Annotated in this window: 69 protein-coding genes; 46 read left to right on the forward strand and 23 right to left on the reverse strand. The window is 42.3% G+C overall.

The annotated features are described in order from the left end of the window. Nucleotides 1-73: 73 nt before the first annotated feature. The 3 genes from DXB58_RS18305 to DXB58_RS18315 are packed head-to-tail and all read right to left on the reverse strand — an operon-like array spanning nt 74 to nt 5,734. Entirely contained in the window at nt 74-2,920 is a 2,847-nt protein-coding gene (locus tag DXB58_RS18305) for a TonB-dependent receptor (protein WP_122137784.1), read from the reverse strand. 39 nt (nt 2,921-2,959) lie between these two features. Then, nucleotides 2,960-4,336: a DUF4925 domain-containing protein gene (locus tag DXB58_RS18310; RefSeq protein ID WP_233527319.1), complete on the reverse strand. Its 1,377-nt coding sequence runs from the start codon at nt 4,334-4,336 to the stop codon at nt 2,960-2,962. 33 nt (nt 4,337-4,369) lie between these two features. Continuing rightward, nucleotides 4,370-5,734 (reverse strand): DUF4925 domain-containing protein, encoded by a 1,365-nt coding sequence (locus DXB58_RS18315; protein WP_122137786.1) that lies wholly within the window; start codon nt 5,732-5,734, stop codon nt 4,370-4,372. A 237-nt stretch (nt 5,735-5,971) separates the two neighbouring features. On the opposite strand from DXB58_RS18315, the gene DXB58_RS18320 reads away from it, so the two are divergent. From DXB58_RS18320 to DXB58_RS18335, 3 genes are all read left to right on the forward strand, one after another. Beyond that, nucleotides 5,972-6,823 (forward strand): AraC family transcriptional regulator, encoded by an 852-nt coding sequence (locus DXB58_RS18320; protein WP_122137787.1) that lies wholly within the window; start codon nt 5,972-5,974, stop codon nt 6,821-6,823. A gap of 695 nt (nt 6,824-7,518) precedes the next feature. Further along, nucleotides 7,519-8,733 (forward strand): sensor histidine kinase, encoded by a 1,215-nt coding sequence (locus tag DXB58_RS18330; RefSeq protein WP_122137789.1) that lies wholly within the window; start codon nt 7,519-7,521, stop codon nt 8,731-8,733. Further along, nucleotides 8,730-9,458, forward strand: a complete 729-nt coding sequence (locus DXB58_RS18335) for a LytTR family DNA-binding domain-containing protein (RefSeq protein WP_122137790.1) — start codon at nt 8,730-8,732, stop codon at nt 9,456-9,458. The genes DXB58_RS18330 and DXB58_RS18335 overlap by 4 nt, the downstream gene beginning before the upstream one ends. Before the next feature lie 4 nt (nt 9,459-9,462). Here the strand turns inward: DXB58_RS18335 and DXB58_RS18340 are convergent, their stop codons facing one another. The 3 genes from DXB58_RS18340 to DXB58_RS18350 form a co-directional block, all read right to left on the reverse strand. Then, on the reverse strand, nt 9,463-10,647 hold the full coding sequence (locus DXB58_RS18340) for an aminopeptidase C (RefSeq protein ID WP_004301007.1): 1,185 nt from the start codon (nt 10,645-10,647) through the stop codon (nt 9,463-9,465). 271 nt (nt 10,648-10,918) lie between these two features. Continuing rightward, nucleotides 10,919-12,124: a hypothetical protein gene (locus DXB58_RS18345; RefSeq protein WP_122137791.1), complete on the reverse strand. Its 1,206-nt coding sequence runs from the start codon at nt 12,122-12,124 to the stop codon at nt 10,919-10,921. Continuing rightward, entirely contained in the window at nt 12,121-13,446 is a 1,326-nt protein-coding gene (locus DXB58_RS18350) for a DUF4270 family protein (protein ID WP_122137792.1), read from the reverse strand. Before DXB58_RS18350 ends, DXB58_RS18345 begins: the two co-directional genes overlap by 4 nt. 192 nt (nt 13,447-13,638) lie before the next feature. Here DXB58_RS18350 and DXB58_RS18355 point away from each other — a divergent pair, with 192 nt between their 5' ends. Together DXB58_RS18355 and DXB58_RS18360 are read left to right on the forward strand one after the other, a co-directional pair. Next, a complete protein-coding gene (locus DXB58_RS18355) occupies nt 13,639-14,697 on the forward strand; it encodes a kelch repeat-containing protein (RefSeq protein WP_233527320.1) in 1,059 nt (352 codons plus the stop codon). After that, complete coding sequence (locus tag DXB58_RS18360) at nt 14,678-15,007, forward strand: DUF4907 domain-containing protein (RefSeq protein WP_122137793.1); 330 nt, start codon at nt 14,678-14,680, stop codon at nt 15,005-15,007. The genes DXB58_RS18355 and DXB58_RS18360 overlap by 20 nt, the downstream gene beginning before the upstream one ends. 105 nt (nt 15,008-15,112) lie before the next feature. On the opposite strand, the gene DXB58_RS18370 is transcribed toward DXB58_RS18360, so the two are convergent. Further along, a complete protein-coding gene (locus DXB58_RS18370) occupies nt 15,113-15,640 on the reverse strand; it encodes a hypothetical protein (RefSeq protein ID WP_122137795.1) in 528 nt (175 codons plus the stop codon). Between the two features lie 184 nt (nt 15,641-15,824). Here DXB58_RS18370 and DXB58_RS18375 point away from each other — a divergent pair, with 184 nt between their 5' ends. Both DXB58_RS18375 and DXB58_RS18380 read left to right on the forward strand, forming a co-directional pair. Beyond that, entirely contained in the window at nt 15,825-18,047 is a 2,223-nt protein-coding gene (locus DXB58_RS18375) for a cation:proton antiporter (protein WP_122137796.1), read from the forward strand. Then, complete coding sequence (locus tag DXB58_RS18380) at nt 18,028-18,873, forward strand: patatin family protein (RefSeq protein ID WP_122137797.1); 846 nt, start codon at nt 18,028-18,030, stop codon at nt 18,871-18,873. Before DXB58_RS18375 ends, DXB58_RS18380 begins: the two co-directional genes overlap by 20 nt. On the opposite strand, the gene DXB58_RS18385 is transcribed toward DXB58_RS18380, so the two are convergent. Further along, complete coding sequence (locus DXB58_RS18385) at nt 18,865-19,887, reverse strand: YafY family protein (RefSeq protein WP_117935904.1); 1,023 nt, start codon at nt 19,885-19,887, stop codon at nt 18,865-18,867. The two genes, DXB58_RS18380 and DXB58_RS18385, sit on opposite strands and share 9 nt — an antisense overlap. 232 nt (nt 19,888-20,119) lie before the next feature. Here DXB58_RS18385 and DXB58_RS18390 point away from each other — a divergent pair, with 232 nt between their 5' ends. Further along, entirely contained in the window at nt 20,120-22,000 is a 1,881-nt protein-coding gene (locus DXB58_RS18390) for a DUF4980 domain-containing protein (protein WP_122137798.1), read from the forward strand. A 72-nt stretch (nt 22,001-22,072) separates the two neighbouring features. Here the strand turns inward: DXB58_RS18390 and DXB58_RS18395 are convergent, their stop codons facing one another. Beyond that, nucleotides 22,073-22,945, reverse strand: a complete 873-nt coding sequence (locus tag DXB58_RS18395; protein ID WP_122137834.1) for an aldose 1-epimerase family protein — start codon at nt 22,943-22,945, stop codon at nt 22,073-22,075. A 7-nt stretch (nt 22,946-22,952) separates the two neighbouring features. Beyond that, nucleotides 22,953-23,804, reverse strand: coding sequence for a Bro-N domain-containing protein (locus DXB58_RS18400; protein WP_122137799.1), 852 nt, complete (start codon nt 23,802-23,804; stop codon nt 22,953-22,955). Between the two features lie 277 nt (nt 23,805-24,081). On the opposite strand from DXB58_RS18400, the gene DXB58_RS18405 reads away from it, so the two are divergent. The 10 genes from DXB58_RS18405 (at nt 24,082) to DXB58_RS18450 (ending at nt 46,280) form a co-directional block, all read left to right on the forward strand. Further along, nucleotides 24,082-27,165, forward strand: a complete 3,084-nt coding sequence (locus DXB58_RS18405; protein WP_122137800.1) for a TonB-dependent receptor — start codon at nt 24,082-24,084, stop codon at nt 27,163-27,165. Nucleotides 27,166-27,189: 24 nt separating this feature from the next. Beyond that, the gene (locus DXB58_RS18410) at nt 27,190-28,947 is read left to right on the forward strand and encodes a RagB/SusD family nutrient uptake outer membrane protein (protein ID WP_122137801.1); all 1,758 of its coding nucleotides are present in this window, start codon (nt 27,190-27,192) and stop codon (nt 28,945-28,947) included. A 22-nt stretch (nt 28,948-28,969) separates the two neighbouring features. Beyond that, complete coding sequence (locus DXB58_RS18415) at nt 28,970-30,100, forward strand: glycosyl hydrolase family 28-related protein (protein ID WP_122137835.1); 1,131 nt, start codon at nt 28,970-28,972, stop codon at nt 30,098-30,100. 37 nt (nt 30,101-30,137) lie between these two features. Next, complete coding sequence (locus DXB58_RS18420) at nt 30,138-32,087, forward strand: DUF4960 domain-containing protein (protein WP_122137802.1); 1,950 nt, start codon at nt 30,138-30,140, stop codon at nt 32,085-32,087. Between the two features lie 125 nt (nt 32,088-32,212). Then, nucleotides 32,213-34,039, forward strand: coding sequence for a GH32 C-terminal domain-containing protein (locus tag DXB58_RS18425; RefSeq protein ID WP_122137803.1), 1,827 nt, complete (start codon nt 32,213-32,215; stop codon nt 34,037-34,039). A 101-nt stretch (nt 34,040-34,140) separates the two neighbouring features. Then, nucleotides 34,141-35,310 (forward strand): MFS transporter, encoded by a 1,170-nt coding sequence (locus DXB58_RS18430; protein ID WP_074637871.1) that lies wholly within the window; start codon nt 34,141-34,143, stop codon nt 35,308-35,310. Between the two features lie 35 nt (nt 35,311-35,345). Then, nucleotides 35,346-36,233, forward strand: a complete 888-nt coding sequence (locus DXB58_RS18435) for a carbohydrate kinase (protein WP_004311736.1) — start codon at nt 35,346-35,348, stop codon at nt 36,231-36,233. A 149-nt stretch (nt 36,234-36,382) separates the two neighbouring features. Continuing rightward, on the forward strand, nt 36,383-37,501 hold the full coding sequence (locus tag DXB58_RS18440; protein WP_008999771.1) for a toxin-antitoxin system YwqK family antitoxin: 1,119 nt from the start codon (nt 36,383-36,385) through the stop codon (nt 37,499-37,501). A gap of 324 nt (nt 37,502-37,825) precedes the next feature. Beyond that, a complete protein-coding gene (locus DXB58_RS18445) occupies nt 37,826-43,405 on the forward strand; it encodes a carboxypeptidase-like regulatory domain-containing protein (RefSeq protein WP_122137804.1) in 5,580 nt (1,859 codons plus the stop codon). A 4-nt stretch (nt 43,406-43,409) separates the two neighbouring features. After that, nucleotides 43,410-46,280 (forward strand): substrate-binding domain-containing protein, encoded by a 2,871-nt coding sequence (locus tag DXB58_RS18450; protein ID WP_317126788.1) that lies wholly within the window; start codon nt 43,410-43,412, stop codon nt 46,278-46,280. A 135-nt stretch (nt 46,281-46,415) separates the two neighbouring features. On the opposite strand, the gene DXB58_RS18455 is transcribed toward DXB58_RS18450, so the two are convergent. Continuing rightward, nucleotides 46,416-47,615, reverse strand: coding sequence for an LruC domain-containing protein (locus DXB58_RS18455; protein WP_233527322.1), 1,200 nt, complete (start codon nt 47,613-47,615; stop codon nt 46,416-46,418). Nucleotides 47,616-47,785: 170 nt separating this feature from the next. Here DXB58_RS18455 and DXB58_RS18460 point away from each other — a divergent pair, with 170 nt between their 5' ends. The 4 genes from DXB58_RS18460 to DXB58_RS18475 all read left to right on the forward strand — a co-directional run bounded on the left by DXB58_RS18460 (nt 47,786) and on the right by DXB58_RS18475 (nt 51,373). Next, a complete protein-coding gene (locus DXB58_RS18460; RefSeq protein ID WP_122137806.1) occupies nt 47,786-48,124 on the forward strand; it encodes an MGMT family protein in 339 nt (112 codons plus the stop codon). A gap of 299 nt (nt 48,125-48,423) precedes the next feature. Beyond that, nucleotides 48,424-49,650 (forward strand): glycine betaine/L-proline ABC transporter ATP-binding protein, encoded by a 1,227-nt coding sequence (locus DXB58_RS18465; RefSeq protein WP_008651874.1) that lies wholly within the window; start codon nt 48,424-48,426, stop codon nt 49,648-49,650. After that, entirely contained in the window at nt 49,647-50,474 is an 828-nt protein-coding gene (locus DXB58_RS18470) for a proline/glycine betaine ABC transporter permease (protein ID WP_122137807.1), read from the forward strand. Before DXB58_RS18465 ends, DXB58_RS18470 begins: the two co-directional genes overlap by 4 nt. Nucleotides 50,475-50,506: 32 nt before the next feature. Then, nucleotides 50,507-51,373, forward strand: coding sequence for a glycine betaine ABC transporter substrate-binding protein (locus DXB58_RS18475; protein WP_122137808.1), 867 nt, complete (start codon nt 50,507-50,509; stop codon nt 51,371-51,373). A 119-nt stretch (nt 51,374-51,492) separates the two neighbouring features. On the opposite strand, the gene nifJ is transcribed toward DXB58_RS18475, so the two are convergent. Then, complete coding sequence (gene nifJ, locus DXB58_RS18480; RefSeq protein ID WP_122137809.1) at nt 51,493-55,041, reverse strand: pyruvate:ferredoxin (flavodoxin) oxidoreductase; 3,549 nt, start codon at nt 55,039-55,041, stop codon at nt 51,493-51,495. Nucleotides 55,042-55,073: 32 nt separating this feature from the next. Continuing rightward, the gene (locus tag DXB58_RS18485) at nt 55,074-56,252 is read right to left on the reverse strand and encodes an ATP-binding protein (RefSeq protein WP_117935880.1); all 1,179 of its coding nucleotides are present in this window, start codon (nt 56,250-56,252) and stop codon (nt 55,074-55,076) included. 162 nt (nt 56,253-56,414) lie between these two features. Between DXB58_RS18485 and DXB58_RS18490 the strand changes: the two genes are divergently transcribed. Next, a complete protein-coding gene (locus tag DXB58_RS18490) occupies nt 56,415-57,614 on the forward strand; it encodes a hypothetical protein (RefSeq protein WP_122137810.1) in 1,200 nt (399 codons plus the stop codon). Nucleotides 57,615-57,664: 50 nt separating this feature from the next. Here the strand turns inward: DXB58_RS18490 and DXB58_RS18495 are convergent, their stop codons facing one another. Next, nucleotides 57,665-59,221, reverse strand: coding sequence for an ATP-binding protein (locus DXB58_RS18495; protein WP_122137811.1), 1,557 nt, complete (start codon nt 59,219-59,221; stop codon nt 57,665-57,667). Between the two features lie 357 nt (nt 59,222-59,578). Here DXB58_RS18495 and DXB58_RS18500 point away from each other — a divergent pair, with 357 nt between their 5' ends. The 9 genes from DXB58_RS18500 (at nt 59,579) to DXB58_RS18540 (ending at nt 81,087) form a co-directional block, all read left to right on the forward strand. Next, nucleotides 59,579-60,781, forward strand: coding sequence for a glycoside hydrolase family 88 protein (locus tag DXB58_RS18500; protein ID WP_122137812.1), 1,203 nt, complete (start codon nt 59,579-59,581; stop codon nt 60,779-60,781). Between the two features lie 123 nt (nt 60,782-60,904). Next, on the forward strand, nt 60,905-64,990 hold the full coding sequence (locus DXB58_RS18505) for a hybrid sensor histidine kinase/response regulator transcription factor (protein WP_122137813.1): 4,086 nt from the start codon (nt 60,905-60,907) through the stop codon (nt 64,988-64,990). Nucleotides 64,991-65,149: 159 nt separating this feature from the next. Next, nucleotides 65,150-66,571, forward strand: a complete 1,422-nt coding sequence (locus DXB58_RS18510; RefSeq protein WP_122137814.1) for an alpha-L-fucosidase — start codon at nt 65,150-65,152, stop codon at nt 66,569-66,571. Nucleotides 66,572-66,605: 34 nt separating this feature from the next. Continuing rightward, a complete protein-coding gene (locus DXB58_RS18515) occupies nt 66,606-69,860 on the forward strand; it encodes a TonB-dependent receptor (protein WP_122137815.1) in 3,255 nt (1,084 codons plus the stop codon). A gap of 10 nt (nt 69,861-69,870) precedes the next feature. After that, nucleotides 69,871-71,643 (forward strand): RagB/SusD family nutrient uptake outer membrane protein, encoded by a 1,773-nt coding sequence (locus DXB58_RS18520; protein ID WP_122137837.1) that lies wholly within the window; start codon nt 69,871-69,873, stop codon nt 71,641-71,643. Nucleotides 71,644-71,667: 24 nt separating this feature from the next. After that, nucleotides 71,668-74,649, forward strand: a complete 2,982-nt coding sequence (locus DXB58_RS18525; protein ID WP_122137816.1) for a SusC/RagA family TonB-linked outer membrane protein — start codon at nt 71,668-71,670, stop codon at nt 74,647-74,649. 12 nt (nt 74,650-74,661) lie between these two features. After that, entirely contained in the window at nt 74,662-76,350 is a 1,689-nt protein-coding gene (locus tag DXB58_RS18530; RefSeq protein WP_122137817.1) for a RagB/SusD family nutrient uptake outer membrane protein, read from the forward strand. Nucleotides 76,351-76,366: 16 nt separating this feature from the next. Then, a complete protein-coding gene (hepC, locus tag DXB58_RS18535; RefSeq protein WP_122137838.1) occupies nt 76,367-78,490 on the forward strand; it encodes a heparin-sulfate lyase HepC in 2,124 nt (707 codons plus the stop codon). Nucleotides 78,491-78,723: 233 nt separating this feature from the next. Then, on the forward strand, nt 78,724-81,087 hold the full coding sequence (locus DXB58_RS18540; RefSeq protein ID WP_122137818.1) for a PDZ domain-containing protein: 2,364 nt from the start codon (nt 78,724-78,726) through the stop codon (nt 81,085-81,087). Between the two features lie 1,060 nt (nt 81,088-82,147). Here the strand turns inward: DXB58_RS18540 and DXB58_RS18545 are convergent. Further along, nucleotides 82,148-83,614 (reverse strand): glycoside hydrolase family 10 protein, encoded by a 1,467-nt coding sequence (locus tag DXB58_RS18545; RefSeq protein ID WP_122137819.1) that lies wholly within the window; start codon nt 83,612-83,614, stop codon nt 82,148-82,150. 108 nt (nt 83,615-83,722) lie between these two features. Here DXB58_RS18545 and DXB58_RS18550 point away from each other — a divergent pair, with 108 nt between their 5' ends. From DXB58_RS18550 to DXB58_RS18560, 3 genes are read left to right on the forward strand one after another with little or no spacing between them, the layout of a single operon-like run. Continuing rightward, on the forward strand, nt 83,723-85,153 hold the full coding sequence (locus tag DXB58_RS18550) for a carbon starvation protein A (protein WP_117937363.1): 1,431 nt from the start codon (nt 83,723-83,725) through the stop codon (nt 85,151-85,153). Beyond that, complete coding sequence (locus DXB58_RS18555) at nt 85,150-85,380, forward strand: hypothetical protein (protein WP_117937365.1); 231 nt, start codon at nt 85,150-85,152, stop codon at nt 85,378-85,380. Before DXB58_RS18550 ends, DXB58_RS18555 begins: the two co-directional genes overlap by 4 nt. 4 nt (nt 85,381-85,384) lie before the next feature. Further along, nucleotides 85,385-85,870, forward strand: a complete 486-nt coding sequence (locus DXB58_RS18560; RefSeq protein WP_122137820.1) for an outer membrane beta-barrel protein — start codon at nt 85,385-85,387, stop codon at nt 85,868-85,870. 120 nt (nt 85,871-85,990) lie between these two features. On the opposite strand, the gene uvrA is transcribed toward DXB58_RS18560, so the two are convergent. Then, nucleotides 85,991-88,759 carry an excinuclease ABC subunit UvrA gene (gene uvrA / locus DXB58_RS18565; protein WP_122137821.1) on the reverse strand — a complete coding sequence of 923 codons (2,769 nt, stop codon included), beginning with the start codon at nt 88,757-88,759 and terminating at the stop codon, nt 85,991-85,993. Between the two features lie 16 nt (nt 88,760-88,775). On the opposite strand from uvrA, the gene DXB58_RS18570 reads away from it, so the two are divergent. Continuing rightward, nucleotides 88,776-90,362 carry a glycoside hydrolase family 10 protein gene (locus tag DXB58_RS18570; protein WP_199487985.1) on the forward strand — a complete coding sequence of 529 codons (1,587 nt, stop codon included), beginning with the start codon at nt 88,776-88,778 and terminating at the stop codon, nt 90,360-90,362. Nucleotides 90,363-90,454: 92 nt separating this feature from the next. On the opposite strand, the gene DXB58_RS18575 is transcribed toward DXB58_RS18570, so the two are convergent. From DXB58_RS18575 to purL, 4 genes are all read right to left on the reverse strand, one after another. After that, on the reverse strand, nt 90,455-91,003 hold the full coding sequence (locus tag DXB58_RS18575; protein ID WP_122137823.1) for a chromate transporter: 549 nt from the start codon (nt 91,001-91,003) through the stop codon (nt 90,455-90,457). Between the two features lie 125 nt (nt 91,004-91,128). Beyond that, on the reverse strand, nt 91,129-91,671 hold the full coding sequence (locus tag DXB58_RS18580; RefSeq protein ID WP_122137824.1) for a chromate transporter: 543 nt from the start codon (nt 91,669-91,671) through the stop codon (nt 91,129-91,131). Continuing rightward, nucleotides 91,668-95,672 carry a response regulator gene (locus DXB58_RS18585; protein ID WP_122137825.1) on the reverse strand — a complete coding sequence of 1,335 codons (4,005 nt, stop codon included), beginning with the start codon at nt 95,670-95,672 and terminating at the stop codon, nt 91,668-91,670. Before DXB58_RS18585 ends, DXB58_RS18580 begins: the two co-directional genes overlap by 4 nt. A gap of 268 nt (nt 95,673-95,940) precedes the next feature. Further along, a complete protein-coding gene (gene purL, locus DXB58_RS18590; protein ID WP_122137826.1) occupies nt 95,941-99,645 on the reverse strand; it encodes a phosphoribosylformylglycinamidine synthase in 3,705 nt (1,234 codons plus the stop codon). Between the two features lie 258 nt (nt 99,646-99,903). Here purL and DXB58_RS18595 point away from each other — a divergent pair, with 258 nt between their 5' ends. From DXB58_RS18595 to DXB58_RS18640, 10 genes are all read left to right on the forward strand, one after another. Continuing rightward, nucleotides 99,904-100,557 carry a LysE family translocator gene (locus DXB58_RS18595; RefSeq protein WP_008774798.1) on the forward strand — a complete coding sequence of 218 codons (654 nt, stop codon included), beginning with the start codon at nt 99,904-99,906 and terminating at the stop codon, nt 100,555-100,557. A gap of 10 nt (nt 100,558-100,567) precedes the next feature. Next, the gene (locus DXB58_RS18600; protein ID WP_117937378.1) at nt 100,568-101,113 is read left to right on the forward strand and encodes a DUF4924 family protein; all 546 of its coding nucleotides are present in this window, start codon (nt 100,568-100,570) and stop codon (nt 101,111-101,113) included. Further along, nucleotides 101,114-101,974 (forward strand): dTDP-4-dehydrorhamnose reductase, encoded by an 861-nt coding sequence (gene rfbD / locus DXB58_RS18605; protein ID WP_122137827.1) that lies wholly within the window; start codon nt 101,114-101,116, stop codon nt 101,972-101,974. It abuts the gene before it with no gap. Nucleotides 101,975-101,986: 12 nt separating this feature from the next. Next, nucleotides 101,987-102,349, forward strand: coding sequence for a four helix bundle protein (locus DXB58_RS18610; RefSeq protein WP_122137828.1), 363 nt, complete (start codon nt 101,987-101,989; stop codon nt 102,347-102,349). A 33-nt stretch (nt 102,350-102,382) separates the two neighbouring features. Continuing rightward, entirely contained in the window at nt 102,383-103,951 is a 1,569-nt protein-coding gene (locus DXB58_RS18615) for a peptide chain release factor 3 (RefSeq protein ID WP_122137829.1), read from the forward strand. A gap of 77 nt (nt 103,952-104,028) precedes the next feature. After that, on the forward strand, nt 104,029-104,619 hold the full coding sequence (locus tag DXB58_RS18620; protein WP_008999793.1) for an RNA polymerase sigma factor: 591 nt from the start codon (nt 104,029-104,031) through the stop codon (nt 104,617-104,619). Between the two features lie 10 nt (nt 104,620-104,629). Beyond that, a complete protein-coding gene (locus DXB58_RS18625) occupies nt 104,630-105,469 on the forward strand; it encodes a FecR family protein (protein WP_122137830.1) in 840 nt (279 codons plus the stop codon). Nucleotides 105,470-106,269: 800 nt separating this feature from the next. Further along, on the forward strand, nt 106,270-106,530 hold the full coding sequence (locus DXB58_RS18630; protein WP_008999795.1) for an OadG family protein: 261 nt from the start codon (nt 106,270-106,272) through the stop codon (nt 106,528-106,530). Nucleotides 106,531-106,556: 26 nt separating this feature from the next. Beyond that, on the forward strand, nt 106,557-108,392 hold the full coding sequence (locus DXB58_RS18635; protein WP_122137831.1) for a biotin/lipoyl-containing protein: 1,836 nt from the start codon (nt 106,557-106,559) through the stop codon (nt 108,390-108,392). Further along, nucleotides 108,392-109,627, forward strand: coding sequence for a sodium ion-translocating decarboxylase subunit beta (locus tag DXB58_RS18640; RefSeq protein ID WP_008999797.1), 1,236 nt, complete (start codon nt 108,392-108,394; stop codon nt 109,625-109,627). The genes DXB58_RS18635 and DXB58_RS18640 overlap by 1 nt, the downstream gene beginning before the upstream one ends. A 105-nt stretch (nt 109,628-109,732) precedes the next feature. Here the strand turns inward: DXB58_RS18640 and DXB58_RS18645 are convergent, their stop codons facing one another. The 3 genes from DXB58_RS18645 to DXB58_RS18655 are packed head-to-tail and all read right to left on the reverse strand — an operon-like array spanning nt 109,733 to nt 115,198. Beyond that, on the reverse strand, nt 109,733-111,004 hold the full coding sequence (locus tag DXB58_RS18645) for a TolC family protein (RefSeq protein ID WP_032853676.1): 1,272 nt from the start codon (nt 111,002-111,004) through the stop codon (nt 109,733-109,735). Between the two features lie 48 nt (nt 111,005-111,052). Beyond that, on the reverse strand, nt 111,053-114,085 hold the full coding sequence (locus DXB58_RS18650; protein ID WP_122137832.1) for an efflux RND transporter permease subunit: 3,033 nt from the start codon (nt 114,083-114,085) through the stop codon (nt 111,053-111,055). Nucleotides 114,086-114,145: 60 nt separating this feature from the next. Next, nucleotides 114,146-115,198: an efflux RND transporter periplasmic adaptor subunit gene (locus tag DXB58_RS18655; RefSeq protein ID WP_074556851.1), complete on the reverse strand. Its 1,053-nt coding sequence runs from the start codon at nt 115,196-115,198 to the stop codon at nt 114,146-114,148. Between the last annotated feature and the right edge of the window lie 145 nt (nt 115,199-115,343).

A 115,343-nucleotide genomic window follows, 5' to 3' on the forward strand; every position in this document is an offset into this window, starting at 1 on the left:
AAAGTAGGAAGAAAACTACTTCGTTTTCCTCCTACTCGATTTTTCTTCTCTATTTCCGACTCTTGCGGAAAGTTTAGAATGTAATATCCATCTTTACAACAAAAGTACGTGGAGCGGCAACTGCCATCGGGCGATAGCTATATTCCTTATTCAGCAAGTTGTTTACCATAAACTGGAAAGCAACCTCTTTCGTGGCTTTTACTCCAAGACGCATGTCAACGGTGGCATAGTCCGTATTGTGCTTTTTCCAGTAGCTCGCCAGACTTTCTCCTTTGGAATAGCCGAAAGCAACGCCACGAACATAATCCATCAGGTCAAGTTGTGTTTTCGGACGTTCATCCATCATCAGGTAGTCCACAGCGAGGATTTTGCTCTTCCAGGCAACGTTAGCACCCAGATTGATACGTTTCCACTGGAAATCTACCGTAGCTTTGAAACTATGCTTCGGACGATATTTGAGATACTTACCTGTGTTCGATTTCTCTTTCATCTGAAGAGGATCGGTATAAAGTCCTTCTACCGCATTGCGCTCCTGATAATCAGCATCGCGTGGTTCAGTATATACATATCCTAAATTATAGAACAGCTTCGTGTTCTTATTAAAGTTATAAACACCGTTTGTCGAGATTTCCACTCCGTAGATCTGGGCTTTCGATACGTTATGGAACTGTGCTCCAATACCGAAACCTTGACCGTCAGTTAACATTCGGACAGCATCGCCGATACTGTTAATCATCGTATAATCGGCATTATTGAAGAGCCCGAACTGGAATTCAACCATGTCTTTATACTGTGTATAGAATCCGGCAACATCTACAAATCCCTGGAAATTGCCGATTTTGTATCCTTGCTTAATCCCCAATTCCGCATTAAATCCTTTTTCCGGCTTAATGTCCAGATTCGGATAAACACCGACTCCACCGATATCCTTGCGCAGGTATTTTTCATTGATGGACGGATTACGGTAACCTTGACCGAAGCTGGCACGGATAAAGCTGTAATCGGCCAATTGATAATTTAATCCTGCACGGAATACCGGACGGAACGGAACCTTGGTTCCGAAGATCTTTGTTTCCGCTTCGCGATGATGATTGTTCACCCGATAATATTCGGCACGCACACCGGCAGATACACTCAAGCGATCCCAGAAACGCTGGTCATACTGGAAGAAAGCGGCTATGTTATCGCTTTTATAGACCTCGTCCATGATGGCGGAATCATAACGTACATGCTCATAAGTGGCTCCCGTAGTGATTTGCGCACCACTGTCCCATTTCTTGTTGAATTGATAGTCGAGATAGTAGTTCGTACTTTTGTCAGTCTGCGTTTTCGGAGTGTTTCGTGTTGGGTTGAGCACACCGGATACCCAGGGGATCAGATCACTCGGTAACTGTCCGTTCGCAAGTTCGCCCAAATCACCGGGTACCCCGTTGTCCATCACCCAGGAGATCAGATCGCAATAATCGGCAGTTGTTGCATTCGGGAAAATATTGCCCAATGAGGTAAATACTCCATTCATGGCATCTTCCAGATTTCCGTTGATAAGTCCCGAACCGATACCTACCAAGGCCGGATAGAGCGAACTGTAATCACCGCCTGCAATATTCTGAATAGTCTGGGCGTCTGTTCCCATATTCCCCAGAATATCACCGATGGATGCTCCCTGGCTGGGGCGCATGATATTGTCGGCACTATAATAGAAACGGCCTTTAATCTTATGTGACGTACCATTCTCCGGATTTACGTAGTTGATAAACGGATCGATATGTAAGTTGTTGTCCTCCCGTCCCATATTGGTAAAAGGAGAGGGCTTGTACACTTCTGTCGGCGAACGCCAGATAAAGAAGTCTCCATATTGATTGGAAAGGAAATCGATATTGAAACCATAGTTCAACAGTTTCATTCCCATGTCCGGTTGATGATAGGTAAGGTTACCTCCCATACGGAAACGCTTGTTGTATCCCTGCTGACGGTATCCTTCATCGGTGAAAAGATTCATGCTCCCGCTGACATCAAAATTACCTATACGACGGGAGTGGGAGAGATCGAATCCTTCGTAAATTGGGTTTCGGACACCACTAAGAAGACTTCCGCGTAAAATAGGTTTGACCGAATATTTATCCTCTTTCCAGAAACTCTTGTCACTCCATTGGTATTCGTCATTTTCCGCATCACCATAGATACCTACGTATGCGCTGAAACGTGTTTTCGGAGTCAATCCCGGACGTGCGGTACGGATATTGATAATACCGTTCAGAGCCGACGAACCGTACAGTACGGAGGAAGCTCCTTTGATAACTTCAATCTGCTCGATATTCTCCAAAGGCACGGTGTTCCAGTTGATTTCTCCTGTTTTGGGATTTAGCGTACTCATTCCATCCACCAGAATCTGGCTGCGTGCACCCACTCCGTAAGTCCATCCGCTGCCGCCACGTATAGACGGTTGTTTGTCTACGATGTCTACGCCGGGCAATGTACGGAGTGTGGAAGAAATGTCCGTTGGTGCCTGACGGGCAATATCACCAGCTTTCACTACATCCATAGAAACGGTAACGTTACTTAGTTTCTGTTCAAAACGTCCGGCACTGACCACTACTTCTTCCAGTAGTTTGGTGCTTTCTCTCATGTAAACGTCTTTGGTCACTATTTCACGTCTGTCGATCACAATAGGCATCAGCACATCTTCGTAGCCCACATAACTGAAGACCAGATCGACTCCGCCCTCGGGCAGTTTGATTTCATAAGCCCCGTTGATGTCCGACACGACTCCCTGATTACCCTGTAATTTGTACGTAACGGCTGCTCCCACCAATGGCTCATTGGTTTTAGCGTCATATATATGTCCTTTCAGCGTTTGAGCAAAACTGTTCCCAAGGCTGATGAAGCATAGTAGCAAAGTTAGAATATATATTTTCTTCATTGTTCTTGTATTTTCTTGTTTATAGAAGGAGACTTCTTGTTAGTTGTTGACTGTAAGGTCTATACCTATATGCAGTTTGGTGATGGTAGACCAACCCTTATAAAGCGGCATGATATAACTGTCGAACAGCATCGGACCAAAATTGGGAATACCTGCCATCAAAGGCTCCAGACTGGGGAGGAAAGGAATGAACGGAGTCAATGCATCTTTGGTTACGTACAGATAAGTGTGTCCGTCTTTCTTCTCCATTTGCATGGGGATTCCCTCTTTTATCCAGCCGAACAGCATTTGGAAAGTGGCGTTATCCAGACCTGCCAGCATGGATAATATGGAGTTATCCAGTTGACCGCTGATGGTACTTAATATATTCTTGAGTTGAACCGGATCTGAATTCAGGATAGCGTCTGTCAATAAAGCCATCAGATTCTGATCGATACTTTTCCCCTGCGATTTCATGATTTGAGTGATAATTGCCGGAAGATCCAGTTTCAGATAGAAATGATCGTTCTTCATATACCAGTAGGCCAGTCCTTTGGGAGATGGAGCATAAATCCGGTTTACCCCCTCCGTGGCATTGATAATATCCTGTTGCTGGAAACCTCCCATCGGATAAGGCAAGAATAACTTATACATAACGAATGTAGCGACTTTATTCATAGATTCGGGATCTTCCATGTTTATTTCACTGAACTTCTGCTCTCCCAGCATCATTTCATCCGTTGTATAATTGGCTGTGATGTATCCGTTAGGTTGTAAGGTGACGTCATCAAGAAGCTGTGCCAGAAGATAACCACCCATTCCTTTCACCAGTCCTGTCATGACCGCATAAAGGAAACTGCCATCACTGCTTAGTTCAATATCCATGTCTACATAAAGAGGTGCGGCAATCATTTTACCATCGGATTCCCCCCATTCGTACAGTCCGGTATCCGAATTGCGGATCATATCCTTTCCTCTGCCGTATATGATGTCGCTAAGTGCATAAGTGTTGGCCATTTGTGCGCTGTTCACCATCTTTATATTGGTCAGATTCACTGTCAACTGGCCGTTTTCTGCACGTCCGCTATAATTAAAGGTACTGCCGGTTAAGTTTCCTGTGCCGTTGCCGGAAAAAGAGTAACCGTTAGCATCTCCGGAAATAGGTATATCAGTCAGTTTGAGTGTTTCTTCTCCGGGAAATACATTATAAAAAGTAACATTAGCCGTTTCTCCTTTCACTGTACTGAAGTCGACTGCTTTGCCGGTCATTTCATCCCCATCATAAGTTAATGTCAGGTTGGATTTGCTCAAGTATTTATTCGAGTAATTCGCTGTTACGTCCACCGGGTCCGGTCCTGGATAGTCTTCACTACATGAAGTCATCAAACCTGCCGTTCCGATGAGGCTGCTTATAAATAGTATAGATAATTTCTTCATATTCTTTATTTCTTTCATATTCATGGTTGATGTTTATTTCAGAGGCAAAAGGCCTAGTCCCAAATCAATCGTATTGGCAGAATTCCATAGGTAAGGCAATCCATTCTCGTCATTTGCCATGAGGTATCCGAGTAGATTCTTGAAGGTCGCATTGCTCGCCATGCTTTCCGGAAGTAATCCTTCCACTATCGGCTGCAATCCGGGTAATAACTGAATGAAAGCCGTGGTCGATTCTTTGGCCAGATAAAGATTGGTATGCCCGTTCTCTTCTTCCATTATGTTAAAGACAATGCCCTCGGTGAGCAAGTAGAATACTTGCCGGAAACTAGCATCGTCCATATTAGCAATGATGCCGAGGAACTGATTGTCGAGTATGGCATTTAAAGTTCCAAGCAACTTTTTCAATTGAATAGGGTTCGACTTGGCAAGAGCTTCCGTAATGCCTGAAATCAGTCCCGGATCTATGGGAGTCTCACCGTCCTGGGTAGCCAGACCGATGATGGCCGGCAGATTGAGGTTCATCTTAATCTGTCCGTTGTTTGCTGCCCAAGTAATCAGATTGATGGGGGAAGCCGCCCATGTGCGATCTGCCAGCACACTGGTAATGTCGCTCTCTTTTAATGTACCAAGCATGAACTTGATGACAAATAGGGCAATCGTCCCCGTATCTTTATCGGGATCTATGTTACTGATAGGGATACTGCCAATGTATATCGGACTGGTAGTGTAATTGGCAATCACGTTACCGTCGGGTTGCAAGGTGACTGATTGAAGAAGTTGCGGGATGAAATAGCAAAGCGCATTCTGAACCAGTTTCATTCTCATGAACAGCGTGCTGCCCGATTTGGTTAATTCTACATCGTCCAGATGGACATAGAATGCTCCGGTCAATATTTCACTCGATGATTCTTTCCATACGTATTGTCCTCCACTGGTTCCGACAATCATTTTCTTGCCTTTCGTAAAGCCGGATAAACCGTAACTTTTTCCCCATTTACTTTGTGGCATTGCTACATTCAAATCCAGTTTCATCGTTTTCGGAGTGAGGGTTCCGCTGTAGGTCACCGTTGCCCCTTTCATTGTGATATTCTTTCCGCTGAATGTATAGGAATCTCCCTGTTCGCATAAATTGATTTGGATAGGAGTTGTTTTTTCTCCCGGAATAATGTCGTTCAGTGTGATGGTTCCTTTTTCACTGTCGTCTGTTTTGAAATCGACAGTTTTTCCAACAAGTTTTTCTCCGCTGTAGGTCAGGTTTAAAGTGGCTGGTTTGATGTATGAGCCATACTCCTGGTTGAGCTCTCCCGGCCAAAATAGCTTGTCATTATAGGTTTCCTCGCAAGATGTAAGGAGGAAAGCTGCACAAGCTACACAAAAAAGTTTTTTCAAAGTTCTCATTCTCTTTTAGGTTTTATTTTAATGTATTATTTAAAACTGTGCAAAGTACGGTTAATAGGTGACTGCTGTCAAGCTCCATTCTTGGGATTCAATGTTCTATCTTTGCTATTTTCTTAATAACATTCCTAATAAAGAAGAAAACAATGTTCTGTTTGTAATATATAATATACCATTTTTGAACTTGTTGTTTGGAATTCGGATGGAATGGATATTTTTGATAAACTAAAAAACTAAACGATGATAATAAACGACTCCTTTCCCAAATTTGACCTTCCGATTGATTTTATAGCAGATGATAGTATCACTGGGGCTATTTTAAACTATTACAGTAATTTCCCATGCAAAATAAAAGCCGGTGTCTTTGTGCTCTGTACCGAAGGGATGGTGAAAGCTACCATTAATTTGCTGGAGGTTGTCATTCGTAAGAATGATTTTGTAATTGTCCTTCCTAATTCGTTTATTCAGATACACGAAGTTTCGTCTGATACCCGCATTTCTTTTGCCGGCTTCTCATCCGATTTCATGCTTTCCGGCAACTATGTGGAAATCCTGCTGGACTCTATGCCTATGATCTTAAATAGCCCCGTCATTTCTCTGCAAGACGATATTGCCGGCTTGTATCGAAATGTATATCTTTTGCTGATTCGTGCTTATACACTTCCACATTCATTGGAAAATAAAGACATAATACGCTCCATACTGGCTATTTTTTTACAGGGAACGAAAGAACTGTATAAACGCTATGGCAGGAAGCTTGACGAACCTTTGAGAAGAGAGCAGGAGTTGTACAGGCAGTTTATACAGCTGCTGATGGCACATTATACCAGTGAGCATGAAGTGGCATTTTATGCAGAAAAGTGTGGAGTTACTGCAGCGCATTTCTCTAGTGCAATCCGAAGAGCAAGCGGATACAGTCCGTTGGCAATCATCACGGAGATTATTATCATGAACGCGAAAGCACAACTGAAAACCACCCGGTTGCCGGTAAAAGAAATAGCATTCTCTTTGGGCTTTAACAATCATTCCTTTTTCAATAAATACTTCCGTAAACAGGTGAAGATGACTCCGCTGGAATATCGCGAGAAATAAATCTTTGTTTGCTTAAAATTGTGCTATGCATAAAAACAGGATGTTTTATACATTTTCCTTGCTTTAATTAGAACCGATGTGAGGGCAGCAATTCAAAAGGAGCTTAAATGTTTGTTTGAAGAATGTGAAAAGGCAGCACTTTGCTGATAAATCATTCTTTTTGCACTAATCTTACGTCAGAATCGGAATAAATGAATCTCTCTTTTTCTGATGTATAGCTATTTGCCAGATCAGCAATCAACGAAGTTAGAAGTGAAATAGCTTGGAAACGACTCTTATTTCAATCTACAAATCCTTGCTCACCGATGAACGGTAGCTTGGTCGGTGAGCAAGGAGGCGTTCCTCACCGACCAAGGATACCTTTCATTAAAAGAACGGACGTTTTCATACAATGAAAAATGGTCTGTTTATCCTTTATTTATGCATAATAAGGGGTGTGATGTGCATATTCTTGCACTAAATTATGCATTTTATTTTCTATTTAATTCGATTTATTGCCATTGCTGAATAATAGAATCTTAAAAATAGAACAGAATATCCTATTGTCGGCCCAGTGGTGGAGGCGGCGGACATGGACCTGGTGGATGGGGATGGTAAACAGCAGTTTACCGTCGAAATCCGTTCTTTGGTCGATTCTATTTGTGATAAAGCAGGTTCGTTTTTATCTTTGTTTCGATAATCAGAAGCAATGAGGCATGAAAAGACTGCGTAAACAACACGTGCTGGAGCAGAGTATTTACGGAGCTATCTGGATCGTAATATTTCTTCTTCCGCTGATAGGCGGATACTTTGCCATGAGTGGAGGACTTGAACGGGAGGAAACCCGTATGGTGATCCGCGAATCATGGTTGAGTATCTTTCCTTTTTTCGTGCTTTTCCTGTTAAACAATTATGGGCTGGTTCCCTATTTCCTTTTTAAGAAAAGGTACTGGCAATATACTGTTTCGTTGATTTTTGTAATAGGAATGATTTGTTGGCTTTCTCCGTTTCCTTCTGCCAATCATTTCCCCAAAGATTTCAAGCGAGGAGAGTTGCCTCTTCGTATGAAGGAGAACCGGAGAGATCAGATTATTAAGATGAGAGAGAAAGCGAGGGAGGAAGGGGATGTACATTGGAATGAGTCCAATCCCGAACAACGTCCTAGGGGAATGGGAGATCCAAATGGCCCCGGAGGATTTCCAAAACCGACTCCTTTTCCTTATCCTCCTTTTGTACTCCGTTATCTCATTCATTTCATTATTGCCTTTTTGATGGTGGGATTCAATATCGCCATCAAACTTTTCTTTAAATCTTTCCGTGATGAAGAAATGCTGAAGGAACTGGAACATCAACGTTTGCAGTCGGAACTGCAATATTTGAAATATCAGATTAATCCTCATTTCTTCATGAATACGCTCAATAATATTCATGCGTTGGTGGATATTGATACGGGGAAAGCGAAAAGTACGATTGTGGAACTCTCTAAACTGATGCGTTATGTGCTTTATGAAGCGAGTAATAAAACGATTTTGCTTTCACGTGAGGTTCAGTTTCTTAAAAATTATATTGCCCTGATGAGTTTGCGCTATACCAACAAAGTATCTATTAAGATGGATTTTCCGGCCGAAGTGCCTGAAGTGCAGATTCCTCCTTTGCTTTTTGTTTCTTTTGTGGAAAACGCTTTTAAGCATGGAGTCAGTTATCGGAGCGAGTCTTTTATTCATGTTTTGATGCAGTTGGATGAGGGCAATCGGCTTTCATTCCGTTGTTCCAACAGCAATAATGGTTCGGCTGACGAACAGCATCATGGCATCGGACTCGAGAATATCCGTAAGCGGTTGAGGCTTTTATTTGGCAATGATTATACGCTTTCTATTACCGAAGAGGAACATAAATTTGATGTCTTACTTATTATACCTTTATTAGAATGAAATGTATAGCAATAGATGATGAGCCGTTAGCATTGACGCAGTTGTCGGATTATATATCCCAGGTACCTTTTTTGTCTTTGTTAAAGTCATGCCAGGATGCGTTCGAGGCAATGAAGATATTGTCCGAAGAGGAGGTTGATCTGATCTTTGTGGATATTAATATGCCCGATTTGAACGGATTGGATTTCATACGTTCTTTGGTGAACCGTCCGTTGGTGATTTTCACTACTGCTTATTCTGAATATGCGGTAGAGGGTTTCAAACTGGATGCCGTAGATTATCTGCTGAAACCGTTTGAGTTCCAGGATTTATTGAAAGCGGCGGATAAAGCCCGCAGGCAATTTGAATATCGTTTGTTGGAACAACAGGGGGAAATAGGAAATGCTTCGCAGATAAAAGGAGATTCATTATTCGTGAAGAGCGATTACAGAGTGGTTCGCATCGATGTGAAGAATATCCGCTATATTGAGGGGATGAGTGAGTATGTGCGTATCTTTGTGGAAGGAGAGGACAAGCCTGTAATAACGCTTGCCAGCCTCCAGAAAATGGAAGAACGGCTTCCCACGCATTTCATGCGGGTCCACCGTTCTTATATTGTCAATCTTCGCAAGATTACCGAAGTTTCCCGTCTTCGTATTATCTTTGATAAGAATACTTATATTCCTGTCGGTGATAATTATAAGGAGAAATTTACGGAATACATTGGGAAATTAAGCCTTTCTTAAATAATTATTTAATTCCCAGTTTTTTGGCAATTTCTTTAGGAAGTGCATCTTTATGCACCAGGATATTCATTGTCTTGTAGGCAACGAATGCTTTGGAAGCATACCAGATACCATCATATTTGCCTGATTTACCCCAAGAGTTTTTCACCATGAAGTATTCTTTTCCGTTCTGGTCTTTAGCGATACCGTAGATTACCATTCCGTGGTCGTCTGTTGTTTCCCAGTTGTCAAAAGCAACTTGACGCATTTCCTGGGTAATATCCTTTTCAGGGAAAGGTTTGGTGAATAGTTCTCTGCGTTTGTCGGCGGCAGTCAATCCTGTCCAACGGGCCATGTCTGAACCGGACAGTTCAGATTCTTTGGCTGCATCTGGCATTACGGCGATACCGTCACGTGAGAATCCTTGTTCGCTGACATCGCTACCCCATGCAAAGGTATAGCCTTTCTTTACAGCATTGTCCATAACAGCCATCAGTTCTTCGATAGGCAGGTTGTAAGACAGACCATTACGCCAGTTATCCTGAATTTCGATGGCGAATTGAGAATAGAACGGATGGTGTGTATAAGAAGTCAGTGATACATAGTCGTTATAGTTCAATCCAAGTGATTCGGCAAAAGTCTTCGGAGTATATTCTTTGCCTTTGTAGGTGAACTTCTCCGGACATGCTCCCAGGTAAGTGTCATAAATGGCACTTAGTCCGTTTTTCCATACCGGAGTCAGTTTGCTTAATTTACCTTTTGCAATCGCATTGATATAACCGGAAGCAACAGCATCCAGCTCATTATGTACCGGCAGCGTATCACCATACATAATACCCGGCATCACTTCTTGCGGAACGATACCATAATTCTTGATGCAATACATTACATCATAAAAACTTCCACCCGGAGAGAAAGAACTGTCACCGTGATAACGTACATAGTTTACTCCGCGATCCTGCATCGTTTTGTGTACAACAAACATTTCAGACAGGTCGTATTCACCTTTACCTAAACGAAGTAGTTCTGATTCAACAAATCCGAGAGTTGAGAAACTCCAGCAAGTACTCGAACGATTTTGGTTCTTGATAGAAGTTATCGGATTTTCTTTCACTGTCGTGAAAACAAAACCTTCTTCAGGTTTTGCATCTTGTGCCATAACACTTAGGCTGAACAGGCCTAAAGCAGCAATAAGGATTGTCTTTTTCATTCCTATGAAATTAATATTAAATTGTTTTGGCTACAAATATAGGAAAGTTTCACCACAGAGTACGCAGAGGACACAGAGTTTTTTATTATACATTGTTCGTTCTGTCATTCTGCGCCTGTCGAAGGTGCTCTTCTCTACGTATATATCAGGAGAGTAGATTCTTCGACTACGTTCAGACTATACCTTAATAAGAATATCTAAAGATGTTTTGAGCGAAGATAATGGCAGATCGAAAAAACTCTGTGTCCTCTGCGTCCTCTGTGGTGAGTCTTTATTGTATCTTGGCGCGGTAAGTTCGCTCGGAGAAAGTAATATTCAGGAACAGGGAAAAACAGTTTTCTTTCTGCATACCGTTAGGAATTTTCATCTGACCTTTATATTTCAATCCGAGAGAAAGGACATTATTATTGCGTAATCCGAAGTTAAGTCCGGTACTAACATAATATTCGGTTGCCTTTTTCTTTTGAATGACGATATAGGAATTATTAATACCTGTTCCCAGTAGGATGCTGACCGGATTACGATAGACATTGCCCAATGTATATCTTCCACCGACTGATAACCGGTGTTGATTCTCAAAACTGACATTGGATTGGGAAGATTGCATCCGGCTCCAGTCCACATATTTGTAGTCGATGGTTGCCATCCAACGTAGAGTGTTGTAGGAAGTTCCGAGCCCAAAGAATTGAGGAAGACATTGGCGATAGCGTTTCAGGCTTTTTTCAATATCATCTCCTCCCGAACTGCTACTAACGTATAAGTTATTATCCTGCTTAAAATCCTGCGAGTAACCATATACGGCACCGGCAACGAAAGAACGTTCGCGGTCTATAGCCCATTTATACTGTACGCCGAAATCCGCATAAAAAGTATGTTTGTAGGAGCTGGTTTCTTCTGTGGCAGTACCTTGCGTCTCCGTTTGTGTGATGGTCCCCGTCACATAAGAGAGATTGGTGCCGACAGAAAATCCTTTTCCGAAAAGGTAAGCCGTACTGATACCCATCTTGGAGAGTCCTCCTTCACCCTGAAAGAGAGAAGAGATGGTACCCCCATTGGTGCCTGCCACCTCTTCATCCAGCGTGATGGCATATCCTACACTGCTGACGGGAGCCATGAAAATAGCTCCATACCAGCGTGGAATAATCCGGCAGCCGATACTTAGGTTATTCAGATTCCCGGTGACAGAACGGTTACTTGCTCCTCGTTGCGAATAAATCTGGTATGCTCCCATGATACCGGCATCGATCTGGAAGCGTTGTTCGGTCAACTCTGTGAGTGAAGCCGGATTGGCACTGTTCAGGAAATTATTTCCTCGCAATGCAATGCCTGTACCGCCCAGTCCGGCATATTGCCCGCCTTCCCCGGTAGAAAGCTCTCCCAGTCCGAACATGGAAGTAGGGGAGTTCGTTGTATTTTGCGCAATAACTATAGAGACAGGAGTATAGAATGCCAGAAGGCAAAACAAAATCTTTTTCATTGTTGATAAGTTTTGTAAAGTATGATAAGTTTGGTATTCTTTTTATTGGCGGTATGTTCTCCGTCGCCGAAGATAACGCCTTGAAGTGTGGTATAGAACAAGTTGTCCGGAAGAAATAATTGTAGTTTCTGACGATCATATCCGGTAGTTCCCAGGTTTGTTTGCAGGAAAGAGGTGATGTCAAAAGAGTAATAAGTCTCCTCATAAGACATCTCGTCGACTATCAGGTTCCCGCTTTGTACGGAACTCCCGGTGAGGTCGGTGATTACGCTTTGCGTCACATTTTCATTGTTGGCGGTGTAGAGAGCCAGGCTTTTGGGTAACGGGTACATGCCGTCATAAGTTCCTTTCACCGGATATAGCTGTAACGTTGCGCTTTCGATAGTCACAAGCTCTCCTTTTTCGCAGAGATTATTTAAATGTGGGAAGTCGATGGTGACATACATACCGGTCATTCCCTGCAGGTAAACCTGATGCTCGCTTTTTCCGGAAGAGTATTCATTACCGTCTCCACTTTGCAGGTTGGCTATCGGGGTGTTTGAGCGGTCCTGTTCTATTTTGTTGTAAGTCAGCGTGCTGCTTGTATTGAAAACCAGTGTTTTTTCGTTCAGTGTTTCCGTAATCTGGTGATAGTAGACCGTGATGCACATACTGGAGTCGTTGACTTGAAATCCGCTGATACAAGCGTCATTTGCATCGGGTATAAAAGCAATTCCCTTGAAATAATCATGGAAGAAATCTTGGGATTGTACCCATCGTCCATCATTCAGCATCAAGTTGAACCATTCTTCTCCCCATGCATCCGGCAATCGTATTTCCAGTTCCTCGCTCGGTGAGCCCGGGGTAGGACGAAAGTCGAAAGATGCCAGTGGAGTTTCGTTGTAATAGGCAGTAGTAGTGTTGTATAGGTACCCTCTATCGTCCAGTTCTATATTCTTTGTCAGTTCATGCAGATGAATGCGTTGGGCTTTTAGTGTATCTCCCAGGTAATTGCCCGAAGAATACAGGCGTATGGTGATCGAGTCGAACTCATATTGGATGTTTTCATCAAAAGAATAGGAAGGTACTTCATACTCTGCGTAAAAAGAGGCGGTAATTTTCCCCCATAAGTTGTCGTCACGGTATCCTATCTGGCAAACCGTATCTCCCGAAGTGGCTATGGAGTCGCTTAATACTGTACTAAGTAATACCGTACAAGTGTCCATCTGTTCGTTGAGGAATGAACTTTGTACCCATTTCGCTCCTATGGACGATGAATCGTCTACACAAGCGAAAAAAGAAAGAGATATAAAGAATGAAAAAAGTAGTATGATTGACTTCATGTAGTAAAAATGAAATTGGTTTTGTAGCGGCAAAAGAAGAGGTTTTAAACAGTCCTCCAAAAAACTATCGACTAAATCTCTGTATTTGTCGACCTGAATTTTGTTGGTAGATAGAATGTCTTTATTTGTCGATAGTTTTTTTATGCGTGCCCGTTGCCGCCTACATTTGCGGTTGTAATCAACGACATATTTATGAATACGAAAATGAATAAATTACTTTGCATGATGGTGGTGCTGCTTTCATTGGCGGCATGTACGGATGATACTGAATATACGGCAGGTGTGTGGTATCGCCGTTCTGATTTTGATGGTGTGGCGCGTACGGACGCAGCTGGTTTTACGATTGGTAACATAGGGTACCTCTGCACCGGATACCGGGGGAGTACTAAAGACCGTTTGAAAGATTGTTGGGCGTATGACATTGAGGCTAATTCGTGGACACAGTGTACATCAATGCCCGATGCAGCTCCAGCCCGGAATGCAGCTACAGGTTTTGCAGTAGGTACCAAAGGATATATTGCTATCGGTTACGATGCGACAAAAAAGGATTATCTGAATGATTGCTGGCAGTATGATCCTGCCACGAATTCCTGGAAGGAGATGGCTTCTATTCCGGATGGAACTGATGGGACTAATATCTATGGTAAACGGTATTATGCGCTTTCTTTCGGCATTGGTCAGTATGGGTATCTGGGTACAGGTTACAATGATAATTATCAAAAGGATTTCTGGAAGTTCGACCCATCGGTGGGAGATAAAGGAGAATGGACAGCCATGAGTGGATTTGGCGGACAGAAGAGAATGGGCGGTATGGCTTTCGTCATAGATGATATAGCTTATATCTGCGGCGGTGAGAATAACGGTTCGGATGTGACGGATTTCTGGTGTTTTAATCCGGCGACGGGTACTTGGAAAGAATTGCGCGAACTTTACGATAAGAGTGATGATGATTATGACGACGATTACACTTCTATCGTCCGCTCTTATGCTTGTGCTTTCGTGATCGATGGTAAAGGATATATTGCTGTAGGGCAGACTGCTGGTGGTAGTTATCGTTCCAATTATTGGATTTACGACCCTCTGACAGACCTCTGGGATGGGGAAGATTTGACAGATTTCGAAGGAAGTACACGCTCGAAAGCCGTATGCTTTTCTACCGGAAAACGAGGAGTTATAGCTACGGGAGGAGCTTCTACTTATTATTATGATGATACTTGGGAGTTGAAGCCTTATGAATATGAAGAGAAATAAAAAAACAATAGGTATTAGTTGCTTTGTCTTGCTGCTTTTAGTGGGAATCATATATGGGTATATGCATTCGATAAACATATATCGGTTGGAAGTAACCCGGATTGAAGGTAGTGGATACGGTTATAAGATTTATGAGAGAGAGCGTTTGATAATTGTTCAGCCTTTTATCCCGGTTGTATCCGGGAAAAGGCCTTTTCAATCGGTGCAGGATGCCCAATGTATCGGAAACTTAGTGCTGGAACGGATGAAAGCCGGAAAAGAATTTGCCATATCAAAGACCGATCTGGATAGCTTGGGAATCGTGTATTAGTGCCACTTCGTTGGCACAGTTATGCCACCGTATTGGCACGACTGTGCCAACATGGTGGCATTGTTGTGCCAATACGATGGCACAAGGTAAAACGTTAAGTGTAGATTATTTCTTTACTGCTTCTTTGGATGCTACTACATAATCTTCTTTGATAAACTCATCATACACACGCTTTGGATGATCGAATGGTGCGGTCCCATTCTTCTGTTCATTGAAATTTTCCCGGCGGAATTGTTTCAGTTTCAGGTTATCTTCTGCATATTCTCTCAGTTTCTTATGCTCGTTTCCATAAAGTGAGCTTTCGGTCACATCAGAATTGAGCAGATTTTCTTTGGGAGTAATAGTTGGTAGGAGCACTTGTTCCAACAGACCACGATAGGCACCGTTATATTCGCACCATACGATATCGTTGGTTACAAATATACGATAGGAGTACTTAGACCAGGCAGTTTTGATTTCAATAGATGTAGCATAAATTTCAATGGTAGCTTCTGAACCATACGCTTGGTCACGGATCACAACGGTCGTCCGACCGCTAAGTTCTTCCTTCACGGAAGTTTGCCATTTATCGGAGTGTAGGATTTCTTCGATAATTTCCGGCAAATTTTCTTTAATCTCAAACTGTATTCTCATGGTGCTTGCCTGCGGGCAGGACTTTTTTGATTTTTTCCTCCTTAAACAATAAAGCTAGCCTAAAGTTACATAGATTGAAGCAAAAAAACAAGATTTTATTTGAGAATTTGCTGTTTTTGCCAAACTATCTGCCTTTTTCGTTTGTTTTTATAATAAATATGCACAAATCGTAAAAATAGAGTTTATGCGGAATAGGGCCCGGAAGAATTATGTCATTTATGTACTGATGTTGCTCCTGTTTGGAGGGTTGATTTATGTCGCTATTGAAGAGGGTGACCGGTTTTCGCACTATGCGATAAATGCGCATAACGTGGCACAGGGGGACCCTTTCAGCCTATTTCTTCAGTTTATACAGGACAATATTCATCATCCGCTCTCCACCTTGTTGATTCAGATTATAGCTGTATTGGTGATGGTGCGTCTTTTTGGCTATTTATTTAGCCTGATTGGGCAACCGGGAGTGATTGGAGAGATTGTTGCCGGTATCGTGTTAGGACCTTCCGTGCTCGGTTTTTTCTTTCCGGATGCTTTTCATTTTCTCTTTCCGGCCCACTCGCTTACCAATCTTGAATTATTGAGTCAGGTGGGACTGATACTTTTTATGTTTGTGATCGGTATGGAGCTGGATTTCAGTGTACTGAAAAATAAGATCAATGAAACGCTTGTGATTAGTCATGCCGGAATTTTGGTTCCTTTCTTCCTGGGTATTTTGTCTTCTTATTGGGTATACGAAGAATATGCCGCCGACCAGACTCCGTTTCTCCCGTTTGCTCTGTTTATAGGTATTTCGATGAGTATCACCGCCTTTCCGGTATTGGCGCGTATCATTCAGGAACGGAATATGACTAAGACTCCTTTGGGCACGCTGACTATTGCTTCTGCTGCCAATGACGATGTGACGGCTTGGTGTTTGTTGGCAGTGGTTATCGCTATTTCCAAAGCGGGAAGTTTTGCCAGTGCACTGTATTCAGTAGGGCTGGCAGTAGTTTATATTGCGGTCATGTTTCTGGTAGTTCGCCCGTTTTTGAAGAAGGTGGGAGAGGTGTATGCCAACCGGGAAGCAATTAATAAAACATTTGTGGCATTTATTCTGCTTATTCTTATTATTTCCTCTTGTCTGACGGAGATTATCGGTATTCACGCCCTGTTTGGAGCTTTTATGGCAGGGGTGGTGATGCCATCCAATTTGGGTTTCCGGAAGGTGATGATGGAAAAAGTGGAAGATATTTCTTTAGTCTTCTTTTTGCCTTTATTCTTTGCCTTCACCGGGCTACGTACGGAAATCGGTTTGATAAACAGTCCGGAGTTGTGGATGGTATGTTTGCTGTTGGTGACGGTTGCTGTTGCCGGTAAACTGGGTGGATGTGCCATCGCTGCCCGTCTGGTGGGTGAATCGTGGAAGGACAGTTTAACGATAGGAACATTGATGAATACGAGGGGATTGATGGAGCTTGTAGCGCTGAATATTGGTTATGAAATGGGAGTTCTTCCTCCGTCTATATTCGTAATTTTGGTCATTATGGCGCTAGTTACGACCTTTATGACTACTCCTTTGCTTCATTTGGTGGAACATATTTTCGTACGTCGGGAAGAAAAATTATCTTTGAAGCACAAATTGATATTTTGCTTCGGACGTCCGGAATCCGGGCGTGTATTACTTTCCATTTATAATTTGTTATTTGGAAAGCTGTTGAAGAAAAATCATTTGATTGCCGCACACTATACGGTAGGCACGGATTTGAATCCGTTGAATGCCGAGCATTATGCCAGCGAGAGTTTTGCTTTGCTCAATCAACAGGCTGCGAAATTGAATATCCAGGTGGATAACCATTATCGGGTGACGGACAAACTTGTACAGGAAATCATTCACTTTGTCCGTAAAGAACATCCTGATATGCTGCTTTTGGGAGCCGGAAGTCATTACCGTTCGGATATGCCGGGGACTCCGGGGGCTATTTTATGGTTAACGCTTTTCCGGGATAAGATTGATGATATTATGGAGCAGGTGAAGTGTCCGGTGGCTGTGTTTGTCAATCGTCGGTATCGGGAAGGTGCTACGGTCAGTTTCGTACTTGGTGGAATGATTGATGCTTTTCTTTTTTCGTATCTGGAGAAGATGTTGCAGAACGGGCATTCGATACGTCTTTTCCTCTTTGATACGGACGATGAAGAATTTCGCGGATGTATAGATGATTTGCAGGCACGTTATCCGGGACAAACGGTTATAGTGTGGTTTGAAGGAGTTGAAGATTTAGTGACTAAAGAGAAAGACGGACTATTGATAATGAGTCATCTTTCTTATACGAAATTATCCGAGGATGAGGCTGTGATACGAGAATTGTCGTCTCTGCTGGTGATCCGCCGGAATAAGAATACGGGAGATAAAAATGAAGGACTTGAAAATTGACGAATCTACGGGATTAGTGTTGGAAGGCGGGGGAATGCGTGGAGTATTCACCTGCGGTGTACTTGATTATTTTATGGATCATGATATCCGGTTTCCCTATGCGATAGGAGTGTCTGCCGGTGCGTGCAACGGATTGTCGTATGCATCACGGCAACGGGGACGTGCCAAGTACAGCAATATCGACTTGTTGGAGAAGTACAATTATATCGGTCTGAAACATTTGCTCAAAAAGCGTAATATTTTGGATTTCGATCTATTGTTCAATGAGTTCCCCGAACACATTCTTCCTTATGATTATGAAACGTATTTTGCTTCACCGGAACGTTTCGTGATGGTGACTACTAATTGCATCACGGGAGAAGCCAATTATTTCGAAGAGAAAAAAGACAGGCGCAGGGTGATCGATATTGTCCGTGCATCCAGCAGTCTCCCTTTTGTGTGTCCTATCACTTATGTGGATGAGGTTCCTATGCTTGATGGGGGAATCGTAGATTCCATACCTCTGCAAAGAGCTATTGCGGATGGCTGTACGAGAAATGTTGTGGTACTTACCCGTAACCGGGGATACCGGAAAGATTCGAAAGATATTCGTATCCCTTCGTTTGTATACCGGAAATATCCGAAGTTGCGTGAAGCGTTAAGTTGCCGGTGTGCTGTTTATAATGAACAGTTGGAAATGGTGGAACGCATGGAGGATGAGGGAAAGATTGTCGTTATCCGTCCTTTGAAACCTGTAGCTGTAGACCGTATAGAGAAAGATGTGCAAAAGCTGACAGAGTTTTATAAGGAAGGGTACGAATGTGCGAAAGGTTTATTTTCACTTTGACTTTGTATATTGCTTGGCAGCCTTTTCCAATTTCCGACTCATTAATTCGACCAATGTCTTGGGATAAAGAATTTCTATTCCGTCGACATATCCGAAGAATACCCGTTCTAACTCATGGTTGATTACGACTTCAATTTCCAGTATGACGCTTCCGTCGGGTAGTCTTTCCACCAGTTGTTGACTGCGATGTATAGGCTTGGTTATGATGTAAGGTGCTTCGGCTGCCGCTACTTTGAAACCAACTTTCTCTGCTACGCTTCCGGAGTTTTTGGTGACACCTACCAGGTCGTCAAAGAACGTATTCGGATCGAAGAATGTATTTTTGATATAGTGTTCTTGTGGCAGAACTTCCAATGATTGTATTCTGTCCAAAGCTAAATTTTGCAATATTCGTCCGTTTCCTCTGACTCCATAAACGAACCACCGGTTGCGATATTCTTTTAATAGATAAGGATAGAAAATAAAGCTATTTGCCGAACGTGCTTTGAACGAACGATATTTGAGTTGTATCGGGTGCTCGTTGACGATCGCATGATAGATGGTATCCAGATAATCCAGTCCTTTCAGTGATTCATTCTTTTCAAAGTCAATGACAGGAGTGGTTTTCATCCGGGCAGAAGCAACATGATCCTCCAAACGGTTGATTATCTCGCTCATTTCCGTGAAATAGGAGAAACCTTTAAATTGTCGCAGCACTTCCACTGCTTCCGACATCATTTTCAGGTCTTGTTCGTTCAGTGGGGTTTGCGTGATACTGTATTCGGGATCTTCATATTTATAGTATTTATTCTCGTACACCACAATAGGAGCATTATAGCCTAACTTTTCGCTACGCATCATCTGTATATCCATTTGTACTGTCCGTTTGCTTATCCCTTTATCAATACCTTCATATTCATAAAGAGCATCCGAGCAGGCGTCTACCAAGTCTTCCAACGTCCAGCGTCGATACGGATTACGCAGACAGTTATCAATCGTTTTATAGCGGATTAAGGCATTTCTATTTGCTGGCATAAAGTAGAAGAATAAAGATTTGCTTCAAAAGTAGAAAAATTAATTCAGGAAAACAAAGAGGTTATCTGTCTTTATTCGACTCTTCTTGCCTGATAGAAAGAATATTTTTGAGATTTGTATCAAATTTGATATCCTTTGAAACAAAGTTTATAGACGCTGGCGAAGATAGCCCTTATCTTTGCCAGTGTCTTTTTAATTAAATGCTTGTATAAACTAGGAATACTTTGTTACCATGAAAACAACCCCCTGGATAAAACTATGTAAAGGCGCAGTATTTGCGCTGGCAGTTTCTTATGGACTAACTTATTGCCACACAACAAAAAGTACATTCGCCCTTGAACAGAAAGGTGATAGCCTGACTGTGATTCATATAACAAATCCCACCCATTATCTGCTACTTCCGATAGAAGAAGAAAGCGAAGAAAGTCAGGTCTGCCTGAACACAGGAGATGCTGCCGATACTTATATGGATATTCGTCTGGCACAGGATAAAGTAGATTATTTTGTTCCGTTCGCTCTGCCTGCCGATGTCAAAACGGCTACCGTACATATCCGTAATAAATCAAAGGATGCACTTTGCTGGAAAGAAATTAAGTTATCCGATACGTTTGATACAACCAATACGGAAAAATTTCGTCCTGTTTATCACCATACTCCCCTCTATGGCTGGATGAATGATGCTAACGGATTGGTGTATAAAGATGGAGAATATCATTTATATTATCAATATAATCCTTATGGCTCCAAATGGGGAAATATGCATTGGGGACATTCTATCAGTAAAGACCTTATGCATTGGGAGCATCTGGCTCCTGCCATTGCCCGCGATACATTGGGACATATCTTTTCCGGAAGTTCTATTGTCGACCAAGAGAATACAGCCGGTTATGGAGAAGGTTCTATCCTGGCTTTTTACACTTCTGCCAGTGATAAGAATGGGCAGATTCAATGTCTGGCCTACAGTAATGACAACGGTCGCACCTTTACGAAATATGAAAATAATCCTGTCCTGCGTCCTTCGGATGGATTAAAAGATTTCCGTGACCCGAAAGTTTTCCGATATGAACCGGAGAATAAATGGGTGATGATTGTTTCTGCTGATAAAGAAATGCGTTTCTATGATTCTAAGAATTTGAAAGACTGGAATTATATGAGCAGTTTCGGTGAGGGCTATGGAATGCAACCTTGTCAGTTTGAATGTCCGGACATGGTGGAACTTCCGGTAAATGGAGATGCGAACCGCAAGAAATGGGCATTGATAGTGAATGTAAATCCGGGGTGCTATTTCGGTGGTAGTGCAACTCAATATTTTGTAGGAGACTTTGATGGAATGAAATTTATTTGTGACAATCAGCCAAATGTCACGAAATGGTTGGATTGGGGCAAAGATCATTATGCCACCGTTTGTTTCTCGAATACCGGTGATCGTGTGATTGCTGTACCTTGGATGAGTAATTGGCAATATTGCAATATCGTTCCGACAAAACAGTTCCGTAGTGCCAATGCGTTGCCGCGCGAGTTGGGGCTTTATACACAGGATGGCGAACTCTATCTTTCGGCAGCTCCGGTGGCGGAGACGAAAACTTTGCGGAAAGAAAACAAGGAGATTCCTTCTTTCACCATAACCAATGATTATCATATTGATTCTTTATTGGCTGATAATGACGGAGCTTATGAATTAGCATTGGAGATTACTACCGGTGAAGCGGAGATTATGGGATTCAGTCTCTTTAATGATAAAGGTGAAAAGGTGGACATTTATTTCAATCTTCCGGAAAAGAAACTGGTAATGGATCGGACGAAAAGCGGTATCGTAGATTTCGGAAAGAACAGCGTACCTCATGAAATAGAAGCACATGACCGCAGAAAGACGATTTCTATCAATTATATTGATGATTTCGCATTAGCTACCTGGGCACCGATAAAGAAAGAAAATAAATATGCTTTGGATGTTTTTGTTGATAAATGTTCTGTAGAAATATTCCTGAACGGAGGAAAGATAGCAATGACCAATCTCATTTTTCCGTCGGAACCATACAACCGTATGTGTTTTTATAGCAAGGGAGGTATGTTTAATGTCAATTCATTCAATGTGTATCGGTTAGGTTTATAAGTTAGGTTTTTGTAGATTAGAATTAGGTGTTGGTAGCTGTCAGATGTGAAATCTGGCAGCTACTTTTGTTGATTACTCATTAATTTCAATCGTGTATCCTCCTTGGAATATCTCACTTGGTTGCAAGTGTTGCATCCAGTCTTTATCTTTATATTCACCAGTATAATGTGCGCGGTCGCAACGTCCATACCAAGGCTCGATGCAGACAAAAGGAGCATTCTTTGCAGGTGGCGACCAAAGGCCGACTACCGGAGCATTAAAGTGTAAACTTAAATAAGCCCGTTTCTCCTTATTATAGATGGTAACTTTGCGAACCTGTTCATTTTCCAAGATCAAAGCATCTTTATCAAAAGTATGAGTATCCAATGGTAACAATCCGTCTGTCAACTCTAAGGAATACTCAACAGAAGGATCAACGCATCCCTTTTCAGAAATAAGAATATACTTCAAACCGTCTTTCCTGTCGAATCCGAAGAACCCTCTTTCTAAACTGTTCGCATCAAACTCCGGCCAGTAGAAAGCAGGATGTGCCCCAATCTGAAAATGCATTTCTTTGTCACCGGTATTCTTTACTTTCCATATCACCTCAATCTGCTTTCCTTGAATGCGATAACCTATTTCCAGACAGAATGGAAACGGATAGTTCTGCAAAGTCTCTTCACTACTGATAAGACGGTAATATACTTCATCTTCTTTTTCGGAAACAAGCGTAAATTCCATGTCGCGGGCAAATCCATGTTGGGTAAGTGTATAAGGAATCCCTTCATTGCGATATTCATTTTCCCATACGCTTCCGACAATAGGGAATAGGACAGGAGAGTGACGTTTCCAAAAAGCAGGATCCGCTTGCCACAGATATTCTTTTCCATTGGCGAAGATACTGCAAAGTTCAGCTCCGTGAGGAGATACTTGAATGGTAAGTTGTTCGTTGGAGATTGTTTTCATATCGTATTTACTTATTTGTTGGATTATCATTAGATTCGTCTTTTAAGAGAATGCCACTTTTTGCGTTTAAGGGAGAGATTACTTTCTTTCCCGTTTTAGTTTCAAGTTCCAGTCGTGCATTGCGGGCTATTTCTCCACCTTGATGGGCAACATCTATATGTTCTTTGAACGTTTCCGGATTATTGGCTTCGGAGATTTCTTTAGTCGAAAGTTCAGCAAGCATATTCAGTATTAACTCTTTGTTAGTCATATTGTCCCGCAGATTTTCCTTTTTCAATCCTTTGAACTGCTTATACTCCTTCGCTGTCATATCCGACCACGTCTGGTAAATAATATCCGTGAGTGTAGCGAATTGAGCGCCCTCCTGTAATCCGTGTTTTTTCCATTCATCAGTTAAATCCTTGCGGATTTCTATTGATTTCAGACGTTGATTAATCCAGTTGTCAGAATACCCCATCCGTTTGTAATCCATTAAAGCCTGATCGATGGATAATTCGGGGTCTTGTATTTGGTTGAGACGTTCGCTGGCAACTTTGGCCATCCATAGTTTGAAAGGTTCTGCCTTGGGAGAAGGTATAGATTGAATAAGGCGGAGAAGTTGTTCGGTATCGGCAACGTCGGTTTTATATCGTTTGCCGTCATTTGACTCCAATTTCAGTTGGTTACAGTTTGTAACCGACTCGTTTCCTTCTTTTTTAAGTCTGTGTTTTAGCACTTTCCAATAATTACGGGGATTGGGACTATCCGTTAGTATTGCTACTACATCTACTATTGAAAAATACCATTTCTCTTGTTCATCATCCCATACTGTACGTACCCTTTTTTCTTCGAAGAGTTTTAAAGCTTGTTGCTTAGTCATGAATTTTGTTTTTAGTTATCTTTTATCGAAAAAAAGTCCTTTTTGTAGGGCTTATATTACTACACAAAGGTAGCATTTTCTATACTTATAACAGAATATAAGTCCTATAATTGTCGCACTAAAAAGAAATCTGTATAAAACCCTATAAAATAGCGTTCTATGCAACAAATGTTACAGCCTTTGAAACATTTTTTTTAGTCGATTGACGTAAATCAACCGTAATTTGCATTATCGATAAAGATAAAATTCGTACTTTTAATTTAATAACATCAAACTAATGCTTAGTATTATGAAGAACAAAAAACTTCTTTGCAGCGTTTGTTTCCTGTTTACTTTCATGTCAGTCCTTTGGGGACAAAACATAACGGTGAAGGGAAACGTTACTTCAAAGACTGATGGGCAACCGATTATTGGTGCTTCCGTAGTGCAAAATGATTCTAAATCAACTGGAACTATTACCGATTTAGATGGAAACTTTACTCTTAGTGTACCGGCAAATGCATCATTGGCTATTTCTTATATAGGATATAAGGAAGTGATTATTGCCGCTAAACCTTCCTTGAAGATAGTGATGGAAGAAGATGCTAAGATGATTGATGAGGTGGTTGTGACAGGTTATATGGCTGAAAAGAAAGCCAGTCTGACAGGTTCGGTAGCCGTAGTGAAGATGAAAGAGGTAGCGGATATACCTACCGGTAATGTGATGTCAGGCTTGCAGGGGCGTGTAGCCGGTATGAACGTGACAACTGATGGTAAACCCGGCGGTGGAAACACGGATACTAAATTACGTGGTATTACTACCATTAACAATTCTTCCCCTCTTTATGTGATAGATGGTGTTCAGACACATGACAATGTAGCTTCTATCATCTCTTCCAATGATGTCGAATCCATTCAGGTGTTGAAAGATGCAGCGTCTGCTGCGATCTATGGTGCTCAGGCCGCTAACGGGGTCATTATCATCACCACAAAACGTGCCAAGGAAGGCGATGTAAAGGTAAGTTTTGATATGTCGCTCACTGCCCAGACTTTTGCCGGTGGTATTGATATGCTTGACGCTTATCAATGGGGTGATGTTTATTGGCAGGCCTATAAAAATACTTTTGGAACCTATCCAAACAGTGTTGTCTATGGAAATGGAGAAAAAGCCCAACTGCAAGAATATTATTTCGACCAGAATGGAGTGAAGATAAAGTCGGGCAATACTGATTGGGCAAAGGAGATATTTGGTACGGCTTTGATGCAGAATTATAACCTTTCCCTCTCTAAAGGATTTAAGGATGGTAATGTGGCTCTTACCTTAAACTATATGAATCAAGATGGTCTTTGCCGTAATACAGACTACGAACGCTTTAATTCGCGTTTAGCTTCTAATTTCCGCTTTGTGGATGGTAAAGTACGTGTGGGGGAAAGCATCTCAGTGAACCATTGGTTGGAACATCTTAATCCTGCCGGTATAGAAGAATTGGTTATTGCGCAGCATCCGGCCATTCCTGTGTACGATGAAAACGGAGGGTACGCCGGTGGTTATGTGGATATATTGGGAGATAAACCGAATCCCATTCGCTTGACGGACAACGAAGCCAATAATCGTCACAAAAGCTGGCGTATCTTTGGTAATGTTTATTTGGAAGTAGAGCCTATTAAAAATCTGGTATTGAAGAGTCAATTTGGCTTGAATTATACTACCGGTTTCAACTCAACCTTTGTCCCAAAATGGAGCGAAGCCGATCGGAAGGTAGATGTAAATGAACTGACCGTACGACAGGATAATAGTGTACAATGGGTATGGTCGAACACGGCTAATTATAGCATAGATTTCGGGAAGAATAATATCAGTGCTGTGATAGGAACCGAAGCTAAGAAAGAAAATGGTGAGCATTTGCAGGGGTATGGTCGCGGATTGGTGATAGAAGACCTTGACTATCGCTATCTGGACACCGTGACCGAAGGAAAAAGCGTGGGTAACAATGCTTCTACTTATGCTATGGTTTCTTACTTTGGTAAGGTGAACTATGCGTTCGATGATAAGTACCTCATATCAGGAACAGTGCGTCGTGATGCTTCTTCACGTTTTGGTAAAGGGAACAATTCAGCCATCTTCCCTTCTGTATCAGCTGGTTGGAGAATGTCACGCGAAAAATTTATGGAACGTACGCAAAACTGGCTTTCAGACCTTAAATTACGTGCATCATGGGGAATTAATGGTAATGACCAGATTGACAACAATGCTACTTACAACCTTTATTACACTAACATGTCCAATGGTTCATACAACTTCAATGGTGATGGTGCAACAGTCGTGCCCGGTGTACAGAAAGATCGTTCGGGTAACAACGACTTGAAGTGGGAAGAGACCAAGCAACTGAACTTTGGTATTGATGCCGCTTTCTTCGATAACCGTTTGGGCTTGACTTTGGACTATTTTCAGAAGAAGACCACTGGTATGTTAATTCAAAAACCTTATATAGGTGTGATTGGCGAAGGTGGATATAAATGGTATAATGCTGCCAGTATGGATAACAGCGGGGTGGAAGCAACCTTTACTTGGCGAGATGAAATAAAGGATTTCAAGTATGATATTTCGTTCAACATCTCTTATTATAAGAATGAAATTACCGAACTGCCGGATGTTATCAAATATACTTGGGGAGGTGGTAACGGTGTGGACAAAACCATTGTGGGACAACCTTATGGCTCATGGATGTCATATAAAGCCGATGGTGTATTCAAAACAAAGCAAGAGGTATATGAATATTTAAGCAAATATGATGTACAGATTGGAGCTCCCGGTGTGGGACGTATTCGCTACAAAGACCTTAATGGTGACAACGTCATCAATACTGCCGATATGGATTGGCAAGGTAGCGATCAACCTAAATTTATCGGTGGTTTAAATATCGGTGCATCTTACAAAGGATTTGATCTTTCTGCATTCTTCAATGGTATGATTCGCGATGCATGGAATAACTCTAAGTTTTATACCGACCTATTCCAAGGCTGGACAGGTAATCACTCTGTACGTCTGATGGATGCAATGCATGCTTGGAATGATTATGAGCAAACCGGAGTTTATAATTGTGATACCCCTGCACTGACTGTGGTGGATAATAATGTAGAAACACGCAGCTCTACTTTCTTTATCGAAGATGGTTCATACGTGAAACTGAAAACTTTAACGCTGGGCTACACTTTCCCGGATAAGTGGATTAAGAAAGCACGTCTTTCCAATTTGCGTGTGTATCTGCAAGCACAGAATGTTTTCACACTGACTAATTATACGGGTGCCGACCCTGAAGGACTGGGCTATCCATATCCTCAGCCTCGCACTTATACATTCGGTCTATCACTTGGTTTTTAATTTTTATCCTAAATACAGAACATTATGAAATTGAAATATATCTTTGCAGCAGGTGTTATGGCACTATTGGCAAGTTGCAATGAGAGCCGTTTTCTTGATATTAAACCGCAGGGTACACTCAATGACGATTTGTTGTCATCGGCCGACGGTGTAGAACTCTTGGTTACTTCGGCTTACGCCGGATTGAAAGGTCCCAATCGTGAGACGCATTGGGTACCAATGACGAATTGGACGTATGGCGAAGTACGTTCGGACAATGCTTACAAAGGCGGTGGCGGTGTAAATGATGGTGACTTTTGCACGCTGCTTGAAACCTTTAAAATAGATGCTACATGGAGTAATGCCGACGAAAAATGGTTTCAACTCTATTGCTGTTTACAACGCTGTAACAGCGCATTAAGAGTAATGAACACGCTTGATGAGAACTCTTTGTCGATACTTAAAAGTCGTAAAGCCGAAATGAAGGTGATTCGTGCACACTTCTTCTTCGAACTGGTTCGCCTTTTCAAGCAAGTGCCTTATTTTGATGAAAATGTGGAAAATGATGACTATAAGTACATCCCCAACAACCAGTATACCCGTGAAGAACTTTTGGGTAAAATAGCACAGGAATTTCTTGATGCTGCCGACGATTTGCCTGATACTCAATCTCAAGTAGGTCGTATCACAAAGAACATAGCCTATGCCTATGCCGCTAAAGCCATACTCTATCAGGCCTATCAACAAGATGACAATAACCAAGTGGTTGCTATTGACAAGCAGTTGCTGGCTGAAGTGGTGACTCTTTGCGACAAGGTGGGTGCACAAGGAAAGACGTATGATCTTTTGAATGATTTTCAGAAACTCGATCAATTGGAATATGAGAATGGGGTAGAGTCTGTGTTTGCCGTACAATATTCGATGGATGATGAAACCGATGGTGCCGGAAACATAAACTGGAGTAATCTGCTCAATGCCCCTAAAGGTCCTTATGGTGGTGACGGATTTTTCTTACCCAGCCAAAACTTAATCAATGCTTATAAGACAGATACCTATGGATTGCCTTTGTTTGATACCTTCAACACCGATGACTATGGAATATATGAAGGAAGTGAACTCACTAATGTTGACGCAACTGTAGATCCTCGTTTGGATTTCGTAACCGGTCGTCCGGGTATTACTTGGAAAACGTATACTGTCGAGCCTTGTAAAGCAAATTGGGTGCGTAACAGTGGCGAATATGGTTTCAACTGTACCAAACGCTTCTATATTTCTCCGGAGAGTGACGAGATGTTCCAAGGTTGGCCTTGGGGGGCTTCCCATCTCAATTGGCAGATTATCCGTTATGCCGACGTGTTGTTGTGGAAGGCTGAAGCGCTGATAGAAATAGGTGAAGCTGCCGGACTGGAGGAAGCCCGCAAAATCATTAACCGTATTCGTCTGCGTGCCAAGAATAGTCCTTATGTAAAAGACTTTAAGGATTCAGAACTGAATGCGGCTAATTACCTGATTGGTGAATACCCTTCTGAAGGCTGGAATCAAGAATTAGCCCGCAAAGCACTACGTTGGGAACGTCGCATGGAGTTTGCTATGGAAGGAGACCGTTTCTTCGACCTAGTACGTTGGGGTGTTGCTGCGGAAACTATGAACAGTTACATTGGTGTGGAGCAAAACAAACGCGTTTATTATCGGGGTGCTCGATTCGTCCGTGGCAGAGATGAATATTTGCCTATCCCCAATGCGCAATATAATTTCTCTGAAGGTAATTATGTGCAGAACCCTGGATATGGTAAGTTTAACTAATATGAATTCCTTAAATATAGATATGATGAAACTAAAGAGATATTTAATTAGCACTTTCTGTCTGTGCTTGTTCACAGCTTGCGACGGTGATGATAACCTGTTATGTTATGGCACTCATACTGAAATCGAAGGTGATGTTACCACATTCGGAGCTATTGGTGATGGAAAGACAGATTGTTCGAAAGCCATTAATAGTGCAATTGCCTCCTTACCTTCCGAAGGGGGAGTGGTGGTTATTCCCGAAGGTGATTTTGTACTTGATGCTCCCATTGTGATTAATAAGCACAATGTGACGATTAAGGGATTAAATCCCGGTATGCGCAGCAATATTGACGTGAATGGAATCAACGATCTGCTGGGACCTGGTGGTGGAAGCAAACTAGTGGCCCGTAATGCCGAAGCAGCTATAAAAGTAGAAACAGACGTGAAGGGGTTAAAGATTATGAATCTGATGGTGTCGGGTGGGACGGAAGCCAAGAACATCGGTATACATTTTACAGGCACGAGCGATAATGGAATACTTTCTAATATTATTGGCATAAATCTGCATACCGGCATCAAGATAGAACAGGCAAAAAATATGCAGATAGTCAACTGCTGGGTATGTGAACTTCCTAATAGTATCGACCTGATTGGTGGTGAGAATATGATTATAAAGAATTGTCAATTAGGTGCACAGCCCACTGGCATAACCTGTAAAGCGCAGGGAGTGAACAAACTGTCATTCCTTAATAATCAGGTCTACCCTGATGGACGTGAAAATTTAGTGCTTGATGATTGCAATAATAGTGTTATTGAAGGTAATAATTTCAAAAGCTACTATAATGGTATTCTTGTGTTGAGTGGCGATGACAATCGGGTAAATAAGAACATCTTTTGGCTTACAGGAGCAGTTCAGAATCAAATGCTCGACCATGGCGATGATTTTGGTATAATCAATGTAAAAGGTAACAACAATACGTTTGTGTCCAACAGTTTATCATGTGAATGGGCTTATGCTGATGCTGTAGCTGTAAATGCCACTCAAGGAACAGGCAACGTGTTCAAGAACTGCTTTATAGATAATTTGGAGAGCTATCGGGTATTCTTGGTGAACGCAGAAACTGAAGTCTCTAATTGTGTATCATCTGATAAGGTGAGCATAATAGAATAATTTCCTCATCCTATACCATTATTAATATAGTAACACCATGAAAATAAATAAATTCTTGATAAGCGGATTGTTCCTGATGTTGGGCACATCTTGCAGTAATGACGATACTTATGCGCTTTGCGATGAATGTAAAGGTCAGAAGATAATAGATATAACGCAATTCGGGCTTCCGACTGACGGATCTACCGATTGTGCAGATCTTATAAATGCTATTATAGCCGATCTCCCACCCGAGGGAGGAACGATACTTATTCCCGAAGGAACTTTTCGCCTGGATAGCCCCATTCAGCTTACACGCAATTTTGTAACACTGAAAGGTGTGAATGATGAAACGGTTGTTCCTGTTGCTGACGCTAAAGGCAGTCGTTTGGTACTTGGAAATGCCGAATATGCATTACATGTGGCTCCTGTTGCCGATATAGGCGGACGTAAAAATCGTATTAGCGGGGTGGAGGTAAGCGGACTTACCCTTGTGGGGAAAGCCGACCACCAAGGAACCGGAATCTATGTAGAGCATGACAATGACCGCCTGCATTTCTTCAATATTAAGATGGAAAATATGTATCAGGGCGTTAAACTCCAAGGATGTGATGCCATTACATTAGCCCGGATAGATGCAACCGATGTTGTGAATGGCATTGAAATGAATGGTGGCATACAAAATATGGTGACCAATTCTGCTTTCGGTTCATCGCAAGGCGGTGTGGCTGCACGTATTTCGGGAGAAAGTAATCTGATTTTCTCTCACAACAAACTAACGGCGAATGACGATTGGTGTGCCAACTTTACTGGCTGTAGCCGAGTGAATATTTCGGATAATGAATTTACCGGAAACAAAATGACTTTCTTTGAATTAAGCGGGCAAAACAACTTGTTAAGTGATAACTTATTCACGGTAAACCAGAGCGATAATCAACTCAATGGCAAAGAAGCCGACTATGGGGTAATTCATGTGAAAGGTGAATACAATCATTTCACGTCGAACACCATAAATGTATCTTGGAGTGAAGGTATAGAAAATCCCACTACAGTGAATGCTGCGGAAGGAGAAAATAATCGTTTTGCAGATTGTACGATAGAAGATAAAAACAGCAATCAAGTATTTTATATCAGCGAATTATCCGAAGTGATAGATTGCGGAGTAACGGAAGAAAATATTAAGGTGAAACCGTCCGGGCTTGATTTGACAAATGCAGCTTATGTGATAACGTATAATAGTCCCGAAGAGATAGAAGATGATGATGAAAAAGCCTCTTATGCATGGTTCAAGAAACAGTTTGTGAATGGTAAAGTTGTCACTCCTGCCATGTTGACTAGTGAAGATCTTTCTGTTTACGATGTTATTTGGGTGCATATAGACCGTGTAGGCATTGGAGCCGGATGGGATAAGTTACCTTTGTCTACTGATGCGATCGCTGCCTTGACTACGTATTATAAGAATGGAGGGAATCTGTTCTTGAGTAATCATGCGACTCAGTTGGTTGTACCATTGGGGCGTACCGAACGGGCTCCAGGGATATTTGCAGATGGTGAAGGAGGAGATGGCGCGGACGTTTGGACGATTAATGCCAACATCGGAATGGAGTATGATCATCGGAGTCATCCAGTGTTTGCCGGTATGGTTACTTCCGACCAATTCTCTCATGAAACGTTCCCGCTGATCGGTCCCGGACGACGTGAAGACCATAATTGTATGTGGGACTTGAACTCTTATGGTTTCCCCGGTCTTTATCCCAATGCAGGGAATATAGTAAAGGCATTTGAAGAAGAAAACAATGCTACCGTTTTAGCAACGTGGGGACACGTGACGGATTATTGTTGTGCCGGAATGGTGGAATTTGCTTCGACAGCGGAATATCAAGGTACATGTATAGCCCTTGGGCTCGCTGCTTATGAATGGAATCAGAATAGTAATCTTAACGTTTATCAAGATAATATTGTGCTCATGACGAAGAATATATTGCATTATCTAAGCGCTAAGAAATAGATAGGTAACATTTTTTCTATCTTCTGAAACAAAAGTGATAGGTGTAACTATCCGTTACGCCTATCTTTGCATGGTAACAAATAGAAGACAATGAATATTAATAATTAACTCTAATACCATCTGACATGAATGTATTATTCTCGTTTAAACAAGTACAGACCTTTTTGACAATTCTGGTTATGATGATTTTCTCATTTTCGGATGCTTCAGCCGATACTTCTTCTTTATTAATAAAAGATTTGGGTGAAGGACATTGCCTGGTACATATAAATACAAATCAACGTTATTTGCTTTTACCCGTAGAGGAGGTTATGCCTGATGTACGTGTCAGCATGATCGTTAATAATAAAGAGGTGAACGTTGCGGATGTTCGCCTGGCAGTGAACAGAGTGGACTATTTTGTTCCACTGGATCTTTCGGACTATGCAGGTAAAAACATATTATTGAAATTTAAATTAGGTTCGAATGATCCGATACGGGGTAAACTTTCCGCTGTTTGCTGCAAAGAAATGAAATTGTCCGATACGTTCGATACGGGCAATCGTGAAAAGTTCCGTCCCACCTACCACTTCTCACCTCTCTACGGATGGATGAACGATCCCAATGGGATGGTATATAAAGATGGTGAATATCACCTTTTCTACCAGCACAACCCTTATGGCTCCAAATGGGGCAATATGCATTGGGGACATGCAATCAGTAAAGACCTGATAAATTGGGAACATCGTCCCGATGCTATTACCCCTGATGCGCTTGGTACAATTTTCAGCGGTTCGGCCGTAGTAGATACTGATAATACTGCCGGATTCGGTGCGGGTGCTATTGTTGCAATTTATACGCAGAATAGTGACCGACAAGTACAAAGTATTGCGTATAGCACAGATAATGGACGTTCTTTTACAAAATATGAAAATAATCCGGTATTGACGTCTGATGCCCGTGATTTTCGCGATCCGAAAGTATTCTGTCATAAAGAGACTCAACGTTGGATTATGTTGTTGGCAGTAGGACAGGAAATGCAAATATTCTCTTCTTCCAATCTGAAAGACTGGGCCTTTGAAAGTAGTTTCGGTGAAGGACAAGGTGCACATGGCGGTGTTTGGGAATGTCCTGATTTATTTGAACTTCCAGTAGACGGCACGAACGAAAAGAAATGGGTACTGCTTTGTAATTTGAATCCCGGAGGTCCTTTCGGAGGAAGTGCCACTCAATACTTTGTCGGAACGTTCAACGGAAAAGAATTTGTAAATGAATCACCCTCCAAAACCAAATGGATGGACTGGGGAAAAGACCATTACGCCACTGTAACTTGGAGTGATGCTCCCGACAACCGTCGCATCGCTATCGCATGGATGAGCAACTGGCAATATGCAAACGATGTTCCTACCTCTCAATACCGTAGCCCGAACTCTGTTCCTCGCGATTTGAGCCTGTTCACCGTAGATGGCGAGACTTATCTTCAGTCTGCTCCCTCTCCCGAACTGTTGAAACTGCGTGACATCTCCAAGAAACGCTCGTTCAAAGTGAACGGAACGCGTACCATCAAAGACATGATTGCCGGCAATGAGGGTGCATACGAAATAGAACTGACTATCGAAAATCAACATGCGGATGTAATCGGCTTCCGTCTCTACAATGACAAAGGCGAAGAAGTGGATATGCAATATGACATGAAAGAAAAGAAATTCTCGATGGACCGCCGCAAGAGCGGAGATGTAGGTTTCAATGAGAACTTCCCAATGTTGACCTGGACGGCCATTGAAAGTGGAAAAGATGAATTGAAACTCCGTCTGTTTGTCGACAAATCCAGTGTGGAAGCCTTTGGTGATGGCGGACGTTTTGTGATGACTAATCAGGTGTTCCCGTCGGAACCTTACACTCATATCGACTTTTACAGTAAAGGAGGAGCGTATAAAGTAGATTCGTTTGTGATCTACAAGTTGAAGAAATAAGCTCATTCTCCTTACTCTATGCGCTCTTTCCTCGTTTCTTTGCCGTAGGGTTATGTGCTCCGCCCTATGGAAACAGAATTCATCATATAAAAGATAAAATAATGGAAAACAGTAAAAACTCTTCCCTCTCCAAACTAATCCCGGTGATGCTTTGCTTCTTCGCCATGGGATTCGTTGACCTGGTAGGCATTGCCTCCAATTACGTAAAGGCAGACCTTGGTCTGTCGGACTCACAGGCGAATATCTTTCCGTCACTGGTATTCTTCTGGTTCCTGATTTTCTCCGTACCCACCGGCATGCTGATGAGCCGCATTGGTCAGAAGAAAACCGTATTGCTTAGTTTGATTGTGACTTTCGCTTCTCTGTTGCTACCCGTTTTCGGCGACAGCTATATGCTGATGCTGATTTCCTTCTCCCTCCTAGGCATTGGAAATGCGTTGATGCAGACTTCTCTGAATCCGTTACTTTCCAATATCGTGCGTGGCGACCGCCTGGCAAGTAGTCTGACTTTCGGTCAGTTTGTGAAAGCCATTGCTTCTTTCCTGGCACCTTATATCGCCATGTGGGGAGCGACACAGGCCATTCCGACTTTCGATTTAGGCTGGCGCATCCTGTTCCCTATTTATATGATTGTAGCTGTCATCGCTATTCTTCTGCTCAATGTCACACAGATTGAAGAGGAAAAAGAAGATGGCAAACCGTCTACTTTCGGACAATGCATCGCCCTGCTTGGTAAACCGTTTATCCTGCTTTGTTTCATTGGTATCATGTGTCATGTCGGCATTGATGTAGGTACGAACACTACCGCCCCGAAGATTCTGATGGAGCGCATCGGCATGGGATTGGATGATGCTGCTTTTGCAACCAGTCTTTATTTTATTTTCCGTACGGCGGGCTGTTTTCTGGGTTCTTTCATTTTGCGTAAGATGTCTCCGAAATCTTTCTTCGGCATTAGTGTAGTGATGATGTTGATTGCCATGATCGGTTTGTTTATCTTCCATGAAAAGGCAATTATCTATGCTTGCATAGCCTTGATTGGTTTCGGCAACTCCAATGTATTTTCCGTTATCTTCTCGCAGGCATTGCTTTATCTGCCGGGTAAGAAAAACGAAGTTTCCGGCTTGATGATTATGGGACTTTTCGGCGGGACGGTGTTTCCGTTGGCAATGGGAGTGGCTTCGGATACTTCCATGGGACAGAATGGTGCTATCGCCGTAATGACGGTGGGCGTGCTTTATCTCTTGTATTATACGTTCCGTATCAGAAAATAATTTTATAACTTTGGAAACAATAAAACCCGTATATCATGAATAATATAATTGTAGGAATGGGCGAAGCACTTTGGGATGTGTTGCCCGAAGGAAAGAAAATCGGTGGTGCTCCGGCAAACTTTGCTTATCATGTATCACAGTTTGGTTTTGACAGTCGTGTAGTGAGTGCCGTAGGCAGGGATGAACTGGGAGAAGAAATTCTGAAAGTATTCAACGAGAAGAAGTTGAAGATGCAGATCGAACAAGTAGATTATCCTACCGGTACGGTGCAGGTGACGCTCGATGACGAGGGCGTGCCTTGTTACGAAATCAAAGAGGGCGTGGCGTGGGACAACATTCCCTTTACGGATGAGCTGAAACGTCTGGCCTTGAGCACACGTGCTGTTTGCTTCGGTTCGCTGGCTCAACGTAATGACGTGAGCCGTGCCACTATCAACCGCTTTCTGGATACGATGCCTGATATAGACGGACAGCTCAAGATATTTGATATCAATCTCCGCCAGGATTTCTACTCAAAAGAGGTATTGCGTGAATCGTTCCGCCGCTGCAACGTCCTGAAGATAAACGACGAAGAACTGGTGACTATCAGCCGTATGTTTGGTTATCCCGGTATCGATTTGCAGGATAAATGCTGGATTCTGTTGGCAAAATACAACCTGAAGATGTTGATTCTCACTTGCGGCATCAATGGCAGCTATGTGTTCACACCGGGCGTTGTCTCTTTCCAGGAGACACCCAAAGTACCGGTTGCCGACACAGTGGGCGCAGGCGATTCTTTTACGGCTGCTTTCTGTGCTTCCATTCTCAATGGAAAACCGGTGCCCGAAGCGCATAAACTGGCTGTCGAGGTTTCTGCTTATGTTTGCACACAGAGCGGTGCGATGCCCGAACTTCCGCAGGTTTTGAAAGATAGACTGATGTAATTTTTCTATAAATACAAAGGAGTAAAGGTATATCTCATAGTATGGGGTATACCTTTTTCATTTCTTCCCCTTTATTGTTGGATTTTTGTGCTAATTGTATACCTTTGTGCGATTCACACAAATAATAACTAAAAAGAGAATGTCACTTTATGAAACATGTTTCTATTTTACTCCGCTCAAGAAGCTGGAATGTACTTTTACTTCTATGTATGACCCTTCCTTTATTTGCACAAAAAGAGTATAAAATTGACCAGGTATCTGTCGTTAACGTAGGAGATGGCAGACTTTTGTACCGTGACCTGACAACGGAAAATCCACTGAACGATGAACACCGCATCATAGACGGTTACCACTCTGCCTATCTGTTGGCTTCTTTCAAAGATGGCTTTTACGATGGCAGCTATAAAGAATATCTGGATAATATTCTCATCACGGAGGGCACTTACAAGGAGGGACGGAAACAGGGGCTGTTCAAGATTTACTCTAAGTTTGATGGTAAATTGAAAGAAGAGAAGTCATATAAAGAAGGTAAGCTGGACGGTACGAGCAAGACCTATTTTACTACCGGAAAGGTGGAGACGGAGAAAGGTTACCGGATGGGGAAAGAGCATGGCAAACATTTGTCCTACGAATCCGATGGAACCTTGCGGATGGATCATAACTACAAAGATGGTCGTCAGGTAGGCAAGCAATATACTTTCATGAAAGGTACTCACGAACTCTACGAAACGATTTATTATAATGAAGACGGATTGAAAGAGGGTAAATTTTCCTCTATGTTTACCTTTGGAGCGCCTTACGTACTGGGTAGCTACAAGAACGGGCAGAAAGAAGGAGCATGGATGAAATTCGCCGAAACTGGTGACACGCTTACGATTGAAACTTATCAGAATGGAAAAGAAGACGGATTGCAAGTCTTGTTCAGCCCTACTAAGGGAACCCGGGAAAAAGAATATTACATGAAGAATGACCGCAAGGACGGATTATATCGGGAGTACAACCCGGCGAATGGCGAATTGAAATACGAAGCAACCTACCAGCAAGGCAGATTGAACGGAAAAGAGCGCCAGTTAGTAGTAAGTAACCGGTTCGACTATTGGGAGATAACTACGTATGTGAACGGACGTCCGAATGGTTCTTATGAGGCCCGTTATGTGAAGAACGATAAGCTGCGCGAATGTGGAGAATACAAAAACGGACATCGCGTCGGTCGTTGGAAACGCTATGACATTGACGGTAAACTGGAGAAAGAATGGGAAGAAAATTAAATGAGATACGAAACGTACAGGCATAAAAAAAGGAGCAACGCCTTGCTCCAACCTTTGTTAACCTTAAATCTAATACTATGAAAAACACATTGCAAAGATACGGACTTCTGTCAACTTTGCAAATAATCCAAATAAAAAGAGATGTTTTATAACATCAATTAAGTGTTCGTATTACCCTTTATACGTTTGTTAATGGTTCCCGCGTAAATATAGGGGACCATTTTTACTTTTTTTCAAGGGATAAGATTGCGAATAATCGAGTGAATTATAGCATACTCACAGTTTTATTTTCTATTTTTGTTCTCAATCAATCTATCGAATACTATGAACACAATGCTATGCCAGCTAAAGAGCCTGTTGTTATTGGGAGTCCTGCTTTTTGCCAATGGAGCATTCGGACAACCGATGATCTGGGATGATACCTCTCCCGAAACAATCGTTTTCGAACTGACTAACAAAGAGGCTTTGAAACTTCTCAAAGGCAAACTCCGACAGAAACAATGGGATAAAATACAGCAGACTCCTTTTGCCCGTTTCACGGATGCTTGGAGCAACCCTCCGGTCAAAGGGCATTTTCTGCTGGCTGATGTAGAGCGGAACGAAGTTCATTACCGTTATGCTCCGGTGATTCCTTTTCATGTTTTCCTTTTCAAGGAGTATGGTGTACTTACCTTGCAGGTGGTTGATGCCGGGGGAACTATCAGGAAAGACGCCAAAGTGCGGGTAGGCAGCAAGGCTGTTTATTACGATGAAGACAGTCAGACGTATACTGACGATAACTGGTCGCAGAAAGAACAGCATATCCTGACGGTTGAAGTGGATAAGTTTCGTGCGGTATTCGATTTGAGGAAACACCTTGTACCACCCTGGTATAAAAATGATTATGGCCGGCAAGATGCACCGGAGTTTTATAGTTACCTGATTACTGACAAGAATAAATACAGACCGGGAGAAACTGTCCGTTTCAAGTCTTATGCTCTTTCCGAACATAAACGCCCTTTGAAACAGGAACTTTCATTGTGGATGCGTGTCGGTTCTTCCTGGCGTGACTATAAGAAGATAATGTCCGTCGTCCCTTACCATCCGGGAGGCTTCGCCGGAGAATTCCTGTTGGCGGATTCATTGAATCTGAAGCTCGATCAGAGATATACTGTACAGCTTCGTGATAAGCGGGGACGCATCGTAGCCTCCACCAATTTCAAATATGAAGACTACGAACTGAACGGAAACAAGTTGTTGGTGAAGCTGGCTTCGAATGTGCAATATGCACCGCAGAGTAACCGCATGGATATCAGTGCAACGGATGCCAACGGACTTCCTTTGCGGGAGGTGAATGTAGAAGTGACTGTCGGCAGACAGCAGGTGCTGAAGTCGTATGCGCAGATACTTTCTTTGCCCGATACACTGATGTCCGTGCAGGCGGAACTGGATGCTTCCGGGAAAGCCTCGGTAGATATTCCTGCTCGGATATTCGGAGCTTCCGATTGCTTCTATACGGTGAATGTAGTTTTGCTTACGGCAGACAATAACCGTTTGGAGCAGCAGAGCAAAGCGACTTTCTACTATTCGTGCTATGATATGCAGTGCACTACGCAGGCGGATACCATTTGCTTTTCATTCTTCGACCTGGGAGTGGAGCGTCCTGTGGCGGCCGAACTGACTTATGGTGAAAAGAAAGAAGTGAAGAAAGTGCGTTTGCCCTATCGCGAACCGTTTAATCAGGCAGTGACGGACTATCGTTTCAAAATACCGGAAACAGGATATGAAACGACGATTGCTTCCGCCGCACTTGACTCCAAACTGGAACTGAATGGCGGCATAGAAAAAGATTCGTTCTGTGTCTCCCTTTCCAATCCTTTGCAGCTGGAACTTTCCTGGTATGTGTATCAAGGCAACCGCCTGTTGCAGAAAGGTTCGGGAAAAGAGATGGAACACAAATCCGGAGAGATCGATCCCTCTTCCGTCTATTACGTAGAAGTATTTTATTTCATGGGGGATAAGGAATGTATGTTGAAACGCTCGTACACTTCACCCTCCGAACGGCTGGTGATTGAATCTGATTTGCCGGAACGAGTGTATCCCGGTCAGAAAGTGAAAACAAAATTGAACGTGACCAATATACAAGGGCGTCCGGTATCCAACGTCGATCTGACAGCTTTTGCGGTCAACACGCAGCTGGATTATCACGTACCCGATTTACCCTATTACGGGAGTGCACCCCGTCCGCGCGAGCAACGTGCTTCCTACTCAATGAAGCAAAAAGAGTATCTACATACGGGCACATTGGATTATCAGCATTGGAACCAGTTGCTTCATTTGGATAAGTTGCCTTATTATCAGTTTGCTTATCCTTCGGGAAATCTGTTCCGTCAGACGGTTGATACACCGGATGGAACCACCCAGTTTGCTCCTTATGTGATGCTGAACGGACGGGCGGTGAATATCTATGTGATTGAGCAGAACGATGTTCCCTGCTATTTTTCGTGGACGGAACAGCCTAAGCAGTATTCTTTCCCTGTATTGCATCCGTCGGGAAAGCAGAAGATTACGTTGCGAATGCACGACAGGGCTTTCATCATTGATTCTCTGGCTTTCGACCGGGGCAAGAAAACGATTTTAAGTTTCGATATGAATCAGTTGCCGCAAGGAGTGGAAGTAGTCTGGTTGCGGCAGAGGAAAGGGAAATATGATGAGTATAAGTTTACTTCGGAAGAGAAGAAGCGTTATGAACGGTATCTTTGCCGTCTTCCGGTGATGGATGGGGCGGTATATACTTCGCTCGAACATAATGGAAAGCTGTTTCCGGTTTCACTCATGGAGCTGTCGCGCTACAAGAAGAAGATATTGGCAGGTCCTGTGGAGCCGGGACCTTGGAAATATATGAATGGTGTGTTGTATCGGCATGAGGGAGGTTTCTCTTATGAATTCGAGGGCAATGTGGTTTATAAATATAAGGATGAGGAACTGTGCCCGGCTTATCTGAATTTTTCGTCTGTGGCAAAGATTCCGACTTTGAATGATTACCATTTATCACCGGAAAGATTCCGTAGTCTGGTGGCCGAACTTCGCAAGGGAAAGAGTTGGCATCCCACTCGGATTTATTTCTCCCTGCCGGATAAGACGTTGAATTTCCGGCTTCCGGAAGAAAAAGATTCTACCGGAGTGGCTAACTTGCTCTTTAAAGACTGCACTACCGGAGAACTGATTTATCCGGATACCTTGGTGCAAATGAATAGAATATATTCCAAGTTTCCTGCCGGAACGTATGATGCGATTTTGCTTTATAACAATGGAAAGTATCTGAAACAGGATGCTCTGACGATACAATCATATACCTATCTGGATGTAGATATGGAGTCTCTGCCTCTACACGAACGCGATTCTTTGTCAGCAGGGTGGCTCTTGCTGGGAAGAGGAATTGGCAGGATCGGTACAAACTTTCCTGGTCACAGGGAAATGAGAATCAGGCAGTATGTACGCAATTATGGCGGTAAAGTTTCCGGTTATGTGACGGATGCTACCGGAGAGCCTTTAATCGGGTGTAGCGTGGTGGTGAAAGGAACGACGGAGGGAACGATCACCGACATGGACGGATATTTCGAAATGGATTGTGACAGGGGAGGGGATCAGCTCTTGTTTAGCTATGTCGGCTTTAAACAGCAGGAGATGAGAGCAACTCCCGGAGCCAATCTGTTGGTTACTTTGGAAGAAGATAGTCAGGCGCTGGAGGAAGTGGTCGTTGTAGGATACGGCATGCGTTCAAGATCTTCGTTGACGGGGTCTGTTGCCGGATTAATGGTCGGTTCTTCTTCTGCTGCAACCGCACCTTTGGAGAAACTGGAAGAGCAAGGTCAGAAAGCGAAAGAAGAAGCGGATAACGAACAGTTGTATAATGAACTGATGCAATTGAATGGCTTACGTAGGAATTTTTCGGATGTGGCTTTCTGGCAGCCTCGTTTGTTTACGGATAAAACCGGAACGGTGCAGTTTGAAACAACTTTCCCCGATAATGTGACGAAATGGGAAACTGTCGTTTATGGCATGAACCGTCGTTTGCAGACGGGTACTTTCCGACGTTCCGTCCGTTCTTACAAACCGTTGATGGCGGAGTTGAAAACTCCCCGCTTCCTGGTGGAGGGGGATCAGAGTACGATGGTCGGGACTATCCGCAATTATCTGGATGGGCAGCACATAGCCGGAAAAACACTGTTCTGCGTCGGAACGGATACATTGAAACGGCAGGAAGTGAGTTTCATGGAGGGATTTCATGAAACAGTGCCGATGCAGGCAGCTCATACCGATAGCGTGACCATCAGCTATCTTTTCACTCGCGACGATGGCTATCAGGATGGAGAGGAATATACGATTCCGATACTGCCACAGGGAACTGAATTGGCAGAGGGCACATTGGGTATTCTGTCCGATGCAAAGACGGTCAAAGTGCAATCCGGCGAGGATGAAGAAGTGATGGTAAGTATCACTGACAATCAGTTGGACATCTATAAAGAATCGGTGAATTACTTGACAGGATACAAATATTTGTGCAATGAGCAGCTGGCATCCAAGTTAATCGGTTTGCTGGCTTACCAACAGTATATGCAGAGTAAGGGTGAAAAGGTGAAAGTAGATAAAGCAATTCGACCTATTATCCATCGACTGACGAATCATCAGAACAAACATCAGTTATGGTCGTGGTGGGGGAACTCTGAAAATACTTCTTTCTGGATGTCTGCGCATATCCTGCGGGCTTTGAAGATGGCGCAAGATGCAGGTTATCCTGTGGAGTTGAATCTGAACGGTTTGAAAGTGGAGTATGCTCATACGCGTCCTTATCGAGGAATGAAACAGGAAGATATAGAAATACTTCATGCTCTGCATGAGTGGAAAGTAGAGGCGGATTATTCTTCGGCAGTCAGATTATTGGAACCTTTCGTCCGGCAATTGGAACAGAAAGAAGACTCGTTGGCAAATAGAAACAAGTATTATCGTCCTCTTTCATACTTGAAAGAGAAGCTGCTTCTCTGGGAAATCAAGCAACAGGTGGATTCGGTGAATGTGAGTGATAGCGTACGTCCTTATCTGAAAAAGGATATGCTGGGAGGTGTTTACTGTGACGACGGACGGCGTACTTATTATTGGGAGGGAAATCAGATGATAAATACATTGATAGCCTACCGGATTATTAAAAATGACCCTTCCCTGTGTAAGTTGAAAGAAAATATGCAATTGTATATTTTGCGGACTAAGGAGCGCGGATGGAATACGTATCAGGCTTCTTCGGCTGTGGCAACTGTTCTGACCGATTTGCTGGCAGGTTCCGGAGGGATGTCAGGAACATCGGTGTCTGTGAGCGGTAAGGATCATCAACGAATTACGGAATTTCCTTATCATGCCCGGCTGACAGCAGGCGACAGTCTGCTTATTTCAAAAACGGGAAAAGAGCCTTTATTGTATAGTGTCTATTCAATGAAGCGTGTGATGAATGCTCGTCAGAGTGATGCTTTCAAGGTGGAGGCGACTTTGGAAAAAGACTCTTTGGTGGCGGGTGTACCTGTTACATTGACAGTTACCTTGCAGGTGAAACAGGAGGGTGCGCAATATGTGATGCTCGAAGTTCCTGTTCCGGCAGGTTGTAGTTATGCCTCAAAACCTGTTAATTTCTCCCGTTCTGAAGTGTATCGTGAGTATTTTAAAGAGAAAACTGTTATCTTTAGCGAAAAATTACCGGTAGGTACTTATCAGTTTACGGTTCCTTTGCTTCCACGTTTTACTGGAAAATACACGCTGAACCCTGTGAAAGTGGAACTGATGTATTTCCCGGTGGTGAATGCAAATAATGCGGGGAGAGAAATTTGGATTACAGAAAGAAATACAAAAGATATACGAAAGAAAGAGAATGATTGAAGCGATGAAATATATGAAGTGGATAACAGTCTTGTTTTGTCTTTTGGGCTTGGCGGCCTGTCGGCAGGATGCGCCTCGTTTCCGTATTGGGGTGGCCCAATGTAGTGATGACTCTTGGCGGCACAAGATGAATGATGAGATTCTTCGCGAAGCGATGTTTTATGATGGAGTGTCGGTTGAAATCCGTTCGGCGGCGGATGATAACCGTAAGCAGGCGGAAGATGTTCATTATTTTATAGATAAAGGAGTTGATTTACTGATAATTTCCGCCAATGAAGCGGCTCCCATGACTCCAATTGTGGAGGAGGCCTATCAGAAAGGAATACCCGTCATTCTTGTAGACCGGAAGATACTTTCTGATAAATATACTGCCTATATCGGTGCCGATAATTATGAAATAGGTCGTGCGGTAGGAAATTATATCGCATCAAGTCTGAAAGGGAAAGGGAATGTAGTGGAGCTTACCGGACTGGGTGGTTCCACCCCTGCCATGGAACGCCATCAGGGATTTATGGCTGCTATCAGCAATTATCCGGATATCAAACTGATTGATAAAGCGGATGCTGCCTGGGAACGTGAACCGGCAGAAGTGGAAATGGATAGTATGCTTCGCCGTCATCCGAAGATTGATGCGGTATATGCACATAACGACCGTATCGCTCCGGGAGCCTATCAGGCTGCGAAGAAAGCCGGACGTGAAAAGGAAATGATTTTTGTTGGCATTGATGCCCTGCCCGGCAAAGGAAACGGACTTGAATTGGTGCTTGACAATGTGCTGGATGCAACTTTTATTTATCCGACTAATGGGGACAAAGTGATGCAACTGGCCATGAATATTCTTGAGAAGAAGTCTTATCCTCGCGAAACGGTCATGAATACTGCCGTTGTAGACCGCACGAACGCGCACGTTATGCAACTTCAGACTACCCATATCTCGGAACTGGATCAGAAGATTGAAACATTGAACGGACGTATCGGTGGGTATCTGTCGCGTGTAGCTACACAACAGGTCGTGATGTATGGCGGCTTGGTTATTCTTTTATTAGTAGCGGGATTGTTATTGGTAGTTTATAAATCCCTCCGTTCCAAGAATCGCCTGAATAAAGAGTTGTCCGAACAGAAGAAACAAGTAGAGCAACAGCGCGATAAACTCGAAGAGCAACGGGATATTCTTGAAGAACAGCGTGACAAACTCGAAGAACAGCGGGATCAGCTTATCCAGCTTTCTCATCAACTGGAAGAAGCGACTCATGCCAAGCTGGTTTTCTTCACAAATATATCTCACGATTTTCGTACTCCACTGACATTAGTTGCCGATCCGGTAGAGCATTTACTGGCTGATTCGTCTTTGAGTGAAGATCAGCGCCGAATGTTATTGTTAGTTCAGCGAAACGTGAATATCCTCTTGCGTCTTGTCAATCAGATTCTGGATTTTCGTAAATACGAGAATGGAAAAATGGAATATACTCCTATTTCGTTAGACATTCTTTCTTCTTTTGAGGGATGGAACGAGTCTTTCATGGCAGCAGCCCGGAAGAAACATATTCATTTCTCATTCGATTATATGCCGGATACGGATTACCGCACATTGGCAGATGTAGAAAAGTTGGAACGCATCTATTTCAACCTCCTTTCCAACGCTTTCAAATTTACTCCGGAGAATGGAAAAGTAACTGTACGCTTGTCTTCCCTGACTAAAGACGATCATTGCTGGATTCGCTTTACTGTTGCCAATACCGGTTCAATGATTTCTGCGGAGCATATCCGGAATATTTTCGACCGTTTCTATAAGATAGATATGCACCATGCCGGTTCGGGTATTGGACTAGCATTGGTAAAGGCTTTTGTGGAATTGCATAAAGGTACCATCACGGTGGAAAGTGATGAAAAGCAAGGAACTATCTTTACCGTTGATTTGCCTGTACAGACTTGCGAGACTGTTGTTTCAGAAAACTCTCCGGCATTCTCTGTGTCTGCTACTTCTGTAACCTCCACCGATACTGCAACCTCTGCCGTTGCTGGGGCTCCCGTAACTCCTGCAACTTCTGGTTATTCCAGTTCTTCGAGCTTGAATGATGCTTTAACTTACGAAGAAGAGGAATTGGAAAAAAGTTACGACTCTTCCAAACCTTGCGTTCTGATTATTGATGATAACGCTGATATTCGCTTATATGTGTATGGATTGCTTCATACTGATTATACTGTTATAGAAGCTGCAGACGGCTCGGAAGGCATTCGTAAAGCTATGAAATATGTCCCGGATTTGATTATCTCCGACGTAATGATGCCCGGAATAGATGGAATTGAATGTTGTCGTCGCTTGAAAAGCGAATTGCAAACGTGTCATATCCCTGTCATTCTGTTGACAGCCTGTTCTCTGGACGAACAACGGATTCAAGGATATGATGGTGGAGCAGACTCCTATATATCCAAACCTTTCAGTTCGCAATTACTGGTGGCACGTGTCCGCAATCTGATAGACTCACATCGTCGTCTGAAACAATTCTTTGGTGACGGGCAGACATTGGCCAAAGAAGATGTCTGTGACATGGACAAAGACTTTGTAGAGAAATTCAAGGCTTTGATTGAGGCTAAGATGGGAGACTCTAATTTGAATGTGGAAGACTTGGGCAAAGATATGGGATTAAGCCGTGTGCAACTCTATCGTAAAATCAAATCCCTGACTAATTATTCTCCGAATGAGTTACTCCGTATCGCCCGTTTGAAAAAAGCAGCTTCTCTGCTTGCTTCCTCGGATATGACAGTGGCGGAGATTGGTTATGAGGTTGGGTTCAGTTCTCCCTCTTATTTTACCAAATGCTATCGGGAGCAGTTTGGAGAAAGCCCGACAGACTTGTTGAAGCGGAAAGGGTAAAATCTGTAGTATTCAGTGGTGAGTATTTGTTTGTTCTTTTATGAAATATATGTAATAAAAATAAGAGGTAAGGAGCTCTGTTGATCTACTTTACCTCTTATTTATTTTTTAGTATATGATTTATTGTATATTTTATTAATTCATAATTAGCTTATTTGTTTTAGGCTTATTCCACCATTTGGGGTTCTCCTGGCCTCCGGATGTTACCCATTGTTCAAAGTCGGGGTATGCTTCCAGGAAATTGACCTCTTCTCTGGCATGATGTAAGGATGCCGGTACTTTTAATCCCCATATAAAGTTGTTTTCATTTACATAACTTTCGTTGTTGTTGTAATAAACCGGACTATAACCTTTCAGGTGAATCTCTTGTCCTTTATTATTTTTTGCAATATAAAAGTCCATTTTGCTGTCTTGCAAGCTTTTAATATTGACCGGTGAATTGAATGCCAGATAAATTGCCGTCATTTTTTTAGGCTTTGTTTTTTCATTTACTTCCGTATTATAATACTTGTACCCGTTAGGAATGGCTGGTTTCTTCAATGAAATAATCAATTCGCCTTTTGGACCTTCTATGAATTTGATATTTTCGACCTCTCCAGGATTGTTACGCTCAAGGTACATTTGAGTTTCTTCTATATCAAGTTTATTATATTGTACTTCCGCCAAACGGATATAAGGGTTATAGTCAAATATGCCTCCCATAGCCCTGATTTGAAATCCTATCATTAGGTATTCTGCATAACGTTGGTGATTTAGCCAATAAAAACCATCAATTTGGAAGTTATACCATGCTACAAAATCATTGAAGTCATAATCGCCTAAAGAAGGATACATATCTTCGAACATGACAGTTCCGCTACCATATCCCGGATAATTAAAGATGTTGTTTGTTTCAGCTTCTTTGTTATCTCTTGTGGTAACTCTGGATAATGTTGTAGCATTAGCAGGTACTGCAATAGAAATAGTACCATCACTTCCAACAGGAATAGTCTGTATTTCGATGGCATCACCATATTTTACATAGACATTCTTTACATATGCAGGAATTTCAAGAGGGAGTTCTTGCGTGTTAGCATCGATATCCATTCGGAGCATTAAAGATTCTTCATTACAATTTTCTTCTAGAAATACAGAAATGCTAGTTGTTGCCTGACTGACAAATTTTACTTGAGCGTTTTGAGAACCTTTCCAGTCAAAATTGGCGGGAACTTCCAGGTCGGTCATTTTTTTCTCTTTCTCGGGTTGTTTGCTTTCATCATAAAGATTCTTCTCACAGGAACTGAAAGCGAGTATTCCTAATAGGCAAGAAGCGAACAGAACAGTCTTCTTTTTCATGACAGTAGTGCTTGTTTTGTTAATAATTGGGTTGCTTTTGATGGCTACAAAGGTCGGAATTATTTGTATATAAAGCAAGAAAAGTTGCAAATATTGTTTGGGTAATCTTTATTTTTTGCAAATTTTCTTCTTTTTATTTAGCTTTGGGGTGAATAAGTAAAGTTCAGGTGATGAAAGATTATAAAGTAAACAAGGCGAGCCTTTCCGCATCCTTTTGTCAAGAGGTATACCAGGTTGTCTGGGAAATTCCGGTAGGTAATGTTTCTACCTATGGAGGAATTGCCGCATTATTGGGAATGCCTCAATGTTCCCGTATGGTGGGGCGTGCTTTGAAGCAGATTCCGGATGATTTATCTGTACCCTGTCACCGGGTTGTCAATGCGTCGGGACGCCTTGTACCGGGTTGGACAGAGCAAAAGCAGCTCTTGCTGGAAGAGGGAGTTTCTTTCAAGCAAAATGGATGTGTAGACCTGAAAAAGCATCTTTGGAATTACGTCACTTCTGAATAAAATTTGCATGTTTAATCTATTTTCCTTACCTTTGTGCCAACAATATGCAAGAACAGGCTGTTATTTATTTATGAAAATACTGTTTTTTACTGTTCATTGAGAGGATAATCTTATCAAATTCTATTCCTTTTAAACTACTCAGTCTGTTTTTTTTAATCATTTAAAAAACTCATTGGATTGTCATGTTACCATGTAGCAGGACTGAACCATGCGGACATTCAACTTGTTTATGTAAATGAGAATGAGGAACGCAGCAGTTGAAAACAAAACAAATATTATAATCTAAACCAATATATTATATGAGTAAAATAGAAATAAAGGATTTGTACCTTATCTTTGGTCACGAGAAGCAGAAGGCACTCAAGATGCTGAAAAAAGATAAGAGTAAAGCGGAAATACTGAAAGATACCGGTTGTACGGTAGGAGTGAAAGATGCCAATCTTTCAATAAATGAAGGAGAGTTTTTTGTGATAATGGGGCTCTCGGGAAGTGGAAAATCGACATTACTGCGTTGTATCAATCGCCTGATACGTCCTACCGCCGGACAAGTACTTGTAAATGGAGTCGATATATCTAAAATATCCGAAAAAGAATTATTGCAGGTTCGTCGTAAAGAGTTGGCAATGGTTTTCCAGAATTTCGGTTTGTTGCCTCACCGTTCTGTATTGAGTAATATTGCGTTCGGCCTTGAACTTCAGGGAGTGAAGAAAGAAGAACGTGAAAAGAAAGCCATGGAAAGTATGAAGCTTGTCGGGCTGAAAGGATACGAGAATCAGATGGTAGGTGAACTTTCCGGTGGAATGCAACAGCGTGTCGGACTGGCACGTGCTCTGGCCAATAATCCCGAAGTACTTTTAATGGATGAGGCTTTCTCTGCGCTCGATCCTCTGATTCGCGTGCAGATGCAGGATGAACTACTGGCCTTGCAATCAAAGATGAAAAAGACGATTGTCTTTATTACCCACGACTTGAGTGAAGCGATTAAACTAGGTGACCGTATTGCGATTATGAAAGACGGAGAAGTGGTGCAGGTAGGTACTTCGGAGGAAATCCTGACTGAACCGGCTAACGATTATGTAGCCCGTTTTGTTGAAAACGTGGACAGGAGCAAAATTATTACCGCCTCTTCTTTAATGATTGACAAACCGTTGGTAGCCCGTCTGAAGAAAGAAGGTCCCGAAGTTTTGATTCGTAAGATGCGTGCGAAGAATATAACTGTATTGCCTGTAATAGATGCCGACGATAAACTGGTCGGAGAAGTACATTTGAACGATTTGCTTAAACTGCGTAGCAAACAGGAAAAATCCATTGAAGCGGTTGTGCGTAAAGAAGTACATTCAGTGTTGTGTGATACAGTGCTCGAGGATATACTTCCTCTAATGACAAAGAGCAATTCACCGGTATGGGTAATAGATGAAACACACGAGTTTTTGGGAACAATCCCACTTTCATCTTTAATCATAGAAGTGACCGGGAAAGATAAAGAAGAAATAAATGAAATAATTCAAAACGCAATAGACTTATGATAAATATAGGACAATATATAGAAATCGCCATCAATTGGATGATGGTACATTTTTCCACATTCTTTGATGCCGTGAATGCAGGCATCGGTAGTTTCATTACAGGTTTCCAACACATTCTTTTCGGAATTCCATTTTACTTGACGATCCTGGTACTTGCTGCAATCGCATGGGTAAAGGCGGGACGGGGTATTTCCATTTTTACCGTATTAGGATTATTACTGATTTATGGAATGGGATTTTGGGAGGCAACCATGCAAACTCTGGCTCTCGTTTTATCATCCACTTGTCTTGCTCTGATTTTTGGAGTACCTTTAGGAGTATGGACAGCAAACAGTCCGCGTGCGGATAAAATACTTCGCCCTATTCTCGATTTGATGCAGACAATGCCTGCCTTTGTCTATCTGATTCCTGCTGTTTTGTTTTTCGGATTGGGAACAGTGCCCGGAGTTTTTGCGACAATCATATTTGCCATGCCTCCTGTGGTCCGCCTTACCGGATTGGGAATCCGACAAGTACCTAAAAATGTAGTGGAAGCTTCCCGCTCGTTCGGGGCTACCCGTTGGCAGTTACTGTATAAAGTACAGCTTCCTTTGGCACTGCCCACCATCCTGACTGGTGTAAACCAGACAATAATGATGTCACTTTCTATGGTTGTGATTGCTGCAATGATTGCTGCCGGTGGTTTGGGGGAAATTGTACTGAAAGGTATTACCCAGATGAAAATCGGGCTTGGGTTTGAAGGGGGGATAGCAGTTGTTATTTTGGCTATCATCTTAGACCGTATCACACAAGGAATGGCAGGAAGAAAAAATAAGAAGGATTAAAATGGAAAGAACTAAATTAAGAAGGACTAAAAATGAGAATATATAAATTAGTAGGAATCGTGCTGACTGCTCTGCTTTTGCTGGCTTCCTGTACGAATTCCGATCCAAATAAGAAAAAAGTAAAAATAGCCTATGCTAATTGGTTGGAAGGAATAGCCATGAGCCATTTGGCCAAAGTGGTACTGGAAGAACAAGGATACGAGGTTGAACTACAAAATGCTGATCTTGCCCCCATCTTCGTATCCATATCGGGAAAGAATTCAGATGTCTTTTTAGATACTTGGTTACCGATAACAATGAAAGATTATATGGACCAGTATGGTGATAGCATCGAATTTTTAGGAGAAGTATATGGAGAAGCACGCGTCGGGCTAGTCGTACCTCAATATGTTGCCATTAATTCCATTGATGAACTGGCTGCCAATAAAGATCGTTTCTCTTCTGAAATAGTGGGAATTGATGCCGGAGCAGGCATTATGAAGACTACGGATAAGGCCATCTCGGCTTACGGTCTTGACGGCTATACCCTCATGACTTCAAGTAGCTCAACCATGTTGGCATCTTTGAAAAAAGCGATGGATAAAGGAGAATGGATTGTCATTACAGGTTGGACACCGCATTGGATGTTCGATCAGTTTGAATTGAAATTCTTGGATGATCCGAAAAAAGTATATGGAGATCTGGAAGAAATACATGCCATTGCTTGGAAAGGTTTCAGTGAAAAAGACCCGTTTGCCGCTGAATTTTTCGGTAATATCAAATTAACAACAGAAGAACTTAGCTCTTTTATGACAGCTATGAAGGATGCCCGGATGGATGAAGAAGAAATAGCCCGTAAATGGAGGGATGAACACCGGCGACTGGTTGACAGCTGGATTCCTAAGTCAGCAGATAAATGACTTGAATGAGATTGAAATAGGAGCTTTTAATATCTCAACTAATAGATTATAAGTGAGGAAATAAAAAAGCGGTAATCCGAAAAGGATTACCGCTTTATATTATAAGGTGTGATTACTAATTATTCAGCACCCCAGTTTTCTCTAGCCAAACGTTTGTAGCTGTTGTAACGCCATTTAGCGTTTTCTTCAGCAGCTTTGAACAGTTCTTCAGCTTCAGTAGGATATTGTTTCATTACAGAAGCGTAACGAACTTCACCCTTCAAGAAACCTTGGAATTCTTCCCAGTTCGGTTCTTTGCTGTCCAATTGGAATGGGTTCTTACCCTCTTCTTCCAAAGCAGGGTTGTAACGCCACAAGTGCCAGTAACCGCACTTAACAGCCTTTTCTTCTTCCTCCTGGCTCTTACCCATACCTGCTTTCAGACCGTGATTGATACACGGAGCGTAAGCGATAATCAAAGATGGTCCAGGATATGCTTCAGCTTCACGGATAGCTTTCAGAGTTTGAGCTTGGTCAGCACCCATAGCAATCTGTGCAACATATACATAACCGTAAGTAGTAGCCATCAGACCGAGGTCTTTCTTACGTACGCGCTTACCAGCAGCAGCGAACTTAGCAATAGCACCTACCGGAGTAGCCTTAGAAGACTGACCACCAGTGTTAGAGTAAACTTCAGTATCCAGAACGAGGATGTTAACGTCCTTACCGGAAGCGATTACGTGGTCAAGACCACCGTAGCCGATATCATAAGAAGCACCGTCACCACCGATGATCCACTGGCTGCGTTTAACAAGATATTGTTGCAGTTCAGCGATTTGTTTGCAGTGGTTGCATTTATCTTTGTTAGCTTCAACAACAGGAATGATCTTAGCAGCCAATTCCTTAGTCTTGTCTGCATCCAGCATATTATTGATCCATTCTGCGAACAGTTCTTTCACTTCAGCCGGAGTGCAGTCAGCAGCAATAGCTTCGTTCATCACTTTCACAATACGGGCACGCATCTTTTCGTTAGCCAATTCCATACCCAGACCGAATTCACAGAAGTCTTCGAATAGTGAGTTAGCCCAAGCAGGACCGTGGCCGTTTTCGTTTGTAGTGTACGGAGTAGAAGGAACTGAACCAGAGTAGATAGAAGAACATCCGGTAGCGTTAGCAACCATTTCACGGTCACCGAACAATTGAGAAATCAATTTCACATACGGAGTTTCACCACAACCAGAGCAAGCACCAGAGAACTCAAACAACGGAGTAGCGAACTGTGAGTTCTTCACGTTAGACTTGATATCAACAAGATGTTGTTTAGTCTTCACGTTTTCGGCACAGTAAGTCCAGTTGTCAGCTTCAGCCAATTGGCTTTCGAGGTGTTTCATAGTCAATGCTTTGCCACCCTTCTTCGGATTACCCGGACAGATGTCAGCACAGTTACCGCAACCCAGACAGTCGAGAACGTCAACCTGGATACGGAATGTCATACCGTCGAATACTTTACCTACCGCTTTCAGTTGTTCGAACTTAGCACCCTTCTGCTCTTCAGCATCGAGCACGAACGGACGGATAGAAGCGTGAGGACAAACGTATGCACACTTGTTACATTGGATACAGTTTTCCGGATTCCATTCAGGAACGAATGCAGCAACACCACGTTTTTCGTATTTAGCAGTACCTTGATACCAAGTACCGTCTTCGATACCCTTGAATGCAGATACAGGCAACAAGTCACCGTCTTGTGCATTGATCGGACGAACTACTTCGTTGATGAATGCAGGATCGTTGTTTTCAGCTTTTGCATCATCCGGCAGGTTAGCCCAAGCAGGATCAACAGCTAAAGTTTTGTATTCACCACCACGGTCAACGGCAGCATAGTTCTTGTTTACAACGTCTTCACCCTTCTTGCCGTAAGACTTAACGATGAATTTCTTCATCTGTTCAACAGCTTGTTCTACAGGAATAACGCCTGTGATACGGAAGAATGCAGATTGAAGGATAGTGTTGGTACGGTTACCCAAACCAATTTCCAATGCAATCTGTGTTGCGTTGATATAGTATACAGAAATGTTGTTCTGTGCGAAATATTTCTTAACCTTGTTAGGCAGGTTCTTAGCCAGTTCTTCACCTTCCCAGATTGTGTTCAGCAAGAAAGAACCGTTCTTACGCAAACCACGAGTTACGTCGTACATGTGCAGGTAAGCCTGAACGTGACAAGCAACGAAGTTTGGTGTATTAACCAAATAAGTGGAACGGATCGGATTATCACCGAAACGCAAGTGAGAACAAGTGAAACCACCTGACTTCTTAGAGTCATAAGAGAAGTAAGCCTGGCAGTGTTTGTCAGTGTTGTCACCGATAATCTTTACAGAGTTCTTGTTAGCACCTACTGTACCGTCAGCACCCAAACCGTAGAATTTAGCTTCGAACATTCCTTCACCGCCTAAAGCGATTTCTTCTTTTTGAGGAAGAGAAGTGAAAGTAACGTCGTCTACGATACCGATAGTGAAGTGATTCTTCGGCATTGGCATGGCCAAGTTCTCGAATACTGAAAGAATTTGAGCAGGAGTAGTATCTTTTGAACCCAAACCGTAGCGACCGCCAACGATAACCGGAGCATTTTCTGCGCCGTAGAAGCAGTCTTTAACGTCAAGGTAAAGAGGTTCGCCGTTAGCGCCCGGTTCTTTAGTACGGTCAAGAACTGCGATAGTCTTGGCAGTCTTAGGTACAGCAGCCAGGAAGTGTTTAGCAGAGAACGGACGATACAGGTGTACGGCAACCATACCCACTTTTTCGCCGTTTGCTACCAAGTGGTCGATAGCTTCGCGGGCAGCTTCTGTTACAGAACCCATAGCGATAATTACGCGTTCTGCATCTTCTGCGCCATAGTAATCGAACAAACCGTATTTACGACCTGTGATCTTAGAAATTTCATTCATGTATTCTTCTACGATAGCAGGAACTGCTTCATAGTAGTTGTTGCATGATTCACGATGTTGGAAGAAGTGGTCAGGGTTTTCAGCCATACCACGAGCTACCGGTTTCATCGGGTTCAGTGCGCGGGCACGGAATTCAGCCAAAGCTTCCTGGTCGATCAGCGGAGCAAGATCATCGTTTTCCAACATTTCAATCTTCTGGATTTCGTGAGATGTACGGAAACCATCGAAGAAGTTCATGAACGGAACGCGAGATTTGATGGTAGCCAAGTGAGCAACACCAGCCAAATCCATAACTTCCTGTACAGAGCCTTCAGCCAACATCGCAAAGCCAGTCTGACGAGCTGACATTACGTCCTGGTGGTCACCGAAGATACACAATGCGTGAGAAGCCAATGTACGAGCAGATACATGGAATACGCAAGGCAAGAATTCACCGGCAATTTTGTACATATTAGGGATCATCAGGAGCAGACCTTGAGAAGCAGTGTAAGTGGTAGTCAACGCACCAGCCTGAAGAGAACCGTGAACTGCACCGGCAGCACCACCTTCAGATTGCATTTCCTGTACCAATACTGTTTCGCCAAAGATGTTCTTACGTCCTGCGGCAGCCCATTCGTCTACGTACTCAGCCATAGTCGAAGAAGGAGTGATGGGGTAGATAGCTGCTACTTCAGAGAACATATACGAGATATGCGCTGCAGCCTGATTACCATCACAAGTGATGAATTTCTTCTGTTTAGTCATAACTAAATTAAATATTTAAGTAAATAAATCTTTTAATATAAAAAGCCGAACATCCAGAGAGGTATCTGGTTGCCCCGACCTATTTCAGCCTTATGCAACGCGTACGTCACATTCGGATTGTTCTTGATCTTTGCTCCTTCCTGGCAAATTTTGAACGGCATTACTTCGTCCACCATAAAAGAGACGTTTTTATCTCCTTTATGTACCTTATGGTCTTTCCATAAAGAATTTGCAAAGAATGTGTCGAGCACATCCTGCTCCTCCACTTTCACGGGATAGATGGAATACATCAGGTTGGAGTTGTGCATCATTATCTTGGAAGGTTTTTTAGGGAATTCTTCCCCTTTCGGATAAACCAGATTAATGAGTCGCGCATCTGCCAGATACTTGATATAGTTCATCACCGTGGCGCGGGATGTCTGTATGTCGCTTGCCAGTTGGCTCACATTGGGAGCCTTCGGTCCGTCGACAGCGAGCAAATATAGTAATTTTTTTATCTTTGAAAGATATTTCAGTTCAATTTGTTTGATGAGCAGGATATCTACTTCCACCATCATGTTCATCGTTTTCAGCAAATTCTCCGAAAAGTTACGCTTCTCGAGGAAGAATGGATAGAACCCATGATGCAGGTAATCCTGGAAGTAATCTAGCGGACGAACTTTAGAGAGTACTCCTTTGGCAATCTGTTCGTGAGTGCTAAGAATTTCTTCGAGGCTGTATGCCCTGAATTTCATGCCTGTTTGTAAATTCAGGTATTCGCGGAAAGAAAATCCGCGCAGGTTATAGCTTTTTGCAATATCACGCAATTCAAGATTTTCCTCTTTCAGTCGCATTACGGATGAACCGGTAAAAACAATCTTCAAATTAGGAAAACGGTCGTAGCACATACGTAACTCTCTGCTCCATTCCGGATGCTTGAACACTTGGTCGATCAACAGAACTTTTCCACCACGTTTCTGGAATTCATAGGCAAAGTCTACAATGCTGTGTCCGGAGAAGTAGAAGTTGTTCATGTTGATGAACAGGCAGGAACGGTCGTTCCCGAATTTCTCTTTGGCGTATTGGAGAAGAAAAGTGGTTTTTCCTACGCCACGTGTTCCTTTGATACCAATCAGGCGGTCGCTCCAGTCGATCTCGTCCATAAGATCGCGGCGAACGGGGGCATTGGTGTGCTCAACGAGGTAGGCGTGTGTGCGATAGAATGATTCCATTTCAGTTCTTTGTTTTTCGGGTGGCAAATATACTGCTTTTTTTAGGATTTGCAAAGTAGAGATGGCAAAATTGTGAGTTTAATTAGAACTTTCTGTTTATTGTAGCCATTCCTGACTATTTCCTGTATATATTTGCAGAATAAAGTATTGAATTCGTTTAAAATGACAAAAAAGGCTCTTTATATATTCAATCCGGAACATGATTTGGCGTTAGCCAGCGGTGAAACAAACTATATGGCACCGGCTTCCGCCCGGCAAATGGCATCCGAATTGGCTTTGTTGCCGATGTGGTATGCAGAAGAGGGAAGTGCGGTGTTAGCTTCTTCCGCCTATAATCTCGACTATATAAAAAGAATGCAGCAATTGCTGGGACTTTCGGTTGATTTGATAACAGAACCTGAACTTGCTTCCGAGCGGAATTTGGATATTCATCCTTGGGGCTGGGATATAGCAGTAAGAAAACGACTGTTGGATTTGGGAGTGGAAGAAAGCGAACTTCCTTCTATGGAGCGATTGAATAAACTGCGTTCCTGTTCCCATCGTTCCTGCGCAGTGGAATTGTTACCTCGTCTGCAACTCGGAACTTATTTTTGTGGGGAGTCTTTTTACCTGACGCTTCCCGAAGAATGGAAATCATTTGTAGAGTCACATGAAGCTTGTTTGTTGAAGGCTCCTTTGTCCGGTAGTGGGAAAGGGCTGAATTGGTGCAAAGGGGTATATACTCCTTCCATTTCTGGTTGGTGCTCACGTATCGGTAATCAGCAGGGAGGTGTTATTGGTGAACCTTTATTTAATAAGGTGGAAGATTTCGCTATGGAATTTCGTTCTTTGGGTAACGGTAGATTTGACTTTGCCGGATATTCTCAATTTCGTACGGGTGGGAGTGGAGCGTATGAAGGTAATCTGCTGATTTCAGATGCTGCCATCGAACGGAACCTTTCGAAATATATCCCTGCCGAAGAAATTTTTAAATTGCGCGACTGCCTTGAACAAGAGTTATTTCTTCGCTTCGGAACTATTTATAATGGTTATTTGGGAGTGGATATGATGATCTGCCGTTTCCCGGATTCCCCTGTTTATCGTATTCATCCCTGCGTGGAAATCAACTTGCGGATGAATATGGGAGTGGTGGCGCGTCATATATATGACCGTTATATATATCCTACTTCGACAGGAGCTTTTCAAATAAACTATTACCCTTCGGAAGGAGCAGCCTGGAGCGCACATAAAGAAATGGAGGAGACTTATCCTTTGGAGATAGAACAAGGAAGAGTAAGATCAGGCTATTTGCCATTGGTGCCGATTCATAAAAAAAGTAGTTATCGGGCGTGGGTTCTTATCTCAAAAAGCGTACATTTATAACCTTATACATGGCATACATGCATCTATACATGCAGTGATATAAAGTCTGATTATTCTACTTCTTTCACCAGCCATTTTTCTATATTCCGGGTCTTTGAGCTGAAATTAACCCCAGCCTTTACAATCTTACGATTATCTTTTGCAAAGGGTAGTATATATCTTTTTTCTTCAATTTGCTGAAGAGCTTCTTCCGCACTTCCGTCAAATTTGAATTCCATTACATAAATGTATTTATCAGTTTGTACAGTAAGATCAATGCGTCCGTCAGAGGTGTGATACTCTGCCTGTACATAGAACCCCAGTAATTTGCTGACGATAAATAATACATTCTGATAATGTAATTCCAAATCGCGTATCAGTTCGTAAGGAGTGTCGGCAAAGAGACTCTGCAGACGTATGAAGAAGTCCTCATAATTACCTTCTTCTACATCATGGACGAATTCTGTAATGTAGAAAGCGGTCTTTCCTTCGTCGATTGAAGTATAAAAAGGAATCAGATATTTGATGAATCCTTCTTCCACTTCCCGGTTGGGGAATCCTAAATAGTAGATACCGAAACGTTTATCATAATCTTTGATGGTAAGATAACCACTCTGATAAATCACGGGCACAGGATTCTTGGAAGAAGAATCAATACTGTTCAGCGTATCGGAAGTCGCTTTATCATTGGCCAATTGGTGTAAGTCATAATTATCCCGTTTCAGAAGTTTGACGAGATAGGAAGGAGTACCGGTTTCAAACCAGTAATTACCGAATGACATAGAGTCGAATGTATTCAGTAAACTGAAAGGGTTATATATACCTGCCGAATCGAAAGTAAAGTGATATCCGTCATAGCACTCTTTCAATTCTTGGCACGTCTCTTCATAGCTCATGCCTTGCGTATCTGCAAGGATATGTAAATCCGTCTCTAAATAATGGTGGATTTCTTCGTTTGTGATACCGCAAAGTTCGGTATACCGTTTATCCATAGAAATATCTTTAAGATTATTCAAATCGCTGAATACACTCACTTTCCCGAACTTTGTCACTCCTGTGAGAAAAGCGAACTGGATATACTTATCCATCGTTTTGAGTACTGAATAGAACGCTTTTAAAGTATCACGATAACTATCCTGCAATTCTTCATTCCCAATGGCCTGCAACATCGGTTTGTCATATTCATCAATGAGAATCACTACCCGCCGACCACTCTGTTCGGCGGCACGGCGAACAATGCCGAGAAAACGGAGAGGTGCACCTATTTCCACCGGATTGGAGCCATATAGCGATTCCCATTCATTCAGCTTCATGTTAAGTATATTATCCAAACTTTCGGGGCTGTCATACTTCTGCGTATTTAAGTCGAGATGCAGAATGGGGTATTGAATCCAGTCTTTCTCCATTTTTTCAACAGCAAGACCTTGAAACAGCTCCTTTTTGCCTTGGAAGTAAGCTTCGAAAGTGGATAGAAGAAGGCTTTTCCCAAAACGCCGGGGACGGCTAAGAAAGTAGTAGGAACCGGATTTTACCAGTTCATACACGAATGAAGTTTTGTCTATATAAAGATAATTTTCTTTACGCAATTTTTCAAAACTCTGTATTCCGATGGGATAAAGCTTCTTCATAATATTCTTGCTTTTGTTTATTCAAGTAACAAAGATAATAATTCTTCTGTTTATCTATGCCGCTAATGATCATTTTATATGTTTCATTGGTTATCATTCTTTCGCATACAGTGTAGCTAACTTTTGGTGCGGTTGCCTGGTTTGTTCGTCTATAACACTATGTAAAAGTGTCCCAATTTATTTTCAATATGCACTATATTAGAAACAATTGTCTGAAAACGGACAACTTCCGAACAAAATCAAACTTCATCGAAACGGAAACGGACATAAAAAGATAGTTTTGTAAAACCAATATCTGTGAGTTAATCTAACTTTGTTATTAGTGATGGAATGTAATAACAGAAATAGATTGAGACAATGAATAGCAAACTTTTTATGGTGGTAGCGGGAATAACTTTCCTGACTGCTTGTAATGTTCCGGGAGAAAATGAGATGAAGTGGTTTGACCGTGCGGTGAGTACATCCGAACATCAATTGCTCTATATGGCAGAAAAATTGAAACACGAACCGGATACCCTCTGTTTTCCACGTTCTTTAAAAGATGGAGAATACCGGTTGGAAAAACCTTCCGATTGGACTTCCGGTTTTTTCCCGGGTTCTATGTGGCTGGCGTATGAACTTACAGCTAATGAGAAATTGGCGAAACAGGCACGTTTGTATACAGATCGTCTGGAAGCGATGCAATATTATACAAAAAACCATGATTTGGGTTTTATGATGTTTTGTAGTTACGGGCAGGGTATCCGTTTAAAGCCGGAACCTGCGGACAGTCTGATTCTCGTTCACTCTTCCGAAAGTCTTTGTACACGTTTTGAACCGAAAGTCGGATTGATTCGTTCCTGGGACTTTGGTAATTGGAGTTATCCTGTCATTATTGATAATATGATGAATTTGGAAATGCTTTTCTGGGCATCGGAACAGACAGGTAATTCGAAGTATAGGGAGATTGCCATAGCACATGCTGACAAAACATTGAAAAACCATTTTCGGAAAGATATGACATCTTATCATGTAGTCAGTTATTTGCCGGAAGATGGTACGGTCGAATCGAAAGGTACTTATCAGGGATATGATGATGAATCGTCTTGGGCACGTGGTCAGGCTTGGGGTGTATATGGATATACCATGTGTTATCGTTTCACGAAACAACATGTTTATTTGAAAGCGGCATATAAAATCGCAGAATTTATAATGAGTCATTGTCCGTCCGAAAAAGATTTTATTCCTTATTGGGATTATAATGCTCCAAACATACCCAACGAACCTCGAGACGCTTCGGCTGCTGCCATCACAGCTTCCGCATTGTTGGAGTTAAGCGGGTATGGAGACGAAAAACGAGGGCAGAAATACTTCCGTTATGCAGAGCAAATCTTGAAACAGCTTTCTTCAGAAACATATCTGGCAAGGGAAGGAGAGAACCATGGATTTATTCTTATGCATTCGGTAGGTAGTTTTCCACATAATAGTGAAGTCGATACTCCGCTGAATTATGCCGATTATTACTACTTGGAAGCTTTGAAACGATATAAAGAAGTCAAGTCTAACGGGTATATGCGATAAAATGAGGCGTTTATGGCAATTGTAGTTTGGTAATAGCTGGATTTTAACAAATGAGTTATTCTGGATTCTATTGGAAATACATATCTTTGCTTTAGTTAAAGTGTTATTGAATTGTGATTACTTATGAAAAACCGATATATACGCATTTGTTATTTGATTGTTTTATTCCTCTATTTCCAAATTGTTCCGATTGCTATTTTATGGGCAGATGAAACTTCGATTCATTTTAAACGTTTGTCCGTAGACGATGGGCTGTCGTATAATACGGTGCTTGCTTTAACCCAGGATCATAATAATAAGATATGGGTAGGTACTACTGAGGGATTGAATTGGCATGATGGCTTCCGGTTTGCATCCTTTTATAAATCTTTGGGTGATACAGCCAGTTTGGGGAATAACTATATCTATTCTCTTTATACTGACCGCAAGGGAACCGTATGGGCAGGGACGATGGTTGGACTTTCCCGGTATAATATTATAGGTAATGATTTTACAAATTACTCATTGCCGGGCAATCAGTCGGTTCAGGTGTTTGCAATAGAAGAGCCGTTAGACAGAGAGCAACTGTTGTTAGGTACTAATCGAGGATTGGTTCTTTTTGAGAAAGCAGATGGCAAGATGAATATTCTTCCCCAGTTGGAAGGAAAGAGCGTTTATGCCGTTCGTGCGATAGGGGACGGGGCATTACTTGGTACCTCAAAAGGTATTTATTTCTATTATTTCCGTAATGGTAATATTGTTCAATTACTTCCTGAACTGAAAAATGAAGTAATATCTGATATCATTTATGATGATAAAACCCGGAATTGTTGGTTAGCTTCTTTGACGAACGGGGTATATTTGATAGATGATAAATTTCAGGTTCGAGAACATTATAACCGGAAAAGTCATCCGAAACAGTTTATTTCTGATGCTGTCCGGGCCTTGCAGTTGGATGACCGGGGACGGTTATGGATTGGAACAGTAGAAGGGTTGCTGATTCTTCAACCGGATACGGAAAGTATTTCACCATATCGATTTTCTTATGATGATCCCTCTTCTTTGGGACATAATTCAGTACGTTCTCTTATGAGGGATCACCAGGGAGGAATGTGGGTAGGCACTTACCACGGAGGACTTAATTATTATCATGTATTGGCTCCCGACTTTCGTATCCTACAACATTCTGTCTGCCGCAATTCCTTGAGCGATAATACTATTAGTTGCATTGCGGAAGATCCTTTTAATAATAATCTTTGGATTGGTACAAATGACGGCGGGTTGAATCATTATGATAGGAGAACCGGGCATTTTACTTGTTATTCCGGTAAGGAAAACAAAACTAACTCCTTACGGTCGAATAACATTAAATGTGTGTTTCCCGAAAAAAGTGGTTCTGTTTATATAGGTACGCATAACGGAGGGATGAGCCATTTGGATGTGAAGACCGGGCGTATAAGTAATTATGATATTCCCGGTGCCGCGTCGTTGGGAAATAGCTGCTATTCACTGTTGGATGGAGAAGACGGCACCCTTTGGGTGGGTTCGATGGCTGGTTTGTATCGTTTTGATTATCAAACAAAAGAAATGTCTTTGCATCCTTTGGCTTTAAGATATTCTCAATTGAAAGGAGTGCTGGTCTCTACTTTGTTTCGTGATTCAAAACAGCGTATCTGGATTGGAACGGAAGAAAGTTTGTATATGTGTGCTGATGGAGAACTACATGTGATGACTGATTCGGCAGAGGCTTATTCTCTTGGGCTGATACAAGCATTGTGCGTATATGAAGACAACAGCCATGCCATTTGGGTAGGTACTTCTTCCGGGTTGTATCGTTATAAAGAGGGAACTTCTTTCTCGTGGGAGCGTTATTCTATGAGCGACGGTTTGCCTAATGATTGCATTAGTGGTATTTTGGAAGATAAAAAAGGGCGGTTGTGGCTTACAACGAGCAGAGGGCTTTCTTGTTTTGATTTGCAAAAAAGGAATTTCTGCAACTATATCAAACAAGATGGTCTGCCGCATAATCAGTTTATGCAGTCGGCAGTATGCAGTTCAAGAGACGGCACTTTCTTTTTAGGTACTTTGAATGGAGTCGTTTTTTTCAATCCCGATCATTTCTCCGACAGTCCTTTTACCCCCAATGCGGTAATAACGGGATTGTCCATACAGAATCACCCCATAAGACAAGCAAAAGACGGAGATATTGATTTTTACCAAGCGGACAACGGAAAATTGCTGGGTGTCTCTTTTCCTTCAGAACTTAAAATGTTCAGAATCACTTTTTCTGTAATTAATTACCTGTCAAACAGCCGTAACAAATTTGCGTATAAGCTGGAAGGTTACGATTCGGACTGGATTTATGATGTATGGGCGGGAAGCCGTGGGGTGAACTACTGGAATTTGTCTCCGGGTAGATATATTTTTAAAGTGAAGGCTTGTAGTGACAGTGGACAGTGGTCTGAAACACCAGCAGAGTTTTTTATTGATATTCTTCCGATGTGGTATCAGACGTGGTGGGCTAAAACTCTGTTCTTTTTCTTCATTCTTAGTGTTTTAGTTTTTATATTTTATTTCTTTATTGTTCGTGCCAAGATGAGAATGCAGGTACAGATTGAGCATATCGAACGGAATAAAATTGAAGAAATCAGCCAGGAGAAAGTTCGTTTTTATATTAATATGTCTCATGAATTGCGGACACCTTTAAGCCTGATATTGGCTCCGTTGGAAGAATTGCTGGGAGAGAAGAACTCTTTTGAGCCTGGCATACAACAAAAACTATCTTATGTTTATAAGAATGGGCAGAGGTTACTACATATTGTCAACCAGTTACTTGACTTTAGGAAGGCGGAGTCGGGAACATTACCTATTAATATAGTTTCAGGACCCGTTGAGAGTATGTCAATGAATGTATTCAATTTGTTTAAAGAAAATGCAAGGAAACGAGACATTAATTTTCATTTCAGTTCGGATTTGAAAGACGAATTACTTCCTGTCGACAGGATGTATTTGGAAACGATATTGATGAATTTACTTTCCAATGCGTTTAAGTTTACTCCTGATGGTGGAGAAATTTCATTATCCTTGTGGAAAAAGGAAACTACTTACGGATTTACGATACGTGATAATGGCATAGGGATTCCTATAGAGAAACTTACCCGTATTTTTGAACGCTTTTATCAGGTGGATGATAATCAGAAAGGTTCCGGCATTGGCTTGTCTTTGGTAAAATTGTTGGTAGATAAGCATCGGGGTACAATAGAAGTGGTGAGTGAAACCGGAAAATTTACAGAATTCAAAGTGACTTTGCCGGCGGATATTCAGGTGTTTCCGGCTGAAGAACAAAGACAAGATAAAGAAGCATCACTCTCTTTATCTGAACCGATACCATCTTTGGACGTTTCATATATGGAAGAGATTATGCTCCCTTCTGCTGATCTGGAGAAACAAGAAAGTGGGGAAGAGGAAGGGAGAGCGACTATCCTGCTGGTGGATGATAATAAGGAAATGGTTGATTATTTGAAGAATAATTTCAAATCGGAATACATCACATTGATAGCTGGAAGCGGGGAGGAAGCTTTGGAAATGATGAAGGAACAGAAAGTGGATTTAATTCTATCTGATGTCATGATGCCGGGAATAGACGGTATTAAGTTATGTGAGATTGTGAAAAAGAACATGCAAACTTGCCATATTCCGGTTATTCTGTTGTCGGCTAAAGGCAGTCTTGAGGCGCAGGCTGCCGGTATTCAGGCAGGTGCAGACGATTATATTCCCAAACCTTTCTCTATGCATCTCCTGAAAGGGAAGATCAATAATATCCTGAAGGCCAGGCAGCGTTTGAGATATTATTATTCCAGTACGATTGATATCGATGCGGCAAAAATGACTTCAAATAAACTGGACGAAGAATTTATAACCAAAGCTATTCAGACTGTGGAAGAAAACATCTCTGATGAGGACTTTACGGCTGATGATCTTGCGGAGAAACTCTTTATGAGCCGTTCGTCACTATACTACAAAATGAATTCTATATCGGGTGAACCACCGGCAAATTTTATTCGGCGAATACGTTTCAATATGGCTTGCAAATTATTGTTGGATGGTCATTACTCCATATCAGAAGTAAGCGCCATGGTCGGCTTTGCATCCCGGTCTTATTTCTCTACCAGTTTTAAAAAGTATATGGGATGCCTGCCTTCGGATTATGTGAAAAAGCAGAGAAAATAGTGTTCAGAAAGCTCTTCTGAATAAAATCTAAAAAACTTTGATAGTTTTTAGCACTCTTCTGGCAGTTATCGGACAAACAAAAAATGATACAAAACACTCTTTCATTCTAATCCTCATATCTTAGCGGAGGAATTTAAAACCTCTAAAACAACGATAAGTATGAGAAAAATGAAAAACATGAAAGTAGTATTGGTTACTTTGTTCGGACTCTCTTTTTCCTGGAATGTATATGCACAGCAAAGTGATATTAAAGATCAAGGATATGTGCATAAATCATCAACTTCTTATGAATATCCGACAGACCCGGCAGTACAGCAGAAATTAGACCAATGGAGAGATTTGAAATTCGGTGTACTGTTCCATTGGGGACTTTATTCCGTGCCCGGTACTTTCGAGTCGTGGCTGTTGTGCTCGGAAGAGAAATTTATTCCTCGCCGTACCAAAATCTTCGGTGATATGCCTTATGACGATTTCAAAAAGTGGTATTGGGGATTAAGTGAGTCTTTCAACCCAACAAAATTTGATCCGGAAGTATGGGCGGATATTATGAAAAATGCCGGCATGAAGTATATGGTTTTCACCACCAAGCACCACGACGGTTTTTGTATGTTTGATACGAAGGAGACTGATTTCTCAATAGCTAAAGGACCTTTTAGAAACAATCCTTTAAAAGATGTGACTTATCATGTCTTTGATGCCTTTCGTCAGAAAGGATTTATGATAGGTGCTTACTTCTCCAAACCTGACTGGCACTGCAATGATTACTGGAGTAGAGACAGGGCAACGCCAACACGGAATGTGAATTATGATATCAAGCTGAATCCGGACAAATGGAAACGGTTTCAGGAATATACGGCTAATCAAATTAATGAACTGATGACACGTTATGGTCGGGTAGATCTTCTTTGGTTAGACGGAGGCTGGGTAAGAGCTCCCAAAGAAGATATAAAAATGGACCAAATCATAGATAAGGCACGTGAAAGCCAACCAGGGTTGATAGCAGTAGACCGGACTGTACCCGGGAGGAATGAAAATTATCAAACGCCGGAATTGACCATTCCTAAACAGCAATTGGATCATCCTTGGGAAAGTTGCATTACACTGACTAATCATTGGGGGTGGTGGAAAGACGCTCCATATAAATCAGCTGCTCAAGTAATTAACATTCTCGCGGAGATTGTAGCCAAAGGAGGTTCTTTGGTTTTGGGTGTAGGACCTACAGCAGAGGGTACTATCGAAGAAGAGGGGATACAGCGCTTGAAAGAGATAGGGCAATGGTTGAAAGTAAATGGTGAAGCCATCTATAATACACGTACTACTCCTGTCTATCAAAGTGGGAATATTTGGTTCACGGCCAATAAAGATGGAAAAACACTATATGCTATCTGTGCGCTGCCGGAGAATATGGAATTACCGCAAAAAATTGCGTGGGAGGGAAATGAACCTGTCGGCAAAATGGTGTTGCTTCAGACCGGTCGTAGCATAAAATATCAGACCAAAGACGGCAAAGTGACAGTGACCCTGCCGAAAGGATTGAAGAAAGAATCGCTGGTTTTCAAATTTAAGCAGAAATCGTATTAGCACTTTTTGTTTAACTATTTAATATTATCAAAGTATGAAAAACATCTTAACAGGTTGTCGCATGCGGAAATTTTTATTTATTGCCGTATGCATCAGGTCGTCTTTGTGGGGGGAGGTTTGTTATTCCGCAGAGACGGGTCGGGTTTGGTCGGACAGTGACACCGGCAAAGAGTGGGTAAATTCCGCTTTGCAACAGAACAATAGTATAAAGGTAACAGGGATCATTACGAGTGAGAGTGGCGAACCTATTATTGGTGCTACTGTACAAGTGAAAGGAACTTCCACAGGAGTTATCACAGATATTGACGGTCGTTATACAATTACGGTACCTGATGGAAATTCAATTTTATCGGTTTCATTTATCGGTTATCAATCACAAGAAATAAAAGTAAACTCCCGAAGGGGAATTAATGTACGTTTGCAGGAAAATGTCCAAAGTCTGGATGAAGTAATGGTTGTTGCTTATGGTGTGCAGAAGAAGGCCACATTGACCGGTGCTATATCGAGTGTCGGTACAGAGGCTTTACTGAAATCGCCTAGTGCCAGTGTTACCAACTCTTTGGCAGGGCAGTTGCCCGGAGTTTCTTCTATGCAGGCAAGTGGACAACCGGGAGCTGACAATGCGAAAATATTTGTACGTGGTGTGGGGTCATTGACAGAAGGAGGAGCTTCTCCGCTTATTCTTGTGGATGGTGTAGAGCGTTCTTTCTATCAGATGGACCCTAATGAGATAGAATCTATTAATGTTTTAAAAGATGCTTCGGCTACAGCCGTATTCGGTGTACGTGGTGCAAACGGAGTTATATTGGTTACTACTCGCCGAGGGGAAGAAGGAAAAACTAAAATCTCGGTTAGTTCGAATGTCGGCATCCAGATGCCTACACGCATACTGGATGTGGCAGACAGTTATACAACCGCTTCTCTATTCAGAGAGGCTCAACGTAATGACGGAGTTGCCGATGACCAACTGGCTTTCTCGGAGTATGATATGGAACGTTTTCGTTTGGGAGATGAGCCTATTCTATATCCTAATGTGAACTGGTATGATTATTTGATGAATAAGGCTTCTGTTCAAACTCAACATAACGTCAGTATTTCGGGGGGAACAAAAGACATCCGTTATTTTGTATCGTTAGGCTTTTTGTATCAGAATGGTTTATTTAAACAATTGGACGGGCTTGATTATAACAACAATTACAGCTATACCCGTTATAATTATCGTGCCAACCTCGATGTAAACCTTACACGTACCACTACATTAAAATTTGGTATGGGCGGAATTGTTGGTAACCAGCGTGACCCGGGAGGTAGTGGCAATGTATGGAAACAACTTACATGGTCGTTGCCATTCTCGTCTCCGGGAGTTGTTGATGGAAAAAAAGTGGTGACACAGAGTACACGTTTTCCCGGAGTTAAAATGGAGAATCAAGTATTTAATGGATTTTATGGATACGGTTATGACCGCAAAGTCTCAAATAATATGACATTCGATTTGAATCTGTCTCAAAATCTGGATTTTATAACAAAGGGGCTTTCTATTGAAGTGAAAGGGGCGTATAATACAGATTATTCTTACATTAAAACCGTAAGGGGACATGTGGAAACGTATACTCCTTTTTATAAATCCGAAATAGACGGTTCAGGTCTTGATGTGAAAGATCCTGATTTTGATAAGAGTCTTGTGTATCGGATCACAGGAGAGAATATGATGAAAACGTATGGAACGGGAAATACGAGTCGTGCCCGTGACTGGTATGTGGAAGGAAGTATCCGTTATAATCATAAATTCGGGGAACATAATGTTGGAGCTTTATTGTTGTATAATCAGAGTAAAAAGTACTATCCTAATTATCCCAATAAGTTTTGGGATGTTCCGACTGCTTATGCTGGTTTAGTAGGTCGTTTGACTTATGATTATAAATCGAAATATATAGCGGAATTTAATATTGGCTATAATGGTTCCGAGAACTTTGCACCGGATAAACGTTTTGGTACATTTCCTGCCGGTTCTGTCGGCTATGTTATAACGGAAGAAAAATTTATTCCTAAAAACGATTTCTTAACCTATCTGAAAGTGCGTGCTTCTGTTGGGCTGGTCGGTAATGACAACATGTCTAGCCATCCTGATTACCGTTTTCTTTATTTGCCGGACTCTTATTCTATAAATAATTCTGATTGGCTTCAGCAAGCCTATCAGGATAAGAACGGGTATATCTTCGGATTGACAAATATGGCCTATCAGACAGCAGCGAAAGAACTCATGCTGGGAAATTCGAATGTAACTTGGGAAACAGCTTTAAAACAGAATTATGGTATAGATGCTTATTTCTTCAGTGACCGTTTGAAGCTGACAGTAGATTATTTCCGGGAAAATCGTCGTAATATTCTGATACAGCGTAGTACGGTCCCTTCTTTGATTGCAATGAATGGTATATTGCCTGTGGTTAACTTGGGTGAAGTCAATAATCACGGCTACGAGGTGGATTTAAAATGGAATGACCATATTAGGGATTTTTCATATTATATAAATACAAATATCTCTTATTCCAAGAATAAAATTATTTATCAGGATGAAGTAGAACCGAACGAACCTTATATGTGGCGCACCGGGCATGAAGTGGGAGCCCGTTTCGGATATCTGGCACAAGGATTCTATAATGAGGATGACTTTGATGCGGATGGTAATGTTCGTGCGGATCTGCCGCAACCACAAGGAAAAAAATACCCCGGTGATATTAAGTTTGCAGATTTGAATGGTGATAATATAATTGATAATGACGACCAGACTAAAATAGGAAATCCCAAACGTCCGGCTTACACTTTCGGTTTAAATTTGGGTGGAGAATATAAAGGCTTTTTTGCTTCTATGAATTGGACTGGAGTGGCACAGTGTGATATCGAGATGGCGAATGCTTATAAGCGTCCTTTCTATGAGGGACAGGTACTCTATCAATATATGGCTGACGGGCGTTGGACACCCGAAACTGCAGCAACGGCTGTGTATCCACGTTTGTCCGTTACGAGTTCGGCCAATCAGGAGACATCAAGTGTATGGCTAAAAGATGCCTCATACATAAAGCTCAAAAATCTGACGATTGGATATAATATCACTCAGCAGAAAATTTTAAAAGCAATCGGTGCCTCTAAGTTGACCGTTCAATTTACCGGCTATAATCTTTTGACATTTGACAAATTAAAAGTTTTTGATCCCGAAGGAGAATTGACACGTGATACGAATACATATCCTATTATGAAAATCTTCAGTTTGGGAGTGAATGTAACTTTTTAAAATGATTATTATGAAAAACAAAAGTTTAATTATTTTAGGCGGGCTTCTGGCTAGTTTATTCATCGGATGTGAAGACCTGAAGTTCGGTGATAATTTTTTGGAGAAGCCTAATAGTGACGATGTATCTATTGATACCGTGTTTTCTTCCAAGAAATATGCGGATCAGGCCATGAACCAGTTTTATAAAAGTTTGTGGGATTTTATGCCTACTTTGAGGGGCTGTCATCCGGAGGGACTTATTTTGGACGGATATACCGATATAGGATATGCACAACCAATCTCATGGACGCGTGGAGACTTTAATTCTTCTTCCAGTTGCATCAACTTTCCTTATTTCCCTTTTCATTCACAGATTACTGAAGTAACGGGAAATCCTTCTTTTGGTATCCGGAAAGCTTATATCTATATTGAAAATGTAGATAAAGTTCCCGATATGACTGATGATGAAAAGCGTATCCGAAAAGCGGAAGCTAAAGTAGTCATTGCTTTTCACTACACTCAAATGATTCGTTTTTATGGTGGCATGCCTTGGATAGACCATGCGTATAAAGCAGATGAAATACTTCAATTTCCTCGTTTGACGTTGGAAGAAACAGTCAATAAAACAGTGGCGTTGCTGGATGAGGCGGCAACCGATTTACCTTGGTATACAACAGCAGAGGAATATGGACATATGACGGCGGCTGCCGCTAAAGCGTTGAAATTTCGTTTACTCTTGTTTGTTGCTAGTCCATTATTTAACAATAAGGCACCTTACTATGACGGACAAGCGGCTACTGAACTTTTAAGTTGGTATGGAAATCAGCAGGATAGTCGTTGGGAAGCTGCTTTGGAAGCAGGAAGGGAGTTTTTGCGTCTGAACAAAAAGAATAATGATTATTATCGGATTGAAAATACAGGGAATCCCAGAGAAGACTATGTAAACGGTTATTTTACCAAGGGCAATCAGGAAGTTGTGATGGCTTCTTTCCGTTGGGGAACCTATGATGGTGTAGATAAGCCGTTCCGTATGTATGAATCCGGCTATGGTATCCCGCGTGGAAATTATGCGGATATGTTTCAATGGAAAGATGGTTCTACGTTTGACTGGAATAATCAGACCCATCGTGCACATCCGTTTTTTGATGAAAAAGGGCAACCGAACCGTGATGTGCGTTTATATGAAAACTTGCTTGTAAATGGTGATAAATGGCAGGGACGGACAGCAGAAGTTTATAAAGGTGGACGTGAAGGATATGGTTCGGGAAGTTCTGTGCAGAAGAAAACTCAATTTGGTTATGGATTTCGTAAGTTTATTCGGGATAAGAAGAATGAGATGAAAGGTAAACCCTACTCATGTCCCTTAATTCGTATGCCTGAAATTTATTTGAGTATAGCCGAAGCTATGAATCAATTGGGAAAGGCTAATGTACCCGATGAATTTGAAAAGACCGCTTATGATTATCTGAATCTGGTATGTGAACGGGCAGGGTTACCGTCAGTAACTTCTGCTAAAGTGCCGCAAGGTGATGCGTTGCTGAACTACTTATTGGATGAACGTGCCCGTGAATTCGGACAGGAAGATATTCGCTACTTTGATATGATACGTCATAAGAAAGGAGCTGAATGGGCTACACGTCCTATGGAAATGTTGGAAACGACGAAGGTGGGAAGTGGCTTCGAGTATACAGTGAGTACGCGTGACGATATTAAATATTATTGGAATGAATATTGGTATTTATTGCCATTTCCTGTGACTGAAATCAATAAGAAATATGGATTGATTCAAAATCCCGGCTGGTAATAAGGTTAATTAAACGATTTGATTATGAATAAATTATTATTTACGATAGGCTTGTTATTCATCTCTTCGGTAAGCCTGATGGCGCAGGAGATGATGAATGGCATTGTGAAAGATGTCTCCGGTAAACCTCTTTCGGGTGTAAAGGTGTCAAAGGTAGGAGCATTCAGAAATAGCAATGTTACTAATGAAGACGGTTTGTTTTCACTCCTGTTGGAGGAAGGCGATTATATTGAACTAAATTATGCGGATATAGCTATCAAACGGATTAAGGTCACAGGAAATGCTTTGGATTTGGTGTTTGATATCAAGAAAGATGCCGTTGTTGACTTGGGATTCCTAAAACGGACAGAAGATACCCAAACCCAATCTGTGACTGCTATTTATGCAGACTTGTTAGAAAAGAATGCGACTTCTCCCGATCGGATGAATAATGCACTTTTCGGATTGATATCAGGGCTTCATCTGACTCAAACAGTTGGCTGGGGTGCTAATGCTGTCATGAATATACGTGGCCGTGGTGGTTTGGGTAACGGAGAACCCTTGGTATTGGTGGATGGATTTGAACGGGGATTGACTAATATGACAATAGAAGAAATAGAGTCCGTCCAAGTTTTGAAAGATGGTGCCGCTACGGCTTTGATGGGTGCCAGAGGAGCTAATGGGGTAATTTTGGTGAATACCAAAAGAGGTATGTATAATTCGTTTGATGTGGACGTGAACTATCGTCATGGTTTTGATTTCCCGATCAACCGGCCGGAAATGGCAGATGCTTATACCTATGCCATGGCACAGAACGAAGCACTGTATTATGATGGCTTGCCGTTGCAATATACGAAAAGAGATTTGGAACGATTTAAGGATGGAACAAGTCCGAATTATCATCCGAACGTCAACTGGTATGAAGAAGGTACGAGGAATTTCAGCGAAAAAAACCAGTTTAATGTAATGATGCGGGGTGGTGGAAAAAGAGTACGCTATATGGCATTGTTGGATTATAAGAATAAGTTTGGTTTGTTGAATGAAGATTATACTCACTATTCAGACCGTTATAATTCTCAAATACGGACTTATGAGCTAGGGCTGCGTATGAATTTGGATGTGGATATTACTTCCAGTACCAAAATGAAGTTTGGTTTATATGGCATTATCGGAGAAGATAAGCGCCCGAATACGGATATTAATACAATCTTCCAGAATTTTTATAAAGTACCTGCCGCTGCGTTTCCGGTGAAGACTTTGAATAATAATTGGGGTAGTAATACTCTTTTTAAGATGAATCCGATTGCGGCTATTGCAGATGTGGGATATGTACAGGAAAATCGTCGTATGTTGGAAACTGATATGCGGATTACTCAAGATTTCTCTATGTTCCTGAAAGGGTTGAGTGCAGAAGTGGCTGTCGCCTATGATAATACTGCCACTTTTCAGGATATAGGAAGTAAGACTTATAAGTATGAAGTCGGTTATTTGTCGGAAGAGGGACTCCCTGTAAGTGAAATTTATGGTGCGGATAGTAAGGTACAAGTAAGTAAGTCGGCATTGTCTGCCCAATTGATACGTGCCAGCGTTGAGGCTAAATTAAATTATGATTATACATCAGGTAAGCATCAATTGTCGGCTTCGGCTGTCTATCGGCAGGATATGAAAGAACCGTTAGAAAATAACGCATCTTACTATCGGCAGAATGTGATGGGTTTTGTCGGTTATAATTATAACAACCGCTATATGGTAGATGTGGTCGGCAACTATTATGGTACAAGTGTTTTGTTGAAAGGAGATAAGTTCCGTTTTTATCCGGCTGTTTCTGCCGGTTGGAATCTAGCTAATGAAGATTTCCTGAAAGGGGCTTCCAATCTGGACTTGCTAAAGCTTCGGGCTTCCTGGGGACGTTCTGCGGTAGATGAACTAAGCTATGGATTGGGTAATTATTTCTGGACAGGAGGTACGGGATATCCTTTTGGGGATGGTATGACAACGGTTAATGGTCTGAAAGAACAAAGATTGCCTGCATATGGCTTGAATCTGGAGACTGCTGATAAATATAATGTGGGAGTAGACCTGCGTTTATGGAAGAACTTCACAGCAACGGCAGAGGTGTATTATGATCACCGTACTAATATTCTGGTCGCTAATAATAATGTGTCTGGCATTTTAGGCATCGAACCGTCGAAAGCTTGCATTGGTGAGGTAAAGAGCCGTGGTGTAGAATTAAGTTTAGGATGGAGTGGACAACATAAAGACTTCAATTATTTTGTAAATGCAAATTGGGCATTGAATGATAGTGAGATTGTTGAAAACGGACAGGCCTATCAACCTTACGACTATTTATATACACGCGGACATAAAGTCGGGCAACTGTTTGGATTGGAAGCTATTGGTTATTTCCGTGACGAAGAGGATATTGCCAAGAGTCCGGAACAAACATTTTCGGTGGTTCGCCCGGGAGATGTGAAATATAAAGACCAAAATGGAGATGGAAGAATAGATAGTGAAGACCGGGTAGCAATTGGTAAATCTACGACTGTACCTGAAATGGTTTTCGGATTGAATCTTGGCTTTGAATACAAAGGGTTTGGGATAGATATGGTTTTCAATGGAGTAAGTGGGTTGACCAAACAATTAAATGTAGCCAATGTGCATCAACCATTGCGTAATGGCAATACTAATATTGCAACTTGGTATTTAAAAGATAAGATTCGTTGGACAGAAGCGATGAAAGATGTCGCCAACGTGCCCCGTCTTTCTACATTGTCAAATGAGAATAATTATCAGACTAGCACACAGTGGATTGAAGATGGTTCATTCTTGAAACTACGTAATCTGAATGTCTATTATAACCTGCCGCAGAAATGGGTGAAAAAGATAAAACTAGATAAACTTCAGATTTATGCTAAGGCGCAGAATGTATTTTCTATAGATAAGATTGATTATTTCAATTGTGAAGATCTGACATTGGGGTATCCGGATTTGTTCTCTGTATGTCTGGGTCTGAATATTAATTTTTAAATAAAGATAGTTATGCGAAATATAAAGAACTATGTAGTAGCGGCTTTCGCTCTGTTTTTATTGGACGGATGTGATTTTCTTGATTACGATGAAACTAGCGGAAAAACTAAGGAAGAAGCCTACAGCTATTTTAATAACATGAACTCATCAGTAGCTTATGTATATAGTTTCTTGCCGACTGATTTTGGGAGAGTGAATGATGCGATGATGGAATCTGCTACGGATAATGCTGTCTATACTTGGGAGAATAATAGTATTTATTATATAGCCAATGGGATATGGAGTCCGCTAAAGCGTGTTGATGATGGTTGGAACTTTTGGAACGGAGTTCGTAGCGCCAATTTATTCCTTGAAAATTTTGATCCGAAAGTGCTTGAACGTTTTCAGTATAATGAAGATTATGATGAAATGATAGAAAAAGCTTCCAAATTCTCCTTGGAGGTACGTTTCTTACGTGCGTTTTATTTATTTGAATTGGCTAAGCGCTATGGAGATATTCCTTTGATAACACGTACTTATACGCAGGAAGATATTAATTCTGTACGCAAGACTTCGTTTGCGGAGGTAGTAGATTTCATAGCAAAAGAATGTACGGAGATTACCCGGGAAGGCGGGCTGCCGGAAGATGCTGTCAGGGGAGAGACAGGTCGGGTGACCAAAGGTGCGGCATTGGCTTTAAAATCAAGAGCTTTGCTGTATGCAGCGAGTGAATTACATAATCCCGGTCATGAATTGAAAAAGTGGGAAGCGGCAGCTAAAGCAGCTTATGAGGTTATTAACATGAATAAATATCAATTGCCTAAAATTGCAGCTGACCCTTTGTATTCGGATTTAGGTGGCAATGAGATTTTGAAATCTAAGCAGTTAATTTTTGAACGCCGTGCCACTGCGACTACCAGTGATTTTGAATCGAGAAATGAACCGATGGGATATGAAGGTGCAGAAGGTGGAAATACTCCTACGCAGAATTTAGTAGATGCTTATGAAATGAAGGATGGAACTCCATTCGATTGGAATAATTCGACCCATGTGGCGAATATGTATTATGATGCTGCCAATAAGCAGACCCGTGATCCCCGTTTGTATTTAAATGTACTAACTAATGGTTCTATGTGGCAGAAACAAAAGGTGGAAACCTTTGAAGGTGGTAAAAACAAGGTATTGGACGGCTCTACGAAAACTGGTTATTATCTGCGTAAGTATATGAATCCGTCTGTATCACTTGATCCGGACAAACCGAATAAATTGCATCATCATTATGTCTTGTTCCGTTATGCTGAAATATTATTGAATTATGCAGAAGCTATGAATGAGTGGAAAGGTCCGGATGAAACAGCAGAAGGATGTCCATTGACGGCACGTCAAGTTTTGAATATGGTTCGTGATTGCGCTGATATGAAACACATAGATGCGAACGGAGCGGATTTTACAGCCAAGGTTCGCAATGAACGTCGTATTGAATTGGCTTTTGAGGGACATCGTTTTTATGATATTCGCCGTTGGAAGATAGCGGGTTTGGATGAAGTAAGAAATATTTATGGAGTAAAGATAACAAAGAACAGTACTTCTCTGTCTTATCAAAAGGTGCTGTTACAGCAAATGTACTGGGACGATAAGATGTATTTGTTCCCTTATCCTCAAAATGAAATTTATATGAATCCGGATTTGGGGCAAAACCCGGGATGGAATAATGGTAATTAATTCAAATAGAGATCGTATGAATTCAAGAATATTTAGTTTGTTTGTTTTGCTGGGGCTGTTAATGACCGCATGCAATGATGATAAGATTATTTTCTTTGAGAATCATGTAAAGGAAGAAAATAATGCTGGAGGTGATGCATTGGTTCCGAGACTTTTTGAAGTAATCAATCTTGATTATCCAGGTTTGGAAAAAGTGAAAGCATATTGTGAAAAGAAAGATTATAATTCGGCTACTTCTGAATTGTTGGAATACTATCGGAATAGGGAGGATGTTATCAATCCTAATATAAATCTGAATCAGACCTCTATTGGTGATTTCAATAAAAATATAGCTGATCAGGCTTTGGAATATCGTTTCTATATAAAAGATAAATATGAGTCTAAAGATGCAGCAGGGAAAGAAACGTATGTACTATTTAAACAGGATGATGAAATAAACTGGAATTATGTTCCTGACAAGTATAAGGGAGATGCTGAATTTGTTTATCAGTTGCATCGTCATCAGTGGATGATACATCAGGCTAATGCGTACGTGGTTACTCATGATGAGAAATATGTCAAATCATGGATAGAAGTGTATGGTGACTGGCTGAAAACGTTTCCTTGTCCTGAAGGGAAAGTGGATAAAAACAAAAATGTGGAGTGGTATGGGCTTCAACCTGCTCATAGAATACAAGCGCAGCTTGATATAATGTCTTATTTTATTCAATCGGAGAATTTTACTCCTGAATGGCTTTCTACATTTTTAGTTGCACTGTCGGATGGAGTGGAATGTATCCGTAAGAATTATTATAAAGAGACTAATATTCTTATTACCCAAGTGGAAAGTGTCGTTTCTGCCGGAATATTAATGCCGGAATTTAAGAAAGCAGGAGAATGGTTGAATGAAGGTACAGCGAAAATCACTGAACAGGTGGAATCACAATTCCTGGATGATGGAGTACATGTAGAATTAACTCCGGGCTATCATATAGAGGCTGTTTATGCTTGCAATAAGCTTTATAATATGGCACAAGTTAATAATAAAGTTGGGTATTTCCCGACCAATTATGTCAGCTTATTGAAGAAAGCCGCCCGTTTCGTAATGGATATTACGTATCCCGATTATTCCTTTGATAATTTTAATGATACTGGAGCCAGTTCGTGGACTAAAAGTGTATTGTTGGGTAATTTCCGTAGATATATGGCTATGTTCCCTGATGATAAAGAAATCGAATGGATGGCAACCGAAGGGAAACAGGGAGAGCAACCTAAGGAATTAATTCAGCTCTATAAAGATGGAGGTTATTATATGTTGCGCAGCAAGTGGGCACCAGATGCAATAATGATGGTTTTGAAAAATAACAATAATCCCAAGAACTATGTGCACTGTCAGCCGGATAACGGGACTTTCAGTCTATATCGTGACGGACGTAATTTCTTACCGGACGCAGGCTTCTTTACTTATGGAGGAGATGCTGCAAGTGATGCTTTGCGTAAATCATATCGGGCAACAACCATGCATAATACGATGACAAAAAACTCTGCTACTATAGCAGATGGTTATATGAACGGAAAATTTCTGATACAAGATAGCAAGGATGATATTGATGTGCTTGTTACGGAGAATAAGTCTTATGGTGACTTGACACATCGTCGTGCCGTATTCTTTGTGAACAAGACATTTTTTGTTTTGGTAGACGAGGGATATGATGCCGGCAAAACTACCCCTACGGTCGATGTGACTTTCAATTTGGGTGATGCGGGTAAAGTTGTTATTGACGACAACAGTGCAAACTTTCAGTATGGTGCTTATACAAAATTTGGAGATAATAACAATATGCAGTTTAAGACGTTTGTTGAAACAAATGTCGGATATACTCCTAAATGGAACACTAATTACTCGTCTAGTAAACAGAATGAAAAAACACTTCAACGCAAATGGTATCGGGTGAGTATAACTAAACCGATGGGAGGTGCGGCACGTTTTATTACTGTAATTCACCCGTTTACGAATGAGACTGATCGTGCAAGCTTGAATATTAGTGCCAAATTCACAGATAACACTAACGCAACTCCCGGCACATTTCATGCAGATGGTGCTTCTGTAGAAGTTTCCGTAGGTGGTAGGAAGTACGATTTATCTTATAAATTAAAGTAGATTTTCTTTATTTTGATAGTTGTATCATAGGTGAAAAGCTTGATATAGAGGTAAATTTATGAATTGACTCTTTTTTCAGGTAACTGGAATGGTATGGGATTGATTATTTTTGATATAAAACCCATACCATTTCTTTTATGATACGTAAAGTTATTAAAATTTCATTTTTTGTTAATTAAGTATTTCATTTAAGCTATCTTTGCTTATGCATATAGCCAAAATTATCATATCATATGAAAACACAAAGGGTAAAAACAGTGCTTCTTTTGCTATCAACAATACCATTTTTGAGTATTTATGCTCAATCAATATACTACGTTTCTCCTCACGCATCATCGGGTGGAGATGGCAGTAAGACCGCTCCTTTCCATTTAATTCATGAAGCTGTCGAAAAAGCTCGAACAGATAAGAATTGTACTACAATTTATTTAAGGGAAGGGAAATACATTTTAGATAAGCCTTTGGTGCTGACCTCTGATGATGGTAATGATGCGAAAGAATTAATAATAAAAAATTATCCCGGAGAGAAAGCTGTCATATCGAGTGGAGTTGGCTTGAATCTGAAATGGGAAAAATACAAAAATGGTATCATGCGGGCTGCTGTGAAAGGGAATCCGGCTATGGATATGCTTATCGTAAACGGAGATTTGAGGTCTATGGCACGTTACCCTAATTACGATGAAAATGCAGTTCGCTTTAATGGCACATCTGCTTTGGCAACAGATCCGGAACGAGTGAAGAAGTGGAAGCATCCGGAAGGAGGTTACCTTCATGCTATGCATAGTCATGATTGGGGTGATTTTCATTATCGTATTACAGGTAAGAATGAAAAGGGAGAGTTGCAATTGGAAGGTGGTTGGCAGAATAACAGACCAATGGGAATCCATCATGAAAACAGGATGGTAGAAAATATCTTTGAAGAACTGGATGCTCCGGGAGAGTGGTACTATGATAGAAAGGAAGGTTGGTTGTATTATTATCCTTTACCTGATGAAAAGATAACCGAATTGGCGTTTGAAACTCCGCAACTTAAAAACTTGATTGAATTTGCGGGAACTTCATCCAAGCCTGTGAAGAATATAACCATTGAAGGGATTGAACTAACGCAAACGGTACGGACATTTATGGAACATTACGAGCCCCTGCTTCGTTCGGACTGGACGATATACCGGGGAGGAGCCGTCGTTTTCAGGGGAACGGAGAAATGTAACCTGCATGATTGCTATATCCATAACGTAGGAGGAAATGGTGTGTTTTTTGATAAATATAATCGCTATTCGTCAGTGACAGGCTCTTACCTGACTTTTATTGGAGCCAGTGCAATTTGTTTTGTAGGGGATGTGGAAGGAGTTCGTTCACCGAGTTTTACGTACGGTGAGTTTGTTCCTTTGGATAAAATGGATTATGCAAAAGGTCCTCGGAATGACAATCATCCTGCTTATTGTGAGGTTTATGATAATCTGATATGCACTATTGGTTTGTTTGAAAAGCAGATAGCTGGCGTGGAGCTCTCCATGTGCCGTAATATAACGATAAGCCATAACAGTATTTATGATACTCCTCGTGCCGGAATTAATATCAGTGAAGGCACATGGGGAGGACATATTATCGAGCATAATGATATTTTTGATACTGTAAAAGAAACAGGTGACCATGGAACTATCAACTCTTGGGGACGTGACCGTTTCTGGCATCCGAAGTATAATGTAATGACGCAGATAACAGATGAAAACCCGGCATTGATTTTGGCAGATGTGGTCGAACCTATCATTATCCGCCATAATCGATTACGTTGTGATAGGGGATGGGATATAGATTTGGATGATGGCTCCAGTAATTACCAAATCTACAATAATCTTTGTTTGAATGGTGGTATTAAATTGCGTGAAGGTTTTTATCGGACTGTTGAAAATAATATTATCGTTAATAATACGCTACACCCGCATTTGTGGTTTAAAAATAGCGGAGATGTCTTTTCACGTAATATTGTAATGACCAAATATAAACCTATAAGGGTGTATGGCTGGGGGAGAGAGGTAGATTATAATATCTTTACGGACAGTCTGGCATATCTTGCGGCTCGCCAACTTGGTGGGGATGTTCATTCTATAGTAACTACAATCAGGTTTATGGATGCTATGAAAGGTAATTTTAATGTAGCAGATGATTCTGAAGTCATAATCAAAGGAGGATTCCGTAATTTCCCGATGAATAAATTCGGAGTGTTGTCTTCCCATCTGAAACAGTTAGCTGAAAGTCCTGTAATGCCTGTTCCGCTTGTGACGGATAATGCTTTGGATGCTGCTAAAATAATGCTTTGGAAAGGAGTAACGTTTAAGAGTTTGGATACATTGGAAGAACGTTCCGCTACAGGTATGGATATGGAACGGGGAGTTTATGTCGTTTCTGTAGATGCTTTAGGAAGTCCGGTCAGAGATTTTATTGCTCCGAATGATGCTGTTCTTAGTGTAAATGGAAAACCGGTCAATCATTTAGGTGACATGAAAGAGGTGTTGAAAAACGTGAACACACGCAAAAATGTAGAGTTTGTTATTTTTAGAAATCAGAAGGAACATAAAGTTATTATTCCTCTTTGATTTTATATTATTGCTGTCCGATAAATATTCGCTAGGCTTAAAAAATAGGGCTGATTCCATTTGCAGGAGTCAGCCCTTTATGGTTATTTAGCAGTTACCACGCAAATCCAAATAACTATGTAACGTTTAAAAAATAACTTGGGACAGAGATCGGTCTAGGAATTAAACACCCCATCTTTCTGTCAACTTCAGCTTCTCCTGCAAAAGGTTTTTCATTTTCATTTCTCATATTCTCATAATGTTCGCATAAAGCAGAGATTATCAGATAGATAGTCTATGAGAAATGATTTTAAAATAGGCATTTCTCATAGTTTTATGGCAAAATATCGCAGGATTCAGGTCATTTCTCATACTCGTTGGAGGTATTTCTCATCGTATTCTGTCACATTTCTCATTCACAGAAGGGATGGCTTTCTCTGTGTACTGTTTTCTTATTCCTACGCAATAGCATCTTGCAAACAGCTCATTGTTTATCTGTATGAAATGTACTAATTAATCATTTGTGAATCACTAAGTTATACTGTTTTTTATAAGGGAGATCTCATTCGTTCCACTCTAGTGGAAAGATCATTGCACTCCAGTGGAAAGAACCGTTTACTCTAGTGCAAAGATCTATTCACAGGAGTGGAACGAACCGGATAGCGGTAAGACAAAACGGAAATGAGGAAGGAAAAACAGATAAGTGTACGGTGAATGATACACAGAAAAGCAATAAACAATAGAGAGTTGCTAAGCAAACTGAAGAAGGAAAGGAGTATGAGAATAAGATGAGAAATGACTCGGAACCTATGAGAAATACACTGTTTTTAGCTAAAAATAGTGAAAATACTATGAGAAATGCCATTTTACGTTTTATTTCTCATAGCGTCATATAAATGATATACAGTAGATTAGCTTGATTTTATGAGAACATGAGAAATGAAAATGAAAAATCTTTTGCAGGAGAAGCCGGCAAAGAATGGTCTTTGTATATCATATCCATTCCGCGACAGCTCTCGGGAATAGGCTGTAAATAATAACTTAAAGAGACGGCTGTTATTACCTGTCACCTCGCTTCTTACTACTTGTCCCTCTGTGCCTCCTGCGTCGCTGCACTTTCATTTCCGTAACGGTCTACGGCTGTAACGGCAAAATGTTTTTTTGTATTCCAGGGTAGGATAGGAGCATAGATATAATTTGTATCCCGAATACCCTGTGCAACAATGTTTTCCGGTCGGCTGATGTCTACCGGATATTCATTTGATGCGTAAATAACATACATCGGCTGATTACGCGAATCATTATCAGTAGCAGCCTGCCACTTTAATTCCGTATATCCATTGTCGATATTCGTTGTTTTCAGTTTGGATGGAGCCGTAGGCGGAACATTGTCCAACCACGGCATAGGAGGCTGTAAAGCCGGATATGCATAGAAATTCTCAGCCAATTCATCGTAGATACCTTGTGTATTTTCCATAAGATATTTCACCCGGTAATGCCCTTCACCTGCCATTTTCTGACTGCGGATAAAGTTCATCTGACGATCAATTTCGTCACGTGTCCATTTACCCTCATCAGGATGAAGAAAATAAATGCCAAGTCCCGGAACCACCTGTCGTCCGTTGCTTTGTTCCTGCCAGTCAAGAGCAAAAGGATAGAAATTGTTTCCCTGGAAATACATCATCGGATAAATCTGGTCCATAATCCCTTCTCCCATCCAGCCTTGTGGGTCCTGGTAAACGGTAAAGAAAGCATTCCATCCACGGGAAGGATAACGTGATGTATCCCGGTATTTTCCTACCGGACAGGTACTTACCTTTACCCAAGGCTTCATCGCTTTTACACCTTTATATATATAACGTACAATCTCGGAGATATTATCCCGGCGCCACTGATCCAGCGTACGTCCTTTATTATATCGGCGGAAATCATATTTATCGGGGAAAAGGGGAGCATTCTCCGGATAACGCAGATAGTCAAAATGTACTCCGTCCACGTCATAACCGCTTACGACTTCCCGTACCAGTTTCATCAAATACTCTTTCGTAGCCGGATGCCCCGGGTTGAGGAAATATTCACTTTTGTAAGGGACGCAGATATCTTTCATCCGCTTGGTGACGGACTGACTTCCGAGCGAAGCAACATGTTTCTTATTCCCCAGCGGAATAGTTACCATCCAGGCGTGACATTCCATTCCCCGTTTATGACATTCCTCAACGGCGAAAGCCAGTGGATCATAGCCGGGGTTTCCTCCTGTCTTTCCAGTTAAGATTGAATTGAATGGTTCGATTGCTGAAGGATATAATACATCTCCACGTGTACGGGTTTGAAATAGGACAGTGTTGAAGTTGGCAGCCTTCAACTTATCAAGAATATCTATTAACTCTTCTTTCTGTTTGCGGATTGTTTGGGGAGTTGTTGCACGTGTACGAGGCCAATCCAGTCCGTACACAGCTGTGACCCATGCCGCACGAACTTCGTGTTTGGGTTGTGCGGCAATTGTGAGGAAAGGAAACAAAAGTGAAAGAATGAAAATAGTTAGGCGCATATTCTTTATTTTTTGTTTTAAATCCCTGCAAAGTTAGTAAAAGTGTCGGTATTGTTGGGCTGTTTCGTGAGATTATGTTACATTTGCCAAGTTAAAAAACGACACGCTATGATTACATTTACTCTATGCCTGCTGGCACTGATAGTAGGCTATTTTACGTATGGACGCCTGATGGAACGCGTCTTTGGTCCTGATGACCGTAAAACACCGGCTCTTACCAAGGCTGATGGAGTGGACTATATTCCATTGCCCACCTGGAAGATTTTCATGATTCAGTTTCTTAATATTGCCGGATTAGGTCCTATTTTCGGAGCAATCATGGGAGCGAAATTCGGTAGCTCTTCATACTTGTGGATTGTGTTGGGAAGTATTTTTGCCGGTGCGGTGCATGACTATTTCGCCGGAATGCTTTCTTTGCGTAATGGAGGTGAAAGCCTGCCGGAAATAATAGGTCGTTATTTGGGACTGACTACCAAGCAGGTGATGAGAGGATTCACTGTTATTTTAATGATTCTGGTAGGTTCCGTTTTCGTAGCAGGTCCTGCCGGGCTATTGGCTAAACTCACTCCGGAACATTTGGATACTACGTTTTGGATTGTTGTTGTGTTTGCTTATTATATTCTGGCAACCTTGCTTCCTGTAGATAAAATCATCGGTAAGATTTATCCGATCTTTGCGGTTGCCCTGTTGTTTATGGCAGTCGGCATCTTGGTAATGCTTTACGTTAACCATCCGGCTTTGCCTGAACTTTGGGATGGATTGCAAAATACAAACCCCGAAGCGAGTGAGCTTCCTATTTTTCCGATTATGTTTGTGAGTATTGCATGTGGTGCCATCTCCGGTTTTCATGCTACACAAAGTCCTTTGATGGCTCGTTGCATGACTTCGGAACGTCACGGTCGTCCGGTATTTTATGGAGCGATGATTACAGAAGGTATTGTTGCTTTGATTTGGGCGGCTGCCGCTACTTACTTTTTCCATGAGAATGGAATGGAAGAAAGCAATGCTTCCGTTATTGTTGATGCTATTACAAAAGAATGGTTAGGGGCAATCGGTGGAGTGCTTGCTATTTTGGGAGTCATTGCCGCTCCGATTACTTCGGGAGATACGGCCTTTCGTTCTGCCCGTCTGATTGTGGCGGACTTTTTGGGGATGGAGCAAAAAAGTATGCGCCGTCGTTTGTACATTTGCATTCCTATGTTTGTAGTTGCTATCGGTCTGCTTTTGTATAGCTTGCGTGATGCAAACGGATTTAATATGATATGGCGTTATTTTGCTTGGGCAAACCAGACATTGGCTGTGTTTACCCTGTGGGCTATAACGATTTTTTTGGTGGTATCTAAGAAATCTTATATCATTACCTTGATACCGGCACTGTTTATGACATGCGTATGTTCTACTTATATATGTATTGCTCCCGAAGGATTGGGACTTTCACACACTGTTTCCTATGGCGTCGGTATAACGTGTGTGATCGTTGCAGTGATTTGGTTCTATATCTGGATGAGCAAGCAAAAAACAAGAAAATTATCAGAATGAAGAAAATAAGAAAATCGACAGGAGTGGCAATTGCATTCCTTATTTATGTTTCGGTAACAGCGGCTTATCTGTTGCCACGTAATACGGAAGTCAGCCAGACAGAGAAAATCCTGACGGTGGCGGGTTCTTATGTCATCGTTCTTCTTCTTTGGCTAGTGCTTCGGAAAAAGGAACAAATGCGTGAACGCCGCAAAAAAGACGAACAATCTATTCACTTAAAAAAATAAGTTTATGAAGAAATTAGCTTTGGCACTTTGCTTATTGGCAGTCTCTTTCACTGCACAGGCACAATTTGAGAAAGGAACGATGATTCTCAACCCTTCCGTCACAGGACTGGATTTTTCTTACAGTAAAAATGATGATGCTAAGTTTGGTATTGGTGCGCAAGCCGGTACGTTTTTGGCAGATGGTTTTGCATTGATGGTAAATCTTGGAGCAGACTGGTCGCAACCGAAGGATACATATACACTGGGTACAGGAATGCGTTGCTATTTCAATACAACGGGGATTTATCTCGGAGGTGGTTTTGATTGGGAACGTGTCCGTTACAAAGGTGGTAGCCATAACAACGATTGGGGATTGGGCATTGAAGCCGGATATGCGTACTTTCTCTCCAAAACAGTAACCATCGAGCCGGCTGTTTATTATAAATGGCGTTTTGATGACTCCGATAATTCACGTTTCGGTGTGAAGGTAGGATTCGGATTCTACTTTTAAATAGTTGATAAATGATAGTTGATAAATGATAGATAATAAATGATAGGTAAGAATTACCATGCAGCAAATATTGCGCAGCCAACTATCAACTATCATCTATCATTTATCAACTATCAACTATTAAAGTTTTTCTTTCAAGAATTGTCCTGTATAGCTTGCTCCGCAGGCGGCAACTTCTTCCGGAGTGCCCACTGCTACAATGTTTCCACCCTTATCTCCACCTTCCGGTCCGAGATCGATTACGTAATCGGCACATTTGATGACATCCATATTATGTTCGATGATAACGATACTGTGTCCCCGGCGAATCAGTGCGTCGAAAGCATCCAGAAGTTTGCGAATATCATGGAAGTGTAGTCCTGTAGTCGGTTCGTCAAAGATAAACATCGTCGGGTCGGCTTTCTCCTGGCTCAAATAGAATGCCAGTTTGACACGTTGGTTCTCACCACCGGAAAGAGTGGAAGACGACTGTCCTAATTTAATATATCCCAATCCTACATCCTGCAAAGGAAGCAGCTTCTTTACGATTTTCTTTTGTCCATGTTCGTTAAAGAACTCAATCGCCTGATTGACGGTCATCTCCAACACATCGTAGATGCTTTTATCGTTGAATTTCACTTCCAGTGTATCAGACTTGAACCGTTTTCCGTGACAAGATTCACACTCCAACACTAAGTCTGCCATAAATTGCATTTCTACGGTGATGGTTCCTTCCCCCTTACATTCTTCGCAACGTCCGCCTTCACTGTTGAAACTGAAGAATCCGGGAGTATACCCCATTTGTTTAGCTAGCGGTTGTTCAGACCATAGTTTGCGGATTTCGTCGTAGGCTTTGATGTAAGTCACCGGATTAGAACGTGATGATTTACCAATAGGGTTCTGATCTACAAATTCTACATTCCGCAGGTCGCGCAAACTTCCTCCGATTGAAGAGAATTCTCCTGGCCGGTCACTACATTCATCCAATTCACGTTTCAATGCCCGGAAGAAAATATCTCTCACCAATGTACTCTTTCCGGAACCGGAAACACCGGTAACGACTGTCATTACATTAAGTGGGATGCGTACGTTTACTCCTTTCAGGTTATTCTCACGTGCACCTTTCAATTCTATATAATTATTCCACGGCCGGCGATGCTCCGGAACGGGAATTTCATCTTCTCCCAAAAGATAACGTACCGTATAGCTGTTGCTTCCCTTCTTCAAATCCTTCATATCGCCTTGGTAAACAACCTCTCCACCCAGACGTCCTGCATTAGGACCTATATCAATAATGTAATCTGCAGCACGGATGATCTCTTCGTCGTGCTCTACCACTACTACCGTATTGCCTAATTGTTGCAGTTGACGCAACACATGGAGCAGACGGTCCGTATCACGGCTATGCAGTCCGATACTTGGCTCGTCGAGAATATAAAGGCTACCAACAAGGCTACTTCCCAGTGAAGTTGCCAGATTGATACGCTGACTTTCTCCACCCGATAAAGAATTACTAAGCCGGTTCAAAGTCAGATAGCCCAAACCTACATCAATTAGAAAACGAATCCGGCTATTTATTTCAACCAGGATACGTCGAGATACATTGCTGTCGTGCTCGTCCAATTCCAGATGATCGAAAAATAGCTTCAGCTCTGTGATAGGCAAATCCACCAGTTCGGAAATGTTTTTTCCACCTACTCGAACATATCCGGCTTCCGGTTTCAGGCGAGTGCCGTGGCATTTCGGACAAAGCGTCTTTCCCCGGTAACGTGCCAGCATCACCCGGTATTGTATCTTATATTGATTCTCTTCCAGCATCTTGAAGAAATCATTGATGCCATGGAAATATTGATTGCCTTCCCAAAGTAAACGGCGTTGCGCATCTGTCAACTCATAATAAGGAGTGAAAATCGGGAAGTCGAATTTATCCGCATTGTGAATCAGTTCTTCTTTCCATTCACCCATCTTTTCGCCTCGCCAGCATACGATAGCACCTTCATATACGGATAAAGAACGATCCGGAACAACTAAATGCTCATCAATACCGATCACTTTACCGAATCCTTCACATACGGGACAAGCACCGATAGGAGAGTTGAATGAAAACATCTGGTCATTCGGTTCTTCAAAGATGATACCGTCTGCTTCGAATTTAGTGCTGAAAGTATGTAACTTTGTGGTTTCGTCTGATAGATAAAAACGCAGCATACAGGTTCCGTCACCTTCATACATGGCTGTTTCGGCAGAATCGGTCAGTCGGCTGATGGCGTCCTTGCTATTGGCGACCGCCATACGGTCCACCAGTAGATATACTTCATCACCTGCCACAGGCGTATATTCATCAATACGCTTCATTTCACCGTTCACTTCGATACGGTTGAACCCTTGTTTCAGGTCTATTTCCAGTTGTTGTTGCAAGGTGCGGTCTTCACGCAGGCGAATAGGTGTCAGTACCGTATATCTTGTACCTTCCGGGTATGAGAGCATGCAGTTGACAATGTCTTCTGTAGAGTGCTTCTTCACTTCTTGTCCGCTGATGGGGCTATACGTTTTCCCTACCCGTGAATATAACAGGCGTAGATATTCGTAAATTTCAGTCGAGGTGCCCACGGTAGAACGGGGATTGCGGCTGTTTACTTTCTGTTCGATAGCAATGGCGGGAGGAATCCCTTTGATAAAGTCACATTCCGGTTTGCTCATTCGTCCCAGAAACTGGCGCGCATAACTGCTTAGACTTTCCACGTAGCGGCGTTGTCCTTCTGCGTAGAGCGTATCAAAAGCAAGAGATGATTTTCCCGAACCCGATAATCCGGTGATGACAACAAGTTTGTTGCGGGGAATATCTACATCGATGTTTTTTAGGTTGTTGACGCGTGCGCCTTTGATCGAAATATAGTTGTTTTCTGACATAAAATACTCCTTTTTTATGGTAGTCGGCAAAGTTAGCGAATTTATCGGGAGTTTGTATTATCTTTGCGTCACATTATTACGATTTAAGAATATTATGAAGCTGAAAAACTATCTTTTACTTTTAGCTCTTCTTCTGGTGGTAGGAGTGAGGGCGCAGGTGCCATCAGGCAATAAATATCCTAAACGTGAATTCCGTGGAGCGTGGATACAAGCTGTTAACGGTCAGTTTCGTGGCATTCCCACAGAGAGACTGAAACAAATATTGGTTAGTCAGTTGAACTCTCTTCAGGAAGCCGGCATTAACGCAATCATCTTTCAGGTACGCCCTGAAGCGGATGCATTATATGCTTCCCAGCATGAGCCGTGGAGCCGTTTCCTGACAGGAACGCAAGGTCAGATACCTTCCCCTATGTGGGATCCGATGCAGTTTATGATTGAAGAATGTCAGAAACGGAATATGGAATTTCATGCCTGGATCAATCCTTACCGCGTGAAGACCTCATTAAAGAATAAGTTGGCACCGGAGCATATTTATCACCAGCATCCGGAATGGTTTGTTACTTATGGCGATCAGCTATATTTCGATCCGGCACTTCCTGAAAGCCGGGAGCATATCTGTAAAATCGTGACCGATATTGTGTCTCGTTATGATGTAGATGCTATTCACATGGATGATTATTTCTATCCTTATCCGGTGAATGGATTGGATTTTCCGGATGATGCAAGTTTCGCCCGTTATGGTGGAGGTTTCACCAATAAGGCAGATTGGCGTCGTAGTAATGTGAATGTGCTGATAAAGAAGCTTCACGAAACGATTCGTGGCATCAAGCCATGGGTGAAGTTTGGTATCAGTCCGTTCGGTATTTATCGTAATCAGAAGAGCGATCCGTTGGGAAGTAACACCAATGGTTTGCAGAACTATGATGATCTTTATGCCGATGTACTCCTTTGGGCACGTGAAGGATGGATTGATTATAATATTCCGCAAATTTACTGGGAGATTGGCCACAAAGCTGCCGACTATGAGACACTGGTGAAATGGTGGGCTACTCATTCGGAAAATCGGCCGTTGTTCATTGGTCAGTCGGTGCCAAAGACAGTTCAGTTTGCCGATCCGCAGAATCCTTCTATCAATCAGCTTCCCCGCAAAATGGCTTTGCAACGTGCTTACCAAACAATCGGAGGTAGCTGTCAATGGTATGCAGCAGCTGTTGTTGAGAATCAGGGTAGATATCGTGATGCTTTAATCAGTGAATATCATAAATATCCTGCTTTGATTCCAGTCTTTGATTTTATGGATGATAAAGCTCCGGGCAAGGTACGTAAAATGAAAAAGGTATGGACAGAAGATGGCTATATCCTTTTCTGGACAGCTCCGAAAGCTGATACAGAGATGGATAAGGCAGTTCAATATGTAGTCTATCGTTTTGACGGTAAAGAAAAGGTGGATTTGGACGATCCTTCTCATATTGTAGCTATCACGCGGAATCCATTCTATAAACTTCCTTATGAAACAGGGAAAACAAAATGCCGTTATGTAGTGACAGCTTTAGATCGCTTGCATAATGAATCCAAGTCTGTAAGTAAGAAGTTGAAACTTTGATTATTTGATAGTTGATAGGTGATAGTTGATAATTGAAAGTGACTATGCAGCATAGCGCAGCTAACTATCAATTATCACCTATCACCTATCAACTAATAAAGTAGTAATCCTGCAATGCCGCAGCCGATAATCATTAATATCGGATTGGCTTTGTATTTTCTTGTTCCGATGAAAGCGATCAGGAATATAATGATACTGGTGACGAATGAATAAGTATCTTTCGTAGGCGAGCCGAAATTTTCTACATTCATTAATACCAGCGCAGCGGAAGCGAGTAATCCTACTACTGCCGGGCGCAGCCCGTCGAAGATAGATTCCACCACAGGATGTTTCTGATACCTTAAAAAGAACTTGCTAATGGTCAGCATCAAGATAAAAGAGGGGAGGACCACTGCAAAGGTTGCAATGATGGAACCCCAAACACTTCCGGTAGAAGTAAACCCTACATAGGTCGCTGCATTAATGCCGATAGGTCCCGGAGTCATCTGGCTGATTGCTACAATATCAGTAAACTCCTGTGAACTCACCCATCCGTAACGGGTAACCACTTCACCTTGAATCATGGAAAGCATGGCGTACCCACCTCCGAAACCAAAGAGGCCGATTTTGAAAAATGTATAGAATAACTGTAGGTAAATCATGTGATTAATAATTTATTATATAATAATTTTAGGCACGGATTACACGGATTTCGCGGTTTTGGAAATTATGAATCTGTAAAATGACAGCGTTAATCCGTGTCTTCTCAATTCTCAACTCTTAACTCTCAATTCTCAACTTTTCTAAGTTTTCCCCACAGGAACCCTCCTACACCGGCAGCAATGATAATCCAGATAGGGGAGAAGCCCAACAGCCAGATTAATAATGCCGAGACAACAGGAATCCACAGATTGTAGCGGTTGATTTTTGCGGATCGTCCCATGGTAAAGGTCGGCGCCGCGATAAGTGCCACCACTGCCGGGCGGATTCCTTTAAAAATACGTTCCACTATCGGATTATCTTGGAAGCTATGAAAGAACAGGGCGATAGCTAATATAATAATGAAAGACGGCAAAATAGTTCCCAATGCTGTGATAATACTTCCCCGGATTCCACGTAGCTTATATCCTATGAAGATAGAAATATTGACTGCCAGAATTCCCGGAGCGGATTGGGAGATAGCCAACAGGTTTATAAAATCTTCCTGCGCAATCCATTTTCGCTTGGTGACAATTTCATTTTCAATCAGTGGCACCATTGCATATCCTCCTCCAATGGTAAAGGCGCCTATTTTAAAAAAGATTCCAAATGCTTCGAGATAAATGTTCATTCTTTCTTTTCTCCTCCTTCCTTACTAGCTGTTTTTTTCTCTTTGCCATACTGACTGGGGCTTACATTAAAATGTTTCTTAAATACTTCGCGGAAGTACTTGGCATCACTGAATCCCGTCATTTCTGCAATTTCTGTTATGCTATGTGTGTCTTCTTTTAGTAATTGTACGGCACGTTTCAGACGAATCAGCCGGATATAATCTCCCGGTGCCTGATCGGTTAATGCCCTTAATTTATTGTAAAAACTTGTGCGACTCATTCCCATCAGGCTGCATAACACATCTACCGTCAGAGCCGGATTGTCGATGTTGTCTTCCACATTCTTTTTGACGTTTGCAATAAACTTCCAGTCAATATCCTGTGAACAGTTAATGCAGTCTTCATCATTTTCCTCATCATTCAGATCCAGGTTTGCGTATTTGCTACGCAAAAGTGCACGATTAGCCAATAAATTGGCCACATTTGCTTTCAATATACCAATGTTGAATGGCTTCACAACGTATTCATCCGCACCAATCTGAAGCCCCGAAAGGATATCTTTCTCATTATTCAAAGCAGTCAGCAGGATAACGGGGATGTGGGAAGTCTCGATATTGTTCTTGATAGCCTGGCATAATTCATCACCCCGCATTTCCGGCATCATAATGTCTGAAATAACCAGCTCCGGTTTGTACTCGGGAATAATCGTCAGTGCTTCTTTTCCATTGGAACAAACCTGTACGATATATTCTTCGGATAGCGTTTGCGACAGATAGTTGCGCAACTCATCATTATCTTCCACAATTAAGATACGACGATGATTTATGTTCTCTTTCTTCTGTGCGTTTTCGTAAATTTCAGGCGATGAAGACGGAACGTTTTCGATTTCTATACGCTGTTTGCTCGGAGTTGCCAGATGTGCTTTCCGGAAACGCTTGCTATCTTTGGGGAACGTTATTTTGATAACTGATCCTTGGTTTTCGATACTTGACAGATTGATCTTTCCTTTGTGCAAACGGACTAACTTCCATACAAGCATCAGACCGATACCACTTCCCGTTACTTTGGAGTTGATAGCATTGCTGCCGCGGAAATGGAGCTTGAACAACTTCTTTTGTTCGTTAGCCGGAATTCCGATTCCTGTGTCTCTGACTTCCACACTCCATGAATCTGTTGATTCAGAAACGAAAACCTGTACATTCCCATTTTCGGGAGTATATTTCAATGCATTCGAAATGATGTTCTTAAAAATAGACTCCATTTTCTCTTTATCAAACCATACATTCATATACCTGAAATTACTTTCATAAGTGAAGTTGATATGTTTGATGTTGGCGTACTGTTGAAATGCATTGAATATTTCATTCATAAACGTGTTGAGTTCATGCTCTGAAATATATAGCTCGGAAGAATATACGTCCGCTCTCTCAAAGTTGATAAGATTGGTCGTCAGGCGCAGCAGAGCGTTAACGTTTCGTAATGCCGTATTCATGTTCGAAATACCTTCTTTGCTCAACTCTTCTTTTTCACGTAGTTCTTCCAAAGGTGCTTTGATAAGCGTCAATGGGGTACGGATATCATGTGCCGTATTGATAAAGAAATGTATTTTCTCGTCGGAGACTTTACGCTGCTTTCTTAAAATCAGGATACGCAATAGGACGATGGCAATGAGACAAAGGATAGCTGTATAAACCAGCATGGCCCAGAATGTCAACCAGAAAGGTTGGGCTATGATAATATCCATACTTCTTTCTTCAAGCATGATGCGTTTGTCTTCATTGGAGATGGCACGTACCCTTAGCGTATATTTGCCCGGGGCAAGATTGGTGTAACGAATCGTGTTCTCTGTTCCGGGTTTGCTCCATTTATCATAGAAACCTTCTAGCCTCCAAGAGTAAAGAATATTGGAAGGATAGTCATAGTTGATGGAAGAAACCTGCAAAGAGAATCTGTTTTGATTGTATTTTAACTTTAGTACCTTTGTATCATTGATGCTTGCTTTCAACGGAGAATCCTCATCACCCGGATAGATTGTTTGATAAAAAAGCTTGAAATCGCTGAAAATCATTTTAGAAGAATAACTTCTGGGCAATTTCATATCCTTGTCAAATTCCACTGCTCCGTCAGAACTGCCTAAAATGAATTTATTGTTTTTCCGTAACGTACCTGATAGCGCATTGAAATGGGTGGTCATCAATCCCATATCTTTGGTCCAGTTATAGAATTTTTTCTCATTGGGATAAAAACTTGTCAATCCGCTTTCTGTACTCATGATTATATCTTTGTCCGCATCCGATAATATGGTATAGATATTATTGGATATCAAAGCACAGTTTTCCGTGTGGTAATGAGTGAACAGTTTTTTATTAATATCGTAAATCAATAGTCCCGACCCGCTGGTACCTATATACAATGAACCGTTTTTTGCTTGGTACAGGGAATAGATATAGTTCGACTCTACCGGAAGTTTTATGCGCTCGAATTTTCCGGATTCTTTATCTAAAAGACATAGGCCGGTGGCACTACCGATCCACATACTTTTTTCATCTTTCTCAACGATGGCGGTAATGGAATTTAATCCATCATAAAACCGTACTTCCTGCGTCTTCAGATTAATACGCTTGAGGTTGTAGAATCCTCCCGACCAGATATAACCCTGCATATCTGTACGAATATCACGTATATATTTATCCGGTCGCTTGTTTGTATGAGTGTACAAAGGCGGCATGAAATAGCTGACACTGAACGTTTTCTTATCTATCTGGTAAGCACCGGAAGAGTACCCGCCTGCCCAGATAATTCCGGGAGCCACTTCGCATATAGTAAGAAAGATATGGCTTTTATTACCTTGCGACTCTTCAAAAGCACTAAGCACCGATCGCCATTGTCCGGTCTTTGAATTAAAAAAACTGATGCCATTGTTCGTTGCAAACCATAAATCTCCCTCTCTGTCTTCAATAATGGCATTTACTTGATCGTTGATTAAAGACTGTTTGTTACCGATGGAGTGCTTAATCCATTTGTAGCTCGTATAACGGTTGTTTTGTATCGTGATTCCGATGGGATAATTAGCCAGCCATATCCGTTCTTCATCATCCACAAAAATGTCATTGATACTGTTACCGTTCATGCCACAATTACTGTTATAATCAGCCACAATTTCGGGTACTATTTGATAAGTATCCATATTTATTTTGTGTACTCCTCCGCCATCGGTAGCTATTAATAACTCTTTGTCATTTAGCGGCTTGAACCGTGTGATACTGATATCTTTCAGGTTATAATCCGGTCGTATGACGGATTTGGTATTCATATCATAAACCATAATTCCCCGCAAGAAAGTGCCGATGAATAGTTTCCGAATCTTTTTGTCGAAGTGTAAATCGCTTACTTGGGCTTTCACGCTCTCCAACTTATCGCAATTGATAAGTTTCAATGCGTTGTTTTCTAATTGGGCATAATGAATCCCCATTTCCGTACCGATGAAGAAATGCGATTCGTCTATTTGTTCAATATCAGTGATTTCTTCACTTATATCATTCTTTATATGGGTGACTTGTTTGGTGTCCGTATTATAGAGAAAGATAGTATCTTTATTGCATAGCCAGATGTGTTTGTTCTGGTCGAGCCAGGCATAAGTGACCGGGTCCGGCTGTTCGCTGAAACTTTCCATCGGTAATTTATATACAAGACTGAAGCAGTCGTGAATCTGGTCATACCGGAATACTTTTCCTTTTTTCCCGATTTCCCATAAGACTCCTTCCTGATCAATATAAAGCCAGTTTAGATTTAACAGAGAGTTCACTTCTGCGTCACCATCCATTAACTTATATCGTTTAAACTCTTTTCCATTGTATCGATCAATACCTTCGTGCGTGAGGAACCACATGTATCCGGTTTTATCTTTTTGAATGCAGTAAACCCGCCGGTTACTTAACCCATCCTCCACTCCGAGATATCGATACGTCTGCGCGACACAAATTAGAGGAAACAATAAGATTAGAAAAAGCCATTTTTTCATACAAATAGGACTTTTAAGGGTTATTGAATCTTTTATGAGGGGGAAAGTTTGACAAAATTAAGAAGATTTTTTGATATTACAAAATTTTGATGAAAGATAACAGCGCTCCAAAAATGAAGAAAATAGACTATTTTATAACTATTTGTATATACTGTTTGTTTTCGGTATTTTGGTATCTATCAGAAGTCTTCCGGTAGAATGGAAAGTTCCGTAAAATAAGAGGCTGGCACTATTTAAAGTACCAGCCTCTGTAAAATATGGAAATGATTTATTTCATTTTCGCTTCCACCCACTTGCGGGCATTGACAAACGCTTCTATCCATGGAGTAACCTGATCGCTGTTCTTGCGGTCGGCCGGATAGCAACCGTTCTGCCATGGGAAGATGGAACGTTCCAAGTGAGGCATGATAGCCAAGTGGCGTCCGTCTGCGCTGGCCAGTGCTGCGATAGAATAATCGGAACCGTTCGGATTGCCCGGATATTCATCATAGCTATACTTCGCTACTACATTATATTTATCTTCGTCATATGGCAAAGAGAATTTTCCTTCTCCGTGAGCTACCCAGATACCCAGTTTGCTTCCACTTAAAGAGCCGAACATCACACTGCGGTTAGTCGGGATAGTAAGACCAAGGAAGCGTGATTCGAATTTGTGTGAATTGTTATGTAGCATTTTTCCTTTCTTCTTCAGTTCCGGGTTGATAAGATTGAGTTCCATCATCAGCTGGCAACCGTTGCAGACACCCAATGACAATGTATCTTCGCGTGCATAAAATTTATCCAATGCTTCTTTAGCTTTCGGGTTGAACAGGAATGCGCCTGCCCATCCTTTAGCAGAACCCAGTACATCGGAGTTAGAGAAACCACCGCAGTAAACGATCATGTTTACGTCTTCCAGTGTTTCGCGTCCGCTGATGAGGTCGGTCATTGTAACGTCTTTTACGTCGAAACCTGCCAAATAGAGTGAGTAAGCCATTTCGCGTTCACCGTTCGTGCCTTTCTCACGGATGATAGCTGCGCGGATACCGCTTGGAGTGCGACGATCCGGAGTGATATCATATTGAGAAAGCTTACCTTTGAATTCCGGCATGAAAGCAAATTCAACAGGCTGCATCTTGTAGTTCTCGAAACGTGCTTTAGCACAACCGTTCATAGATTGTTTGCGGTCGAGCAGGTAAGAAGAAGAATACCACACATCGCGCATATAATCGATACCGAATTGGTAAGTAGCTCCATCTTTAGATACTAGAATGTGACGTTCGTCAGTCGGTTTACCCAACTTCATATAGCCTACGCCGGCATCTTCCAGAATCTTCTTCACTTCATCCTTATGCTTGTCGCTGATCTGGATAACGATACCCGGATTTTCAGCAAACAGAATTTTAACGATATCCTGTTCCTTCATCTTGTCGAGGCTGATTTCCATACCGCCTTCTACATTGGAGAAGCACATTTCGAGCAATGTAGTAATTAAACCACCGGCAGAAATATCGTGTCCGGCAAGGATCAGGCCTTTGTTGACAAGTTCCTGTACGGCAAGGAAAGCATCGCGGAAATATTCGGCATCTTGTACGCAAGGTACTTCGTCACCAACTTTACCCAGAGATTGTGCAAAAGCCGAACCACCCAGTTTCAGTTCATCGAAGCTGAAATCAATATGATAAAGCGTAGTCTTTTCATTGTTAACCAATACCGGAGATACCACTTTCTTCACGTCGGAAACTTCACCACCGGCAGAAACAATCACAGTTCCCGGAGAAATCACTTTCTCACCGTTCGGATACTTCTGTGTCATAGACAGAGAGTCTTTTCCGGTAGGAACATTGATCTGCAGTGCGCAGCAGAAATCGCTCAATGCTTTGACAGCTGTGTAAAGACGGGCATCTTCACCTTCTTGAGAGCGGCAAGGCCACATCCAGTTGGCAGACAGTGAAATACTGTCCATACCTTCTGCCATCGGAGCCCAAACCAGATTGGTCAGTGCTTCGGATACAGAAAGAATAGAGCCGGCAGCCGGATCAGCCAATGCTGCTTGCGGAGCATGTCCGATAGAGGTAGCGATACCTTTTTCGCCACGGTAGTCGAGTGCTACGACACCGCAGTCACTCAACGGTAACTGAAGTTCACCCTGGCATTGCTGACGAGCCACTTTACCTGTTACCGAACGGTCTACCTTGTTTGTCAACCAGTCTTTGCAGGCTACGGCTTCAAGCTGCAATACATTTGTCAGATATTCATGTAGTTTAGACAATTCGTATTTCGGCATTTCGTAATGACGTTCCACTGTTTTGTCTGTCATATATGTCTTGGGAGAAGAACCGAACATCTGTTCTACGGCAAGGTCGAACGGACGTACACCGTCAGCCTGTTGGAAAGCGAAACGATGATCGCCGGTTGTTTCACCGACTACGTACATCGGAGCGCGTTCGCGTTCAGCAATTTTACGTACATGTTCAATAGCCTCTTCTTTAATCAGCAGACCCATACGTTCCTGACTTTCGTTAGCGATGATTTCTTTGGCAGACAAAGTCTTGTCACCGATAGGCAACTTGCTCATGTCGATCAAACCACCACATTCTTCCACGAGTTCGGACAGACAGTTTACGTGTCCGGCAGAACCGTGGTCATGGATAGAAACCACCGGATTCACCTCTTCTTCACAAAGAGCGCGTACGACGTTGTTGGCACGTTTCTGCATTTCTGCATTGGCACGTTGCACGGCATTCAACTCGATACCACTGCTGTAACGACCGGTATCAACAGAAGATACGGAACCGCCACCCAGTCCGATACGGTAGTTGTCACCACCGATTACTACCACTTTGTTTCCTGCTTCCGGTGTGCCTTTCAGGCAGTCACGTTGTGTACCGTAACCAACACCACCGGCAAGCATGATTACCTTGTCGTAACCATAAACTTCTTTGTTTTCCGTATGTTCGAAAGTCAGTACCGAACCGCAGATCAGCGGCTGGCCGAACTTGTTACCGAAGTCGGAAGCACCATTGGATGCTTTGATTAGAATCTGTTCCGGAGTCTGGTACAGCCATTTGCGTACCGGAAGAATCTCTTCCCATTCGCGTCCTTCTTCTGTGCGCGGGTAAGAAGTCATGTAGACAGCAGTACCTGCAATCGGCCATGAACCTTTACCGCCACCCATACGGTCGCGGATTTCACCACCGGTACCGGTAGAAGCACCATTGAACGGTTCTACAGTAGTAGGGAAGTTATGAGTTTCCGCTTTCAGTGAGATAACACTCTTGATGTCCTTTATCTGGAAGAAATCAGGTTTTGAATGATCTGCCGGAGCAAACTGTTCCACAACCGGACCTTCGGCGAAGGCTACATTATCTTTATAAGCAGAGATTATTTTATTCGGATTTTCCTGTGTCGTCTTTTTAATCATCTGGAACAGGGAAGATTCCTGCTCTACGCCGTCGATAATAAACGTTCCGCCGAAAATTTTGTGGCGGCAGTGTTCGGAGTTGATTTGTGCGAAACCGAATACTTCAGAGTCGGTCAGCTTCCGTCCGAGGTCCTTTTCTACTTTCTTCAGGTAGTCCATTTCTTCTTTGGAAAGAGCCAAACCTTCTTTTTCGTTGTACACTTCGAGATCTTCAATGTAGATGATCGGTTCCGGCTGACGGTTTGTCGTGAATACGTTTTGGTCGAGTCCTTTGTACATGCGTTGGAGCATCGGGTCGTAATCGGCATTTTCGTCCTTAACAGGGAAGTACTCCTCGATGCGGCTTATGCCTTCGAGCCCCATGTTTTGGGTGATTTCTACTGCGTTTGTACTCCAGGGAGTGATCATTTCGCGGCGTGGGCCAACGAAACAGCCTTTCAGGTTTTCTTCACTTTCCATCACGGCTTCGCCAAAAAGCCAGCAGAGTTTATTACTTTCGTCAGGGGTGAGCTGATGGTTGCTCTCTACGGCAATCACGCTCTTGGAAGGGGTTCTGAAAAAAAGAATCATGTTGTATATTTACGATTTTACGATTTACGATTTTACGATTGAAGTTCCTGTAGGAGAAACTCTTCTCTTTTTCTGTGGCGCAAAGATAATCAATTTCGTTGGTGGTAGGAAAAAAATAGAGAATAAATTCCTATACCTTATTTAATATGTTTATTTTCGATGTACGTTTTACTTATTATCGCTATATATAGTGATTCTTGTGTGGAAAAAACGTTAATATACTATCCCCATATCACAAAAAAGTGCGATATTTGCGACATGATTCAGATAGAGACAATATTCGATATATTAGTGAAAGGCTTTATTATTGGCGTTGTTGTGTCCGCACCCCTCGGTCCGGTGGGCGTATTATGCATCCAGAGGACTTTGAATAAAGGGCGTTGGTATGGATTTGTAACAGGTCTGGGAGCCTCTTTGAGCGATATAGCATACGCTTTGCTCACCGGCTACGGGATGAGCTTTGTGTTCGATTATATTAATAAGAATATTTTCTATCTGCAATTATTGGGGAGCATCATGCTACTCCTTTTTGGTATATATACCTTTCGTAGCAACCCGGTGCAGTCCATTCGTCCGGCTTCCTCCAGCAAAGGTTCTTATTTCCATAACTTTATTACCGCATTTTTCGTCACTCTCTCCAATCCCTTGATAATCTTCCTGTTTATCGGACTTTTCGCCCGTTTTGCCTTTGTGCAGCCGGGAGTTCTGGTGTTCGAAGAAATCACAGGCTATGTTGCTATTGCTATAGGGGCATTGACCTGGTGGTTGGGGATTACTTACTTTGTGAACAAAGTGCGCACTAAATTCAACTTGCGTGGTATCTGGATACTGAATCGTGTTGTAGGAAGTATTGTAATGCTGGTATCCCTTGCCGGACTGATTTTTACTTTGTTGGGAGAATCACTTTATTAGGAGATAACTTATGAATCAGATAGCACAACAACTGAAAGAGAAGAATATTGCCGAGTACCTTATATATATGTGGCAAGAGGAAGACTTGATCCGCGCCAATCATTGTGAACCGGAAGAGATGGAGGCAAATATAATTGCCCGTTATCCGGCAGATCAGCAGCCTGCCATGAGAGAATGGTATACCAATCTGATTACGATGATGAGTGAGGAAGGAGTACGGGAAAAAGGTCATTTGCAGATTAATAAGAATGTGATTATCAATCTGACAGAGTTGCATAACGCATTGGCTTCTTCTCCTAAATTTCCTTTTTACAGTGCCGCTTATTTCAAGGCATTGCCGTTTATAGTAGAATTACGGAATAAAAACGGTAAGAAAGACGAGCCCGAATTGGAGACCTGTTTTGAGGCATTGTATGGAGTACTCCTGCTTCGTCTTCAAAAAAAGCCTATCAGTGAAGGTACTGCTAAGGCAGTGGAAGCTATCACTAGTTTCCTTTCTATGTTGGCAAACTATTATGATAAAGACCGTAAAGGTGAATTAAAACTGGATGAATAAATGAGAATTTTGGTAACGGGTGCCAACGGTCAGCTTGGCAATGAGATGCAGGTGCTTGCAAAAGAGAACCCGCAACATACGTATTATTTCACAGATGTAGAAGAACTAAACATCTGTGACAAGCAAGCCGTTTGGGCTTATATCGCAGAGAAGCGGATTGAGCTTGTCGTGAACTGTGCCGCTTATACGGCCGTAGATAAAGCGGAAGATAATTCGGAACTAGCCTATCAATTGAATTGCGAAGCACCGAAACAATTGGCAAGTGCGGCACAATTCAACGGAGCCGCTATGATACAAGTATCTACCGATTATGTCTTTGATGGTACTGCACACACTCCGTATACGGAGGATTGCGACCCTTGTCCGGACTCTGTATATGGCACCACCAAACTGGAAGGAGAATATGACGTGATGAATTATTGCGAGAAAGCAGTCGTAATCCGTACTGCATGGCTTTATTCCACCTTCGGCAATAATTTTGTGAAGACAATGATCCGTCTTGGAAAAGAGCGTGACAGTCTGGGAGTTGTTTTCGACCAGATCGGAACCCCGACTTATGCCAATGACCTAGCACGTGCTATCTATACCATTATTAATAAAGGTATAGTTCGCGGCATCTACCATTTCAGCAATGAAGGCGTTTGTTCCTGGTATGATTTTACAGTGGCTATTCATCGCTTGGCGGGAATAACCTCCTGCAAAGTGAAACCTCTGCATACAGCTGAATATCCTGCAAAAGCCAACCGTCCGGCATACTCCGTACTTGATAAAACAAAAATAAAAACAACATTTGGCATCGAAATCCCCCATTGGGAGGAAAGTTTGCGAAACTGTGTTTCGCAGTTGATAGTTGATAAATGATAGTTAATAGTTATGGTTGAAAACAACATAACGCAGGAGAAATCCTATTTATTTGCTATTAGAATCATAAAAGCATATAAATATTTGTCAACCAGTCAAAAGGAATATGTTTTATCAAAGCAGCTATTGCGTAGTGGAACTGCAATTGGTGCTTTAGTGCGGGAAGGGGTACATGCCCAAAGCCGTGCTGATTTTTTGAATAAAATGAATATAGCCTTAAAGGAGGCTTACGAGACTGAATATTGGATATCACTGTTGCATGATACTGATTATTTTTCAGAAGACATATATTCGTCTATTCATGCAGATAGTGTAGAATTGGTGAAATTATTGACGAGTACAGTTAAAACTTTAAAGGATAGTCTTGGTAAATAACTATCATTTATCAACTATCATTTATCAACTATTATGATGAATGAAATTTTGAGACGGCGAACGTTCGCCATTATTGCGCATCCGGATGCCGGTAAGACATCATTGACGGAAAAGCTATTGCTTTTCGGTGGTCAGATACAGGTAGCAGGTGCTGTAAAGAGTAATAAGATAAAAAAGACGGCTACGTCCGACTGGATGGAAATCGAGAAACAACGTGGTATTTCGGTAACGACTTCCGTGATGGAATTCGACTATCGGGATTATAAAATCAACATTCTCGATACTCCGGGTCACCAGGACTTTGCCGAAGACACATACCGCACACTGACTGCTGTGGACAGCGTTATCATCGTTGTAGACGGTGCGAAAGGTGTGGAAACGCAGACGCGTAAACTGATGGAGGTATGCCGCATGAGAAAGACTCCGGTAATAATCTTCGTCAACAAAATGGACCGTGAAGGAAAAGACCCGTTCGACTTGCTCGATGAACTCGAAGAAGAACTGATGATTCAGGTTCGTCCCTTATCCTGGCCGATAGAGCAGGGAGCACGTTTCAAAGGAGTATACAACATCTACGAACAGAAACTGGACTTATACCAGCCATCCAAACAGATGGTAACAGAAAAAGTGGCAGTCGATATTCATACGGAAGAACTGGATCAGCAGATTGGCAAGCCATTGGCAGACAAACTGCGTGGTGATCTGGAACTGATCGAAGGCGTTTATCCCGAATTTGATTCGGAATCCTATCTCGCAGGAGACTGTGCACCGGTATTCTTCGGATCAGCGTTGAACAACTTCGGTGTGCAAGAGCTGCTGAACTGTTTCGTGGAGATAGCTCCCAGTCCTCGTCCTGTACAGGCAGAAGAGCGTGAAGTGAATCCCGACGAACCGAAATTCACCGGATTCATCTTTAAGATCACAGCCAATATCGATCCCAACCACCGTTCTTGTGTGGCATTCTGTAAGATTTGCTCCGGCAAGTTTGTCCGCAATGCTCCCTATGTGCACGTTCGTCATGGAAAGACCATGCGTTTTTCATCGCCCACCCAATTTATGGCACAGCGTAAAACAACGATTGACGAAGCCTATGCAGGAGATATTATCGGTCTGCCGGATAATGGTACCTTTAAGATTGGCGATACGCTGACAGAAGGTGAAATGCTTCATTTCCGCGGATTGCCGAGCTTCTCACCGGAGATGTTCAAGTATATCGAAAATGCCGATCCGATGAAACAGAAACAGTTGGCGAAAGGTATCGATCAGTTGATGGATGAAGGTGTGGCACAGTTGTTTGTCAATCAGTTCAATGGCCGTAAGATCATCGGCACGGTGGGACAGTTGCAGTTTGAGGTTATTCAGTACCGTTTGTTGAATGAATACAATGCGTCCTGTCGCTGGGAACCGGTGAGTCTTTATAAGGCCTGCTGGGTAGAAAGCGATGATTCCGCAGAACTGGAAGCCTTCAAGAAACGTAAATACCAGTATATGGCAAAGGATAGAGAAGGGCGCGATGTGTTCCTGGCAGACTCCGGTTATGTACTTCAAATGGCGCAGATGGACTTTAAACATATCAAATTCCACTTTACAAGTGAGTTTTAAAACATATTCCGTTGATTTTAACTAAAAAATCAGGTAAAAAAAGGAAAAACATATCTCATATAAATGAGTGAATAGAAATGAAGACACTATCCTGGGATAAAATTCAGCAAGGGGATGAAGAGGCATTCCGGCAGCTTTATGAGCAATATGCAGATTTACTGTATGGATATGGCATGAAGATAGCCGGTGATGAAACTCTGGTAACCGAGGCGATACAGTCGTTGTTTGTTTACATCTTTGAGAAAAGAGAAACTTGCGCGGCCCCTCAATCCATACCCGCTTACTTATGTGTTTCGTTGAGACACATGATAGTGAATGAATTGAAAAAGGAGAATAGTGGCTCATTAAAATCACTGGATGAAGTAGGCACAAACGAATATCAGTTTGATCTGGAGATCGATATTGAAACTGCTATTATCCGTTCAGAGTTAGAAAAAGAACAGCTGGAAGTTTTGCAGAAAGAGCTGAATAATTTGACAAAGCAACAGCGGGAGGTATTGTATCTTAAGTATTATAAGAAGATGAGTCCGGAAGAAATAGCCCAGGTAATGGGACTCACTTCACGTACGGTTTACAATACTACTCATATGGCTATCTCCAGTTTGCGGGAGCGTATGAGCAAATCTTTCTTGTTGTTGGTAGCAGCTAATTTGTGGATTTTTAATTGAGGTGTGAGATATGGAAAAGTGGACAGAATCTTTAGATAAATACTTAGAAGAAGGAAAACTTCCTCTGGTTGGCGAAATCTTTTCTCGTAAAAAAGAAATAGGTGATAAGCTGAAGTTGCAACGTGAGGAGAGCCATAAGATCGCCTTAAGCCGGAGAAGAAAACAAGGTGCGGGGAGAAGTTTCTCTTTCTCATGGGGAGTGGCAGCGGCAGTTGTCCTTCTTTTGGGGATAGGTGGTTACTTCCTGGCAGAAGAAAAGGTGGTGACTGATAACACTGCTATGAACTATGAATTGCCGGATGGTAGTACTGTGCAGGTGATGGAAAATTCCCGCCTGACTTACAATCATATCACATGGCTTTGGGAGCGCAAATTGCAACTATTGGGTAAAGCCTCTTTTAACGTAACCAAAGGCAAGACATTCACGGTCCGTACAGAAGCCGGCGACGTAACCGTACTGGGAACGAAATTCCTCATCGATCAGCAAGGAAAGAAGATGACAGTCAACTGTGAGGAAGGGAGCGTGAAAGTCGAGACTGCTGCAGGGAAGCGTACATTGCTTGCCGGGGAAAGCGTGCATTGCGATGAGAAAAAGATTGTGCCGGTAGAGAAAAAGGCAGAAGAAGCGGAGTTCCCCGAGGTGTTGGGGTATGAAGATGATCCGCTGATAAATGTAGTGGCAGATATTGAACACATATTTAAGGTAACAGTCGTCGGGCACGAGAAGTGCGAAGGGCTGACCTACAACGGGACGGTTTTGACGAAAGACCTGAACGCCACACTGGAAAAAGTATTTGGTTCGTGTGGAATCAGTTATCAAATTCGAGGGAAAGAAATTATTTTGCAATAAAAAAAGCCTCTTCTGGATAGTCAGGAGAGGCTTTTTTGTTTTTCTTCAAATTTTCTTCATTTTTTCTTGGTAAAAAACAAACGGATGCTTCTCTTTCTAATAGATGAGCTATTTAATGATGTTTGAAAAAAACGGTAGAATTGATTAGAAGATTAAATGTTGTAGAAGGAATTATCCGGCCATCTTCCTTATAGGAATAAAGGCCGGAGCTCAAAACAAACAATAGAAAGCCTTATAGGGAATTACAAGCTAAATTCAAAACAAACAATATTTTGAAAAGAATACAAACTAGGGCTCAAAGCAAACAATAGACAGTGGGCAGATGAAAAATTCCTGCCAGAGACGTAGGTCAGAAATGGTTCCCTCGCCAGGGTTATATGAGCTTTAGAAGGCTTGTTTTTCCCGATCAAACAAGTTGGCTTAAAAGGGTTTTTCAACTAGACTGCTACGCTAATTAAAAGAATGAAAGCCGTGATGGCGCATGAGAGGTTTAACAAGACCGGTTTTTATCTGGTAATTTAATAGGTTAAGAAGAGGGTATGAAACCAGATGAGGGCTAAACCGGTTTATCATTGAGTATTTTTATTTAATAATTGTTTTATCAGAGTGTGAGAGAAAGTTGAGGGGCTTTCTCTCACATTTTTTTTGTAATAAGTTTCTGCTCATAAATGCTCTGATTATCAATCAGAGAAATGACAGTTTTATACATTATATTCCTTTCTTAATTTATTTTATAATAAAAATTTGGTATTTTCGAACGCTTTTTAGACGAACAACTTAAATTACTAATAGTTTATTATATGGAAAATATCGAAACAGCGATCCTGCTGATGGTGGTCGGAATGGCTACCGTATTTGTTATTCTGCTGATTGTGATTTATTTAGGTAAGTTGTTGATTGCATTGGTCAACAAGTATGCCCCCGAAGAAGTGGTTCCTGTGAAGCGGGAAGCACCGCGAGGTCCTGCACCTGTTCCGGGAAACATTTTAGCAGCCATTACTGCTGCTGTGAATGTGGTGACACAGGGTAAAGGAAAAATCACTAAAGTAGAAAAATTATAAATCTATAAAGAATATCACTGAAAGACATGAAAAGAGAAGTAAAGTTTAGCTTGGTTTTCCGAGATATGTGGCAATCAGCCGGAAAATATGTACCTCGTGTAGACCAACTCGTAAAGGTAGCTCCGGCCATCATTGAAATGGGTTGTTTCGCCCGCGTAGAAACAAATGGCGGAGGTTTTGAACAGGTAAATTTATTGTTTGGTGAAAACCCGAATACAGCCGTGCGCGAATGGACAAAACCGTTCCATGAAGCCGGTATTCAAACCCACATGCTCGACCGCGCACTGAACGGACTCCGTATGAGCCCCGTTCCGGCAGACGTCCGCAAATTATTCTACAAAGTAAAGAAAGCACAAGGAACAGACATTACCCGTACGTTCTGCGGATTGAACGATGTGCGTAATATCGCTCCTTCCATCACATACGCAAAGGAAGCAGGCATGATTTCACAATGCTCGCTTTGCATCACTCATTCGCCTATCCATACGGTAGAGTACTACACCAATATGGCGCTGGAACTTATCAAGCTGGGTGCAGATGAAATCTGTATCAAAGATATGGCAGGTATCGGCCGTCCCGTATCATTAGGCAAGATTGTAGCCAATATCAAGGCGGCACATCCGGAAATCCCTGTTCAGTATCATAGCCATGCAGGTCCCGGATTCAATATGGCAAGCATCCTTGAAGTATGCGAAGCAGGTTGCGACTACATCGATGTCGGTATGGAACCACTTTCATGGGGAACTGGTCACGCCGATTTGCTTAGCGTACAAGCTATGCTGAAAGATGCCGGATATCAAGTGCCCGAAATCAATATGGAAGCCTACATGAAAGTGCGTGGCATGATTCAGGAATTTATGGACGACTTCCTCGGCCTGTATATCAGCCCGAAAAACCGCCTGATGAACTCCTTGCTGATTGCTCCCGGACTTCCCGGCGGTATGATGGGTAGTCTGATGGCCGACCTCGAATCCAATCTGGAATCCATCAATAAATATAAGGCAAAACACAATCTGCCGTTTATGACGCAAGATCAGCTGCTCATCAAACTGTTTGACGAAGTGGCTTACGTATGGCCTCGTGTCGGTTATCCTCCATTGGTGACTCCATTCAGTCAATATGTGAAGAACCTTGCCATGATGAACGTGATGGCAATGGAAAAAGGAAAAGACCGTTGGGGAATGATTGCCGATGATATTTGGGACATGATTCTGGGTAAAGCCGGACGTTTGCCGGGCAAACTTGCTCCGGAAATCATTGAAAAGGCGGAACGTGAAGGCCGTAAGTTCTTCGAAGGCGATCCACAGGACAACTATCCGGATGCTCTCGACAAATATCGCAAACTGATGAAAGAGAACAAATGGGAAGCAGGACAGGACGACGAAGAACTCTTCGAATATGCGATGCACCCGGCTCAATATGAAGCCTACAAGAGTGGTAAAGCTAAAGAAGACTTTCTCGAAGACGTGGCAAAACGCCGTGCCGAAAAAGATAAATCACCGGAAGAAGATGTTAAACCGAAAACACTGACCGTACAGGTAGACGGACAGGCTTATCGTGTCACCGTAGCTTATGGCGATGCCGAGCTTCCTGCTACTCCTGCGGGTGCTGCCGCTGCTCCGGCAGGCGAAGGCAAAGAAGTGCTTTCTCCGTTGGAAGGCAAGTTCTTTTTGGTGAAGAATGCACAAGAAACCGCTTTGCAAGTAGGCGACACGGTGAAAGAAGGAGACGTAATCTGCTATGTAGAAGCGATGAAGACCTATAATGCTATCCGTGCGGAGTTTGGTGGTACGGTGACTGCTATTTGTGCCAATCCGGGAGATACTGTTTCAGAAGATGATGTATTAATGAAGATAGGATAATGAACGAAATATTTGAGAACTTATATGACATGACTGCGTTCAGCAATATCATTGCCGATCCGCAGTTCCTGATAATGTATGCCATCGCGTTCGTCCTGCTCTATCTGGGTATCAAGAAACAGTACGAGCCGTTGCTGCTTGTCCCCATCGCTTTCGGTGTGTTGCTGGCCAACTTCCCCGGAGGAGAAATGGGTGTGATTCAGGCAGACGAGAATGGCATGATTATGATAAACGGAGTAATGAAAAACATCTGGGAAATGCCTCTGCATGACATCGCCCACGAACTGGGACTGATGAATTTCATCTACTATATGCTGATTAAAACAGGTTTCCTGCCTCCGATCATCTTCATGGGTGTCGGTGCGTTGACGGACTTCGGACCGATGTTGCGTAACCTGCGTCTTTCTATTTTCGGTGCAGCCGCACAGTTGGGTATCTTTACCGTATTGCTGGTAGCTATCCTGATGGGATTCACCCCGAAAGAAGCCGCTTCTCTCGGAATTATCGGTGGTGCGGATGGTCCGACAGCTATCTTTACGACTATCAAACTGGCGCCACATTTGCTGGGCCCGATTGCCATTGCCGCTTATTCGTACATGGCACTCGTTCCGGTGATTATTCCGCTGGTTGTGAGACTGCTCTGTACTAAGAAGGAATTGAGCATCAATATGAAAGAACAGGAAAAGATGTATCCTTCAAAGACGGAAATCAAGAACCTGCGTGTCTTGAAGATTATCTTCCCGATTGTGGTAACTACTGTTGTGGCCCTCTTCGTACCAAGTGCTGTGCCATTGATCGGAATGCTGATGTTCGGTAACCTGGTGAAAGAAATCGGAACCAACACGTTCCGCTTGTTCGACGCTGCTTCCAATAGCATCATGAATGCGGCTACCATCTTCCTCGGACTGTCCGTAGGAGCAACGATGACCACAGAAGCCTTCCTGAACTGGACAACTATCGGTATCGTAGTAGGTGGTTTCCTGGCATTTGCCCTTTCCATCACAGGAGGTATCCTGTTCGTGAAATTGGTGAATCTCTTCTCTAAGAAGAAAATCAATCCGCTTATCGGTGCCACCGGCTTGAGTGCCGTTCCGATGGCAAGCCGTGTAGCCAATGAAATAGCTTTGAAGTACGATCCGAAGAATCACGTATTGCAATATTGCATGGCGAGCAACATCTCCGGAGTAATCGGTTCTGCCGTAGCTGCGGGTGTGTTGATTTCCTTCCTTGCGTAGTCAATATAGCTGACCTTATATACAAGAATCCGGAGATATGGATTGCCCATTCTCCGGATTTCTTATTATATACTGCTTTATGAATACAGATTTCAGATTCTTCTTTTATTCGCTAATCACTTTCCTGTATTCTGCTACCGCCATCTTTTCCGACAGATACGCATTAATCAGATTCGTGTGTGCTTGCGTCCATGATAGCTGTGCCGATAATACATCCACCATATTCGCTTTTCCCTCATTGTAAGAGAACGAAACTAGGTCGAGATTTTCATTGGCCAGATTCATAGTCTCGGTAGCAGTTTTTACTTGATATTCCGTTTCCGTCAGTTTGGTTAGTGCGGCAGAAAGTTCCTCGTTGATATTGTCCGTCACATAACTCTGTTGCAGTTTCTGTATCCCGATGTACGCTTTTTGCTGGCGGTTTGTTTTGAACCGGGCTCCCCACCGGAAAATCGGGATATTGATATTAATGCCGACGACCGGATTGAAAGATACATCATATCCGAGATTAGGTGTAGCCGTAGCCCATCCGCCACTGAAATACATATTCAGTTGCGGGTTGAACTGGCTAAGAGCTGCTTTGCGCTGCGCCTCACTCTTCATGATATTCACTTCCGTACTTTCAAAATCCGCACGGCGTTGCAGTACATTCTCCAAGGAAAGTATCTGTACCGGGGCAGAAGCCTTGTCAATCGTATAAAGGCTGTCTACCGGGCTGTTCGGCTCTTCTCCCATTAAGATGTTCAACTTTTGGAGGGCCAGTGTATAATTCTGGCGAGCCTTGATATATTGCAGTTCCGCTTCTTTCAGCCGAGTGGAGATCATTAATAAATCCGTACGGCTAATCATTCCGTCGCTGAAACGATCCTGTATGATGTCATACTGCTGTTTCACGATGCTTTGATACTTATCAGCCGCTTGCAACATAGCCTGTGAGGCAGAAGCATTCCAGTAAACCGCATCACTCTGATAATGAATTTGGTCGATAGTAAGCTCCTCGTTCAGCTGATTCAGCTTTTCATCTGCTTTGGCAATCTTGTGCTGGGCGTTGAGCGCGCCTCCTGTGTACAACGGTTGCGAAACGATAAATACTCCTTGATAAGTATGATTGCGGTATTCGCCTAATGGTTCGTTCCATGCACTAAGGTCACTCATGTTGAGCGTACCGTCCGCATTGGCATCGATTTTAGGTAAGAAACCGGTATGAGCAATTTTCCGTGCTTCCGTACTTGCCATCGTTTTTAGTTTCTGTTGCTTCAGTATTTGGCTGTAAGCTTCCACCTTATCCCGGTAGGCTTCCCGGCTAAGATAAGGCTGTTGTGCCCCGGCCGTGAGGCCGAGGAACAATAGAGACAGAGTTATAAGTTGAGTTTTCATTTTATTCAATCTAAACAATAAATTCAAGTTTCATATAAGAGTAGGCAATTATCCTTTGATTCTCTGAATAGCACAATAAGCTACCGGAAGAACAAACAATGTCAGTGCCGAAGCCACCAACAAACCTCCCATAATGGTAGCCGCCATACCGCCAAACATCGCATCGAACAACAATGGCAACATACCCAGAATAGTAGTACCCGACGCCATCGCTACAGGAATAATACGGCTTGTCGTGGCACTGACAACAGCATCCAACGGCTTTTTGCCCGTCTTTGCCTCCAGGTCAATCTGTTCCACAAGCACAATCGCGTTTTTGATATTCATACCAATCAGTCCGAGTAACCCCAGGATAGAGAAGAAGTCGAACGACTTGCCGAGTAACACCAATCCTAACACGATACCGATAAAGATAAGCGGCAACATCAACAGAATCACTGTCGGTTTACGATACGTCCTGAACAAGAATAATAGAGTGACAAACATCAGGAAGAACGTCAACGGTAAGTTTTTCGCCAGTGCCTCGTTAGACTCCACCTGACTTTCCTGCTCCCCGAAATACTTCATTGTATATCCCTCCGGCACTTTTATCTCTTTCTGCACCAGCGGCCAAACTTCATTGAAAGCAGCAATTGCATTTACCCCGCGACGCGGATCGCACTGTGCCATCATCACCATTTGCCGATTGTAATCTTTCACGTTCGAGAAACGATACTGGAAATTAAATTCCGATACCACCTGTTCCAGGCTGGTCGTCTCATTCCCCGTACCAAACACGGGCAGCGTGCGCAAATCATTGATGCGGAACGAATCCACTGTGTTGTCCTTCAATAAGATAGGCAACACCTGATCCCCCTGCCGGTATTCTCCGAGCGTCATACCCGTAGTTCCGATCTGGATACTCTGTGCCATGCCCTGACGTGACACCCCTAATGGCTGTGCCCGTTCGGGACTATATATCGGTTTCCACACAGGAATCTTGTTTCCCCACGAATTGCGTACATTGATTAAATTCGGATTCCGGTGCATAATCTCCAATGCCTGATTGGTGAGCGCCACAAGCGTGTCTACATCCGGTCCTATAAATCCGATTTCGATAGCGGCATCCACCGCGGGCGACAGCTTGAACAGACTTGTACGCGTAATCGCATTTGGATAATTCGCCTTCATATATGCGTCGAAATCTTCCTCATACTCTTTAGTATATTTACTGTCTGTCAATTCAATCAACACATTGGCAAAATTCGGTTTCGGCCCTACGGAAGTGGAAGCGAGGTAATACCTCAACGGCGTGCTGCCGAAGGTGATTGACACTTTTTTCACTTCCGGCTGTTTTGCCAGATGCTCTTCCACCGATTTCATCTCTTTCACCACATCATTGATGCTATACCCGTCTGGATAGAACACGTCCGCCCGGAAATAAGGCTTGTCCAGAGAAGGGAAGAAGTTTTGAGGCATCGTCCCCATGATAATCAATGAAGCAACAAAAAGTACTACCATCGAACCCAGTGTCAACGTTTTCCTGCGAATCAGTGTACGGAGGATAGAAGCGAATTTGTGATAAAATGGTTTGTCATACGGGTCTTTGGCACCATCCTTTGCTTTCGCTTTCAGGATGAAATTACCAAAAACAGTGGTCTGCGTCAGTGCAAGTACCCAGCTCAATCCCAACGAGATGGCAAGTACCACAAAAAGCGGTTTCACGATTTCCGCTACGGCAGAAGGAGCGAGGTAGAGCGGGAGGAACGAACAGATAGCGATAAAAGTAGCCCCGAGCAATCCCCATTGCGGACCCGTTGCACCGTCTATCAGTGCTTTCCGCCGGTCTACTCCGCGGGCAATGGCAATCTGTGCGTTATCCGTCACTACAATGGCGTTGTCCACCAGCATACCCATAGCGATGATAAATCCCGCCAGCGAAGTACGGTTCAATCCGACACCGAAGAAAGACATGATGAGCAATGTACCTCCAATGGAGAAAATCAGTGATGAACCGATTAGCATACCTGCACGCAGCCCCATCACCAACATGATAATCACAATCACAATCAGAATAGATTCGATCAGATTGATGATAAATCCGTTGTTAGCCTCATTGGCTATCTCGTTTTCCAGATACAGACTTTGCAGCTCCAATCCCACAGGCATCAGTGGCAGCAATTCGTCTAGCTTGGCTTTCACATTCTTACCCGTCTGCACCACATCCCGTTGCGGGTCGGTGGAGACACCGATGCCGATGGCACGTTTGCCGTTCACGTGCATAATGTTGGATGGAGGGTCCATGTAACCTTTTTCAATAACGGCGATATCACCGAGTTTCACCTGTCCGGCCTTTGTGGTAATTACTTGGTTGCGGATATCGTCTACGGTGGTGTACATACCGTTAGCAGTTACTCGGAGCTGTTGCTCACCGGCACGGATTTCTCCGGTATTGATAATCTGATTCTGCGATTGCAGCAGACTGGCAAGCTGTTTGGGGTCGATGCCCATACCTACGAGCTTATGGGTCGAAATAAGAATATTGACCACTTCTGTCTGTGTTCCGAACAAAGCCACTTTCATCACTCCGTCTGCCGTCACTACCTGCGTCTTGATCCGTTCTGCCCAGTTGCGCATTTCTTCGTATGTGTAACCGTCGTCCGCCGTCAGGCCATAATAGATGCCGAACACGTCACCGAAATCATCGGAAACCGTTGGCGCAGAAGCACCGCTCGGCAACTGTGGCTGTATATTGAGCACTTTCCGTCGCAACTCGTCCCACTTTTGTGGAATGGAGCTTGCCGATAAGGAAGGTTGCAACTCGAATGTGATTTTTGAAAGTCCGTACATAGATTCTGATTTAATCTTGTACACACCGCTCATACTTTGAATCTCGCGAGAGATGGGCTCGGTAATCAACCGCTCCACTTCAGCCGGTTCGGCACCCGGATAACGGGTCATGATAACCGCCGACTTTATCACGAAAGGAGCATCCTCTTTCTTACCCAGTTTGCCAAAGGAAGTGATTCCCCCAATCAGCAATACGGCAAGAAAGAAATAGATGATTTTCGTATTATCTAATGAATATCTAGCTAAACTCATAATAAATGATAGTTGATAGTTGATAAATGATAGGTTGTAAATGATAGGTGTTATCAGCTATCATTTATCAACTGTTGTAATTGATTCTCCTTCCACTAGTTGGTGTACGCCTGCAATGACGATTTTTTCTCCGGGTTTCAAACCTTCGGAGATGAGAGTCTGTGCTTCTCCGGTAGGAGTGCTCACGGTTACTTGTCGTTTGTGGACTTTGTTGTCTTCTACCACCCAAACATACATTTTGTTTCCTTCGCTTTCACCGAATACGGCGCTAAGCGGTATGATTGTCCAGCTGTTCTGCACTAACGGGCCCACATCTGCCGTGAAACGGATGCCGCAGGTGAAACCGGGTTTCACAGCATAAAGGTCACGGTCGAATGACGGGTCGTCAATCGTGATGCTGACCGGGATACCTGTGCCATCGGTCGAAATATCCAGATATTCTTCTAGTTTTGCTTGAAACACGTGTCCTTTGAAGGTGTCAAACTCAACAAGGAAACGCGGGTCTTTGGCGCGCAACAAGTACAGATAAGCATCCGGAATGGTGAATTTGATGCGTAGATTATGCGTGTTGACAAGCTGAACGATGCCTTCTCCGGAGTTGACACGCTGATAATTTTCCACCAATCTCTTTTCGATGGAACCATCAAAAGGAGCGGTCAGTTTCGTGTCGCGCATATTGTTGGCGGATAGTTCGTATTCAGATTTCGCTTTCTGGTAGTTGGCGAGACTGATTTCGTATTCCTGTACGGAGATAGCTTGCCGGGAGAGGAGTCGTTTGTTACGTTCCACTTGTGCGGAAGCCGTTTCGTATGCCGATTTTGTGGCGGCATATTGCAACGCGATGTCTCTGGGGTCGATAGCTGCGATGAGTTGTCCCTTTTTCACTTTCTGTCCTTCGATGACAGGTAGTTGGATGATTTGTCCGTTGACCCTGAAAGCCAGCTTCACATATTCCACCGCTTCCACGATTCCCGAGAAATCTTTGCTAATAATCGATCTTGACTCGACAATGGTGGTCTTTACGGGACGGGCTGTTGTCGTTGTCGCTTCTTTTTTCTGTCCGCAGCCTGCCAATAAGATTGCAGCCGTCAGGACGAATCCAATTTTCTTCATATATCACGTTGATGTTTAGAGGTTTTGCGTTGATAAATAGCGAATAATATACTAAAAACAACTCCCGTTTATTTATGTTCACTATTCTTAATATTTTTCATACTCAACCTCTTATCTCTCTAGCAGAACACAAAATAATGGGAAT

This window comes from Bacteroides sp. OM05-10AA (assembly GCF_003439055.1).
GTDB lineage: Bacteria > Bacteroidota > Bacteroidia > Bacteroidales > Bacteroidaceae > Bacteroides > Bacteroides intestinigallinarum.

What these genes read in the sequence shown, in the direction of transcription:
- DXB58_RS18305 (WP_122137784.1), bottom strand. Translation starts at nt 2,920, where the DNA reads ATGAAGAAAATATATATTCTAACTTTGCTACTATGCTTCATCAGCCTT.
- DXB58_RS18310 (WP_233527319.1), bottom strand. Translation starts at nt 4,336, where the DNA reads ATGAAGAAATTATCTATACTATTTATAAGCAGCCTCATCGGAACGGCA.
- DXB58_RS18315 (WP_122137786.1), bottom strand. Translation starts at nt 5,734, where the DNA reads ATGAGAACTTTGAAAAAACTTTTTTGTGTAGCTTGTGCAGCTTTCCTC.
- DXB58_RS18320 (WP_122137787.1), top strand. Translation starts at nt 5,972, where the DNA reads ATGATAATAAACGACTCCTTTCCCAAATTTGACCTTCCGATTGATTTT.
- DXB58_RS18330 (WP_122137789.1), top strand. Translation starts at nt 7,519, where the DNA reads ATGAAAAGACTGCGTAAACAACACGTGCTGGAGCAGAGTATTTACGGA.
- DXB58_RS18335 (WP_122137790.1), top strand. Translation starts at nt 8,730, where the DNA reads ATGAAATGTATAGCAATAGATGATGAGCCGTTAGCATTGACGCAGTTG.
- DXB58_RS18340 (WP_004301007.1), bottom strand. Translation starts at nt 10,647, where the DNA reads ATGAAAAAGACAATCCTTATTGCTGCTTTAGGCCTGTTCAGCCTAAGT.
- DXB58_RS18345 (WP_122137791.1), bottom strand. Translation starts at nt 12,124, where the DNA reads ATGAAAAAGATTTTGTTTTGCCTTCTGGCATTCTATACTCCTGTCTCT.
- DXB58_RS18350 (WP_122137792.1), bottom strand. Translation starts at nt 13,446, where the DNA reads ATGAAGTCAATCATACTACTTTTTTCATTCTTTATATCTCTTTCTTTT.
- DXB58_RS18355 (WP_233527320.1), top strand. Translation starts at nt 13,639, where the DNA reads ATGAATACGAAAATGAATAAATTACTTTGCATGATGGTGGTGCTGCTT.
- DXB58_RS18360 (WP_122137793.1), top strand. Translation starts at nt 14,678, where the DNA reads ATGAATATGAAGAGAAATAAAAAAACAATAGGTATTAGTTGCTTTGTC.
- DXB58_RS18370 (WP_122137795.1), bottom strand. Translation starts at nt 15,640, where the DNA reads ATGAGAATACAGTTTGAGATTAAAGAAAATTTGCCGGAAATTATCGAA.
- DXB58_RS18375 (WP_122137796.1), top strand. Translation starts at nt 15,825, where the DNA reads ATGCGGAATAGGGCCCGGAAGAATTATGTCATTTATGTACTGATGTTG.
- DXB58_RS18380 (WP_122137797.1), top strand. Translation starts at nt 18,028, where the DNA reads ATGAAGGACTTGAAAATTGACGAATCTACGGGATTAGTGTTGGAAGGC.
- DXB58_RS18385 (WP_117935904.1), bottom strand. Translation starts at nt 19,887, where the DNA reads ATGCCAGCAAATAGAAATGCCTTAATCCGCTATAAAACGATTGATAAC.
- DXB58_RS18390 (WP_122137798.1), top strand. Translation starts at nt 20,120, where the DNA reads ATGAAAACAACCCCCTGGATAAAACTATGTAAAGGCGCAGTATTTGCG.
- DXB58_RS18395 (WP_122137834.1), bottom strand. Translation starts at nt 22,945, where the DNA reads ATGAAAACAATCTCCAACGAACAACTTACCATTCAAGTATCTCCTCAC.
- DXB58_RS18400 (WP_122137799.1), bottom strand. Translation starts at nt 23,804, where the DNA reads ATGACTAAGCAACAAGCTTTAAAACTCTTCGAAGAAAAAAGGGTACGT.
- DXB58_RS18405 (WP_122137800.1), top strand. Translation starts at nt 24,082, where the DNA reads ATGCTTAGTATTATGAAGAACAAAAAACTTCTTTGCAGCGTTTGTTTC.
- DXB58_RS18410 (WP_122137801.1), top strand. Translation starts at nt 27,190, where the DNA reads ATGAAATTGAAATATATCTTTGCAGCAGGTGTTATGGCACTATTGGCA.
- DXB58_RS18415 (WP_122137835.1), top strand. Translation starts at nt 28,970, where the DNA reads ATGATGAAACTAAAGAGATATTTAATTAGCACTTTCTGTCTGTGCTTG.
- DXB58_RS18420 (WP_122137802.1), top strand. Translation starts at nt 30,138, where the DNA reads ATGAAAATAAATAAATTCTTGATAAGCGGATTGTTCCTGATGTTGGGC.
- DXB58_RS18425 (WP_122137803.1), top strand. Translation starts at nt 32,213, where the DNA reads ATGAATGTATTATTCTCGTTTAAACAAGTACAGACCTTTTTGACAATT.
- DXB58_RS18430 (WP_074637871.1), top strand. Translation starts at nt 34,141, where the DNA reads ATGGAAAACAGTAAAAACTCTTCCCTCTCCAAACTAATCCCGGTGATG.
- DXB58_RS18435 (WP_004311736.1), top strand. Translation starts at nt 35,346, where the DNA reads ATGAATAATATAATTGTAGGAATGGGCGAAGCACTTTGGGATGTGTTG.
- DXB58_RS18440 (WP_008999771.1), top strand. Translation starts at nt 36,383, where the DNA reads ATGAAACATGTTTCTATTTTACTCCGCTCAAGAAGCTGGAATGTACTT.
- DXB58_RS18445 (WP_122137804.1), top strand. Translation starts at nt 37,826, where the DNA reads ATGAACACAATGCTATGCCAGCTAAAGAGCCTGTTGTTATTGGGAGTC.
- DXB58_RS18450 (WP_317126788.1), top strand. Translation starts at nt 43,410, where the DNA reads ATGAAATATATGAAGTGGATAACAGTCTTGTTTTGTCTTTTGGGCTTG.
- DXB58_RS18455 (WP_233527322.1), bottom strand. Translation starts at nt 47,615, where the DNA reads ATGAAAAAGAAGACTGTTCTGTTCGCTTCTTGCCTATTAGGAATACTC.
- DXB58_RS18460 (WP_122137806.1), top strand. Translation starts at nt 47,786, where the DNA reads ATGAAAGATTATAAAGTAAACAAGGCGAGCCTTTCCGCATCCTTTTGT.
- DXB58_RS18465 (WP_008651874.1), top strand. Translation starts at nt 48,424, where the DNA reads ATGAGTAAAATAGAAATAAAGGATTTGTACCTTATCTTTGGTCACGAG.
- DXB58_RS18470 (WP_122137807.1), top strand. Translation starts at nt 49,647, where the DNA reads ATGATAAATATAGGACAATATATAGAAATCGCCATCAATTGGATGATG.
- DXB58_RS18475 (WP_122137808.1), top strand. Translation starts at nt 50,507, where the DNA reads ATGAGAATATATAAATTAGTAGGAATCGTGCTGACTGCTCTGCTTTTG.
- nifJ (WP_122137809.1), bottom strand. Translation starts at nt 55,041, where the DNA reads ATGACTAAACAGAAGAAATTCATCACTTGTGATGGTAATCAGGCTGCA.
- DXB58_RS18485 (WP_117935880.1), bottom strand. Translation starts at nt 56,252, where the DNA reads ATGGAATCATTCTATCGCACACACGCCTACCTCGTTGAGCACACCAAT.
- DXB58_RS18490 (WP_122137810.1), top strand. Translation starts at nt 56,415, where the DNA reads ATGACAAAAAAGGCTCTTTATATATTCAATCCGGAACATGATTTGGCG.
- DXB58_RS18495 (WP_122137811.1), bottom strand. Translation starts at nt 59,221, where the DNA reads ATGAAGAAGCTTTATCCCATCGGAATACAGAGTTTTGAAAAATTGCGT.
- DXB58_RS18500 (WP_122137812.1), top strand. Translation starts at nt 59,579, where the DNA reads ATGAATAGCAAACTTTTTATGGTGGTAGCGGGAATAACTTTCCTGACT.
- DXB58_RS18505 (WP_122137813.1), top strand. Translation starts at nt 60,905, where the DNA reads ATGAAAAACCGATATATACGCATTTGTTATTTGATTGTTTTATTCCTC.
- DXB58_RS18510 (WP_122137814.1), top strand. Translation starts at nt 65,150, where the DNA reads ATGAGAAAAATGAAAAACATGAAAGTAGTATTGGTTACTTTGTTCGGA.
- DXB58_RS18515 (WP_122137815.1), top strand. Translation starts at nt 66,606, where the DNA reads ATGAAAAACATCTTAACAGGTTGTCGCATGCGGAAATTTTTATTTATT.
- DXB58_RS18520 (WP_122137837.1), top strand. Translation starts at nt 69,871, where the DNA reads ATGAAAAACAAAAGTTTAATTATTTTAGGCGGGCTTCTGGCTAGTTTA.
- DXB58_RS18525 (WP_122137816.1), top strand. Translation starts at nt 71,668, where the DNA reads ATGAATAAATTATTATTTACGATAGGCTTGTTATTCATCTCTTCGGTA.
- DXB58_RS18530 (WP_122137817.1), top strand. Translation starts at nt 74,662, where the DNA reads ATGCGAAATATAAAGAACTATGTAGTAGCGGCTTTCGCTCTGTTTTTA.
- hepC (WP_122137838.1), top strand. Translation starts at nt 76,367, where the DNA reads ATGAATTCAAGAATATTTAGTTTGTTTGTTTTGCTGGGGCTGTTAATG.
- DXB58_RS18540 (WP_122137818.1), top strand. Translation starts at nt 78,724, where the DNA reads ATGAAAACACAAAGGGTAAAAACAGTGCTTCTTTTGCTATCAACAATA.
- DXB58_RS18545 (WP_122137819.1), bottom strand. Translation starts at nt 83,614, where the DNA reads ATGCGCCTAACTATTTTCATTCTTTCACTTTTGTTTCCTTTCCTCACA.
- DXB58_RS18550 (WP_117937363.1), top strand. Translation starts at nt 83,723, where the DNA reads ATGATTACATTTACTCTATGCCTGCTGGCACTGATAGTAGGCTATTTT.
- DXB58_RS18555 (WP_117937365.1), top strand. Translation starts at nt 85,150, where the DNA reads ATGAAGAAAATAAGAAAATCGACAGGAGTGGCAATTGCATTCCTTATT.
- DXB58_RS18560 (WP_122137820.1), top strand. Translation starts at nt 85,385, where the DNA reads ATGAAGAAATTAGCTTTGGCACTTTGCTTATTGGCAGTCTCTTTCACT.
- uvrA (WP_122137821.1), bottom strand. Translation starts at nt 88,759, where the DNA reads ATGTCAGAAAACAACTATATTTCGATCAAAGGCGCACGCGTCAACAAC.
- DXB58_RS18570 (WP_199487985.1), top strand. Translation starts at nt 88,776, where the DNA reads ATGGTAGTCGGCAAAGTTAGCGAATTTATCGGGAGTTTGTATTATCTT.
- DXB58_RS18575 (WP_122137823.1), bottom strand. Translation starts at nt 91,003, where the DNA reads ATGATTTACCTACAGTTATTCTATACATTTTTCAAAATCGGCCTCTTT.
- DXB58_RS18580 (WP_122137824.1), bottom strand. Translation starts at nt 91,671, where the DNA reads ATGAACATTTATCTCGAAGCATTTGGAATCTTTTTTAAAATAGGCGCC.
- DXB58_RS18585 (WP_122137825.1), bottom strand. Translation starts at nt 95,672, where the DNA reads ATGAAAAAATGGCTTTTTCTAATCTTATTGTTTCCTCTAATTTGTGTC.
- purL (WP_122137826.1), bottom strand. Translation starts at nt 99,645, where the DNA reads ATGATTCTTTTTTTCAGAACCCCTTCCAAGAGCGTGATTGCCGTAGAG.
- DXB58_RS18595 (WP_008774798.1), top strand. Translation starts at nt 99,904, where the DNA reads ATGATTCAGATAGAGACAATATTCGATATATTAGTGAAAGGCTTTATT.
- DXB58_RS18600 (WP_117937378.1), top strand. Translation starts at nt 100,568, where the DNA reads ATGAATCAGATAGCACAACAACTGAAAGAGAAGAATATTGCCGAGTAC.
- rfbD (WP_122137827.1), top strand. Translation starts at nt 101,114, where the DNA reads ATGAGAATTTTGGTAACGGGTGCCAACGGTCAGCTTGGCAATGAGATG.
- DXB58_RS18610 (WP_122137828.1), top strand. Translation starts at nt 101,987, where the DNA reads ATGGTTGAAAACAACATAACGCAGGAGAAATCCTATTTATTTGCTATT.
- DXB58_RS18615 (WP_122137829.1), top strand. Translation starts at nt 102,383, where the DNA reads ATGATGAATGAAATTTTGAGACGGCGAACGTTCGCCATTATTGCGCAT.
- DXB58_RS18620 (WP_008999793.1), top strand. Translation starts at nt 104,029, where the DNA reads ATGAAGACACTATCCTGGGATAAAATTCAGCAAGGGGATGAAGAGGCA.
- DXB58_RS18625 (WP_122137830.1), top strand. Translation starts at nt 104,630, where the DNA reads ATGGAAAAGTGGACAGAATCTTTAGATAAATACTTAGAAGAAGGAAAA.
- DXB58_RS18630 (WP_008999795.1), top strand. Translation starts at nt 106,270, where the DNA reads ATGGAAAATATCGAAACAGCGATCCTGCTGATGGTGGTCGGAATGGCT.
- DXB58_RS18635 (WP_122137831.1), top strand. Translation starts at nt 106,557, where the DNA reads ATGAAAAGAGAAGTAAAGTTTAGCTTGGTTTTCCGAGATATGTGGCAA.
- DXB58_RS18640 (WP_008999797.1), top strand. Translation starts at nt 108,392, where the DNA reads ATGAACGAAATATTTGAGAACTTATATGACATGACTGCGTTCAGCAAT.
- DXB58_RS18645 (WP_032853676.1), bottom strand. Translation starts at nt 111,004, where the DNA reads ATGAAAACTCAACTTATAACTCTGTCTCTATTGTTCCTCGGCCTCACG.
- DXB58_RS18650 (WP_122137832.1), bottom strand. Translation starts at nt 114,085, where the DNA reads ATGAGTTTAGCTAGATATTCATTAGATAATACGAAAATCATCTATTTC.
- DXB58_RS18655 (WP_074556851.1), bottom strand. Translation starts at nt 115,198, where the DNA reads ATGAAGAAAATTGGATTCGTCCTGACGGCTGCAATCTTATTGGCAGGC.